We start from the raw sequence: 113,248 nt of genomic DNA, 5'->3' as shown, positions 1-113,248 counted from the left end.
GCCAATCCGGTCCCGCCGGCGGATAGGCGCCGAGAATGTCGTCGCTGCCATCGGTGTGATTGAACTCGATGAAGGCGGCGCGGCAGTCGCGAGGGTGGAGCTGCACGCCGTGATAGGGCGCGTGGTCGATGACGTTAGCGGTGCGCACGCCGAGCTCATTGGCGTTGCGACCGCGCTCGTCCGGATCGTTGCAGCAGAAGATCGCCATATAGCCACCGCGGCCGCCGGTCTTCTCGATGAAGCGGCCGGCGGTGGTGCCGTCCTTGAAGGGCGCGACGACCTCCAGCAGGATCGTGTCGACCGGGAGCAGCGCGTTCTCCAGGCCGTATTTAGCGACATTGCCGTCGCGATAGCAGACGGAGAGGCCCATGATCTCCGCGATGTCGGAGATGACGGGCTCGAGCTGCGGCGCCACCAGGCAGATCTGCCGCAGGCGCATGTAGGGTGCCATCGTCATGCGCCCTTGAAGGTCGGCTTGCGCTTCTCGACGAAGGCTTTCGCAGCTTCCTTGTGGTCCTCGGTGTCGCCGCAGCGGGTGTGATGGATCGCCTCGCCGTCGAAGCAATCCTCCAGCGCCAGATGCTCGGCATTGTTGATGTTGCGCTTGATGAAGCCGAGCGCGATCGACGGGCCCTGCGCCAGCGAAAGCGCGAGCTCGTGGGCGGCGGCGTCGATCTCGGCGTCGGGCACGACCTTGGTCACCATGCCGATCGCGTGCGCTTCCTTGGCCGTGAGCACCGGCGACATCAAATAGAGTTCGCGCGCCCGCGCGCTGCCGAGCAGCTGCGTCAGGAAATAGGTGCCGCCGTAATCGCCCGAGAAGCCGACCTTGGCGAAGGCCGTCGTGATCTTGCAGGATTCGCTGGCGATGCGCAGATCGCAGGACAGCGCCATCGACAGGCCGGCGCCAGCCGCGGCGCCATCGAGCTGCGCCACCACGGGTTTCGGCATCTGGTGCAGGATGCGCGAGACCTCCATGCCGCGGCGCAGATTGGCGAGCTTCTGCTCGAACGGCAGCGGCGCGCGCCCCTCCGCCATCGACTTGACATCACCGCCGACGCAGAAGGAGCCGCCGGCGCCCTTGAACAGCACCGCACGCACCTCCGGATCGTCAGCCGCGCGTCGCGCCGCCTCGACCAGCCCGCGCACCATGTCCGGGTTGAGCGCGTTCTTGCGCTCGGGCCGGTTCATCGTGATGGTGAGCAGCCCGCCTTCGAGCTTTTGCAGGACCATGTCGTTCATGGGGCGTCTCCCTTGTTGTTTTCGTCATTCCGGGGCGCGACGAAGTCGCGAGCCCGGAATCCATGTCTCAACCGTCATTGCCGCCCGATGGATCCCGGGTTCGCGCTCACGCGCGCCCCGGGATGACGCTTCGCGTCATTTCTTCACCAGCTGGCAGCGCGACTGCTCCAGCGGCTGGAACGCTTCGCTGCCGGGCACGGTGGCGATCAGCTTGTAAGCGTCCCAGCGGCCCTTGGATTCCGACGGCTTCTTCACCTCGAACAGATACATGTCGTGGATCATGCGGCCGTCATCGCGGATCTTGCCGCCCTTGGCGAAGAAGTCGTTGATCGGCGTCTCCTTCATGACCTTGATCACGGCCGCCGCATCCGTCGTGCCCGCCGCTTTCACGGCTTTCAGATAATGAGTGATGGAGGAATAGACGCCGGCCTGCGCCGAGGTCGGCGGGCGCTTCACGCGTTCCTGGAAGCGCTTGGAGAAGGCGCGCGTGTCGTCGTTCATGTCCCAGTAAAACGCTTCGGCCAGCAGCAGGCCCTGCGCGGTCTCCAAGCCGATCGAGTCGATGTCGGTGACGAAGGCAAGAAGCGGCGAGACTTTCTGGCCGCCCTTGGTGATGCCGAACTCGGCCGCCTGCTTGATGGCGTTGACGGTGTCGCCGCCGGCGTTGGCGAGCCCGATCACCTTGGCCTTGGAGGCCTGCGCCTGAAGCAGAAACGACGAGAAGTCAGACGTGTTGAGCGGATGGCGCACGCTGCCGAGCACCTTGCCGCCGGTCTTGGTCACGACGGCGCTGGTGTCCTTTTCCAGATCCTGCCCGAAGGCGTAATCGGCCGTGAGGAAGAACCAGGAATCGAGGCCCGACTTCACGGTTGCAAGGCCGGTCACGTTGGCCTGGCCGTAAGTATCGAAGACGTAGTGGATGGTGAAGGGGCCGCAGGCCTCGTTGGTGAGACGGATCGAGCCCGGACCGTTGAACATGATGATCTTGTTGCGCGCCTTGGCGATCTCGCCGGCGGCCAGCGCAGTCGCGGACGCCGCGACGTCGTAGATCATCTCGACACCCTGATTGTCGAGCATGTCGCGGGCGATGTTGGCGGAGAGATCGGCCTTGTTCTGGTGGTCGGCCGCCAGCACCTGGATCTTTCGGCCCAGAACCTCGCCGCCAAAATCCTCTACCGCCATCTTGGCCGCGGTCTCGCTGCCGGGGCCGGTGATGTCGGCATACAGGCTCGACATGTCGAGGATGCCGCCGATCTTCAGCGGCGGCTTGTCCTGGGCCTGCGCCGCACTCGCACTGAGGGCCAGCGACGCAGCAAAAATGCCCGACAAAATATGCTTCATTCGAAAAGATCTCCCTTTATCGCCTGTCTCTGATGGCGGCTTGGTTATTGCTCTTGCTGCAATCATGCCGCATGCGCAAGAGCGCAGCAAGCACGAGCTGCCGCGAGCGTACGATTGCCGCGCATGTTTTCCGCGAAACGGAATGGTGAGATGCGCAGAGGTCTACCCGCGCCGTCATTGCGAGGAGCTCTTGCGACGAAGCAAGCCAGACTCTTTCCGCGGAAAGATTCTGGATCGCTTCGCTGCGCTCGCAATGACGGTGTTTGACGAAGCCTCTTCGCGATCCACCACGCGTGAGTTATGGTTTGCACGTAACGCAACCTGTCCGGGTCACGTGACGCAGCTGCTTCATTTCATCGTCGCATTTCTTCTCGTGGCCGGACACGGTGCACTCGCCGCGCCGTGCCAGTTCGAGGCGCAAGGCGAGGCCCGCGTCGCCGCGATCGTCGATGGCCGCAGCGTCCGTCTCGATGACGGCCGCGAGATCCGCCTCGCCGGCATCGAGCCGACGGCGACGACGAAGCAGGCGCTGACATCGTTTCTCGTCGGTCGCGATGTCGTCCTCCGCAGCACGGACGACACGCCCGACCGTTATGGCCGCCAGGGCGCGCTGGTCTTCGTCGGTGAAAACGACACCTCCGTGCAGGCCTTGCTGCTCGCCCAAGGCAGCGCCCTCGTCTCCGCGGAGATCACCGACAAGGATTGCGCTGCCGCCCTGATGGCGTGGGAGGCGGAGGCGCGGCGCCAAAAATGGGCAGCTGGGCTGACCCGTCGGCCATAAAAAACGCGGAAAGTCCGGACGATATTTTGGCGGGGATCGGGCGCTTTATGGTGGTCGAGGGCAAAGTCCTGTCGGTCCGGCAAGCTGGGGCAACGACCTACCTCAACTTCGGACGGAACTGGACACGCGGCTTTGCGGCGACTATTTCAAGGCGCACGTTACCGGCGTTCGAGAGCGCCGGGATAGCCCTCAAGTCCTTGGAGAATAAGCGTATTCGAGTCCGGGGCTGGATCGAGGGGAATACGGGGCCGCGGATTGATGTGCGCCTCGTAGGACAGGTCGAGTTGCTGGGTGCAAGCGAGCCGACAGGGGTAAGGCCCTAAAACGGGCCAGGCACGGGTTAAGCGACGTGAATGGGGTGCTAGAACGGCACGAACGAGGTGATGGCCGCCGCCTGCGGGCTGCGCCGGCCGTGCTTTGCCTTGTCCTGGGCACGGCGCTGGCGGGCTGCGGTGACATGGGCCGGTTCCAGACGGCCGCAGCGCCGCCGGCCGTGGCGATGCCCAAGCCCAAGCCGGCCGTCGCGCAAACCCCGGCGACCGAGAAGGAGCATGAGCGCATCCTGGCGAGCTATGGCGGGACCTATGACGATCCCAAGCTCGAGGCGCTCGTCAGCAAGACCGTCGACCGGCTGGTCGCGGCCTCCGACCGGCCCGACCAGGGCTACAAGGTCACCATCCTCAATTCCGGCGCGGTGAACGCGTTCGCGCTGCCGAACGGCCAGCTCTATGTCACGCGCGGGCTGCTTGCGCTTGCGAGCGATACGTCGGAATTGTCCTCGGTGCTCAGCCACGAAATGGCGCATGTGCTGTCCAAGCACGCCGCGATGCGCGAGGACCAAGCCCGCCAGGCCGCGATCGTCACCCGCGTCGTCACCGACATGAGCAACGATCCCGATCTCACCGCGCTCGCGCTCGCCAAGACCAAGCTCACCATGGCGAGCTTCTCGCGCAAGCAGGAGATCGAGGCCGACGGCATCGGCGTCGGCATCTCGGCCAAGGCGCATTTCGATCCTTACGGCGCGGCGCGCTTTCTCTCGGCGATGGAGCGCAATGCCGAGCTCAAGGCCGGCAAGAGCTCGCTCGATCCGCGCGCGCAGGATTTCACCTCCTCGCATCCGGCAACTCCGGAGCGCGTGCAGAACGCGCAGGCCATCGCGCGGCAATATGCGGCTCCCGAAGGCGCCGAGCGCGACCGCGAGAGTTATCTCGCTGCGATCGACAACCTCGTCTATGGCGAGGACCCCAGCGAAGGCTTCGTGCGCGGCCGCAGATTCCTGCATCCCAAGCTCGGCTTCACCTTCCAGGCACCGGACAATTTCACGCTCGACAACACCGCGCAGGCCGTGATCGGCGTGCGCGAGGGCGGCTCGCAGGCGATGCGCTTCGACGTCGTGCGGGTGCCGGCCGAGCAGTCGCTCGGCGACTACCTGAATTCCGGCTGGATGGAAGGCGTCGAGAAGGCGTCGACCGAGGATATCACCGTCAACGGTTTTCCGGCCGCGTCCGCCACCGCCAAGGGCGACCAGTGGCAGTTCAAGGTCTATGCCCTACGCTTCGGCAGCGACGTCTACCGCTTCATCTTCGCGACACGGCAGAAATCGACCGAGAGCGAACGCAACGCGCGCGAGACCGTCAATTCATTTCGCCGCCTGACCCTCGAGGAAATCCAGGCCGCGCGCCCCTTGCGCATCAAGGTCATCACCGTGCAGCCCGGCGATACCGTGGAATCGCTCTCCCACCGCATGTCCGGCGTCGATCATCCCGCCGAACGCTTCCGCGTGCTGAACGGCCTCGATCGCACCGCGCAGGTGAAGGTGAGGGATCGCGTGAAGATCGTGGCGGATTGACGTGCGCTAAGCGCACGTCATCCCGGGGCGCGTTTAGCGCGAACCCGGGATCTCGCTCCGCAAGCTCGCCCGTCGTCCCGGCGAGGCTTGACTAACGCCCCGCATCCATGTCCCCCGCCTCGCGCTGGCCGCTGAGCCAGAGTGCGAGCAGGGTCCAGAACGCGCCCGATAGCAGATACGCGCCCGAGGCGATGACGCCGAGATTGGTGGCGAGCAGCAGCGCCACCAGCGGTGCGAAGCCGGCCCCGAACAGCCAGGCCATGTCGGAGGTCAGGGCTGAGGCCGTGTAACGATACGTCTGCCTGAAGTTCGAGGCGATCGCGCCGGAGGACTGGCCGAAGGACAGGCCGAGCAGGATGAAGCCGATCACCATGTAGATGGTCTCGCCGAACGCGCCGGCGTCGAGCAGCTGGGGGGCAAAGCCGCTGTAGATCGCGATCGCAATCGCCGATCCCATCAGCAGTGATTTGCGCCCCACGCGGTCGGCGATGATGCCGGAGAGCACGATCGCAACGACGCCGAACACGGCCGCGACGATCTCGATGACCAGGAAGCGTACCGGGCTTTCGCGGGTGAACAGGAACACCCAGGACAGCGGAAACACCGTGACCATGTGGAACAGCGCAAAGCTCGCCAGCGGCGCGAAGGCGCCGAGCATGATGTTCTGGCCTTCGCGCGCGACCGTCTCGGAGATGCGCGCGGGCTGCAATTCGCGGGTCTCGAACAGCGAGGCGTATTCTTCCGTGGTCACCATGCGCAGGCGCGCGAACAGCGCGACGACGTTGATGGCGAAGGCGACGAAGAACGGATAGCGCCAGCCCCAGTCGAAGAAATCTTCGGCAGAGAGGAGACCGGCAAAATAGGCGAACAGCGCGCTCGCCACGATCAACCCGAGCGGCGCCCCGAGCTGCGGCACCATCGCGTACCAGCCGCGCTGGGAGGGCGGCGCGTTCAGCGCGAGTAGCGAGGCCATGCCGTCCCAGGCGCCGCCCCAGGCCAGACCCTGCGCGATGCGCGCCAGCGCCAGCAGCCAGATCGCCGCGACGCCGATCTCGTGATAGCCGGGCAGGAACGCCAGCGCGACGGTGGCGGTGCCGAGCAGGAACAGCGCCGAGATCAGCTTGGCTGTCTTGCCGTAGGCACGGTCGACGGTCATGAAAATGACCGTGCCGATCGGCCGGGCCATAAAGGCCAGCGCGAAGATCATGAAGGAATAGAGGGTACCGGTCAGTTCGCTCGCGAACGGGAATACGAGGCGGGGGAATACGATCACCGAAGCGATCGCGAAGACGAAGAAGTCGAAGAATTCCGAGGTGCGGCCGATGATGACGCCGATGGCGATCTCGCCGGGACTGGCCTGGTCGTGGCCATGCTCTCCCGTGGGGAGATCTGTCATTGCGGGGGTCCGTGCCGTCGCCATTCGCGCGCCCTTAACGTCCTGAAAACCAAAGCCTGCCGCCCGGCAAGAGGCCCGGCAGCTGCCTCTGTCTGATCCAACATCCCGCACTGCAACATTGGACAAATTGTCCAATGTCCGGATTGTTGCGCCGCAGCTACCCGTTGGCCCCGCAAAGGAAACTCATTCTCATAAGGCTCGGCCGTGTCTCGTCTCAAGATCCTGGCGCTACTACCTCTGGCTGCTGCGCTGAGCGGCTGCGACTATGTCGTGCTGGCGCCGGCCGGCGATATCGCCGCGCAACAGCGCGACCTCGTCATCATCTCCACCGTCCTGATGCTCCTGATCGTCGTGCCCGTGATGGCGCTGACGGTGCTGTTCGCCTGGCGTTACCGCCAGTCCAACACCGAGGCCCGCTACGAGCCGGACTGGGATCACTCGACCAAGCTCGAGCTGGTGATCTGGTCGGCGCCGCTTCTGATCATCGTCTGCCTGGGCGCGCTGACCTGGATGGGCACACACCTGCTCGATCCCTACCGCAAGCTGGGCCGCATCCACGCCGAGCGCACCGTGGACCAGTCGAGGGCTCCGCTCGAGGTCGATGTCGTCGCGCTCGATTGGAAATGGCTCTTCATCTATCCGGACTACGGTATCGCCACCGTCAATGAGCTCGCAGCGCCGGTCGATCGCCCGATCACCTTCCGCATCACGGCGTCCTCGGTGATGAACTCGTTCTACATCCCCGCGCTCGCCGGCCAGATCTATGCGATGCCCGGCATGGAGACCAAGCTTCATGCCGTCGTCAACCACGCCGGCACCTACAAGGGCTTCTCGGCGAACTACAGCGGCGCCGGCTTCTCCGGCATGCACTTCAAGTTTAGGGGACTCGACGACAAGGGCTTTGACGCCTGGATCGCCAGCGCCAAGTCGGCCGGCGGCTCGCTCGGCCGCGCTGAATATCTCCAGCTCGAAAAGCCCAGCCAGAACGAGCCGGTGCGCCGCTGGGGCACGATCGATGCCGATCTCTACCGCCTGATTCTCAACATGTGCGTCGAGACCGGCAAGATGTGCCAGAGCGAGATGATGGCGATCGACGCCAAGGGCGGCGCCGGCCATCAGGGCCTGAACAACACGCTGCCGCTGGCCTACGACAAGTACGCCCGCCGCGGCACCGTGCTTGGACCGGAGCCGAGCTTCGTCGCCGGCGCCTGTACGCCGGATGCGCCGCAAGGCAGGACCACCGCCTCCATCGCGGCGCCGACCGACACCACGCCGCTGCTCGGCGCCGGCCTGAAGCGGCCGTCGTTCGCGCCGCTGAAGTCCTCGTCCTTCTTCCTCGGACAGCGTCCGAAATCAGACTCTTAACGAGATCCCGCATGTCCCCTGATCTTCTCAAGCTCATTTTCGGCCGGCTCGGCTTCGAATCGCTGCCGCTGCACGAGCCGATCGTCGTCGGCACCTTCGTGGTGGTCGCACTCGGCGGCGCCGCGCTGCTCGGCGGCCTCACCTATTTCCGCCTCTGGGGCTATCTCTGGCGCGAATGGTTCACCACGGTGGACCACAAGCGCATCGGCATCATGTACATGATCCTCGGCATCGTGATGCTGCTGCGCGGCTTTGCCGACGCGCTGATGATGCGTGGCCAGCAGATGCTCGCCTTTGGCGGCTCGGAAGGCTACCTCAACGCCCATCACTACGATCAGGTCTTCACCGCCCACGGCGTGATCATGATCTTCTTCGTGGCAATGCCGCTGGTCACGGGCCTGATGAACTATGTCGTGCCGCTGCAGATCGGCGCCCGCGACGTGTCCTTCCCGTTCCTGAACAATTTCAGCTTCTGGATGACGGTCGGCGGCGCGGTGCTGGTGATGGCTTCGCTCTTCATCGGCGAATTCGCCCGCACCGGCTGGCTGGCTTATCCGCCGCTGTCGAACATCGGCTACAGTCCCGACGTCGGCGTCGACTATTACATCTGGGCGCTTCAGATCGCCGGCGTCGGCACGACCTTATCCGGCATCAACCTGATCTGCACCATCGTCAAGCTGCGGTGCCCCGGCATGACCATGATGAAGATGCCGGTGTTCACCTGGACCTCGCTCTGCACCAACATCCTGATCGTCGCCTCGTTCCCGGTGCTGACCGTCGTGCTCGCGCTGCTGTCGCTCGACCGCTACGTCGGCACCAACTTCTTCACGAACGATTTCGGCGGCAGCCCGATGATGTACGTGAACCTGATCTGGATCTGGGGCCACCCCGAAGTCTACATCCTGGTTCTCCCCGCCTTCGGCATCTTCTCCGAGGTCACCTCGACCTTCTCGGGCAAGCGGCTGTTCGGCTACACCTCGATGGTCTACGCCACGGTGGTCATCACCATCCTGTCGTACCTGGTCTGGCTGCACCACTTCTTCACGATGGGCTCGGGTGCCAGCGTCAACTCGTTCTTCGGCATCACCACGATGATCATCTCGATCCCGACGGGCGCGAAGATGTTCAACTGGCTGTTCACGATGTATCGCGGCCGCATCCGCTACGAACTGCCGATGATGTGGACCATCGCCTTCATGCTGACCTTCGTGATCGGCGGCATGACCGGCGTGCTGCTCGCGGTGCCGCCGGCCGATTTCGTGCTGCACAACAGCCTGTTCCTGATCGCGCACTTCCACAACGTGATCATTGGCGGCGTGGTGTTCGGCGCGTTCGCCGGCATCAATTACTGGTTCCCGAAGGCGTTCGGCTTCAAGCTCGATCCGTTCTGGGGCAAGATGTCGTTCTGGTTCTGGGTCACCGGCTTCTACCTGGCCTTCATGCCGCTCTACGTGCTCGGCCTGATGGGCGTCACCCGCCGCCTGCGCGTGTTCGACGATCCGTCCTTGCAGATCTGGTTCGTCATCGCCGCGATCGGTGCCGTCTTCGTCTTCATCGGCATCCTCTCGATGCTGATGCAGTTCGCGGTCAGCCTGCTCAAGCGCGAGCAGCTCAAGGACGTCACCGGCGATCCCTGGGATGGGCGCACGCTGGAATGGGCGACCTCCTCGCCGCCGCCGGACTACAACTTCGCCTTCACCCCCGTCGTTCACGACAATGACGCGTGGTGGGACATGAAGCGCCGGGGCTACCAGCGTCCGCTCACCGGGTTCAAGCCGATCCACATGCCCAGCAGCACCGGCACCGGAATCATCCTCGCCGGCCTTGCCACCGTGATGGGCTTCGGATTGATCTGGTACATCTGGTGGCTGGCGGCTGTGAGCTTCATCGCGATGCTCGTGGTCGGCATCGGTCACACCTTCAACTATCACCGCGACTTCGATGTTCCGGCTGAAGACGTCATCCGGACCGAGGACGCGCGCACCAAGCTGCTCGCCGGAGCCAAGTAAATGACTGTCGCTGTTCATCCCTCGCAGACCGGCGAGCCGGTCTTCTACGTCGCCGACGAGCACCCGCATCCGGAAGGCTGGAGCACCTCGCTCGGCTTCTGGATCTACCTGATGAGCGATTGTCTCATCTTCGCGATCCTGTTCGCCACCTATGGCGTGCTCGGCGGCAACTACGCCGCCGGCCCCGCGCCGAAGGATCTGTTCGACCTCAACTTGGTCGCGCTGAACACGTCGATGCTGCTGCTGTCGTCGATTACCTACGGCTTCGCCATGCTGACCATGCAGCAGAACAAGGTCGCGCAGACGCAGATGTGGCTGGCGATCACCGGCCTGTTCGGCCTCGCCTTCATCGGCATCGAGCTCACCGAGTTCGCCCACATGATCCATGAGGGTGCCACGCCCCAGCGCAGCGCCTTCCTGTCGGCGTTCTTCGCGCTGGTCGGCACCCACGGCCTGCACGTCTCCTGCGGCCTGATCTGGCTGGTGACCCTGATGGTGCAGGTCCGGAAGTTCGGCCTGATCGAGGCCAACCGCCGCCGCCTGATGTGCCTGTCGATGTTCTGGCACTTCCTCGACGTGGTCTGGATCGGCGTCTTCACCTTCGTCTATCTCCTGGGAGTTCTGCGATGAACACCGATACACACGCTGCCCATGCCGACGACCATCACCACGGCGACGGCCATGCCCACGGCACATTCTCGACCTATATGCTCGGCTTCGTGCTCTCGGTCGTGCTCACCGCGATCCCGTTCTGGCTGGTGATGAGCGGTGTGCTGCCGAGCAAGCAGATCACCGCGCTGGTCATCATGGCCTTCGCGGTCGTGCAGATCGTGGTGCACATGATATACTTCCTGCACATGAACACGACGTCCGAGAACGGCTGGAGCATGATGGCGCTGATCTTCACCGTCGTCATGGTGGTGATTGCGCTGTCCGGTTCGCTGTGGGTGATGCACCACCTCAACAGCAACATGATGCCCATGCACCAGATGAGCGGAATGAAGTGAGTGAAATCAGGGCTGTGACGGGCAGGGACGAAGGGACGCGGGGCAGAGCCGCGCGGACGCCGCCCTTGTGGCTGACGGCCCTGTCGCTCGCGGCCTTTGTCGCTTTGATCGCGCTCGGCGTCTGGCAGATCGAGCGCCGCGCCTGGAAGCTGGCGCTGATCGACCGCGTCGAGCAGCGCGTTCATGCCCCTGCGGCGCCGATCCCCTCGCCGGCTTCATGGCCTGCGGTCTCCGCCGCGAACGACGAATACAGGCATGTCAACGTCGCCGGCCGCTTCCTGCATGACCGCGAGACGCTGGTTCAGGCCGTCACCGAGGAGGGCCCCGGCTATTGGGTGCTGACGCCGCTTCAGCGCGACGACGGCACGCAGGTTCTGGTCAACCGCGGCTTCGTGCCGTCCGAGCGGCGCGACGCATCGACGCGCAGGGACGGCAATCTGGAAGGCCAGGTCGAGATCACCGGCCTTCTTCGCATCACCGAGCCGAAGGGCGGATTCCTCCGGAACAACGTGCCGCAGCACAACCGCTGGTACTCGCGCGACGTCGCGGCGATCGCGGCGGCGCGCGGCCTCCACGAGGTCGCGCCGTTCTTCGTGGATGCCGAGGCCGGATCACAAATTGCGGGCGGTCCGATCGGCGGATTGACCGTGATCCGCTTTCCCAATAACCACCTGATCTACGCGCTGACGTGGTTTGCCCTGGCTTTCATGCTGGCCGGTCGGCTTTTCGTCACATTCGGCGGCGGGCTGTTCCGTCGCAGGCGCGTCGTCCAAGCCCCGGATGGCGACCCCGATGCCGCTCGCCGCAGGACGGGATCAGATGCTGGAACGATCGTCGAGCAGAACTGACGGGGGGAAGACGCTTCCCCGAACGCTTGCGCGTGACGCGTTCGCCGTCGCCCGGCAGCCGCAGGCGGACGCGCGCGGCGAGCTGATTGGTGCAGCTCCCACCGACGACGAGACCAACCGCAAGAACATGGCGCTGCTGATCCAGCTGCGTTGGATCGCGGTGGTCGGCCAGATCGTCACCATCGGTGCCGTGCATTTCGGGCTCGACATACCCCTGCCACTGGAACGGATGGGCGTGGTGATTGGCGCGCTGGTGCTGCTCAACGTCTCCAGCCTGGTCTGGGTGCGCCATCGCGCAGCGATCACCAACAACGAGCTCCTGGTCGCCTTGATGCTGGACGTCGCCGCGCTGACCGCGCAGCTTTACCTCTCTGGGGGCGCCACCAATCCTTTCACCTCGCTATTCCTGCTCCAGGTGACGCTCGGGGCGGTTCTGCTCGACGCCCGCTCGACCTGGTCGCTCGTGGCGCTGACCTGCGCGAGCTTCGTCTGGCTGACGCTCGCCTACCGTCCGCTCGATCTGCCGCCGAACCCGTTCAGCGAAACCTATACGCTCACCGTCATCGGCATGCTCGTGGGCTTCGTCCTCAATGCCGTGCTGCTGGTGGTGTTCGTGACCCGCATCAACAGGAATCTGCGCCAGCGCGATGCGCACCTGGCGGCGCTGCGCCAGCATGCGGCCGAGCAGGATTACATCGTGCGCATGGGTCTGCTCGCCTCCGGCGCGGCGCATGAGCTTGGCACGCCGCTCGCCTCGCTCTCGGTGATCCTCAGCGACTGGCGCCGCATGCCGGATCTTGCCGCCAATCAGGAGCTCGCCGAAGACCTCGCGGAAATGGAAACTTCCCTCCAGCGCTGCAAGTCGATCGTCACGGGGATCCTGGTGTCGGCGGGTGAAGCGCGCGGAGAAGGCTCCTCGCCGACGACGGTGACGGCGTTCGTCACCGCGCTGGTGGAAGAATGGCGCGACGCGCGCTCGGCGCGCACGCTCTACTTCGTCAACACTTTCGGCGAGGACGTCGCGATCGCTTCCGATGTCGCGCTGAAGCAGGTGATCTTCAACGTGCTCGACAACGCCTATGAGGTCTCGCGCGACTGGGTCGAACTCGTCGCCGAACGCGAGGCCGACAATCTCGTGCTGTCGATCAGCGACCGCGGCCCCGGCTTTGCGCCGGAGATGCTGGCTCAGCTCGGAAAGCCCTATCAGTCGAGCAAGGGCCGCGCCGGCGGCGGGCTGGGCCTGTTCCTAGTGGTTAACGTCGTGCGCAAGCTGGGCGGCACCGTCAGCGCCGAGAACCACAGAAAGCGTGGCGCCACCGTGCGCCTCACGCTACCGCTGGCAACGCTCGCGATCGGAGGGAATTTTGACGCCTGACCGCTCGCTCATCGTCGTCGAGGACGATTCGGGCTTCGCCCGCACGCTGAAGCGCTCGTTCGAGCGCCGCGGCTACGAGGTCGTGCTGGCCGCCTCGATCGATGAGGTGCGCAAGGTGCTCGAAGAGCGCTCCTTCGGCCACGCCGTGGTCGACCTCAAGCTCGGCGGTGCCTCCGGGCTCGCCTGCGTCGAGCTGTTGCATACGCATGACCCCGACATGCTGATCGTGGTGCTGACGGGCTTTGCCAGCATCTCCACCGCCGTCGAAGCCATCAAGCTCGGCGCCTGCCACTATCTGGCCAAGCCGTCGAACACCGACGACATCGAAGCCGCCTTCCACAGGGCCGAAGGCAACGCCGAGGTCGCGCTCGACGCGCGCCCGACCTCGATCAAGACGCTGGAATGGGAGCGCATCCACCAGACCCTGATCGAGACGGATTTCAATATCTCGGAAGCCGCACGGCGGCTGGGGATGCACCGGCGCACGCTGGCACGAAAGCTCGAGAAGCGGCCGGTGAAGTAGGCCGTCTTCACCAGGTGGATGCGCCGCCGGCAATCCGGCGGCCGGCCATGCGAATGCGGAAACGCAATCCGCCACGCGCGATCCCGAAGGATTCGAATTGCGGCCTACGCTTCCGCGCTCGCTGACCGAGCGTCGGCAGCCGACATCGCCAACATGACGACGATCGGCAATGACTCCGCTATTGCGCCGCCATGTTCCCGGCGGCGTCGCGGTCGTTCTTCGGGTTGTAGCCGGAATCGTGGAGATTCTGCAGGTACATGGCGTGATCGCTACTGGTCGGTCCGCCCGTCCATCCGATTGGAGACGGAGATGCGGGAGTAGCCGCGGTTGGGTTCAGTGCGTGGCGATGATGGTGATGCGCCGCCGAGGCGGCAGAAGCCGAGAGAGTCACGATCGCGAGAGCGACGAGCAGTTTTCCTGTCATGGGTAGCTCCTCCTAGGTTTTGCCCCCACTAGGTTTAGCCCCTGTAGCGTTACAGGCCATAGCACAACCTAAGCGATCACCGTAATCACAGCTTCTTGCGTCACCACAAAGTGAAATGCTGCTCGACTTCAGCGATCAGCGGAGTTGGCCCGCAGGCGAGCTATGGCATTTCGATGTCTGGTGCGATGGGCGTCAGCACGAATGCGAACTGGGTGAGAGCAGCCCTTCTGCTTTTCCGACGGAGACGAAGGAGGTAGTAGGCTCCGCTTTCGCCGACCTTGCGAAACGGCGTCCATCGAACAAAAAGCCCGGCCGAACGGCCGGGCTTTTGATCTCTTGCAATCGACCGAGACGCTTACGCGGCCTCGTCGGCGACGGTGGTGTCGTCGCCATCGTTATCGTCGGCATCGCCCTCGGCATCCGCATCGGCTTCGCCCTCGGTGGCTTCCGCCTTGGCGTTGCGGCGCGGGCTCTTGGCGAGCTGGGCCTCGATCTCCTTGACCGCTTCGGTCTCGGTCGAGTGCTGCACCACCGCGATCTCGCGGGAGAGACGATCGAGCGCCGCTTCATAGAGCTGGCGTTCGCTGTAGGACTGCTCCGGCTGCGACTCCGAGCGGTAGAGGTCGCGCACGACTTCCGCAATCGCGACGATGTCGCCCGAATTGATCTTCGCTTCGTATTCCTGGGCGCGGCGCGACCACATGGTGCGCTTGACGCGGGCGCGGCCCTTGAGCGTCTCAAGCGCCTTCTTGACCAGGGCCGGATCGGACAGCTTGCGCATGCCGACATTGGCGACCTTGGCGGTCGGAACGCGCAGCGTCATCTTGTCCTTGATGAAGTTGATGACGAACAGCTCGAGCTTGGCACCGGCGATCTCCTGCTCTTCGATGGCCAGGATCTGGCCGACACCGTGAGCGGGATAGACGACGAATTCGTTGGCCTTGAAGCCCTGACGCTGGGTCACGACCTTCTTTTCCTCGACCTTCGGCGCAGCAGCGGGCTTGGCGGCCGGCTTGGCAGCGACGGGAGCCTTGGCAGGCGCAGCAGCAACGGGAGCCTTCGGCGCGGCGGGCTTGGCAGCATGAGCCTTCGCAGGCGCGGCCTTGGCAGCAGCAGGCTTGGCAACGGTCGCTTTCGCGGCCGGTTTGGCAGACTTGTTAGGCATTGCGCTTCTTTTGTTCTTCGAGGACTTTGCAGCCGGCGCCTTCGTCGCGGTCCGACCCTTGGATGCGCTACGGCTGGCCGCGGCGACTTTTTTGGCCTCCTTATGGGAAGCCTTCGCTGAAGTACTCTTTTTACGCGTTTTCTGTGACACAGCCTGCGCGCGGAAACTGCCACGCCCCTGTTCGACATTTGGTTTCACGGGAACCCAGAGGGGCCAAACGGGGCTGACGGGGTTCGGCTTAATGTGCCCAATATAGCACATTTCCCGCAAAAATCAATGATTTAGGGGTCTTGAGGGCTGGTTTTCGGCGAAACCGCCGCTATTAGGGTTAAGTTTGGGCCCGTATCAGTCTCCGGAGCCGGGGTTCGGAGAAAAATATTTCTCGAACTTGCCATCCATGCCGTCGAATTCCTTGGCGTCGGCAGGTGATTCTTTCTTCTGGGTGATGTTCGGCCAGCTCTTGGCGTATTCGGCGTTGACCCCGAGCCACTTCTCCAGGCCCGGTTCCGTGTCCGGCTTGATGGCGTCGGCGGGGCATTCCGGCTCGCACACGCCGCAATCGATGCACTCGTCGGGGTGGATGACGAGCATGTTGTCACCCTCGTAGAAGCAGTCGACCGGGCAGACCTCGACGCAGTCGGTGTACTTGCACTTGATGCAGTTTTCAGTGACGACGTAAGTCATCCAACGCTCCGAAAAGCTCTTTTAAAAGTCGCGGCTTGCGTAGCGCGGATGGCCCGGCGCTGCAAGGTCGGCAAGGCCCGATCATGACACTTGTGCGCGTTTGAGCGGCCAAGAAATGAATGCAACGCGCAATTAATTGCGGTTTGCATCCCCGAGCTCTTCATAGAGCACGCGCGCCGAGGCGGCATCGCCGCGGCGTTCGATGAAGGCGGTGACCTTCAAGACGCGCACGGTGCGATCGAGCGCAACGGTGAGGACGTCGCCAAGCTTGATCGCATGTCCCGGCGAGGTCTCGCGCACGCCGTTGACGCGGACATGACCGGTGACGACGAGCTCGGCCGCCGAGGTGCGCGCCTTCACCAGCCGCGCGTGCCACAGCCATTTGTCGATGCGCTGCCGCTCGGTCGTGGCCTTATTCCTTTTGACGCGTCTTCTTCATGCGAACCGCTCCGCACTTCGCTTGAAAACGCTATGCTACTCCTTGCGCCCCGAGAGCTGCTCCTTCAGCGCGGCAAGCTTGGCGAAAGGGGAGTTCGGATCGGCGGGACGATCGCGCTCGCGCGGGTTCGCGCTCGAGGCGTAGGGACGCAGCGAGGGCCCGGACTCGCGATCGCGGCGATCGCGGCCCTTGTCGCGGTCGCGGCCACCGCGGTGCTCGCGACCCTTGTCGCGATCGCCGCCAAACTTGCCCTTGTTGTCGCGGTTGCGATCGCGATCCTTGTTGTCGCGATCCTTGCCCTCGAAACGGCGATTCCTGTCGTCGCGGCCTTCGGGACGCGGCGCGCCCTCTCCACCACCTTCGCGGCCTTTACGGAAATCTTTGCGATGACCGCCATGACGATGGCGCTCCCCGCGCTTTTCGCCATCGGCGGCTTCGCCGGGCGCGGCGCTCGCCGCAGCGGCAGCTTCTGCTCCGGCCTGCGGGCGCTGATTTTGATGACGCTGGTGGCGATGGCGCTCGTGGCGCGGCTTGCGGTCCTCGTGACGGCCGCCGGGGCGCCAGACTTCGACCAGCTCGGGCTCTGCCGGCGTTGCCGCAGCCTCCGTCGCCACAGCTTCCGGTGCGGCCGCGTCGGGCGATGCAGCTGCTTCGATCGCGGCTGTTTCAGCAGCAGCGGCTTCGAGGCTGGCAGGCTCGGCCGACGCAGCAGCCTCTTCGGCAGGCGGCGCGATGCCGGGGGCATCCTCGGGCGTGACGGGCGCCTCGGACGACGCTTCCACCGCTGGCTCGGCGGGCGCGGCTTCGTCCTGCGGCTCCATGCCGGGCGCGTCTTCGACGGTGACGGCTTCCGCGGCCGCCTCGGTGGACGGCTCCTCCGGCAGGCCGGCAACGGCCTCTGCCGCGGTCTCGGTCGACGTCTCCGCGCTGCCTTCAACCGGCGGCGTCTCTGCCGCGATCGTCTCAGTCACGACTTGCTCAGTCACGACCTGCTCGGCCACGACGGGCTTCGGCGGCAGCGGCGGACGCTTCTCCATGCGATAGCCGAGCGCGCGCAAGACGGAGGCGAAGTCTTCGCCGGCAGAACCGGTGAGCGAGGTCATCGCCTGGGTCACCACGAAGCTGCGGCCGTCGAATGCGCCGGCGGGCTTTTCGCCGGGCGAGTTCTCGCGCCAGGCCAGCGCCGGGCGGATCAGATCGGCCAGGCGCTCCAGAATGTCGACGCGCACGGCGCGTTCGCCGGCCTGCTTGTAGCCGAGCACGCGATAGGCATCGCGCGGCAGCGCCTTGTCGACCGGGAACGAGGTGCGGCCCGACGAGGCCAGATGCTGCGCGCCCGACAGCGAGGACAGATCGACATTGTCCTGCTTCAGCGCCCACAAGAGCGCGGCCAGCGCACGCGCGGCGGGCTTGAGCAGGCCGGGGAAATAGATGTGATAGGCGCCGAAGCGCACGCCGTATTTGCGCAATACCGCGCGCGAAGGCTGGTCGAGATCCTTCAGCTCGTTGGCGATCTTCGGGCGCTCGAGCACGCCGAGCGCCTCGACCAGCTGATAGGCGATGCCGCGGGCGATGCCGGTGACATCCTCGGCCTTCGACAGCTCGAACATCGGCCCGAGCAGCTTCTCGATATGCGTCTTGAGCCAGAGCTCGAGCCGCGCCTGCACTTTGTCGCGCGGGGCTCCGGTCAGCCGCTCGTCGGAGATGATGCGGATGCGCGGATGCAGCGCCTCCTCCGCGGCAGACAGCCGCGCCACGGCATCGCCGGTCCAGCGGATGATGCCTTCCGAGGTCAGCACGAACTGCTCGTCCGGCGCATTGCCGAGCTTCTCGGCGCGCGCATTGATCTCGCCGGCGAGCACCGCTTGCGCTGCAGCCTGCAAGGCCTTCGCATCCGAGCCGGCCTCCGCCGTGTCAGGTGCAAAGGTGAAGCCGTCGAGGCGGCCGATGACATGGCCTTCGACGATGACTTCGCCGGTCTTGCCGATTTCAGTATTCAAGCTCGTGTTCTCCCGCAGGCGGCGCATCAATACACTGGTCCGGCGATCAACGAAACGCTCAGTCAAGCGTTCATGGAGCGCATCCGATAATTTATTTTCGACCTCCCGCGCGATCCCCTGCCAGCGTTCGGGGCCTTTCAGCCAGTCCGGGCGGTTGGCGACGAAGGTCCAGGTGCGGATCTGCGCGATCCGGGCCGACAGCGTGTCGATGTCGCCGTCGATGCGGTCGGCCTGGGTGATCTGGGCCTCGAACCAGGAATCGGGGATGCATCCCTTCCGCATCAGGAAGCCGTAGAGCGTCGTCACCAGCTCGGCATGGGCGGCCGGCGACAGCTTCCGGTAATCCGGGATCTGGCAGGCGTCCCACAGCCGTTCCACCGCCTCTTTGCCATGCGCGACATCGCGCACCTCGCCGTCGCGGGCGGCGTGGTCGAGCACGCGCATGTCCTCGGCGATGGGCGCGCGCGTCAGCGCCTCATGGCCGGGGGCGAGGTTCAGCGAGACCTGGAGCGCGCCGAGCGAGGAGAAATCCAGCTTCGCGTTGCGCCATTGCAAAACCTTCACGGGATCGAAGGTGTGGTTCTGCAGCGCGTTGACGAGCTCGGGCTCGAACGGCGCGCAGCGGCCGGTGGTGCCGAAGGTGCCGTTGCGCGTGGCGCGGCCGGCGCGGCCGGCGATCTGCGCGAATTCGGACGGCGTGAGGCGGCGGAACTGATAGCCGTCGAACTTGCGGTCGGAGGCGAAGGCGACGTGATCGACGTCGAGATTGAGGCCCATGCCGACGGCATCGGTGGCGACGAGATAATCGACGTCGCCGTTCTGGAACATCGCGACCTGCGCATTGCGTGTGCGAGGGCTGAGCGAGCCCAGCACCACGGCAGCGCCGCCGTGCTGGCGGCGGATCAGCTCGGCGATGGCGTAGACCTCGTCGGCGGAGAACGCGACGATGGCGGTGCGGCGCGGCTGGCGCGTGATCTTGCGGTCGCCGGCAAATTCCAGCTGCGACAGGCGCGGCCGCGTGATCATGGACACGCCCGGCAACAGGCGCTCGATGATCGGGCGCATCGTGGCGGCGCCAAGCAGCAGCGTCTCGTCGCGGCCGCGGCGATTGAGGATGCGGTCGGTGAAGACATGACCGCGTTCGAGATCAGAGGCGATCTGCACCTCGTCGACGGCGAGGAAGGAGACGTCGAGGTCGCGCGGCATCGCCTCGACGGTCGAGACCCAATAGCGCGGATTTCTCGGCTTGATCTTCTCCTCGCCGGTGACGAGCGCGACGCTCTCTGGCCCCGCGCGATCGGCGATCTTGTTGTAGACCTCGCGCGCGAGCAGGCGCAGCGGCAGGCCGATCACGCCGGAGGGATGCGCGAGCATCCGCTCGATGGCGAGATGGGTCTTGCCGGTGTTGGTCGGCCCGAGCACCGCAGTGACGCCGGCGCCAGGCACTCGATCGTGAAGGGCGCGCTCGGAAGCGAAGGGGGAGGGAGAGAAAGCCATGTCTGTGGGATTAGGTAGTGGCGATTTGGGCGAATGTCAGTGCTGTTTTGGGGCGGGGGGGGGCTGGGCTGTTTCCACACACCGTGCTGTCATCGCCCGGCTTGACCGGGCGATCCAGTACGCCGGGACGGATGTGGTCGAGCCGAGAAGCCGCGGCGTACTGGATGCCCCGGTCAAGCCGGGGCATGACGGCGGAGAAGGTGCCACCCCTCCCCAAACCTCCCGCAACTGTCTCACTTTGCGACGCTTTTCCCGTTCGGCTTAAGCTTCGGAACGACTCCGGAACGAATCGCGGCCGAATCGCTGACTCCCCTCGGAGTCCCGTTCCGTTCACGCAACATGTCGCGGGACTCGTCTTGGTTGCGCACTAGATGGAGGTTTGGGCCGCCGTACAAGCGCCTCGATCCGTTAAAGCTGGGGACGGCGCGGAGTCGAATCAGAATCGGGGAGGAGTCAAATGGATTCCTAGCCGGCCGCTTGCTCAGCCGTCATGCCGGCCATGACGGAAAGCCGACAACACGTGCGAAAACAACCCCATGCACAGTAGGGAACCCATTGATTTTGCTTGATGTCTTTTACCCTCACCGAGGGACCCTCCGGGGAGGGTAGGATCACTGCGTCTTGGCGACGCGCGGGGGCTGGGGGGAGGTGACGAAGCTGGTGGCTTCCAGCATGGCCGGGCCGAGCGGGGTCGGCACTTTCAGCCAAAACGGGACCAGGATGCGCGTGCCGGCGATCGGCGCGAAGGCGATCTCCATGTTGCGCTGGGCGGCGAGGTATTTGATGACGGGGCGATCGGGGATGTAGCCGGCGACCGGCACGAAATAGATCGAGCACACCACGACCGGGCCCTTATAGCCCTTCTCCGCCTTCACGCTCTCCATGCGCTTGAAATCGAGCTTGAGCTCGTAGCGCATGCGGCCGTCGAACACGGGCGCGGAGTTGTGGCAGGCGTCGGGCGAGACAGGATCGCCGGTGCCGGGCACGCGCAGCAGCGAGGCCGTCATGGGGTCCCAGACGCCGCGGCGATGCGCATCGGTGACGACGATGCGATCGGGATCGACCGGCGGCTCGGGAAGGATCGCGAATTCCTTCACATTGCCCTTGTCGAGGGTGATGCGGATCTCTTCGGTCTTCTTCTGCGTGGTGGTGGAGGCCTGATAGCCGGTCGCCACCAGCGCGCCGTTGACGACGCGCCCCTGGCTCGCGCCGGTGCCGGACCCGCCCGTGAAGGATTTCAGCAGCCCCGACGTGCCGCCGGAGGCCGCAGCCGCGAACACGTCGTCCTGGATGTCGATATTCCAGGCGCCCTTGCCGACGGGAATGCCGGCAAGCGAAGCCTCATATTGCGCTTCGAGCTTGCCCTGCGCCGCCGCCGGCGCCGCGCCCCACGCCAAGGCGAGGCCGCACAGGCCCGCGAGGGCCAGCTGGCCGGCCGAGCGCCGGGGCGAGGAAGGGAAAAGGATGGGCACAAAACTTTCCAATCGGGGCGCCAATGGCCGTTACTTAAGCCGAATCCAGCGGCAGGCAATGCGTCCGGGCCCTCGGGCGCGGAACTCCACCGGATTCTTCCGGTGCGATTGCGCCCTTTATGTGATGGTAAGGCGTTCCGATCATTGCCGTTTTGGTGATCGGAGAGGTATCCCTCTCTGCCCCTATTCCACTGTCATGCCCCGCGCAGGCGGGGCATCCAGTACGCCGCGGCCGCTCTGGTCGACCACAGCCGTCTCGTCGTACTGGATCGCGCGCCTGCGCGGGCGATGACAGCCGAGGCAGAAGCGCGAAACCCGCGTCCCAGCCGCCCCAAATCCTTGACTACCCGCCCCTTCCCCCCTATACGTCCGCCCGCTCCCTGCAAGGACAGAGAATTTGCCCCCGTGGCGCCCCGAATGGCGGCCGCAACCCGTTGGGGGTTCAGGATAAGGATATTGCCATGTCTCGCCGCTGCGAACTGACGGCCAAGGGCCCCCTCGTCGGCCACAAGGTCAGCCACTCCAACATCAAGACCAAGCGCCGCTTCCTGCCGAACCTCGTCAACGTGACGTTCCAGTCGGAAGCCCTGGAGCGCAACGTGCGCCTGCGCGTCTCCACCAACGCGGTGAAGAGCGTCGACCACAATGGCGGCCTGGATGCCTACCTGCTCAAGGCCAACGCCGACGCCCTGTCGCCGCGCGCCCTCGAGCTGAAGCGCGCCATCCAGAAGAAGGTCGGCCCGACCACCGCGCCGGAGAAGAAGGCGAGCTAAAGATTTGAAGAATTGGGCAGGGCTAAGTTGCGTCGCGTGGCGTAGGCTTAGCCAGTAGAGTTCGAGTAGCGGCCGGATCGGAAGATCCGGCCGTTTTTCTTTGTGGGGCGCACCAGTACATCGACGAAAGCACTTGCCCGCAAGGGTAGCACCGAGCATCCTGCGGTTGAGCACGTCTCAGATTGGGGCGGGGGATGGACGTCGCCACTGAATTTAAGTCGAAGATTCTTAGCAGGATCAGAGAACCCGACGAGTATCGAATTTACCGAGCAGGTCTCGAATGGGATCTGACCGACCCAATCGTTATTGATCGAGCCGAAGACTTTAAGTCAACGCCGAGGTGGAGCGATCGTCTCACTCCCTACCATCACCAAGTTACAAACCTCGTTACATTCTGTCGTCGTCTTCCAGTGACCCTGCTCGCGGACGATGTTGGCCTTGGAAAGACGATCAGCGCTGGCCTAATCATCAGCGAACTTGTCGTTCGATCTCCGTCGGAAAGCGTAGCAAGGAGACGTGGGCCGAAATTGATCGTTAGTCTTTTTCTTCGGGGGGCATATGGATTTGAACATTTCGCTATTGTCTGCGGCAGGCGGGATTAGCTTGATTGCTGCCGTTCTCTCGCTTTTGACTTACCTATCTAAGCGGTCGCCAATCGAGACAACCTTCGGAGTATGATCGAACAAAAGCTTGAGCAGAACCTGACGGGGCATGCGGAGACGGCCCGCGTACTGAAAGACGAACTCAGCAACAGCTTCTATCGCCTAGGCACGAGCGTGAACGACTCGCTTACTCAGTCAAGTGAGCTTCAGAGTGAGCGGCTTGGCAACGTGAACAATACTCTTTCGTCTCTCGCTGAAAGATTGGAAAAGGCTCAAGAAGGAGTTCGTGTTGCGGTAGAAACTCGTCTTGAGACCATTCGCAATGACAACGCTACGAAGCTTGAACAGATGCGAGCAACCGTCGAAGAGAAGCTTCACGATACATTGGAGCAACGACTCAATAGTAGCTTCAAGTTGGTTAGCGATCAGCTCGAACAGGTATTCCGAGGCTTGGGCGAAATGCAGACTTTGGCAACTGGCGTGGGTGATCTAAAGCGCATGATGACGAATGTCCGCACCAGGGGCACTTGGGGTGAGGTTACCTTGGCAAGCCTGCTCGAGCAGGCCATGGCGCCCGATCAGTACGAAAAGAATGTCGAAGTGAGACCAAGCAGCAATCAAAGAGTCGAATTTTCGATCAAACTGCCAGGTGGCGAAGGCGGCCCCCTGTGGTTGCCAATCGATGCAAAATTTCCGACCGAGGATTACGAACGATTGATCGATGCTTCGGAGCGCGGCGATGTGGACGCGGTTGAAATTGCTGGCAAGGCGTTGGAAGCGCGTATACGGCAAGCGGCCAATGATATCTCAACTAAATATGTCCATCCACCATTCAGCACCGATTTTGGAGTGCTGTTTCTGCCTACCGAAGGGTTATATGCCGAGGTCATTAGAAGGCCGGGCCTTGCAGACTGTCTTCAGCGCGAGAACAGAATACTCGTCACAGGGCCAACGACATTACTTGCTCTTTTGAACAGTTTACGCATGGGCTTCCGCACTTGCAATTCAGAAGCGATCAAGCGAGGTGTGGCAGATTCTCGGCGCCGTGAAATCGGAGTTCGGTAAATATGGCGCTGTGCTCGAAAGAGTACAAAGAAAGCTTCAGGAGGCATCCAATACTATTGATGACGTGTCTGTTCGAAAACGCGCGATAGACCGAAAGTTACGTTCCGTGGAGATGTTGCCGGAGTTGGAGGCAACGGCACTGCTGGCTGTCCCCAACCCTGATGAACTTGATCAAATGCCGCCCGAAGGAAATGCAAACTAGCGCCGCCCCCTAGAAAATTGCTTATTCCTGCCCATACTCGTGACGGCAGCAGCCAGAGGGTTCACCGTAGAGCACGCACCCAACACCGCCCCCAAATCCTCACCCAAAAACCTGGTCATCTGCTGTGACTACACCGGCAACGAGATCTCGGAAAACATACCCACCGCCTGAGGCCGATGATATTCCGCGGTCTCGGGGGCCGGCACGCTGACCCCACCCGGTAAACACCCCCCTCTCCCGTTAACCGTCCATTAACCAACGCAGCCTAGCCTGCGGTAATCGTCCAGCCATCATTAGCTCGAAATGCCTTCCCGGTTCGCTCCAGGAGAAGCGCCGATGTGCGTTGAGTTGTTGACGTATGCCGATCTGGGTAGCCGCCTCAATGTCTCGCGCGAGGCCGCGCGGGCGCTGGTGCGGCGACGGCGGTTGCCGCGCCAGCGGTCGGCCGAAGGCAAGGCCGTGGTCAGCGTCGATCTCTCCACACTCCGCTACACGCCCCGCCCGCGACGCGCCCGCCGGGCAGACTGGATCGATGCTTCCCTGGCACGGATCGAGGCGGTCACGATCGAAGTCTTCAAGGCGGAGATCGCGCGGCTCGAGGAGGTCGCAACCGCCTACCGGGCGGTGTTCGAGCGCGAGCGGGAGCGCGCCGATCGCCTCGCCATCGAGCTGACGCAGGCCGCCGCCGAGACGACCGCCGCCAATGCCTGGGCGACACGACTGGAAGACGAAGTGGCGGTTCTGCGCAGCGGTCGCCGCGCCGGCGGCGGGATCGTGGGACAGGCCGCGCTTCGTTTGGGACATCTGGCCGCCGCGATCGTTCAATCAGACCGCGCGGCCCGCAGATAGCACGCGAGACTTTCTCCAGACCCGGCTTGCCGGAGCAAACACGAGGGAAGCATGGCAGGCATCACCGACATCCATGAAATGAAGGCCCGCATCGTCGTGTTCGGCGTCGGTGGCGCCGGCGGCAACGCGGTCAACAACATGATCACGGCCGGGCTGCAGGGCGTCGAGTTCGTCGTCGCCAACACCGACGCGCAGGCGCTGGCGATGTCGAAGGCGACGCGCCTGATCCAGCTCGGCACGAAGGTCACCGCGGGCCTTGGCGCCGGCTCGCAGCCCGAACTCGGACGCGCCGCGGCCGAAGAGGCGATCGACACGATCCGCGAGCAGCTGACCGGCGCACACATGGTGTTCGTGACGGCCGGCATGGGCGGCGGCACCGGCACCGGGGCGGCACCGGTCGTCGCGAGGTGCGCGCGCGAGCTCGGCATCCTCACCATCGGCGTGGTCACCAAGCCGTTCTACTTCGAGGGCCAGCGCCGCATGCGCTTTGCCGAAGCCGGCATCGAGGAGCTGCTGAAGACGGTCGACACCCTCCTGATCATCCCGAACCAGAACTTGTTCCGGGTGGCCAGCGCGAAGACCACGTTCGCCGATGCCTTTGCCCTCGCCGACCAGGTGCTGTATTCGGGCGTCGCCTGCATCAGCGACCTCATCGTCAAGGAAGGCCTGATCAACCTCGATTTTGCCGACGTCCTCTCCGTCATGAAGGAGAAGGGCAAGGCCATGATGGGACGGGGCGAGGCGTCCGGCGAGAAGCGCGTGCTCGCGGCCGCGGTCGCCGCCATCTCCAATCCGCTGATCGAGAACCCCTCGATCAAGCGCGCCAGCGGCCTCATCATCTCCATCACCGGCGGCAAGGATCTCATGCTGTACGAGGTCGACGAAGCCGCAACCCGCATTCGCGACGAGGCCGACCCGGACGCCAACATCATCGTCGGCGCGTCGTTCGACGAAAGCCTCGAAGGCATCGTCCGCGTCTCGGTGGTGGCGACCGGCATTGACAATGTCGACCCGGCGCTCCAGGCGCAACCGGTGGAAACCGCGCTCACGCAGCTCGCCGGCCGCTTACGCAACGACGGTCGCCGCATCGCCGATCGCATCGAGCGCAGTGCACCCCTTCCGCCAGCGGAAAGCCCGCCGCTCGGCGCCGAAGCCGGCCAGCCGGCGGAGCAACCGGCGCGGCCGATCTATGCGCGGCCTGTGGCCGATCGGCCGCTCGATGCCTACGGGCGCTCCATTCCGCGCAATATGGCCGACGAAGACCTGCTCGATATCCCGGCCTTCCTGCGCCGCGCGGCGAGCTGAGCGGGCGTCAGCCGTCTGACTCAAGATGTCGTCAGCAAAAGCCGGCGTGTCTGGTCGAATTGTCATGCCCGGCCTTTTGCCGGGCATTCACGTTTTCGCTATGGCAACAGGAAAGACGTGGATGGCCGGGTCAGGCCCAGCCATGACGAGAAGTCTCCAGGATGCGCAGCGCCGCTTACGCCGCCGTGCTGTGCGGCTTGTCCGCAGCTTCCTTCTTGTCCGTCTCCTTGTCGCGAGACAGCCATGCGGGGAAGCGGAGCAGGCGATCGTTGGCCTCCTTCGGCGGCTCGATGGGCGGCTCAATGGCCTGGCTTGGAAGGTCCAGCATGGCGTGTCCGATCCGCACCGCATCCGCGCGCTGATCCAGTTCGCGCAACAGCGGCCCGAGCACGGTATCGATCTCGGTCGCCACCGACACCAGGAAACTGTTGAGCTCGCGCGCCTCGGGCACGACGGCCGAGGCCTGCTCGACCGCCTTGGAGAGACCATCGACGACGGGTGCAAACGCGCCGGCGGCATGCTTGATTCGCGTCTTGATCGCTTCGATCTCGTTCAGGACGCGATCCCGCTCCCGCCTGCTCTTCTCCTCCGCAAGGCGGGCTTCGATTTCGGCGATCTGCGCCGCCAGCGTCGTGGCCTCGGATGCGAGTGCATCGCGTCTGAGCCGTGCGCGATCGAGATCGCGGCTGAGATTGTCCACTAGATCGTCCTTCCCGAACATTGCTTTGCTCCGTAGGACAGCCGTGACGCTGACCAGCCCGTTCAGCGAACGAAAGGCGGCCGGCCGAAATTTCGGTCGCGTCACATGGGCCGACATGGTGACCCCCAGTCGCTCCCATTAGGCGACGGCATGGTTAACAGGTGGTTAATGTCAACAGGCGATACGCAAATGAGGCACCATGCCACTGAAGCCGACTTCGTCTCCTCGCTGCCATCGCCTTCCGCTATACTCGCCCGGGTAGCATCACCCGGAGGCGCATCCCATGGAGACCGCAGCCACCACCGACCGCAAGCCCGAGCCAAAACACCTCGTCGTCTGCTGTGACGGCACCGGCAACGAGATCTCGGAGAACATCTCCAACGTCCTGAAGCTGTATCGCTGCCTGCGCAAGACGGACAAGACGCAGCCGCGGCAGATGGTGTTCTACGATCCCGGGGTCGGCACGGTGACGGAGCCGTCGACGTGGCACCGCTGGAAGGCGAACATCAACATGGTGCTGGGGCTCGCCACCGGTTATGGGCTCGATGACAACGTGCTGTCGGCCTATTGCTTCCTGGTTCAGCATTACGCGCGCGGCGACAAGATCTACCTGTTCGGCTTCTCGCGCGGGGCCTACACGGTGCGCGTGCTGGCGGGGCTGATCCACAAGATCGGGCTGATCTCGCCGGAGCAGGCCAACCTCGCCGGAAGCGGCCTGATCGCCTACAAGCAATATTCCGGCACCGGGCGCGGCAACGCCGCCGAGGACGTCGAGAGCGTCACCTTCGACGAGCAGGGACCGCTGCCGAAGGACGAGTACGATCTCGCCGCGCAGTTCGCGCGCATCACCTCGACGCGCTGGCCAACCATTCATTTCGTCGGCGTGTGGGACACGGTGGCGAGCGTGATCGTGCCGCGCGCCGACCGGGCATTCCTGCCGAGCCTGGAGGAGCTCGCCTTCACGCTGCGCAACCCCAGCATCAGGATCTTCCGGCAGGCGATCGCGATCGACGAGCGGCGCTGCATGTTCCGCCTGAAGGCGTACGAAGGGCCGCAGGAGTTCTGGAGCAACCGCTATGTGCCCGATGAGAAAAAGGTGCCGCAGGACATTCAACAGGTGTGGTTCGCCGGCGTGCACGGCGACGTCGGCGGCGGCTATCCGGAGGCCGAGAGCGGGCAATCGAAATATCCGCTGCTCTGGATGATCGCGGAGGCGCAAGAGGCGGGGCTGAACTTCAACCCGGCGACCGTGAAGCAGCTGGCCTGGGGCATCCAACGCAAGAACTCGCCGTTTCACTATGTCGAGCCCGCCTTTACCGGCAAGACCGGCACGCTGCACGATTCCATGACGGCGGCCTGGCGGCTCCTGGAGTTCTTGCCGAAGAAGGCCAAGTACAAGGAATGGCCGGCGCGGAAGGTTCATTTCGGCTTCTATATTCCCGATTCCGAGCCGCGGCTCATTCCTGAAGGCGCGCATGTGCATGAGAGCGTGTTGAAGCGGATGGCGGTGGAGCCGGACTATCGGCCGGTGAACATGCCGAGGGAGTACGTGACCGTGCCGATGCCGGTGGGGCCGGATGCGGGCACCGGCAGCGAGGCGGAGCGGATGACGCTGGGCGAGGTGTGAGCCGGAGAGGTCCGCGTGCCCGCCTCGTCCTTCGAGACGCCCGCTTCGCGGGCTCCTCAGGATGAGGCTTCGAGACGCCCGCTTTGCTGCAGTCACGTCCAGGGTGAGGCTACTCGGCGTCGGTGCCTGTTGAAGCTGCGGCCGCGCATTCCGACCTCATCCTGAGGGCCCGCCGAAGGCGGGCGTCTCGAAGGATGTGCCGCGAAGATAGCAGCTCGCCCCCGCGCGGCACCGCGACAATCTGTCCTGCAGAAGATGCGCCCCCACGCCCGGAGATTGTGATCCGGATCATGCACATCCACGCCGCTTCTTCCTATCGTCTGCCGCGAGCCCTTGGAGGGCGGCATCGATCAGGGAGATTTTTCCAATGACGAAGTCCTTTTCTCACTTTGCATCTTTTCGTTCGTTTCGTTCGACAATGATCCGCACGAGCCTCGCGCTCGGCGTCGCGACCGCCGCGCTGTGGTCGGCGGCGGCCGAGGCGGCCAACAACAAGCACTACGGCGTGGTGTGCCTGCGCAACGACACCCGCGCCAACATCACCTATTCGCGCAAGGTCGGTGACGGCGGCTGGGAGACGCGCTTCCTCGCCCCCGGCAATCAGTGGAAGATCGCGCACCGCTACGACCACGCCAACGAGAACTCATCGCCGAAGGTCCACGTGCGATATGACGCCGACGCCACCGGCCGGAAGTTCTCGCAGAAACGCGACCTGGAGCGCCGCGCCGCGGTCGGCGACACCTGCCAGGAAGCCAACGTCTACGCGTTCCAGTATGAAGCCAGCAACCGCAGCTTCATCTCGCTGGAGCGGGTGAGGTAGGGCGCGGAGGCGCGGGGGCGTGAGGCGGACTCCGCTCTCGCCGCCCGTCATTGCGAGCGAAGCGAAGCAATCCAGGCTGCCTCCGAGGAGGCACTCTGGATTGCTTCGTCGCTGCGCTCCTCGCAATGACGGTGGGAGATAGATGCGCGCAAGAACAGCACCCCACTACCGCAGCTTTCCGCATTCGCCGACACTTTTCATTAAAATTCATCGCCCCGCCTTAGCCGGATCGCATCATCTGCATTCCATCATCGCCTGCAGACCCACCGCAAAAGAAACCAGCGGAGTTGGAGGAGACGTGCCGCACTATCCGCGCCGATATGCCCGCGTGAAGCCCGCAGGGCTGGTGTCGCGTCAGGCCAAGATCATCACGGACCCGCGCGCGCCCGTCATCAACTGCACGCTGATCGACTATTCGCCCGGCGGGGCCTGCGTCGATCTCGGCGGCCAGGTGAACATCCCCGACCGGTTCGAGCTTTTGCACGTCAACACCAAGAAGCGCTGCCGCATCGCCTGGAAGCGCGGTACGCGTGTGGGCGTGGTGTTTTAGAGGGGGCCTTGCTTACCCTCCCCTGGAGGGGGAGGGTCGCCTCATATGAGCGCAGCGAAATATGAGACGGGGCGGGGTGACGGTCTCTCCGCCGCGTAAAGTGCCCGAGTGGAGAGATCACCCCACCCCGCTCGCGCTTCGCGCGATCGACCCTCCCCCTCCAGGGGAGGGTGAGCAAGCTACTTCCGCATTCGCGCCTTGGCGCCGGCGACGATCTGCATGGCGACGCCGGCGATCCAGCCGAGCAGGACGAGCCAGGTCCAGCCGATGTGCGGGTCGAGGCGGAGCACGATGACGGCGACGGAGGCGAGCGCGGTGAGCGTGGCGAACAGCGTGCCGGCCGAGCTCAGGAATTCCGCGGCGTCGATCTGGCTGTGCGCGTCATCGAAGGGCAGCTGCGGCGTGTCGATGCCGAGATAGAAGCCGACGGCGCCGAGCAGCATCATCGCCAGCAGGAAGCCTTGCGTCGTCAGCGGGGCGATCGCCGAGCCGACATAGGCGCCGACGAACAGCCCGCACGCCGCCCCCGCCATCGCAAGGCCGACACGCTCGAACACATGGGCAGTCTTGCGAACACCAAAACGCATCCCCAGCCTCCGTGACGCCTCGAGGGGACGGAGGTTAGGCCAGTTTTGCGAAGGGCGGAAGGCGAGGAGTTTTACGGATGCGTGAGGGGAGCGGGGGCGCAATGCGTGCTCGCCACGAACACAGAGTCCCCGGCCTGGTGCGCAATTGCGCACGGGGGCCCGGGACGAGACCGTTTATTTAGCGCAGTCATCGCGCCTCAACCGCACACGTCCCTCACCGTGCCCCGAACGTGGTTTTGCCGAACAGCGCCTTTTGCGTCGAGGGCTGCGAGCGCCAATATTGCGGCGGGGCCTCGACCTCGCCGCCGAGCTCGGCGGCGGCGTGCCAGGCCCAGCGCGGGTCGTAGAGCATGCCGCGGGCGAGCGCGACCATGTCGGCCTTGCCCGATGCGACGATCTCCTCGGCGTGCTTGCCTTCGGTGATGAGACCGACGGCGATGGTGGGCAGGCCGGTCTCGCGCTTGATGGCTTCTGCGAACTGCACCTGATAGCCGGGGCCGAGCGCGATCTTCTGCAGCGGCGAGACGCCGCCGGAGGAGGCATCGATCCAGTCGACGCCGCGCGCCTTCAGCGCGCGCGCGAATTCTATCGTCTGCGCCAGGTCCCAGCCCCCTTCGACCCAATCGGTCGAGGACACCCGCATGCCGACCGGCTTGTCGGCGGGGAAGGCTGCGCGCACCGCGTCGAAAACTTCGAGCGGGAAGCGCATGCGGTTCTCGAGGCTGCCGCCATATTCGTCGGTGCGACGGTTTGAGATCGGCGACAGGAATTGATGCAGGAGATAGCCATGCGCGCCATGAACCTCGATGGCGTCGATGCCGAGCCGCGCGGCGCGCTTGGCGCTGTCGACGAAGGCCTCGCGGATGCGCTTCAGGCCGCTCGCATCGAGCGCGAGCGGCGCGGCCTCGCCCTCCTTGTGCGGCACCGCTGACGGGCCGACCGTCTGCCAGCCGCCCTGCCCTTCCGGGATCAGCTGGCCGCCGTCCCAGGGTCGCGCGCTCGACGCCTTGCGGCCGGCATGGGCGAGCTGCATCGCGATCGCCGTGGAGGAATGCTTGCGCACCGAATGCAGGATCGGCTTCAGCGCGGCCTCGCAGGCATCGCTGTAGAGCCCGAGGCAGCCCGGCGTGATGCGGCCGATCGCCTCGACATGCGTCGCCTCGATGCAGAACATCGCCGCGCCCGACAGGCTGAGATTGTTGATGTGGCTGAAGTGCCAGTCGGTGGCGACGCCGTCATCGGCCGAATATTGGCACATCGGCGACACCACGAGGCGGTTCTTCAACGTCAGGCCGCGCAGCTTGATCGGGGAAAACAGGACGGACATGCGGGGAGTTCCGGGGGATGGAGGAATGGAAGCAGTTGCATGAAGTGTAGTCGCCGGGCGGCGGATTGCTAGCTGCGCGGCGGGAATGGGGGACCGTGAGGCCATGCATTGCGGCGGGGGTTTGGCTCGCAATGACGGGGAGAGACTGCCCTACTCCACCAGCGCGAACTGTAGCAGCAGCGTCCGTTGCAGCATCGAGAAATTGTCGTCGGAGATCAGCGTCAGGACGGTCTCGCCCTCGGCCGTGACATGGGCGTCGATGCCTTCCATGTTGTCGATCTCGTGGCCGAGATCGGCGGCGAACAGCGTCAGGCCGTCGACGATTGCGCCAGGGGCGATCGACTTCAGCGGGATGGCGCGGATGCGGATGTTGACGCCGGTGAACCAGGAGAACTTGCGTTCGAGGATGAGGAGATCGCCCGAGGGCAGCAGCACGGCGTCGCTGATGTCGAAATTCTCCGAGCGGCGCACGCTGAACTGGCCGGGCGTGGCGCCGCCGATCAGGAAGGCGAGCAGGTTGCCGTCGGCATCGAGCCCGCGCTCGGAGAAGGCTATCAGCGTGCCCGCGAGCGACTGGCTCTTTCCCTGTCCCTGTCCCTGCCCCTTGGGCACGATGACCATCGCCTCCAGCCCCTTGTTGTAGGGCAGCTTGCGCAAGGCCGGCGGAACGGCGATCAGCTCGCCGCGGGCACTCGTGCCGCCCTTGGCGAAATCATAGCGCAGGATCTGGTTGACGCGTTCGAGCCCGACATAGACGAGGTTGCCGTCGCGCGCGAGCGACTCGGTGTCGTACCACAGCCGCTTCTCCGTGATCGGCCGCCCGTCCGCGCCGAGCACCGGCGCGGCTTCGACGTCGGCCAGCCCCACCATCTCGCGGCCGGAATAGCGGATCGTGCCGGTGAACCAGCCGCCCTGGTCGGAGATGGCGAGGAAGCGCTCGCCCTTGCCGTCGAGGAAGCGCAGGCCGGACAGGCCGCCGAAGCCGCGATAGGGCGAGGTCAGCACCAGGCCGCTGCGGAAATCCAGCGAGCCGAAGCGCGTGCGCGAGCGGTCGCGCGGCTCGAAATGGGCAATGCTGCGGGCGTTGACCTCGACGCTGACCGGCGCGGTGACGGCGTGCTCAAGTTGAAGCGGGCGCGGCGGCGGTTCGCTTTTGGGATGCAATTGCGCCTGCGCCTGCGCCAGACGCGGCAGCGCGAGGGTGGACAATCCCGCCGCCGCGAGGCTGACGAAGCTGCGGCGGGATCGATGCGCGCTCACGAATGCAATTTGCGTCGCGGGCGACCGGCCGCTTGCGTCGGCGCGGTGTTGGTCTCGCTGAAGAGCTCGGCGAGCTTCTCGGTGATGGCGCCGCCGAGTTCTTCGGCGTCCACGATCGTCACCGCGCGGCGGTAGTAGCGCGTCACGTCATGGCCGATGCCGATCGCGATCAGCTCGACGGGCGAGCGGGTCTCGATCTCCTCGATGATGTGGCGCAGATGCCGCTCGAGATAATTGCCGGGATTGACCGACAGCGTGGAATCGTCGACCGGCGCGCCGTCCGAGATCATCATCAGGATCTTGCGCTGCTCGGGCCGGCCGAGCAGGCGCTTGTGCGCCCAGTCCAGCGCCTCGCCGTCGATGTTCTCTTTCAGCAGGCCCTCGCGCATCATCAGGCCCAGATTCTTCCGCGCACGGCGCCAGGGGGCGTCGGCCGACTTGTAGATGATGTGGCGGAGATCGTTGAGGCGGCCGGGATTGGCCGGCTTGCCGGCGGCAAGCCACGCCTCGCGCGACTGCCCGCCCTTCCAGGCGCGCGTGGTGAAGCCAAGGATCTCGACCTTGACGCCGCAACGCTCCAGCGTGCGCGCCAGGATGTCGGCGCAGGTCGCGGCGACCGTGATCGGGCGCCCGCGCATCGAGCCGGAATTGTCGAGCAGCAGCGTCACCACGGTGTCGCGGAACGTCGCCTCCTTCTCGTGCATGAAGGAGAGCGGGTGATAGGGATCGGTGACGACGCGCGACAGCCGCGCGGGGTCGAGGATGCCCTCTTCGAGATCGAACTCCCAGGCGCGGTTCTGCTGCGCCATCAGGCGGCGCTGCAGGCGGTTGGCAAGGCGCGCGACGATGCCCTGCAGATGCGCCAGCTGCTTGTCGAGATAGGCGCGCAGCCGCTCCAGCTCGTCATGGTCGCAGAGGTCCTCGGCGGCGATGATCTCGTCGAATTTCGGCGCGAAGGCGTGGTATTCCGGCCCGCGCGGCTCGTTCTTGCCGTGCGAGTTCGGACGCGTCGCCTCGCCCGGTGTCTCGTCGTCGCCGAGCTCGCCGTCGTCGAAGCTGTCGGAGGTCGAGGCCTGCGCGCTTTCCATCGCGCTTTCGCTCATCTCCTCGGCTGTGGCCTGCGCCTGGTCGGCGCTCATCTCCTGGGCGGCGTCGGAATCCGGCGAGCCCTCGGCGCCGGACTGGTCGTTGTCACCGTCCTGGTTCTCCTCGTTCTCGTCATTGTCCTCGGTGTCGGCGTTGCGCTCGTCGCCGAGCTCGAGCGCCGAGAGCAGATCATGCACGGCATCGCCGAACCGGGTCTGGTCCTCGAGCACGCCGTCGAGCCGGTCGAGTCGCCTGCCGATCTTGTCTTCGAGGATCGGACGCCAGAGATCGACCATCTTCTTGGCGGCCGTCGGCGGCGCCATGCCGGTCAGGCGCTCGCGCACCAGCATCGCCAGCGCGTCGGCGAGCGGCGCATCGGCGCGGTCGGTGATCTCGTCGAACTTGCCGCGGTGGAAATGGTCGTCGAGCATCGCGGTGAGATTCTTGGCAACGCCGGCCATGCGGCGCGCGCCGATCGCTTCGACTCTCGCCTGCTCCACCGCCTCGAACACGCCGCGCGCCTGCGGATTGCCGGGCATCAGCTTGCGATGCACCTTGGGATCGTGACAGGCGAGCTTGAGCGCGATGGAATCGGCATGACCGCGCACGATGGCGGCGTCACGCTTGGTCATCTTGCGTGCCGGCTCGGGCAGCCGCGCCTTGCCGGGCGCAAGCCCCGGACGCTCGGCGGCGAAGGAGACGTCGAGCTCGGGCGCTTTTGCGATCGCCTTCAAGCAGGAGGCGACCGAGCGCTTGAACGGCTCGGTCGGCGCTTCCTTGCTGTTGCGGAATTTGGAGTTGGAGGTGGTCATATCACCTTGATCCGTCGTCCCGGCGAAGGCCGGGACCCATAACCACCGGCCGTCGTTGGGTCAGGAAAAACTATCGGCTTCACTTCAATCGAGGCATCACGCGGTATGGGTCCCGGCTTTCGCCGGGACGACAACACCGAGAGAGACTTTAGCTCAGCGCCACATTCACCGCCGATTCCGGCAGCTCCGCGTTGAAGCAGCGCTGGTAGAACTCGGCGACCAGCGGACGTTCGAGCTCGTCGCATTTGTTGAGGAAGGTGACGCGGAAGGCAAAGCCGATGTCGCCGAAGATGTCGGAGTTCTCCGCCCAGGTGATCACGGTGCGCGGGCTCATCACCGTCGACAGATCGCCATTGGCGAAGGCGTTGCGGCTGAGGTCGGCGAGGCGCACCATCTTGTTGACGATGTCGCGACCCTCCTGGGTGCGATAATGCTTGGCCTTGGCCAGCACGATTTCCACTTCCTCGTCGTGGCTGAGATAGTTCAGCGTGGTGACGATCGACCAGCGGTCCATCTGGCCCTGGTTGATCTGCTGGGTGCCGTGATAGAGGCCCGAAGTGTCGCCGAGGCCGACCGTGTTCGCGGTGGCGAACAGGCGGAACGCCGGATGCGGCTTGATCACCTTGTTCTGGTCGAGCAGCGTCAGGCGGCCCGAGACCTCAAGCACGCGCTGGATCACGAACATCACGTCCGGGCGGCCGGCGTCGTATTCGTCGAACACCAGCGCGACGTTGTTCTGCAGCGCCCAGGGCAAAATGCCGTCGCGGAATTCGGTGACCTGCTTGCCGTCGCGGACCACGATGGAGTCCTTGCCGACGAGGTCGATACGGCTGATGTGGCTGTCGAGATTGACGCGCACGCAGGGCCAGTTCAGGCGCGCCGCGACCTGCTCGATATGGGTGGATTTGCCGGTGCCGTGATAGCCGGTCACCATCACGCGGCGGTTGCGGGCAAAGCCGGCGAGAATGGCGAGCGTGGTGGCGCGGTCGAAGCGATAGTCGGAATCGACTTCGGGCACGTGAGGATCGACTTCGGAATAGGCGGGCACTTCGAGATCGCTGTCGATCCCGAACACCTGGCGCACCGACACCTTCATGTCGGGCTGACCGGAAACTTCCTCAACTTTGGACAGGGCGGCGGTCGTCATCAATCCTCCGAGGTCCCGGGCGGTCCCGAAACCGGTTATTCGCACGTTGGCTGCGGCTGGGTGCTGAAAATCAACCTATCAGAGACCACGAGCTGGCAGAAGCCCGCGCCTCAATCAAAGTTCCGTTGTGTTTTCATTTAGATAGGCAAGGAGCGCAGTTTTTGGAGGGCTGCCTTGCGAATCACGCCCGAATTTCAGGCGGGGTAACCTCGCTGCCGGCCGAAATGGCACTTTTGCCGCCTATGCTTCCCTATGTAGGGTCTGTCTTCCCATGCTCCAGCCCGCCGCAGAGACGACGTGACGTCCTTCCTCGATCCCCTCATCACCTTCGTCTCGGCCCATGCGTGGCTGGCCTATCTCACCCTGTTCCTGGCGGCACTGCTCGAGGCCGTTCCAGTGGTGGGCTCGGTGATCCCCGGCTCGACCATCATCCTGGCGCTGAGCGCGCTGGTCCCCGGCGGCGAATTGAAGCTGCCATGGGTGCTACTGGCCGCCGCGCTCGGCGCGGTGCTCGGCGACGGATCGGCCTATTGGATCGGGCATCGGCGGCAGCGCGAGATCCTCAATACCTGGCCGCTGACGAACTATCCGCGCGTGGTCGCGGAGAGTGAGAATTTCTTCAACCGCTTCGGCACATGGGCCGTATTCTTCGCCCGCTTCGTGCCGCCGGTCCGCGCCTTCGTGCCGGTGACCGCCGGCGCGCTCGGCATGGCGCCGGCGAAATTCTACGCGGTGAACATCCCGGCGATCCTGGCCTGGGCGCCGGCACATGTGCTGCCTGGCGTGCTCGCAGTCTCGGCGCTGCATGAATATGCCGGGCTGCATCATCACGGGCATGTCGGCAAGCATGTGTGGATCCTGACCGTGGTCGGCGCAGCGATCGTGCTGGGCCTGACCGTTTGGAGCATCCGGCGCCGGAGCGGCAGCGAAGCCAAGGCGTCGAAGCCGCAGAGCTAGTCCGCCGGCGCGACTTCTTTCACTGCGGATTGAGCAGCACCCACAGCCGCGAGATCTTGCCGCCTTCGACAAGGGCCACGTCGGCCCCCGTCACTGCGACCGGCCCACGCTCGGGACCGCCGTGCCAAGCCAGCCGCCCCAAACCATGATGTCCGACGGCGACGCCATCGGGCACGAACCTGAATGTCGGCCCGAACTGCTCGAGAAGCTCTCCGGCGACGCGCGATATCTCCGACTGTCCTCGAACGATGTTCGCCGGCTCGTACATAATTGGGTCCTCAACGAACAGCTCCGCGACAGCGGCTCGCCGCTTGTCATCGTCCCGCTCGTTGAACACGCGCTCCAGGTTCGACCGGAGGAGATGGTTGAAATCGATATTGTCGGTTGTCACCTTGCAGCCTTTCGTCATCTCTCGTTGTTGGCGATCATCTTCGGTTCATCAGCCGAACTTGACCAGGTTCAGCGCCGGAAGCGGTCCGCCCGGAAACTGGGTCAACCTTGCTCCGATCGCGAGCGAGCCCAGATCGATGCCAAAGAATCCGAGCCGATCGATCAATGAGCCAATTGCTGCTTTCGCACCGGCATCATCTCCGGAATAGAACAGCACGCGCTTGCCGCCGTCGCTCGCCGGATCGCTCGCGAGGATCTGCGCCAAGAGATGATTGAACGCCTTCACCACGCGCGCGCCGGGCACCAGATCGGCAACGACCTCCGACGAGGCGCGGCCGCCGAGGTCAGCCGGCTTGAACAAGGGCGCCTCGATCGGATTGTTGGCGTCAACGACGATGCGGTCGCCGAACGGCGGCAGCCCGGCGAGCGCCTGAGGCAGCTTCGACCAGTTGACTGCGACGAACACGATGTCCCTAGCGGCCGCCTCTTCGCGGGTGCCGGCGGTCACGAGCGGACCGATCTCGGCCACGGTTGCGGCCAGGCTTTCAGGACCGCGACTGTTGGAGAGGGTCACGGGGATGCCGCTGCGCGACAGCGCGTGAGCGATGGCGCGGCCGATATTGCCGGCGCCGATGATGCCGATGGTGGACATGGAATAACTCCGAAGTGGTTGGGATCAGCCGTGCTGACCGATGACGTAGAGATGGCGCAAACATTCCCCTTTGATTAGGCCTATATCGGTCGTAAGATTTTCAATGATCGCTTGTAAATGAGCTCATGGAAACGCTGGCCAACCTCGAATCCTTCATCCGCAGCGCTGAATGCGGCAGCTTTTCAGAAGCTGGTCGACGGCTCTCGGTGACGCCCGCGGCCGTCAGTCGCAACGTCGCCACGCTGGAGCGCAATCTCGGTGTCCGCCTGTTTCACCGCTCGACGCGGAAGCTGACGCTGACCGAGGCCGGAGAGACGTTTCGCGCCGCGATTGTCGGCAATCTCGAGGGGCTCCAAGCAGCCATCGCCGGAATATCGACTGGAAGTGAGGAGCCGGCGGGCCTTCTCAAGGTCAGCCTGCCGCCGACATTCGGCACAACCCATATCCTGCCGCTTCTTCCGGGCTTTCTGGCGCGCTATCCGCGCGTCCGCCCCGAGTGGCACTTCGAGAATCGTCAGGTCGATCTGGTCGGCGAAGGCTACGACGCAGCGATCGGAGGCGGATTCGAGTTGTTACCGGGTCTCGTCAGCCGGACCCTTGCGCCTGCCCACATCGTCGCCGTGGCGTCGCCGGCCTACATGGCCGGTCGTGTAGCACCGATCCGGCCGGACGAATTAGCCGCACTGGACGGCATCGTCATGCGCTCGCTGCAGACGGGACGCATCCGTCGTTGGTCGATGCGCGATGTTTCGGGTCAGGAGGTTGAGGCGGTGCTGTCTCAATCCTTCGTGGTCAACGATCCCGCAGCAATGCGAGAGGCTGCATTGTTGGGCTTGGGAGTTGCCATGCTCGCCACCGCGGACATCCTTCCCGCGCTCGAAAATCGGTCGCTCGTCCGCCTGGTGCCGCGCTGGTATTGCGACGCTGGCGCGATCTCGATCTACCATGCATCGCGCAAGCTCGTGCCGGCAAAGACGAGAGCTTTCGTGGACTGGGTCGCGGACGCATTCAGGAAGAACAGGCTCGCCGAGCGGTTCGCCGGAAGCTTGGGCTGACACGCATGTTTGGGCCCTCCGGGCCTTAATCCTTAGCCCCAGCCCTCCGCCCCGGCGCCGGCCCCACATACCTCGCCCGCGGCCTGATCAACTTGCCGAACTGCAATTGCTCGCTGGCCTGGGCGATCCAGCCGACGCTGCGGGCCATGGCGAACAGCGCGAGCTCGCTGCCGGCGGGCAGCCGCAAGGCGTGCACGAGCACGGCGAGGGCATAGTCGATGTTGACGAACTCGCCGGTGGCCTCCGCGATCCGCTCCGGCACTTCGCGCGTGAACTTTCGCGGCGCGCCGGCGCGCGACAATGCGTTGAGCAGCGACTGCGCGCGGGGATCGCCGCGCTTGTAGACGCCGTGGCCGAAGCCGGCAAAGCGCTCGCCGAGCGCGACGCGCTCGCGCACCATCGGCTCGACGTCACGATCGATCAGCGTCTTCACGAGCTGCGAGGCCAGCACGCCGGCGCCGCCATGCTTGGGCCCCTTCAGCGCGGCGAGGCCGGCGATCACGGAGTCATAGAGGTTGAGGCCGGTCGAGGCGGCGCAGCGCGCCGTGAAGGTCGAGGCGTTCAGCTCATGGTCGGCGAGCAGCACCAGCGCGCGGCGGATCAGATCGGGCGCATGCTTGTTGTCCGCCGCCCACGCTTTTGCAACCTGCTGATGCAGCGGCTGGGCCGACGGCTCGACGTTGAGCATGGTCGCGACCAGCAGGCGGACGATGCGCGCACCGACCAGCGCGCGGCCATCGGGCGCGCGGGTGAAAGCACGTGGATCGGCACTCGCGGCCAGCGCAAGCACGGCAATGGCGCGGTCGATCGGCGCGGCCCGACGCGCGGCCTGCCCGATCGCGCGCATCTCCTCGGACAGAAGGGGCAGATTGTCATGCGCGAACGGATCGACGCCGGTGACGTCCCACAGCAGCGTGGCCGCGTGCTCCAGCGTGTCGTTCTCGGCGAGATCGACGCAGTTGACGCCGCGATAGATCGCGCCCTCCTCGGTGATGGTCGAGATCTCCGTATCCATCACGGGCAGGTCGGCGTCGAAGCTCCGCAGGCCCCGCGGCTCCGGCGACGGCACCCGACGCTCCTTCAGCGCGCGGACGTCCTCGGCGCGATAGCGGTTTTTCCGCGAGTCCGGCGTCGGCTCGGAGCGGATCAGGCCGCGGCTGACATAGGCGTAGAGCGTGGCCGGCGAGATCGCGAGCTCGGCGGCGGCTTCCCGGGCGGAGAGATAGAGCTCGCTGGAATTTTTCATATTGATTTATGTAATCAAGATTGATCAATCTGTCGAGAGGCCCGACCTTACCGCTGGGTGCAGCGCAAAGGAGATTGGACCATGAACATCCACCTCACCAAAAGCCAGATCGGGCTGGACGGCGTTCCCGCGGCCGAGACCGTGCTGAGCCATGTCGACGGCGAGCGCGGCGAGCTGATCATCGCCGGCGAGCATGTCGGCAGCCTCGCGGCCAAATCGAGCTTCGAGGGCGTCACCGCCCGGCTCTGGAACGGCGCCAGCACGACTGCCTTGAGCGAAGCTCACGTGCGGGCGAGCCTGGGCGTCGCGCGGGAGCGCGCCTTCGCGCGCTTGCCGGAGCTGCTGCCGGCGACACAGGGCATGGGCATCGTCGACGGGTTTCGTGCGGCCGTCGCGGGGCTTCGCGCCGAGCACGGCCTCGAGCACGAGGCCACCATCGTCGGCGCGTTCCCGGTGATTGCGGGCGCGCTGGTCCGCCGCGCCAAGGGCCTCGAGCCGGTCGCGCCCGATCCCAGCGCGAGCCATGCCGCCGATACGCTGCGCATGCTCCATGGGCGCGCACCTGCCACGCGCGAGATCACCGCGCTCGATGCCTATCTTGTCACCGCCAGCGACCACGGCATGAATGCATCGACCTTCACCGCGCGCGTGGTGGCCTCGACGCAGGCCGATCTGTTCGCCGCGGTCACCGCAGGCTATTGCGCGCTCACCGGCCCCTTGCATGGCGGGGCGCCGGAGCCGGTGCTGGAAATGCTGAATGCGATCGGCTCGCGCGAGCGCATCCAGCCATGGGTCGATGCGGCGCTGGCGCGCGGCGAGCGGATGATGGGTTTTGGCCACCGCGTCTATCGCGTGCGCGATCCGCGCGCCGACGTGCTGAAGACCGCGGTCGAGGCGCTGGCGTCCAACGGCACCGATTTGCCGTTTGCCGCCGAAGTCGAGGCCTATATCCGCAGCGCACTACGCAAGAAGAATCCGGAGCGGCCGCTGGAGACCAATGTCGAGTTCTTCACCGCGATCCTGCTCGACGCGCTCACGATTCCGAGGCAGGCGTTCACGCCGATCTTCGCAGTGGCGCGCGCGGCAGGATGGACCGCCCATGCGCGCGAGCAGCAGCGCACGGGACGGCTGATCCGGCCGAGTTCATCTTATGTGGGAGCCATGCCTAAGGCTTCAGGCGACTAAGGCTGAGGGAAAGGCGACAGCGGAGCTCTCACTCCGCTGTCGTGCGGACAAAGTCTGGTCTATCGAGACGCTGAGGAGGGTTTGCACGTCTCCGGCGAGCGGTGGAACGAACGCGCGGCCAGTGAATTACCTGATCTGGCCCCGTTTGAGGAACACTATGCTGGACTTGTTTGGACCCTCGGACGAGGCCAGGATCGGCGAGATCGCCAGACAGGCCAGCAGGAGCGCTGCTGGCGCGGATTCCGAGAGGCGATTCCGGGATTTGCTCCAGGCGCTGCCCGCCGCGATCTACACCACCGACGCAGAAGGCCGCATCACCTTCTTCAATCAAGCCTGCATCGATTTTGCCGGACGCACGCCGAAGATCGGCGAGATGTGGTGCGTGACCTGGAAACTCTATCTTCCCGACGGCACACCGCTCCGCCACGATGAGTGTCCCATGGCGATCGCGCTCAAGGAGAATCGGCCGGTGCGTGACGTCGAGGCAGTGGCCGAGCGGCCAGACGGCTCCCGGATCTGCTTCATGCCGTTTCCGACGCCGCTACGCGACGAACACGGGCGACTGATCGGCGCGGTGAATATGCTGGTCGACATCACGGCCCGCAAGCAGGCCGAGCAGCGCATGATGCTGCTCGCCTATGAGGTCGATCATCGTTCGAACAATCTGCTGGCGGTGACGCAGGCGATGCTGCGGTTGACGAAGGCCGAGACCGCTGCAGAATTCCAGGCCGCATTTCAAGGCCGGCTCAGCGCGCTCGCGAACGTGCAGAGGCTGTTCTCGGCCTCGCGCTGGACGGGCGCGAGCCTGAAGACCATCGTCGAAGAGGAACTCCGGCCGTACGCAGGTGAAGACGGCGCACGCATCAGCATCGCAGGTGACGATATCCGCCTGCCGGCGACGCTCGCCCAATCGATCGCCGTCGCCGTGCACGAGCTCGCGACCAATGCTGCCAAATACGGATCGCTGTCGACGCCTTCGGGCAGGCTGGACGTTCGCTGGGAGACCACCGACGCAGAGCCTCTCGTGCTGCGCTGGTCGGAGAGCGGCGGTCCGCTCGTCAGCGAGCCGGCCCGCACCGGCTTCGGAGTCGGCGCCGTCGACGGCATCATCCGGACCTTGCGGGGACGGGTCACGCGGCAATGGAGACCGGAAGGACTGATCTGCGAACTGTCCTTCCCGGAGGCGTAGCGTGGAGCGCTTCAGGCCTCCCGCACCACCGTCTTCAGATAGTTATACGCCTTGATGATCTCGATCAGGCGATCCTCGGTGGAGCGGTCGCCGCCATTGGCGTCGGGGTGGTGCTGCTTCACCAGCGCCTTGTACTTGGTCTTGACGTCGGCGAGCGTGGCGCTGGGACCGAGGCCCATGACCTGAAGCGCCTTGCGCTCGGCGTTCATCACCTTGCGCGTCTCGGCCTTGGGCTCGGCCTCCGGCCCCTTCCGCCAGCTGGCGCGGCCGTTGATCTCGCTGAACATGCTGAACGGATCGGAGGCCATGTCGATCTCGGCTTCCGCGCCCTTCTTGCCGCCATTGGCGCCCATCTTCCAGGTCGGGCGGTGCCCGGTCAGCGCGTCCTTCTGGTAGCGCGCGACGGCATCGGCATTCATGCCGGAGAAGAAATTGTAGTTCTGGTTGTACTCGCGCACATGGTCGAGGCAGAAGTGCCAGTACTCGCGCTGGTTCTCGCGACCCTTGGGCGCGCGATGCGCGCCCTTGTTCTGGCAGCCCGCCCACTCGCAAGCGACAACGGTGTCGCGCGGCTTCACTTCCGGCTGCTTGCCCCGCGGCTTCACGCGGATGGAGTCGAAGAATTTTGATGAATCGATCGGCATGGCTGACTTTGACTACGCAATGCAAAAACCTTCAAGTCTTGACATTGCAATTCGCTGCAAACCCGGCAAATAACGGGGTGCGACCTCTGCACCCGAATGGCACACATGGTTATGAAAGACACTATCAGCAACAAGTTGCAGGAAGCTTTCACGCCTGAAAGCCTGCAGGTCGTCGACGAGTCACATCTGCATGAAGGCCATGCCGGCCATCGGCCGGGCGGCGAGACGCACTTCCGTGTGTATATCGTATCTGATGCCTTCAAAGGGAAGAGCCGGGTCGACCGCCATCGCATGATAAATTCGGCGCTGGCCGCGGAACTCTCCGGCGGCGTGCATGCGCTGGCGATCCACGCCCAGGCGCCGGGGGAAGGTTGATGTTACCTCCAATCCTGGACGAGCTTGCACATACTCGAATGTTCGTCATGCCCGGGCTTGTCCCGGGCATCCACGTTCTTTGTGCGACCTGGTAGACGTGGATGGCCGGGTCAAGCCCGGCCATGACGATGTGGAAGCTTCGCGGCCTGTAACTGCTGCGTCAAAACGACGTCCCGGCCCTTCTCGGCTTCACCTCTTCCAGCTCGGCCTCGCGCGGCACCGGTGAAATACGGAGCGCGGTGATGCGGTTGCGTTCGCGGCGGAGGACGCGGAAGCGGAAGCCGTGGAAGGTGAAGCTCTGGCCGCGGTCGGGGATCGAACGCGCCTCGTGAATGACGAGGCCTGCCACCGTGGTCGCCTCTTCATCGGGCAGGTGCCAGTCCAGCGCACGGTTGAGATCGCGGATCGGCACCGAGCCGTCGACCACGACGGAGCCGTCGGGCTGGCGCCGGACGCCGGCGACCACCACGTCGTGCTCGTCGGAGATGTCACCGACGATCTCCTCCAGAATGTCTTCCAGCGTCACCAGGCCTTCGACCTCGCCATATTCGTCGACGACCAGCGCGAAATGGGTCTTGCGACGGCGGAACGCCTTGAGCTGCTGGGAGATCGGCCGCATCTCCGGCACGAACCAGGGCGGCAGCATGATGGTGGTGACGTCGATGCGCGAGGTGTCGCCCTCCGAGGCGCGGATGGCGCGCAGCAGATCCTTGGCGTGCAGGATGCCGATGATGTTCTCCGACTTGTCGCGCCACAGGGGAATGCGGGTGTATTCGGTGGCCAGCACCTCCCGCACCAGCTCCTCCGGCGGCAGGTCGGCATTGATCATCACCATGGCGGTGCGGTGAACCATCACGTCGGACACGGTCAGCTCGCCGAGGCGGAAGACGTTGTGAATGTATTCGGCCTCGCCGCTCTCGATCTTGCCGTGCACCGCGGATTCCTCCACCAGGCCTTCGATCTCGGAATCGGTCAGGATCTCGTGCTGCGAAAATTCCTGGACGCCGATGAGACGCAGGATCGCGCCCGAGGCCGTGTTGAGGCACCAGCTTAGCGGATAGAACACCAGGTAGGAGAAATGGAGTGGATAGGCGATCCACTGCGACACCGGCATCGGCTCCCTGATCGCGAGCGTCTTCGGCACCTGCTCGCCGATGATGATGTGCAGCGAGGAGAAGACCAGGAATCCCGCCATGAAGGAGGTGAAGTGCAGCGTGGCCTCCGACAGCCCGAGCGGCTGGAGGACCGGGCTCAGCAGCGCGGCAACGGTGGGCTCACCGATCCAGCCGAGCCCGAGCGAGGCCATGGTGATGCCGAGCTGACAGCAGGCCAGATAAGCCTCGATATTACCCATCATCCTCTGCAGCAGGCGCGCGCCGAATCGGTTCTGCTCGACCATGGCCCTAACGCGGAAGCCGCGGCTCTTCACCAGCGCAAATTCCGCCGCCACGTAGAATGCATTGGCGGCGAGCAGGAGGACCGCAAGCAGCAGATTGATTGAGATCGAGCTCATGTTTGCCTCGCGACCGTCTCGACCTTCGCCGCTTGGCGTGCCCCGGATCCAGACGGTCCTGCCATCACTGCAACAGTTTCGCCTTCAGGAAATCGCGCACCAAGGCCGGCTCGACGTCCTTGGCGATCACGGCGCGGCCCACAGTCTCCAGCAGGATGAAGGTGAGCTTGCCGCGCTTGACCTTCTTGTCCTGCGCCATCAAGGCCATCAGCGCATCGGCGTCGGCAAGGCCTTCCTGGGCAAAGCCGGCGATGTCCTGCAAGCGCGTCGGCAAGCCGACTTCGACCAGGTGACGCTCGACGCGCGCCGCATCGGCCTCGCCGAGCATGCCGAGCTGTGCCGAGAACTGCGCCGCCAGCGTCATGCCGATGGCGACGCCCTCGCCGTGAAACAGGCGGTCGGAGAAGCCGGTCGCAGCTTCCAGCGCATGGCCGAAGGTGTGGCCGAGATTGAGCAGCGCGCGCTCGCCGGTCTCGCGCTCGTCGCGCGAGACGACGCCCGCCTTGGCGCGGCAGGAGGTGGCGATGGCATGCTCACGCGCCGAGCTACCCCTGAAGATGTCGACGTGGTTCTTCTCCAACCAGGCGAAGAAGGCTTCATCCCCGAGCACGCCGTATTTGGCGACCTCGGCATAGCCGGCGCGGAATTGGCGCGGCGACAGCGTGTCGAGCACCGCCGTGTCGGCAATCACCAGCACCGGCTGGTGGAAGGCGCCGAGCAAATTCTTGCCCTGCGGCGAGTTGATGCCGGTCTTCCCGCCGACGGAGGAATCGACCTGCGCCAGCAGCGAGGTCGGCACCTGCACGAAGTCGACGCCGCGGCGCAGGATCGCCGCCGCAAAGCCGCCGAGATCGCCGACCACGCCGCCGCCGAGCGCGATGACGAGATCGTTGCGCTCGATCTTGGCGGCGATCAGGGCCTCGCTGACCTTCTCCAGGCCGGCATAGGTCTTCGAGATCTCGCCCTCCTCCACCACGATGCGCGCAGTCGGGATGCCGGCGGCAGCAAGCGAAGCCTCCGTGGGCTCGAGCCAGTGCTTTGCGACGGTGCGGTCGGTGACAATGGTGGTGCGCACGCCCGGGCGCAGGCGCGCGACGCGCTCGCCGAGCGAGGTCAGCACGCCGCGGCCGATGACGATGTCATAGGCACGATCGCCGAGCGCGACGTCGACGGTGATGGGGTCGGAATGTTTCAAAGGCGCGGTCATCGTACGGCACTCGCAACGTCGACAGGTGGTTCGCCGCACAGATGGGCGTGCAGCGTCTCGATGCATTCCTCGACGATGCGGTCGTGCGGCACGTCGCGGGAGGCGATGGTGAGGTCGGCATGGCGATAGATCGGCTCACGCTCGGTGAGCAGGCGCGTCACGGTTCCCTCGGGGTCAGCGGTCTGCAGCAAGGGGCGATCGGCACGGCGCCGCACGCGGCGCATGATGACGTCATGGTCCGCCTTGAGCCAGATCGAGACCGCTCTCGCGGCGATGCGCGCGCGGGTTTCCTCGCGCATGAAGGCGCCGCCGCCGGTCGCGAGCACGATGGGGCCGCCGTCCAGGAGCCGCGCGATCACCCGGGCCTCGCCGTCGCGGAAATGCGGCTCGCCATGGCGCTCGAAGATTTCCGGTATGGTCATGCCGGCCGCCGCCTCGATCTCGGTGTCGGCGTCGACGAAGGGCAGCTTGAGCCGCGCCGCCATGCGGCGGCCGATGGTGGATTTGCCCACCCCCATCATGCCGACGAGCACGATCGAGCGCGTCCCGAGCGCCGACAGGATGTCGGTCTCAGGCGAACCGGGAAGCGGCAACGCGGCGTCGGACATGTCTGGCTCGAAAAGGATCTCGCTCGAACTGCCGCCCAAGGCGGCAGGCTTTGGCCACCTATACGACCCCCTTGGGGCCCTCGCCAGAGGACTCTTGCCACGAAACGGCGAACATGTTGGATGATTTCATTGGTTAATTCGCCACGCCCCGAGACCTTTCCCGATGCCCAGCCTGTTCCGGTTCCTGACGGTCGTCGCCGTGATCGCCGGCATCGTCTACGCCGCGGTCTTCGCGCTGGCGAACTTCGTCAATCCGAAGCCGCGGGAAATGACGGTGACGATCCCGCCTGACAAGTTTCTCAAGAAATAGGCGCTAGGCTCCGGGGCATGCCCATCAAGCCCTCCGACACCAAGCTCACCGGCCTGTTCCTCGACATGCTCGCGGCGGAACAGGGCGCCGGGGCCAACACGCTCGATGCCTACCGCCGCGATCTCACCGATTTCTCGGAATTTCTGGCGCGCATCGGCCATACATTCGTGGATGCGCAGACCCAGACGCTGCGCGATTATCTCGCCGATCTCGATGCGCGCGGCTTCAAGTCCACCAGCGTCGCCCGCCGCCTGTCGGCGATGCGGCATCTCTATCGCTTTCTTCTGAACGAACGGATCAGGGGTGACGATCCCGCGGCGATCCTGTCCGGGCCCAAGCGCGGCCGCGGCCTGCCGAAGGTGCTGTCGATCGCCGATGTCGACCGCATGCTCCGCCGCGCCAAGGAATTGAGCGAGGCGGAGGATGCCTCGCCGTCGAAACGGCTGCGCTCTTTAAGGCTCTATTGCCTGCTCGAAGTGCTCTACGCCACCGGCCTGCGCGTCTCCGAACTGGTGGCGCTGCCGCGCTCGGCCGCCAAGCGCGACGCGCGCATGATCGTGGTGCGCGGCAAGGGCAACAAGGAGCGCCTGGTGCCGCTCAACGAGGCCTCGCGCCAGGCGATGGCTGACTATCTCGCCGCAACCGAGGCCGCAAAGGCCGACAAGAAGACCAGCGAGGCGGCTTCGAAATGGCTGTTTCCTTCGTTCGGCGAGAGCGGGCATCTGACGCGGCAGCACTTCGCCCGCGACCTGAAGGAGCTCGCGGTCGCCTCCGGGCTGCAGGCCCGCCTGGTCTCCCCGCACGTGCTGCGCCACGCCTTTGCCAGCCATCTGCTGCACAACGGCGCCGATTTGCGCATCGTGCAGACCCTGCTCGGCCACACCGACATCTCCACCACCCAGATCTACACCCACGTGGTCGAGGAGCGGCTGAAGAGCCTGGTGCGCGACCTGCACCCGCTGGCGGAGAAATCATAAGTCTCGTGGCCCGGACGCGCGCAGCGAGAGCCGGGGCCCACGCCGCATGCTGGGTCCCGGCTCTGCGCAGCAGCGCTATAGAAGCGCTGCAGCGCGTCCGGGACACGAGACGCGGCCGGGACGACAGGCAGAACCGCCTTGACTTCGGCCACATCTCCGCAGAAAGAGCCGTGGCCTCAGACTGATTTGGCTGGCGGCTCGCGAGCACACAAGCCAAACCATTGAAGAAGCTACACTTCTTTCCGCAGCCCAACCTCGCTTCGCTTCTCTCGCCCCGTCCCCTTATATTGAGTTGATGCAAGACCAGATGCGCAGCTATCTCGACTTCGAAAAGCCCGTCGCCGAGCTCGACTCCAAGGTCGACGAATTGCGCGCGCTCGCCGCCACCGGTGCCGACATCAGCGACGAGATCGGGCGGATCGAGGACAAGGCGGCGCAAGCGCTGGCCGACCTCTACACGAACCTGACGCCCTGGCAGAAGACCCTGGTGGCCCGGCATCCGCAGCGGCCGCATTTCAACGACTTCATCAAGGGCCTGATCACCGAGTTCACTCCGCTCGCCGGCGACCGCAAGTTCGGCGAGGACGAGGCGCTGGTCGCCGGCTTCGGCCGCTTCCGCGGCGAGCCGATCTGCGTGATGGGCCAGGAGAAGGGCGATTCCACCGAAAGCCGTATTAGGCACAATTTCGGCATGGCCCGCCCCGAAGGCTATCGCAAATGCGTGCGGCTGATGGAGATGGCCGAGCGTTTCGGCCTGCCGGTGCTGTCGCTCGCCGATTCCGCCGGCGCCTATCCCGGCATCGGCGCCGAGGAGCGCGGCCAGGCCGAGGCGATCGCACGTTCGACGGATGCGTGCCTGGCGTTGACCGTGCCAAACGTCGCCATCATCACCGGCGAGGGCATGTCGGGCGGCGCCATCGCCATCACAACGGCCAACAAGGTCTTGATGCTGGAGCACGCGATCTACAGCGTGATCTCGCCGGAGGCGGCGTCCTCCATCCTGTGGCGCGACGGCACCAAGGCGCAGGAAGCCGCCAACAACATGAAGATCACCGCCCAGGACATGCTCCGCTTCGGAGTGATCGACCAGATCCTGAAGGAGCCGGTCGGCGGCGCCCATCGCGATCCCGCCGCCATGATCGCCACCACCGGCGAGGCCATCGCCAAGGCGTTCGACGAGCTCCGGGACCTCGACGGCGACGCCATCCGCAAGCAGCGCCGGCAGAAATTCCTCGATATCGGCCGAAAACTGGGCTGATTCGGCTCGGTTTTGGTGTCCCGGACGCGGTGCGGCACGAAGTGACGCTCCGCAGAGCCGGGACCCATCTCCAACCCTGGGCCCCGGCTCGGCAGCGCACCGCGAAGGCGCGCTGCGCTGCGTCCGGGGCACGAGGGACGCCGGTAACCCCGCATTAACCCTTTTTTTGCCCAAATCGGCGATCTGAGTCCGTGATGGGCCGGAAAGCCCAAGTCCGGCCCAAAGTTGCGTCCATTTAGGCTTCGTTGACCATGCCACTGGGCCAACGGGCTCGTGATCCCCGCTCGGGTTGCGACCGCATGACCCAGAGGTTAGAATTTTAATCAATGGCTTCAGGGCATAAGCGCTGGAGCGTGAGCTGAAAAAGCCCGTCACGACGGGTCCGGTTGTCCGGTCGGATCATGCTCCAAACGATTGGGGTTCGCGCGCACTGCCCGGCACGGTGTGGGGTCCATCTTGATTTCTCGTTCGCTTGCTCGCGCGCTCTTGGCTTCGGTTGCGCTGATGACGGCCGGCGGTCTTTTGGCCGGCTGCAACAGCGACCAGGTCTCGCTCGCGACCAACGCCAAGGCCAACCAGCCGGTGCCGCCGAAGCTGCTCGCCGCGATGACCGAGAAGGACATGGATCTGCAATCGCCGATCCTGGTCCGCCTGTTCAAGCAGGAGGCCGAGCTCGAGGTCTGGAAGCAGACCCGCTCGGGCCAGTTCGCGCTGCTCAAGACCTATCCGATCTGCCGCTGGTCCGGCGATCTCGGCCCCAAGGTGCGCGAAGGCGACCGCCAGGCGCCGGAGGGATTCTACTCGATCAATCCCGGCCAGATGAATCCGCAATCGGCCTACTACCTGTCGTTCAACACGGGTTACCCTAACGCATTCGACAAGGCGCTTGGGCGCACCGGCTCGCAGCTGATGGTGCACGGCGATTGTTCTTCGCGCGGCTGTTACGCCATGACGGACGAGCAGATCGCCGAGATCTATTCGCTCGGGCGCGAATCCTTCTTCGGCGGCCAGAAGGCGTTCCAGCTCCAGGCCTATCCGTTCAAGATGACGCCGGTGAACATGGCCAAGCACCGGAACAATCCGAACATGCCGTTCTGGAAGATGATCAAGGAAGGCTATGATCATTTCGAGGTGACGCGGCAGGAGCCGAAGGTCGATTTCTGCGAGAAGAAGTACGTCTTCGACGCCGCCAAGCCGGCGGACGCCAAGCGCGACCTGGTGTTCGACGCGTCGGCGAAGTGTCCGGCTTATGTGATCCCCGAGGAGATCGCCAGCGCGGTGCGCGGCAAGCAAGCCAAGGACGAGGCCGAATACGCAAGGCTCGTCGCCAAGGGTGCGCCGGTGGCCCGCATGAACACCGGCATCGACGGCGGCATGAACAAGGTGTTCGCGGCCAAGATTCCGGAAGGCTCGACCGGTCTGTCGGAAGGCGCCGAAGGCACCACGCTGCAGATGCTGGCGATGGCCAAGGCGCCCGGCACGATCCCCGGCCACGTCAATCCGCCCAAGCCGAACCTCGATTCCGTGGCGTCCGCGCCGTCGCCGCAGGAAGAGCCGGTGGTCGCCGTGAGCGCGCCCGCGAGCAGCACGCGTGTTGCCTCGGCTCAGCCCGCCGAAAAATCTCAAGGCGGCGGCTTCTTCTCCAATCTCGGCCGCAAGATGGGCCTCGGCACTGCCGACACCACCGCGACTACTCCTCCGCCGCAAGCCACCGCATCGGTGGCGCCGGCCCAGACCACCCCGACGCCGCCGACGGCAGCCTCGCGGCTCAAGGCCGCGGTGACGAGATTCGTGCCGGGCAACGACAAGAAGGAAGCGCCGAAGCCGGCCGTTGCCGCCGCCAAGCCCACCGAGCCGCCGAAGCCGCAACCCGACACGCGGCTTGCCGCAACGCGCCCGGCGCTGAAGCCGTCAGTGTCGGATGGCGCCGCCGACAGCGGCCTGATGGCGGGTTCTGCACCGGTTGTGCCGTCGAACTCGTTCGAGAGCCGCTTCGGGGCGATGAGGTAAGGCGGCGAGCGATAACCGCTCCCTCCGCCAGTCCATCCAAGCTTGACGCCGTCATTCCCCGCCACCGGGTCTCGCCTTCGGCGAGCCCGATGACAGGCTCCGGCGGGGAATCCAGTATTCCAGAGACAGTCGTTTTCAATCGAGAGGCCGTGGCGTACTGGATGCCCCGCTTTCGCGGAGCATCTCAGCTGAGGTTGATGTGACAGCGGAGCGCTTCACACGCGCCCGCTACGGCGCCAGATATCGCATCAGCTCCGGATTGCCCCTCACCTGGCCCGCCTCGCCTTGCAGCGCGACCCGGCCGCGGTCGAGCACGTAGGCGTAGTCGGCGACGCGGAGCGCCAAATCGAGGTGCTGCTCGACGATGATGACGGCGATGGACCTCGCGAGCTCGATCAGGCGCTCGGTGATCTCCTCGATCACGCCGATCCAGACGCCTTCGGTCGGCTCGTCCAGCAGCAGCAGCTTCGGATCACCCAGCATGGCGCGGCCGATGGCGAGCATCTTGCGCTCGCCGCCGGAGAGCGTGCCGGCGGGCTGGTCGAGGCGCTGACCGAGCTTCGGGAAGATGGTCAGCACCTGGTCGACCGCGTCGGCCTTCTTGCTCGCGAGCGAGCCGACGGCGAGATTGTCGCGCACCGACAGGCGCGCGAACACCGAATGCTCCTGCGGCACGTAGCCGATGCCGGCGCGCACGCGCTCCTGGGTGGCGCGGCGGCTAATGTCGCGGCCGTCGAAGGCGACCTCGCCCTTCCACGCGGGCAGCTCGCCGACAATGGTCTTCATCAGCGTGGTCTTGCCGGCGCCGTTGCGGCCGAGCACGGCGACGCCGCCGCGCCAGGGAATGCCGAGGCTGACGTCGAACAGGACCTGGCTGCGACCATAGCCGGCGTCGAGATGCTTGATGTCCAAAAATTCAGGCACGGCGCAGATAGATCTCCTGGACGGATGTGTTGGCCTGGATCTCGGACACCGTGCCCGAGGCCAGCACCTTGCCCTGGTCGAGCACGGTCAACCGATCACAGATGTCGCGGATGAAATCGAGGTCGTGCTCGACGATGACGAGCGAGCAGTGCTGCTTGATCGGCTGCAGCAGCTCGCCGGTGACGCGGCGCTCCTCCAGGCTCATGCCGCCGGTGGGTTCGTCGAGCAGGAGAAGCTTGGGCTTGCCCGCCAATGCCATCGCGATCTCGAGCCATTGCTGCTGGCCGTGCGAGAGCGCGGCGGCCGCGTCGAAGGCGCGGTCGGCGAGGCGGAATTGCCTCAGCATGGTCATGACCTGGTCATGCAACGCACCGCGCGTGCGCGAGAACACGAGATCGAACAGCGAGCACTGCGCCTGCAGCGCGAGCAGGATGTTGTCGTAGAGCGTCAACGACGGCAGCACCGACGTGATCTGGAATTTCAGGCTCATGCCGGCGCGGGCGCGCTCGGTCGGGGTGAAAGCGGTGATGTCGGTGTTGACGAAGCTCACTTTGCCCTGCGTCGGCACTTCGGCCCCCGCAATGCACTTCATCAGCGTGCTCTTGCCGGAGCCGTTCGGGCCGATCAGCCCGTGAAACTCGTTCTCGCCGACGCTGAGCGCCGCGCCATCGAGCGCGGTCAGCTTGCCGAACACTTTCTTGATGCCCGCGGCCTCAAGGAGCATTGCGCTTCTCCTTGACGTTTTCCTTAGGTCTGGCACCGAAGCTTCCGACCCGCTCGCGCTCGCCGAGCACGAAGCTGATCAGGCCGAGCGGCCGGAACAGGATCACGAGCAGCAGCAGCAATCCCAGAATGATCGGCCAGATGTCGCGGTAATTGTCCGACAGCCAGAAGCTGACGCCTTCGACGATGACGGCGCCGATTACGGCACCGATCAGCGTGCCGGAACCACCGAACAGCACGTAGAGCACCACCTGCGTCGAGACCACGACGCCGACCATATTGGGCCAGACGAAGCCCTCGTGGAACGCGTAAAGACTGCCGGCAAGGCCGGCGACGGCGCCGCCGATGGTGAAGATGATGGCTTTGAGATGCTGCGCCTTGTAGCCGAAGAAAGCGATGCGCTGCTCGTTCTCGCGGAGGCCTGCGAGCGCCAGGCCGAATTGCGAGCGCACCAGGAAGCGGCAGAGCAGATAGACCACGATGAGGATGCCGAGCACGAGATAATAGAACGCCGGGCCTTCCGTGAAATCGTATGACCCGAGCGACATCGGCGCGATCGAGGGGATGCCGTTCTGGCCGCCGAGATAATACCAGCCGCGCGCCAGGCGGTCCGCGGCATAGGAGCCCGTCAGCGTGCCCAGCGAGACGAAGATCACGCTGGAGGGATGCCGTCCCAGCAGCAGGAAGCCGCCGAGCAGCAGCGCGAAAGTGAGACCGATCAGCGTGCCCGCCGGCAGCACCAGGAAGATGTTGGTGATGTCGAGGTCGCGCGCGAGCAGCGCCACGCCGTAGCCGGCCGATCCGAAGAACAGGGCCTGGCCGAAGCTCATGATGCCGGCATAGCCCCAGACCAGGTCGAACGACAGCGCGAACAGCGCGAGGATGAGCACGCGCGTTGCGAACACGGTGAGATAGTCCTGCAGCACCAGCGGCGCGAGCAGCGCCGCGAGCAACACGACGCCCTCGACGATCGGCAGGATCTTGCGGCCTGACGAACGCTCGGCTCCCGCGCCTTCTGCCATTGCACCGCCCGCTTCGTCGCCGGCATCGGCGACGACGGCCTGTCTTACCACGCTCATCGGCTTCAGCATTCCACCTTAGCATTCCACTCTAGCATTCCTTGGGATCGACGAGGCCGCTGCTGCGCGCGACGATCTCGTAGTTCCCGCCCTTGGCAACGGCCGTGTACATCTTCATCTTGCAGTGCCGCTTGCCCGGCACCATCTCGGCGGGTCCGCCGGGACCTTCGGCGATCTTGGCGTGGTCGAGCGCGGCGGCAACGGACTCGCGGTCGATCTTGCCGGCCTCCTTGACCGCGGCTTCCCACAGCTTCAGGCCGCGATAGGTGCCGGTGGCGGCGCTGCCGGCGGCGAACAGGAAATTGCCGGGGAAATCCTTCTCGTAGGCTGCCTGGATCTTGGCGTCGAACGGGTTCTCCTTGGTCAGCACCTTGAAATAGTCGAGGCAGCTCGCAAGCCCCTCGATCTCGGCGGCCTGATTGATGTTGAGGGTGTTCTCGTCATAGTAGACGCAAGCCAGGCGCCCGCCGTTCTTGAGGAAGCCGGCTTCGTAGAGCTGCTTGAAGAACGGGCCGACGCCGGGCGGAATCACGGTGTTGAAGACGACGTCGACCTTGTTGGAGACGATGCGGTTGACGGTCGCGGAGAAGTCGACCTGGTCGAGCGGGTAGTATTCCTCGAAGACGACCTCGCCGCCATTCGATTCAATCACCTTGCGGGCATAAACGTTGAGCGTGTGCGGCCAGACGTAATTGGCGCTCGGCAGCGCGAACTTCTTGCCGCCGTTCTTGATCAGCCAGGGGATGAACTCGTCGCATTGCTGTGCCGGCGTCGGGCCGGTGCAGAACAGATAGGGCGTGCACTCCTTGCCTTCGTAGAGCTGCGGATAGATATAGAGCGTTTTGCCGCGCGAAACGATCGGATCCTTGATCGCGTTGCGCATCGAGGACGTGATGCCGCCCAGCACCATATCGACCTTGTCGCGCTGGATCAGCTTGCGGACGTTGCCGACGGCGACGGATTCGTTGGAGGCGGTGTCCTCGATATAGAGCTCGAGCGGACGGCCGAGCAGGCCGCCGGCTGCGTTGATCTCCTTGATCACCATCTTGGCGACGTTGGCATCGGCATTTCCGGCATAGGCGATCGGCCCGGTGAGGTCGGTGGCGATGCCGACCTTGATCGGGCCTTCAGCCGCATTGGCCCAGGGGGCCGGGATCACCCAGCTGCCGACGCCGGTGGCGACTGCACCGGACGCAAAAGCGAAATTGGAGAGGAAGCGACGCCGTGAGAGCTGTGTATCGAACATGTGACTAAACCCCTTTTCCAGCGATGAGGCCCTGCGGGCGGAATTTGATGAAGACAATGGCAAGGACGAAGACGAGCACGTCGGCGACGACGGGCGCCATCACCCAGGGCAGCGCGGCACTGAGCGTGCCGATGACGCCGGCGCCTGCCACCGGGCCGATGAAGGAGCCGACGCCGCCGACCATGACGGCGACGAAGCCCTGGATCAGGAAGCGCAGGCCGAGATCGGCGTAGAGACTGAAAACCGGAACGATCAGCGCCCCGGCAAGACCCGCAAGGGCGGAGCCGAACGCGAAAGTGGCGCCGTACATCAGCGGCGTGGAGATGCCCGAGGCGCGCGCCAGCGATGGATTTTCCAGCGTGGCGCGCATGCGCAGGCCGAAGTTCGTGCGCGACAGCAGCAGGTAGCAACCCGCCATCACCAGCAGCGTGATGAGGATGATGGTGAAGCGCCAGGCCGAGATGTGGACTGTGCCGAAATCGATCGAGCCGCCGATCGGCTCGGGCACAGTGAGATAGAAGCCGCCGATCAGGCCGCGCACGGCTTCGCGGATGATCAGGCCGAGCGCATAGGTGCCGAGCATGGCGACGATCGGTGCGGCGTAGAAGCGGCGGATGATCAGCGCCTCCAGCACGAAGCCGAGCGCGCCGACCACGAAGGGCGCCGCGGCCATGCCGGCCCAGATCGGCAGTCCCTTGGCATGAGCGAGATAGGTGATGTAGGCCCCGAGCAGGACGAACTCGCCCTGCGCGAAGTTGAAGATGCCCATCATGCTGGCGATGATCCCGAGCCCCAGTACGATCAGGACGATGATCGCGCCGAAGCTCAGGATCTCGAACGCCGCGACGAACGCGTTAGCCATGCGCTACTGTTCCGTCCGCCTGTATCAATGCTTCTTTCACATCTTCTTCCAGTCGCCGATCTGCTCGAAGGCATGGGCGGCGCGGTAAATGGTGGATTCCTCGAACATGCGGCCGACCAGCATCAGGCCGACGGGCAGGCCGTCGACCATGCCGCAGGGCAACGACATCGCGGGATGATGGGTGATGTCGAACGGCGCAGTGTTGGAGATCATCTCAAGCGCGCGGGCGACGTAGTCCTCGCGGCTGGCATCCGGCTCCGGCAGCTTGGTCGCCTTCATCGGCGTGGTCGGCATCAGCAGCAGATCGTAGTCGTTGAACGCCTTGTCGTAGGCTGCGGTCAGCCGGCGCGAGATGTTGAGCGCCTTGCCGTAGAAGCGCGGACCGAAATTGTTGTTGATGTAGGTGCCGAGCATCATGAACAATTTCGTGGTCTCGGACAGCGAATCGGCCTGCCGGCGCCAGCCGCGATGGAAATCCATCAGCGAGGTCGAGTAGAGATCGCCGCGGGACAGGCCATAGCCGTCGCCGAACATCATGGTCTGGGTCAGGCCTTCGGTGCCGATCGGGGTCCAGATCGCGCCGCCCAACAGATGCATCGGGATCGACACGTTCTCGACGCTGGCGCCGAGATCCTTGAAGCGCTTCGCCGCTTCGCGCACGCTTTCATTCACCGCGGCTTCCGCGGTCGGCTGCTCGAAGCCCTCCTTGACGATGCCGATCTTCATGCCCTTGACGCCCTGGCCGAGCGCCCTGGTGTATTCCTCGACCTTTGGGGCCTTGATGCGCGGATCGTAGCCGTCGTCGCCGGCGAGCACTTCGAGCAGCAGCGCATTGTCCGCGACCGTTGCGGTCATCGGGCCGGTGTGGTCGACATAGATCTCGATCGGCATGATGCCGGTATAGGGCACGAGGCCCCAAGTCGGCTTCATGCCATAGGTGCCGCAGAACGAAGACGGCATGCGGATCGAGCCGCCCTGGTCGCCGCCGATCGCCATGTCGACCTCGCCGAGCGCGACCACGACGCCCGAGCCCGAGGAGGAGCCGCCGGCCGAATAGCCCATCTTGTGCGGATTGTGCACCGAGCCGTAGGACCCGGTGTGGCTGCCGCCGGACAGGCAGAAATGCTCGCAATGCACCTTGCCCTTGATCTCGGCGCCGGCATCCAGCATGCGCGTGACGATGGTGGCGTCGAAATCGGGCACGTAGCCTTCCAGCGTCGACGAGCCGTTGGTCATGGGCACGCCGGCCAGCATGATGTTGTCCTTCAGCGCGACGGTCTTGCCCTTGAGCTTGCCGCTGGCGGCCCCCTTCACAGTCGACTTGCGATACCAGGCATTGCGCGGGTTCTCTTCGGCCGAGGGGCGATAGCCCGGCGTGCGCGGATATTTCACCTCCGGCAGCTCATCCGGCATCGCGCCGACGAGGTTGTAGGCCTCGATCGAGCCCTGCATCAGGCCACGGAAGGAGGCGACGTCCTCATCGGTGAGCGAAAGGCCGCACTGCTCGGCGACGGCACGAAGTTGGGCGGGCGTTGGAAGGGCAACTGTCACGGCGCTCTCCTGAGTTTCTTGGATCAGTCCTTGGGCGTGCGGCCGCATTGGGCGCGACAAGCGCACCGGCCCGGCCGGAACATTCAAAACGGAAATATTTTCCTTTTCAAGTATTATTTTGGATTCGCGCGTGCACCGATTGCCGCGCCGGGCTCAGATCGGTTTGATCAGCTTGAAGTCGAGACCATCGGCCTCGGCGAGATGCATCGGCATCCGCGCATGCCCGTTGCGGACGGCGACCTGGCCGCGGGCGCCGCTATAGACGACGTTGCGGCCGGCTGCGAGCAGCGGCCCCATCGACAGCGAGCCCGCCTTGTTCGCGACCGCTTCGAGAAAGCGCAGGCCCTCATAGCTGGACTGGCCTACCGAGCCGATGGGCGGCGCGTTTGGCCCGAACATCGCACGATAGCGGCTCTGGAAATCGTCATTGGCGCGCGCGCCGGTGCCGATGAAATAGCCGGACGCGCAGAACATGTTCTCGCTGTTGTCCGCGCCGATGCCGAGCAGCACGGTGTCGTCCATGGCGCCGGCGAGCCGCAGCGTCGTGGCGCCGAGACCGCATTCGCCGAAAGCACGGTTGAAGGTGATGCTGTCGGTGCCGATCAGCGAGATCAGCACGACGTCGGGCCTCGCGGCGCGGATGCGTGCCAGATGCGCCTCGTGATTGTCCTCGCCGAGCGGAACGAACTCTTCGCCGACGACATGCCCGCCGGTTTCCTTGATGTAGTTCTTCACCGCGCGGTGCGACTGCCAGGGCCAGACATAATCGCTGCCGATCAGGTACCAGCGCTTCGCCTTCTTGACGTCAGCGAGCCAGTGGATCGACGGCCGGCTCTGCCAGCGCGGCGTCTCGCCGATCGCCATCACGCCGGGCGTGCGCTCGCCGCCCTCGTAGACCGGCGTGTAGATGTAGGGGATGCGGTGACGCGTGGTGACGTCGCGCAAGCCGACGCGGACCGCGCTGGTGTGCAAGCCGACGATGAGGTCGACCTCGTCGAAGGCGATCGCCTGCTCGGCTCGGTTCAGGACCTCGTCGAGCGGCCCGCCGGCATCGTAGATCGACAGCTCGATCTCGCGCCCGAGGATGCCGCCGCGCTTGTTGATCTCTGCGACCGCGAGCTGCGCGCTGTTGGTCGCACAAGGGCCCCAGACGCCGGGCGAGCCGGTGCAGCAGATGAAGCCGCCGATCCGCAGCTTGTTCGCGCCGCGCCGCCTGAAGAGAGCGTGATCGCTGGGCGACAAGACGCCATCAGCCGCCGATGACGACAGATTCCTGAACAGCAAGGACGGCGGCAACGCCGGGCCGCCGTGAGCCGGGAAGTTCACCGTCGCGCGCACGCCAACTCCTGTCTGATATCAGACCCGAAAGCACATTGATCAGGCGGCCGCGGCTCTCCGCCCTTTTGTTGGGCAATGATCCTATTTTGAAAATATTGAATGTTCAACAATTGAAGTGCATATAGATGCAGCATTGATTGCAAGACATTCACTCATTTGGGTCAAGACGAAGTCTTAGCCGTGGCAAAACCCTCGAAAGAAAACACCCCCATCACCGAACACCTCGCCTACCTGCTGGCGCAAGCCAACCGGGAAATCAACCGGCAGCTCGAACTGCGGTTGAGCAAGGAGGGCGTGCCAGTCGAGCAATGGCGCATCCTGAAAGTGCTGTCGGACGGCAACGGCCATTCGATGGGCGAGCTGGCGGACGCCGTGCTGCTCAACCATCCGACGCTGACCAAGATGATCGACCGCATGGTCTCGGACACGCTGGTCTACCGCGTGCAGGATCCGAACGACCGCCGCAAGGTGCTGATGTTCATCTCCGACCGCGGCAAGGTGCTGTGCAAGAGGCTCAACTCGCTCGCGGTCGACCAGGAGGAGCACATCCTGGAAAGCTACGGCGACAAGCCGACCAGCGAGCTCAAGCGGCTCCTGGAGAGCTTAATCGATAGTTCGAATTGAGGGACGGGTAGTGGCGCGTCTCGCTACATAGTTGTAGCCCGGATGGAGCGAAGCGTAATCCGGGTCGCTTCGCACACCGACAGGATTCCCGGATTGCGCTTCGCTCCATCCTGGCTACCAATCGCGTTACAGCCTCAACTGTCACCGCCCGATTTAATCGGGCGATCCCATAGACAGATGTGACTGAAGCGACCAGGCCGCGGCGTACTGGATCGCCCGGTCAAGCCGGGCGACGACAGTGGAGAATGAGGCACCGGTGTTGCGCCTCAGCCCGCGTATCTACGCATACCGCCCGTGGCAGTGCTTGTACTTCTTGCCCGAGCCGCACGGGCAGTCCTCGTTGCGGCCGATCTTGCCCCAGCTGGCGGGGTTCTTGGGATCGCGTAGCGAGGCATCCGTGGCCTGGGCGCCGAGGGTGACGCTGGCGAGCGCCATTTCGTCCTCGCCGGTGTTCGGGTCGAACTTGTGCGCCTCCATCGGCGGCAGCACGGGCGCTTCCTGCTCCGGCGGGACGATCTCGACGCGCATCAGCTGCGCCGTGACGGCCTCGCGCAGATGCGCGCTCATCTCCTGGAAGAGATTGAAGGCTTCGGTCTTGTACTCCTGCAACGGATCGCGCTGGCCGTAGCCACGCAGGCCGATGACCTGGCGCAGATGATCGAGCATGATCAGGTGCTCGCGCCAGAGGTGGTCGAGGGTCTGCAGCAGGATGGTCTTCTCGACGTAACGCATCACGTCGGGACCCCATTGCGCCACCTTGGCCGCCATGTGCTCGTCGGCCCTGGTCTCGATGCGCGAGAGCAACTCCTCGTCGGCGATGCCCTCTTCCTTGGCCCATTCGTCGACCGGCAGGTCGAGATCGAGCACGCGCTTCAGTTCGTCCTTCAGGCCGGCGACGTCCCACTGCTCGGCATAGGCGTGCTCGGGCACGTGCTTGGCGACGAGATCGTCGATGAAGGCGTGGCGCATGTCGGTGACGGTTTCGGCGACGCTCTCGTCCTTCATCAGGTCGACGCGCTGGTCGAAGATCACCTTGCGCTGGTCGTTCTGGACGTTGTCGAACTTGAGCAGGTTCTTGCGGATGTCGAAGTTGCGCGCCTCGACCTTCTGCTGCGCCTTCTCGAGCGCCTTGTTGATCCAGGGATGGATGATGGCCTCGCCCTCTTGCAGGCCGAGACGCTGGAGCATGCTGTCGAGACGGTCCGAGCCGAAGATGCGCATCAGATCGTCTTCGAGCGACAGGAAGAACTTCGAGCGGCCGGGGTCGCCCTGACGGCCGGAACGGCCGCGGAGCTGGTTGTCGATGCGGCGGGATTCATGCCGCTCGGAGCCGATGATGTAGAGACCGCCGGGCTTCTTCACGGTCTTGGCGGGCTTGCTCCCCTTTGCCGGCTCGACCTCGACTGTCTCCTCGGCCTTCAGCACGATGTCGCGGAAATGGGCGATGTCGGCCTTGATCTGCTCGATCTTCTTGGCCTTCTCGGCCTCGTCCTCGATGCCCGCGGTCTCCTGCTGGATCCGCATCTCCAGCGAGCCGCCGAGCTTGATGTCGGTGCCGCGGCCGGCCATGTTGGTCGCGATCGTGATCGCGCCGGGCACGCCCGCTTCGGCGACGATATAGGCTTCCTGCTCGTGGAAGCGCGCATTCAGCACCGCGAACAGCTTGGCCGGCTTGCCGGCGCGGGCCGCGGCATAGAGCTTGTCGAGCGCGTGCTCCTTGCCGAAGTCGATCTGCTTGTAGCCGTTCTTCTTGAGGAATTCGGCGAGCACTTCCGACTTCTCGATCGAGGCGGTGCCGACCAGGACCGGCTGCAGCCGCGAGTTGGCGCGCTCGATCTCGGCGAGGATGGCGGCGTATTTCTCCTGCTGGGTGCGGTAGACCTCGTCGTCCTCGTCGAGGCGCGCGATCGACAGATTGGTCGGGATCTCCACGACCTCGAGCTTGTAGATGTCGAACAGCTCGTCCGCTTCGGTCGCGGCGGTGCCGGTCATGCCCGCCAGCTTCTCGTACATGCGGAAGTAGTTCTGGAAGGTGATCGAGGCCAGCGTCTGGTTCTCGGGCTGGACCTGGACGTGCTCCTTGGCTTCCAGCGCCTGATGCAGGCCTTCCGAATAGCGGCGGCCCGGCATCATGCGCCCGGTGAACTCGTCGATGATGACGACCTCGTTGTCGCGGACGATATAGTCCTTGTCCCGGGTGAACAGCGTGTGGGCGCGCAGCGCCTGGTTGATGTGGTGCACGACGGAGACGTTCTCGACGTCGTAGAGCGACTCGCCCTTAAGCTGGCCGGCATCGCGCAGCAGGGTCTCGATCTTCTCCATGCCGCCTTCGGTCAACGTCACCGTGCGCTGCTTCTCGTCGACCTCGTAATCGGTCTTGTCGAGCTTGGGCAGGAAGCCATCGATGGTGTTGTAGAAGTCGGAGCGGTCGTCGAGCGGGCCGGAGATGATCAGCGGCGTGCGCGCTTCGTCGATCAGGATGGAGTCGACCTCGTCGACGATGGCGAAGAAATGCGGCCGCTGGACCATATCCTCGAGCCGGTACTTCATGTTGTCGCGAAGATAGTCGAAGCCGTATTCGTTGTTGGTGCCGTAGGTGATGTCGCAGGCATAGGCCGCCTTGCGCTCGGCGTCGTCGAGGCCGTGCACGATCACGCCGGTGGTCATGCCGAGGAAGCCGTAGATCTGGCCCATCCAGCTGGAGTCGCGGCGGGCGAGATAGTCGTTGACCGTGACGACGTGGACGCCCTTGCCGGCGAGCGCGTTGAGGTAGACCGCGAGGGTTGCCACCAGCGTCTTGCCTTCGCCGGTCTTCATCTCGGCGATGTCGCCCTCGTGCAGCACCATGCCGCCGATCAGCTGGACGTCGAAATGGCGCTGGCCGAGCGTGCGCTTGGCGGCCTCGCGCACCGTGGCGAAGGCGGGGACCAGCAGGTCGTCGAGGGTCTTGCCGCCCGCGAGCTGCTGCTTGAATTCCGCGGTGCGGGCCTTGAGCGCCTCGTCGGAGAGTTTCGAGACCTCGGGCTCCAGCGCGTTGATCGCGTTGACGCGGGACTGATATCCCTTCACCCGCCGGTCGTTGGCGGAGCCGAAAAACTTGCGGGCGAGCGCGCCGATCATGCCTAGTTCCTGTGTTCGCGATTCAACCGCGTTGCAGCCAAGAAGTTGTCACCCGCCTGCCTATTCAACTCACCGTGACGCCGATGGCGCCCTCAGCCCGCGGGGGGTCGTCCGCCATATGGGTGGGAGTTGAGCAAGTCTGGGTTCAACGGCCAAAAACGCAGCAAAATAAACGCCATCGCCATGGACGCGACCGGCCAGAGATATGGCCGGCCCCTAGCCTTGTCAACGGCGGCCGCATTGCGGCTAATTCATCATTTTGACAGACTTTTCGCGTTGCCAAGCCCCCTTGATTGGGCGAGTGTCCGCCCCGCTCGAGCAGCCCCCTGCTTCAACATAAGGATTTTCCATGACCACCTCGTTCCCGGTAACCACCGGCCAGCGTTTCCGCCATGCGTCCGCCCTGGCTGGCTGCCTCGCTTTGGCGCTGTCCCTGGCGTTCGCCGGGCAGCTGCGCGCCGCCGACGACCCGGTGCTGGCGAAGGTCAATGGCGCTGAAATCAAGAAGAGCGACGTGACCATGGCCGAGGAGGAGCTCGGGCCGAGCCTCGCCCAGATGGATCCGGCGACCAAGGACGAGAATGTCCTGTCCTTCCTGATCGACATGAAGATCGTCAGCAAGGCTGCCGAGGACAAGAAGGTCGCCGACAGCGAGGAGTTCAAGAAGCGCCTGGCGTTCGCCCGCAACCGGCTCCTGATGGACAGTCTGCTCGCGAACGAGGGTAAGGCCGCCACCACCCCCGACGCCATGAAGAAGGTCTATGACGAGGCCGCCAAGCAGATCACCGGCGAGCAGGAGGTGCGCGCCCGCCACATCCTGGTCGAGACCGAGGACGATGCCAAGGCGGTGAAGGCCGAGCTCGACAAGGGCGCCGATTTCGCCGAGCTCGCCAAGAAGAAGTCCAAGGATCCGGGGTCGGCCGACGGCGGCGACCTCGGCTTCTTCACCAAGGAACAGATGGTGCCGGAATTCTCGGCCGTGGCCTTCGCGCTGGAGCCGGGCAAGGTCTCCGACCCCGTGAAGTCGCAGTTCGGCTGGCACATCATCAAGGTCGAGGAAAAGCGCAACCGCAAGGCGCCGGACTTCGAGCAGGTCAAGGCCCAGATCGAGCAGTACGTGACCCGCAAGGCGCAGGCCGACTACGTCGCCAAATTGCGCACCGAAGCCAAGGTCGAGCGGCTGGACCAGCCGGCGGCAGATGCCGCCAAGCCGGACGCCAAGCCCTCCGACAGCAAGATGGCGCCGCCGGCGAAGAAGTAAGAAATCGCTGTCACTTCACGGACGCCAATAGTATCTAACGTCGCGATGGCCGGGGATTCCCCGGCCATCTGCATATCCAGACCCACCAAGGCGCCCCGCGATGTCCTCCTCCGTCTCCCCGCTCGCCCCGACAGCCGTTCCCGACATGCCCGTGATCGCAGGCATCCGCCTTGCGACGGCCGAGGCCGGCATCCGCTACAAGAACCGCACCGACGTGCTGCTGGCGGTGATGGACAAGGGCACCGCGGTCGCCGGCGTGTTCACGCGGTCGAAATGCCCCTCGGCGCCGGTCGAATGGTGCCGCGCCAAGCTGAAGGGCGGCAAGGCGCGCGCCCTCGTCGTCAATTCCGGCAATGCCAACGCCTTCACCGGCAAGACCGGCCGCGCCTCCACCGCGCTGACCGCCAAGATCGCGGCCAAGGCGGTCGGCTGCAGCGAAAGCGAGATCTTCCTGGCCTCGACCGGCGTGATCGGCGAGCCGCTGGACGCGACCAAGTTCGACGGCGTGCTCGGCCGTCTCGCCGAAACGGCGGAAGCAGGCGATTATCTCGCCGCGGCCAAGGCGATCATGACTACCGACACCTTCCCGAAGGTCGCGACCGCGACCGTCAAGCTCGGCAAGGCCAAGGTCTCCATCAACGGCATGGCCAAGGGCGCCGGCATGATCGCGCCCGACATGGCGACGATGCTGTCCTTTATCTTCACCGATGCGCCGATCGCGCCGGCGGCGTTGCAAGCGCTGCTCAAAGCCGGAGTCGAAGACACCTTCAACGCCGTGACGATCGACGGCGACACGTCGACGTCGGATACGCTTCTGGCGTTCGCAACGGGCGCCGCCGCCGAGCACGGCGCGCCAAAAATCAGCCGCGCCAGCGACCCGCGCCTGAAGGCGTTCGTCAAGGCGTTCAACCAGGTGCTCGCCAACCTCGCCGAGCAGGTGGCCCGCGACGGCGAAGGCGCCCGCAAGCTGGTCGAGATCACGGTCGAGGGCGCCAAGACCAAGGCCTCCGCGCGCAAGATCGCGATGTCGATCGCGAACTCGCCGCTGGTGAAGACCGCGATCGCCGGCGAGGATGCCAATTGGGGCCGCGTGGTGATGGCGGTCGGCAAGGCCGGCGAGCCCGCCGATCGCGACAAGCTCTCGATCTCCTTCAACGGCATCCGCGTCGCCAGGAACGGCGCGCGCGATCCGTCCTATGACGAGGCCCAGGTGTCGGAGGCGATGAAGGCGCCGGAGATCGCGATTAAGGTCTCGCTCGGCCTTGGCAAGGGCCGCGACCGCGTCATGACCTGCGACCTCACCAAGGAATATGTGGCGATCAACGGGGATTACCGGTCCTAGGCAACATGCCCGATCTCAAACTGACACTGGTGGTGGCCTGCGCGCTGGTCGACGCCGACAAGCGCGTCCTGATCGCGCAACGCCCCGAGGGCAAGCCGCTGGCCGGCCTCTGGGAATTTCCCGGCGGCAAGCTCGAGCCGGGCGAGCGGCCCGAGCAGAGCCTGATCCGCGAACTCCACGAGGAGCTCGGCATCGCGGTCGCCGAGCCGTGCCTGGCGCCGCTGACCTTTGCGAGCTACGGCTACGAGACCTTTCACCTGTTGATGCCGCTCTACATCTGCCGACGCTGGGAAGGGATGGTCACGGCACGCGAGGGCCAGAACCTCGCCTGGGTCCGCGCCAATAAGCTGCGCGACTACCCGATGCCGCCCGCGGACATTCCGCTGATCCCGCATCTGATCGATTTGTTGATGTGATGCCGAGGCGCTCACCAGACTCTCAGCGTCATGCCCGAGCCCGTCCCGGACATCCACGATCTTCGTGCCGAGCAGAAAGACGTGGATGGCCGGGTCAAGCGCGGCCATGACGGAGGAGAGAGCTTACGTCTCTCCCGCCTTCTTCACTGCCTCTGCGAGACTCGCCTTGGCCGAGCCTGGCTTGAGCGGCTGCTGCTGGCTCGCATGCGGGGCCCAGCCGGAGAGCCAGATGATGTCGAAGGTCGCGCGGATGCGGCCGTCGGCGTCGGCAAAGCGCTCGGCATAGATTTCCGCCATGCGCAGCAGCGTCGCGCGCCGTGTCGGCGTCCGCCGCCGCTCGATCAGCACATTGGCCGCGCCCATGCGGCGCAGATCCTGCATCAGCGCGAACGCATTGGCATAACGCACCACGACACGGTCGACGTCGGTGACCGGCAGCGCAAAGCCGGCCCGCTGCAACAGCGCGCCGACGTCGCGCAGATCGGCAAATGGCGCGACGCGCGGCGACACACCGCCTTCGCATTCGGCCTCCGCCGCGGCAAAAGCCTGCCGCAGCTCGGTCAGGCTGTCGCCGCCGATCATGGCGGCGAGCAGAAGCCCGTCCGGCTTCAGAGCGCGCCGAATTTGCGCGAGCACGCCCGGCAGGTCGTTGACGAATTGCAGCGCCAGCGCCGAGACGACGAGATCGAGACTTTCCGCGGCGAGAGGGAGCTTTTCTCCGCCAGCCACATCGGGCGCGATCCGCTCGAGCGACGGCAGCCGCGTGCGCATCGCCGCGAGACCCTCGCCGGGCGTCCAGAGATCGACCGGTGCGTGAAACTCGCGCATTACCGCGGCCAGCCGATCGGACATGTCCTCGGCAACACGGTCGAACAGGAACGTGACCACGCCTTGTGCCTGCGCGCGCCGCTGCCGCGCGTGCAGCAAGGCACGATCGAACAAAGCGGGCGGGGTTTGCGGGGTCTGGGCCATGCCGCTGGTTACGCCGATCACGGCGGTCATTGCAATCTCCTCTCGCGTGTCCCGGACGCGCTGCAGCGCCCTTAGCGCTGCTGCGCAGAGCCGGGACCCATAAGACGGCACGGCAGAATGCGGCGACATGGGCCCCGGCTCTGCAGCGCACCGCACCGGACGATGCTTCGCATCGCCGGGGACGCTGCGCTGCGTCCGGGGCACGAGCCCCGCTTGAGCGGATGAGCGTGGAACGCTAGCTTCCCCGCATGGACACCGACGCCGCTCCCACCCGTTCCATCGCCGCGCCGCTGCGTACCGCGTGGACGGCCGGCCGCCACTTGATGTGGCGCGCGGCACGGCTCGCACTCGACATCGCGCTGCCGACGCAGTGCGTGTCCTGCCACGAGCCGGTCGATGGCGAAGGCGTTTGCGCTGCGTGCTGGGCGCGGCTGTCGTTCATCGAGCGGCCCTATTGCCCACGGCTCGGCATTCCCTTCGTTTACGATCCCGGCCCGGACATGCTGTCGATGGAGGCGATCGCAAGCCCCCCGGCCTACCAGCGGGCGCGCGCGGCGGTGCGCTATGACGACGTCGCGCGCACGCTGGTGCACGCGCTGAAATACCAGGACCGCACCGATCTCGCGCCGGCCATGGGGCGCTGGATGGCGCGCGCGGGCGGGGAGCTGCTCACTGGGGCCGACATGCTGGTGCCCGTGCCCCTGCATTGGCGGCGGGCCTGGCGGCGCCGCTTCAACCAGTCCGGGGCGCTGGCGCAGATCATCGCGCGGCAGAGCGGCGTGACGGTGCGCGGCGAGCTCCTCCGCCGGGTGCGCGCCACCGAGCAGCAGATCGGCCTGTCCCGGGCCCAGCGCGCCAGCAATGTGCAGGGCGCGTTCCAGGTATCCCCGGGCCATCAGGCCGAGATTCAGGGCCGCCGCATCGTCCTGGTCGACGATGTCCTGACCACGGGCGCGACGCTGGATGCCTGCGCGCGGGCCCTGCTGCGCGCGAAGGCGGCCCAGGTGGACGTGCTGGTCTTTGCCCGGGTTGTCGAGGCTGGCCCACGTCCCATATAATTCAATGAATTCAGTTCATGACATGAAAGCGTTGGACGCCATGACTGCTGCTGTCGAGATCTATACCAGGCCGGGCTGCGGCTATTGTTCCGCAGCGAGGTCGCTGCTGACCCGCAAGAAGGCGACCTTCACGGAGTTCGATATCGCCAAGAACCCGTCCTGGCGGCAGGAGATGTACGATCGCGCCGGCGAGGGCTCGACCTTCCCGCAGATCTGGATCGGCGGAACCCATGTCGGTGGCTGCGACGAGCTCTATGCGCTCGACCGCGAAGGCAAGCTCGACGGCATGCTCGACAGCGTCAAGGCCGTCTCATGAGCGAGAACCGCACGTTCACCGCGGCCATGGTGCAGATGCGCACCGGCCTGATGCCGGGGCCGAGCCTGGAACAGGCAACGAAGCTGATCCGGCAGGCGGCGGCGAACGGCGCCGACTACGTGCAGACGCCCGAAGTCAGCAACATGATGCAGCTGAATCGCAAGGCGCTGTTCGAGCATCTGCAGAGCGAGGAGGACGACAGCTCGCTCAAAGCCTATCGCGCGCTCGCGGCGGAGCTGAATATCCATCTCCATGTCGGCTCGCTGGCGCTGCGTTTCTCGGATGAAAAGGCCGTCAACCGCTCCTTCCTGATCGGGCCCGAGGGCAATGTGCTCGCGAGCTACGACAAGATCCACATGTTCGACATCGAGCTGCCGGACGGCGAGAGCTATCGCGAATCCGCCAATTACCAGCCGGGCGAGACGGCCGTGATCTCCGACCTGCCCTGGGGCCGGATCGGCCTGACGATCTGCTACGATGTGCGCTTCCCCGCGCTCTACCGTGCGCTCGCCGAGAGCGGAGCGTCCTTCATCACCGTGCCTTCGGCCTTCACCCGCAAGACCGGGGAAGCGCATTGGCACGTGCTGCTGCGTTCGCGCGCGATCGAGACCGGCTGCTTCATCTTCGCGGCGGCCCAAGCAGGCACCCACGAGAACAAGCGCGAGACCTATGGTCACTCCCTGATCATCGACCCCTGGGGGGAGATCCTCGCCGAGGGCGATGTCGAGCCCGGCATCATCATGGCCAGGATCGATCCGGCCAAGGTCGAGACCGCGCGCCGCGCGATTCCTTCGCTCCAGCATGGCCGCCGCTTCGGCGTCGCCGATGCCAAGGCCGGGCCGGACCATCTGCATCTCGTGCGGGGATCGGCATGATCCGCTACGCACTGCACTGCGACCGTAACCACGACTTCGAAAGCTGGTTTCAGAGCTCGTCGGCCTATGACCAGCAGGTGAAGCGCAAGCTCGTGACCTGCCCGATCTGCGGCTCGGCCAAGGTCGACAAGGCGATCATGGCGCCGCGCATCGTCGGCAAGAAAGGGCGCGGGCGCGCGACCCCGCCGCCGGAGCCCACCGCGAACGCCGCGCCTGCGTCCGAGGCGGCGCCGTCGGGACCGACCTCGCTGCTGATGGCGCAGGAGCGCGAGCTGCGCACCAAGCTGAAGGAATTGCGCGACCACATCGTCAAGAACGCCGACAATGTCGGTGAGCGCTTCGCCAACGAAGCCCGCGCCATGCATTACGGCGACAAGGAGCACCGTCCGATTTATGGCGAAGCCTCGCCCGAGGAGGCAAAGTCGCTGATCGACGAAGGCATCGAGGTCTCACCGCTGCCGACGCTGCCGGAAGACCGGAACTGACGCCCCTCGCTTCTCGTCATGGCCGGGCTTGACCCGGCCATCCACGCCTTTCTTTCAGCGACTAGAAGAACGTGGATGCCCGGGACAGGCCGGGCATGACGGCGGATAGAGGTCAGGCCCCCACCAGCACAGCCACGCCGATGACGATCAGCGCGATGCCTGCAAGCTCGCGCGGCGCGATCGGCTGCTTGAACGAATAATACGCCACGGCTTGCGCGAACAGCACCTCGATCAGAGCGAGCGTGCGGACATTGGCGGCGGCCGTCAGCGCGAACGCCAGGAACCAGAACTGCGAGGCGAAAGCACCTGTGAAGCCCGCGAGCATCGACGGCCGCCATAGCCCGAGGATGCCCCGCAACACATCCGGCGCGCGCCAGAGCAGATAGATCGTCAGCACCAGGGTCTGCACGAACAGGCCGAGCACCAGCGTGAACGACGCCGCTGTCACGAAAGATACGCCGGGCACATTGATGATGGCACCGCGAAAACCGACTGCGGACAGCGCGAATGCCGCAGCCGCGACAAGGCCGGTGATGGTCGGCTTCAATTCGGCAAAGCTCTTCTCGCCGCCGGGCCGCAGCGCAGTGATAACGACGCCGATTGTCGCGATCACGATCGCCAGCACTTTCAGCCAGGTCAGGTGATCGCCGAGGAAGACGAAGCCGAAGATCGCAGTCTGGATCGCCTCGGTCTTCAGATACGCCGTCGTCACCACGAAGGAGCGATCGTTCATCGCGAGCAGCATCAACCCGGTGGCAACGATCTGGCTGAGCGCGCCCAGCAGCAGCCAAGGCCAGAACGCAGACGGCGGCATGCCGAGATGATCGCCGGTCGCGACCAGCACCACGCCGAGGAACAGCAGCGAGAACGGAAAGCCGAACAGGAAGCGGATATTGGTCGCGCCCCAGGTCCCCAGCGGCTTGGTCAGCGACCGCTGCATCGCATTGCGCGCGACCTGGCCCAGCGCAGCAACGACGGTGAAGGGAATCCAGAGGCTGGCGATGGTGAGCATGGGGTGGTGCGCACTAGCGGGAAATGACTGCAGCCAACCTGCAAGTTGAAGCCTAGGCGGTCAACCGCGCGGACGTCATGGGAGCGATGCTCACGCCACCGACACCGCTTTCGGAGTGACAGGTCGCACTTCACCCTCCGAGGCTCACACCATCCCTTCCGCCACCACCATGTAGTTCACGTCCATGTCCGACGAGAGAGTCCATTTGTCGGCGAAGGGTGAGTAGACGACACCGGTCTGCTCGGTGATGACGAGGCGGTTGTCGAGCAGATATTTCGCGAGCTCGTCGGGGGTGACGAACTTGTTCCATTCGTGGGTGCCGCGCGGCAGCCAGCGCAGCACGTATTCAGCGCCGACGATGGCGAGCGCGAAGCTCTTCCAGTTCCGGTTCAGCGTCGACACCACCATCAGGCCGTTCGGCTTCAGCATCGAGGCGCAGCGCTTCAGGAAGATGCCGACGTCCGTGACGTGCTCGACCACTTCCATCGCCAGCACGATGTCGAAGCGCTCGCGCGGGTCGATCTCCTCCACCGTGGTGCAGCGGTAGTCGATCGACAGATGGCTCTTGCCGGCATGCAGCTTGGCGGCGGCGATGTTGCTGGCCGAGGGATCGACGCCGATGACCTGCGCGCCCAGCCGCGACAGCGGCTCGCACAACAGCCCCGCGCCGCAACCGATGTCGAGCACGCGCAAGCCGGCGAGGCAGTTGAGGCTGCGCACATTGCGTTCGAACTTGCGGCAGGCGGCGTCGCGGATATAGCCGAGCCGCAGCGGATTGATCCGGTGCAGCGGCGCCATCTTGCCCTTGGGGTCCCACCACTCCGCCGAGAGTTTCGAGAATTTTGCGATCTCGGCGGCGTCGACGGTCGAGCCCGGCGGGGCAGAAAGGGAAGTATTTTGCTGCATGCTCATGGTTGGGCGCGGTCCTACCGCGTGGTGATCGAACTACGGAAGGCGAGCGGCGAGGCGATGGTCTTGATCGTCTCGATCCCCTCGCCGACGCCGCGAATCGTCACGTCGCCGTAGTTGAGAATACGTCCAAGAATGGTCTGGTCGACATCGACGCTCTCGACCTTATCCAACGCCATTTCAAAAGTGCGGCGCTTGATGAAGCCGGTCTTGTGCACGACGCGGAGGTTGGTGACGTCGGTCTCGGTGGTGAAGCGATGGAACCAGCCCTTGAGAGTCCAGTACAGGGCCGCCAGAGCCACGAGCGCCGCGGTCCCGAGGCACAGCAGATAAAGCCAGTCGACGGTCGCCTGCCGTGACAGGACGAGCAGGGCCAGCGCCACGATCCAGGCCACGATGGCCGGAAAATAGAAGATCCAGTGCGCATTGGTCGAATACAGCACCCGCTCGCCCGGCTGCAGGATCTCGTCGATATAACGCGCCATGATCTCGGTTAACCCACTCCCCGCACCTGCCCCCGCAGGAACCCGCTTGCCCCCGGCCCCGCCGCTCTGTATACGCGCGGTCGGTATCCGTAAGGCATTCGCCCAGTGCGGTCACCATACTGATCCTTATGAGGGAATGCACGCGTCGTCATGAGCCGCCTCGTGATGAAATTCGGCGGCACGTCCGTCGCCAACATCGAACGTATCCGCAACGTCGCGCGCCATGTGAAGCGCGAGGTCGACGCCGGCCATGAAGTGGCCGTGGTCGTCTCGGCGATGTCCGGCAAGACCAACGAGCTGGTGGCCTGGTGCACCGAGGCCTCGCCCATGCACGACGCCCGCGAATACGACGCCGTCGTCGCCTCCGGCGAGCAGGTGACGTCCGGCCTACTGGCCATCGTGCTCCAGGGCATGGGCATCCAGGCCCGTTCCTGGCAGGGCTGGCAGATCCCGATCAAGACCAGCGACGCCCATGCCTCGGCCCGGATCGAGGACATCGACGGCAGCGAGATCATCAAGCGCTTCAGGGAGCGCAAGGAGGTCGCCGTCATCGCCGGCTTCCAGGGCATCAACCCCGAGACGAACCGCATCACCACGCTCGGCCGTGGCGGCTCCGACACCTCGGCCGTGGCCGTGGCCGCCGCCGTCAAGGCGGACCGCTGCGACATCTACACAGATGTCGACGGCGTCTACACCACCGATCCGCGAATCGTGCCGAAGGCGCGCCGGCTCGACAAGATCGCATTCGAGGACATGCTGGAACTGGCGTCCCAGGGCGCCAAGGTGCTCCAGGTCCGCTCGGTGGAACTCGGCATGGTCCACAACATGCCGATCTTCGTCCGTTCGAGCTTCGACAAGCCCGAGGATATCGACCCCTATGCCAACCAGCCGCCCGGCACGCTGATCTGCAGCGAGGAGGAGATCATGGAAAGCCACGTCGTCACCGGTATCGCCTTCTCCAAGGACGAGGCCCAGATCTCGGTGCGCCAGATCGAGGACAAGCCGGGCGTGGCGGCCTCGATCTTCGGCCCGCTGGCGGATGCCAACATCAATGTCGACATGATCGTTCAGAACGTGTCCGAGGACGGCAAGACCACCGACCTCACCTTCACGGTGCCGGCCGCCGACTACACCCGCGCCAAGGACACGATTACCGCCGCCAAGTCCAAGATCGGCTATGCCAGGCTCGACACTGCCACCGACGTCGCCAAGATCTCGGTGATCGGCAGCGGCATGCGCAGCCATGCCGGCGTCGCCGCCCAGGCGTTCTCGGCCCTCGCAGGGCGGAATATCAACATCCGGGCCATCACAACCTCCGAGATCAAATTCTCGGTGTTGATCGATACCGCCTATACTGAGCTGGCGGTACGCACCCTGCACACGCTCTACGGCCTCGATCAGACCTGAATCGCGGCCCGTCGTCGCACTTCGGGATTGTTGCCTGAGCCTGGTCTTTCCGGAAAACTGCTTCGCACTTTCCCGGACCATGCTTGGACTAATTTTCTCTTAGCGGTCGCAGCAAACGCCGAGGTGTCCACACATTCGCGTTTGGCAGGCGTTTTGCTTGGCAAAACAAGCCCCAATTCGCTATAGGGCGGACAGGGTGGGCTGCCATAAACTGTGCCCCAGTTGAGGTGGTGCCGATTCGGCACAAGCGCCAAATCTGAGAAAGATTTGGGGCCTGGCCGGTGCCGGACGAGCAAGCTTATTGTTTTTCTGGAGTTCTGGGCGAGCCGCCGGCGGTCCTTTCGGGCCCCGCAGACGGAGGAGGTTGACGGTTCATGCGGAGCGCGTCGGGAGGTCCCCGCGTCTTATTGAGACGGCTCCGCGAAACCATGGCGGAGCAGGTCTCGGCCCAGGAGCGGCTGGACAAGATCGTGGTGCTGATCGCCGCCAACATGGTGGCCGAGGTGTGCTCGGTCTACGTGCTGCGCATCGACAACACGCTGGAGCTCTACGCCACCGAGGGCCTCAACCGCGAGGCGGTGCACCACACCGTGCTCAGCGCCCATGAGGGCCTGGTCGGCCTCGTCGCCAGCGAGGCGACGCCGCTCAATTTGAGCGACGCGCAGAGCCACCCGGCCTTCTCGTTCCGCCCCGAGACCGGCGAAGAGATCTACCATTCCTTCCTCGGCGTGCCGATCCTGCGGGCCGGCAACACGCTCGGCGTGCTGGTGGTGCAGAACCGCGCCAAGCGCAACTATGTCGAGGAGGAGCTCGAAGCGCTCCAGACCACCGCCATGGTGCTGGCGGAGCTGATCGCCTCGGGCGAGCTCTCCGCGCTGGCCCAGCCGGGCCAGGAGCCGGCCGCACGCCATTCCGCGCAGAAGGTTGGCGCCATCCTGTCGGAGGGCATCGCGCTCGGCCATGTCGTGCTGCACGAGCCGCGCGTCGTCATCAAGGACTACATCGCCGAGGACCTGCCGAAGGAGATCAAGCGGCTCGACACCGCGCTCGCCAAGCTGCGCGCCGATCTCGACCGCATGCTGGAGCGCGGCGACGTCGCCGAAGGCGGCGAGCACCGCGAGGTGCTGGAAGCCTACCGCATGTTCGCCAACGACCAGGGCTGGTCGCACAAGCTGCACGAGGCAGTCGCCACCGGCCTCACCGCGGAGGCCGCGGTCGAGCGCGTGCAGTCCGATACCCGCGCGCGCATGCTGCGCTCGACCGATCCCTATTTGCGCGACCGCCTGCACGACCTCGAAGATCTCGGCTACCGCCTGATGCGGCAGCTGGTCGGCCAGGACCACGCGCCGTCGCGCGAACAGCTCCCCGACAACGCCATCGTCATCGCGCGTGCGATGGGCCCGGCGGCGCTGCTCGACTACGACCGCAAGCGCCTGCGCGGCATCGTGCTGGAGGAAGGCACCGCCAATTCCCACGTCTCGATCGTGGCGCGCGCGCTCGGCATTCCTGCGGTGGGCGAAGTGCCGAACGCGCCCGGCATCGCCGATCCCGGCGATGCCATCATCGTCGACGGCACCTCGGGCTTGATCTATGTGCGGCCCTCGCAGGAGATCGAGGCCGCCTTCGCCGAGCGCGTGCGCTTCCGCGCCCGCCGCCAGGCGCAGTATCTGGCGCTGCGCGACCGGCCCTGCGTCACCAGGGACGGCCAGAAGGTCGAGCTGATGATCAATGCGGGTCTCGCCATCGACCTGCCGCACATCGAGGACACCGGGAGCGCCGGCATCGGCCTGTTCCGCACCGAGCTGCAATTCATGGTCGGCCAGAGCCTGCCGCGCACCAGCGACCAGCTCGCGCTCTATCGCACCGTGCTGGATGCCGCCGGCACCAAGCCGGTCACCTTCCGCACACTCGATATCGGCGGCGACAAGGCGCTGCCCTACATGGAAGCCGTGATCGAGGAAAATCCCGCGCTCGGCTGGCGTGCGATCCGGCTCGGGCTCGATCGTCCCGGCCTGCTGCGCGGCCAGATCCGAGCGCTCTTGCGCGCCGGGGGCGGCCGTTCGCTGAAGATCATGTTCCCGATGATCTCGGAAGTCGCCGAGTTCGATTCGGCGAAGGCGCTGGTCGAGCGCGAGCTGACTTATCTGCGCCAGCACGGCCACACGCTGCCCGAAAGAATCGACATCGGCACCATGGTCGAGGTGCCGGCGCTGCTCTATCAGCTCGACGAACTGCTGAGGAAGGTGGACTTCATCTCGGTCGGCTCCAACGACCTGTTCCAGTTCCTGTTCGCGGTCGACCGCGGCAACGCCAAGGTCTCCGAGCGCTTCGACACCATGTCGGCGCCGATCCTGCGCGCGCTGCGCGACATCGCGCGCAAATCCCATGCGGCGAAGAAGTCGCTGTCGCTGTGCGGCGAGATGGCCTCCAAGCCGATCGGCGCGCTGGCGCTGATTGCCCTCGGCTATCGCTCGCTGTCGCTCTCGGCGACTGCGCTCGGACCGGTCAAGGCCATGGTGCTCGACCTCGATGCCAAGAAAGCCGAGGCGGTGCTCGCGCCGCTGCTGGACGCGCCCGCCGGCAGCGTCTCGATCCGGCAGAAGCTGACGGAATTTGCCGAGGCCGAAGGCCTGGCGTTGTAGCGGGCCCGTCGCCGCTCCCTGCCGCCTCGCCTCCTTCCGCCATTCGAGACCGAACCGATGTCGTCACTCCCCGAAGCCAAACTGGACGTCCTGCTCGCGCACCACGCCTCGCTCGAGGCCGAATCGCTGGGACAGCTCGCCTCCGAGCGCTACGTGCAGATCACGCGTGAGCTCGCCGAGATCACGCCGCTGATCGAGCTGGTGAAGGCCTATCGCTCCGCCGTGAAAGAACTTGCCGACACCGAGGCGCTGATCGCCGATCCCGCCACCGATGCCGAGATGCGCAGCATGGCGGAAGCCGAGCGCGACGAGCTCGCGCCAAGAATCGAGGAGCTGGTCCAGCAGATCCGAGTCGCGCTGCTGCCCAAGGACGCCATGGACGACCGCAACGTGATGCTGGAGATCCGCGCCGGCACCGGCGGTGACGAGGCCTCGCTGTTCGCCGGCGATCTGTTCCGGATGTACGAGCGCTTCGCCGGCCTTCAGGGCTGGAAGGTCGAGGTGATCTCGGCCAGCGAAGGCACCGTCGGCGGCTACAAGGAAATCATCGCCGAGGTGCAGGGCCGCGGCGCGTTCTCCAAGCTGAAATTCGAATCCGGCGTGCACCGCGTGCAGCGCGTGCCCGACACCGAGACGCAGGGACGCATCCACACCTCGGCGGCGACGGTCGCGGTGCTGCCGGAGGTCGAGGACGTCGACGTCGACATCAAAACCGAGGATTTGCGCATCGAGACCATGCGCGCGCAAGGTGCCGGCGGCCAGCACGTCAACAAGACCGAATCGGCGATCCGCATCACCCACATCCCGACCGGCATCGTGGTGATGATGCAGGACAGCCGCTCGCAGCACAAGAACCGCGCCTCCGCCATGAATATCCTGCGCTCGCGCATCTACGACGCCGAGCGCCAGCGCGTCGATGCCGCCCGCTCGGCCGAGCGCAAGGAGAAGGTCGGCTCCGGCGACCGCTCAGAGCGCATCCGCACCTACAATTTCCCGCAAGGCCGCGTCACCGACCATCGCATCAACCTGACCCTCTACAAGCTGCCGCAGGTGATCGCCGGCGAAGCGCTCGGCGAATTGATCGACGCACTGACCACCGAGCACCAGGCCGCGCAGCTCGCCGCGCAGGGCGCGGCGGCGTGACCCAGAACAATCCCTTCACCGCACAGCCCATCGAGAGCGCGCGGCGCGCGCTGGCTGCGAAGTTGAAAGCGGCGCGGCTGGACGAGGCCGAACTCGACGCGCGCATCCTGCTCGGCGCTGTGCTCGGCCTCGACCTCACCGGCCTGATCGCGCAGGCGACCCGCCCCCTCACCGCGGCCGAAGCGTCGCGATTGGTGGAGCACGCAGAACGCCGCATCGCCGGCGAGCCGGTTGCACGCATTCTCGGGACGAGCGAATTCTGGGGTTTGCCGTTCCGACTGTCCGAGGCGACGTTGGTGCCGCGTCCCGACACCGAGACGGTGGTCGAGCTAGCGCTCGAAATCCTTCGCGAACGGCCAACATCCCATCCGCCGCGGATCGCCGACATCGGCACCGGATCCGGCGCGATCCTGCTCGCGCTGCTGCACGACATCCCTGATGCCTTCGGCGTCGGTACCGACCTCAGCCTGACAGCGCTCGTCACCGCCAGGGACAACGCCAATTCTCTCGGCCTCGCCGGCCGCGCCGCCTTCGTCGCCTGCTCCTATGCGGCGGCGCTCTCCGGCCCGTTCGATCTCATCGTGTCGAACCCGCCCTATATTCCCTCGGCCGAAATCCCGAAACTGAGCGTCGAGGTACGCGAGCACGATCCACATCTGGCGCTGGACGGCGGCAATGACGGATACGACGCCTATCGGGTTCTGATCCCGCAGGCGAGCGAGCGCCTCGCCGGTGGCGGCGCGCTGGTCGTCGAGGCCGGACTGGGCCAGGCCCGAAATATTGAAACCTTGATGGTGGGTGCCGCGTTATCGGTGGACAGGCCACCCAAGGCCGACCTGGCGGGCATTCCGCGAGCCGTTTCAGCCCGAAAAATGCCCCCATAAAAGCCGGATTGGCTTGCAAAAAGCTCTTGGAATATCCCTTGGGAACGACTACGTTCCGGTCAACACATCGGTGCCGGCCCCGTAGACCTACGGGCGAAAGCCGGGCTCTCGGGCGAGAGCTTTACTGATTATAGGTTCCAAGCCGCAGGTCCTGTTGAGCGCGATGGCCAGTGGAGCTGCGCTGCTCTCCGACCGCAACGTGAACGAAAGCCTGATATTGCGCTTGAAGACTTACGCAAGAAAGCTGGGCTTGTTTCGGCAGGCGATATGAATGGGTTCGCTGGCAATGAATGCTGGCGGGTGGGGAACGCGTCTTTGTTGAACGCGACGGTCGACGAACATCGGCAGGGTTCAGGCCGCTTTTGCGCGCGGTGCGCGCGAGAGCTGTGAACCGCTGTCACCAGGTCACTCCTAGCAATCAGTAATGCGTGCAACCTTTAGGGCTGGAATTAAAGGCAGGACATGAGAAACGGTCAGAACAAGCAGCGGATGCGCAACCGCAACAACAATAACAACAACAACAACCGGCGCGGCCAGAACCCGATGACCCGGGTCTACGAGTCCAACGGACCGGACATCAAGATCCGCGGCACGGCCTCGCACATCGCCGAAAAGTATCTCCAGCTCGCGCGCGATGCGCGCTCCTCCGGCGACCCCGTTGCGGCCGAGAACTACTACCAGCATGCCGAGCATTATTTCCGCCTGATTGCGGCCGCCCAGGAGCAGTTCCGCCAGAACCAGCAGCCGCGCGGTGACGAGCCTGTCAGCAACAGCAGCGGCGAGGACAGCGAGGACGACGGCGAGAATTTCTCAGCCTTCGGCCAGGAGCCGGGTTTCGTCCCGCAGCCGCAGCAGCAGCCTTTCATGCGCGACCGCGACGGCCAGCGCGAGCATCACCAGCGTGACCACCAGCAACGCGACAATCAGCCCTATCAACGCGAGCAGCAGCAGCCGCGCGAACATCGCGAACGCGACCATCGTCCGCAACCGCAATATCAGCCGCAGCCGCAACCTGCGAACCAGCCGCAGCCCGTCATCGCCGATGCCGGCAGTGTCGATCGCCTGCCGTCCTTCATCACCGGCGCACAGCCGCAAGTGAATGTCGGCGCGAATGGCGGCCAGGGCGGCTTCGAGGGCGGCGGTGGTGGCGAGCGCTATCCACGGCGACGTCGCCGTCCGCATGGCCCGCGCCCCGAGCGCGAGGCCGCCCCCGTCGCATCCAGCGACGAAGTGGCTCCCGGCGAGTAAGCTTCGACTGATTTTCTGAACTGCATCGTCCCGGCCTCGCCGGGACGATTTGTTTTCAGCCGCGCGTCGAGGAAGGCACCAGCACGGGCTTCGCCAGCGAGGGTATGAGCCGCGCCCGCTCGCGCTTGGCGGGGATCGCGCGATAGACCTGCTTGGTGGCTTCGACGATGTGCACGCCGGCAAAGGGCAGTGACAGCGCAGCACCGGCACGCTCCCACATCTGCGCCGATCTCAGCACCCAGCCGCCGGCATAGGGCGGCATGAACAGCGCCTCGCCCCAGGCCGTCGGCGTGAACCAGGTCTGGCGCAGGAGCTCGGTGATCTGCGAGCGCGAATAGGGCCGGCCATGGCCGAACGGCGTGCTGTCGGTGCGGGTCCACACCCCGCGCCGATTCGGGATCACGGCGATGACGCGTCCCGAGGGCGACAGCACGCGCCACACCTCGCGCAGCAGTGCGGCCGGATCATCCGACATCTCCAGCGCGTGAACCAGGAGGATGCGGTCGATCGCGGCGTCAGGAAGCGGCAGCGAGAATTCATCGACCAGCGAGGCCAGCGCCGGCCGCCCCGTCGGCCATTTCAGCACACCCTGGGCCGCCGGCATGAACGCGATGCAGCGCTCGGCGTCCTCGCGGAACAGCCCGAGATAGGGCGTGGGATAGCCGATGCCAAGCACGCGTTGGCCCTCGGCGCGCGGCCAGCGCTCCCTGATGCCGCGATTGATCATTTGCCGCGCCACGATCCCGAGGCGGCGGGAATAGAACTCGCGGAGGTCGACGACGTCGATGGTCATGACCGCAATGTAACATGCGCGAGGCCGCCGCCGCGCGCGGAATATTGCATTGCCTGCGCAACGCTAACGCCATATTTGTCTGGCGGGGCTGAGCGCGATGGAGATGTCATGGCCGCCGAAATTCGTACTTTCACCTGTTTAAACGACAATTTCGGTTATCTGATCCACGATGTGGAAACCAAGGCGACGGCGTCGATCGACGCGCCGGAGGCCGGCCCGATTCTCGAGGCGCTGGAGCGCGAGGGCTGGCAGCTCACCGACATCCTGATCACGCATCATCATGGCGATCATGTCGGCGGGGTCGCCGAACTCAAGCAGAAATTCAATTGCCGCGTCGTCGCGCCGCACGACAAGACCACTGAGATTGCCAACGTCGATCTGCGCGTCGCCAATGCCGATGTGGTCAAGATCGGCGCCCTGCTCGGGCGCGTCGTGGAGACGCCCGGCCACACGCTCGACCACATCTCCTACGTGTTCGACAATGAGAAGACGGTGTTCGCCGCCGACACGCTGTTCTCGATCGGCTGCGGCCGCGTGTTCGAGGGCACCTATCCGATGATGTGGGATTCGCTGTTGAAGCTGCGCGCGCTGCCCGACGACTTCAAACTCTATTGCGGCCACGAATATACCGCGTCCAACGTCAAGTTCGCGCTCACCATCGAGCCTGACAATGCGGCGCTCCAGGCGCGCGCGGCGGAGGTTGCCAAGCTGCGGGCGGAGAACAAGCCGACCATTCCCTCGCTGCTCGGTGAGGAGAAGCGCGCCAACGTGTTCCTGCGCGCCGACGATCCCGCGGTTGCGGCCAAGCTGCACATGAAGGGCGCGGATGCCGCCGCGGTGTTCGGCGAGTTGCGCGAGCGCAAGAATAAATCCTAGAGAACAAGTCCTGACGGGATCAATGCCGACCGCAGCAGAGATCATCGCGCGCCTCGAACTCCGACCGCATCCCGAAGGCGGGCACTATCGCGAGACGTTTCGCGACCAGACCACGGATGCCAACGGGCGCTCGCGCTCGACCTCGATCTATTTCCTGCTCGCGCGCGGCGAGCGCTCGCACTGGCATCGCATCGACGCGGTCGAGACTTGGCACTACTACGCCGGCAGCGCGCTGACGCTCCGCGTCGCGCACGAGGGCTGCACGCAGCACGTGGTGCGCCTCGGCGCCGATCTTGTGAACGGCGACCGACCGCAGGCGATCGTGCCGGCGCAGGCCTGGCAATCCGCCGAGACGACGGGCGAGTGGACGCTGGTCGGGTGCACGGTAGCTCCGGCGTTCGAGTTCGCGGGCTTCGAGCTCGCACCACAGGGCTGGGAGCCGTAGGTCAAGCCGAGCCCGCCGGCCGCCGCTCCAGTGCGGTTGGACAATCTATTCTTTCGTATCTTTCCGCACGGGCAGTCGGCGAACAATTCTGGTCGAAAGCGTTTCGTAGGCTGGCCGATAACCACCGGCCCGATATTGTTCTTCGGTCAGTTGGATGAAGAATTTTCCGTCGGTTATCGTGGCTGTCTCGGGTCGACCATTGATGCTCTCGTTCCGATGAGTGCCTGTGAAGGTCTCAGGTGTTGCGCTGACTTGCGCCGCGACGTTTCCGGAAGCCAGTTCCGCCAGCAGCATCGACGGAATGGCGATCAAGCGAATCATCATTTCCGCAGCACCATGTCCTTGGCCGCAATCAGGCCGCCGCCGGCGATCAGGATCGCAGCGATGGCGATGTTGGCGCTGGCTTGCGCAAAGCCCGCGGCGATGAGGAATCCGGTCGAGAGCAGCGGCGTCGCGTAGGAGGCGGCGCCGAGCACGCGGATATCGCCGCGCTTCATGCCGATGTCCCAGGCATAGAAGGCAGCACCGACGGGGCCGATGCCGAGTGCGACCACGGAAAGCCATTGCAGCGTGGTCTCCGGCCAGACGGTGGTCTCGAGGGCGAGATGCATCAGCGCGGCGAGCACAGATGTGACGAGGCAGAAGCCGGCGACGGCATCGGTCGGCACCGCCTTCAATCGCCGCGACGACACGGAATAGATCGCCCACACGAAGGCGGCGATGAAGGCCGCGACCAGCCCCGGCACCGCTCCCGGCGCAAAGCCTGAGGTATTGCCGGCGAACAGCAGCACGGTGCCGACGAGACCGAGCACGGCACCGATGATGTGGTGCATGGCAAGCCGCTCGCCCGGCAGGAAGGACGAGAACAGCACGATCAGCAGCGGCCAGAGATAATTCAACAGGCCGGCTTCGGCCGGCGGCGCGAAGCGCAGCGCGAGGAAATACAGCGCGTGATAGCCGAACAGGCCACCGACACCGACGGCCCAGACGATGGGCGGCTGACGCAGGCTCTTTGCCGCCTCGCCGCGCCCGATCCAGGTGAGCAGGCCGACGAGGCCGCCGATTGCAAACGTCATCGCGGCGAGTTGGAACGCCGGAATCTTTCCGGTCGCCACCGTCATCACTGACAGCAGCGACCACATCAGAATCGCGGTCAATCCGATCAGCGTCGCGGTGCGGGGAGTCATGGATCAAGGGCTCTGAGGACGATGATGCCCGGCACGGGGCCGGGCATTTTCGTCTTCACTATCGCCTTGTCGCGTCTGAATCTACAGGCTTGAGGTCTTATCAGGCGTGATACTGGCCGCCATTGATGGTCAAGGTCGAGCCGGTGATGAAACCGGCCTCGTCAGCCGCAAGGAACACCACCGCGCGCGCGATCTCTTCGGGCTCGCCGAGGCGATTGACCGGGATCTGCGGGATGACGTTCTTCTCCAGGACGTCTTTCGGCACCGCCTGCACCATCTCCGTATTGATATAGCCCGGCGCAATTACGTTCACGGTGATGCCACCCTTGGCGTTCTCGATCGCGAGCGCCTTGGTGAAGCCGATGTCACCTGCCTTGGCCGCGGAGTAGTTGACCTGACCGAACTGCCCCTTCTGACCGTTGATCGACGAGATCGAGATGATGCGGCCGAACTTGCGCGAACGCATGCCCTCGATCACCTGGCGCGTCATGTTGAACAGCGAGCCGAGATTGGTGTTGATGACGGCGTTCCACTGCTCGAGCGTCATCTTGTGGAAGGCGGTGTCGCGGGTGATGCCGGCATTGTTGACGAGCACCTCGATCGGCCCGAGATCGGCCTCGACCTTCTTCACGCCCTCCGCGCAGGCGTCGAAATTGCTGACGTCCCATTTGTAGACCGCGATGCCGGTCTCGGCCTTGAATTTCTCCGCCGCCGCATCGTTGCCGGCATAGCTCGCCGCAACCTTGTAGCCGGCCGCCTTCAGCGCCTTGCTGATCGCAGCACCGATGCCCCGCGTACCACCCGTGACCAATGCAACACGTGCCATGTCGTATTCCTTCCCTTGGACTCTTCGGACGTTTCTGACGTGATCGTTTTTTAACTGCGGATTATGCGGGACGTTTGACGGACATCAAGAACAAAACGCCCGGCGTTGAGCCGGGCGTTTCTCTTTAGTCGAGGCCTGCGCAGTTGCGAAGAATATTTGATTCGCAGCCGCCGCCTTTTTAGTCGCGTGCAACGCACTCGCTCACGTGTGCAGCGCACCCGTCAGCTACGCGTAAGCTCAGTCGCGCGCCAGACACATCGCGATACCCATGCCGCCGCCGATGCACAGCGTGGCAAGGCCCTTCTTCGAATCGCGCTTCTGCATCTCGTGCAGCAGGGTCACCAGCACGCGCGCGCCGGACGCGCCGACCGGATGACCGATCGCGATCGCACCACCATTGACATTGACCTTGGAGGTGTCCCAGCCGAGGTCCTTGTTGACGGCGCAGGCTTGCGCCGCGAAAGCTTCGTTGGCCTCGATCAGGTCGAGATCGCCGACGCTCCAGCCGGCCTTCTTCAGCGCGGCGCGCGAAGCCGGGATCGGGCCCGAGCCCATGATCTTCGGATCGACGCCGGCCTGCGCCCAGGACACGATGCGCGCCAGCGGCTTCTTGCCTTCCTTGGCGGCCTGCTTCGCAGTCATGAGCACCACGGCGGCGGCGCCGTCATTGATGCCGGACGCAGAGCCCGCGGTAACAGTGCCTTCCTTCTCGAAGGCGGGCTTGAGCTTGGCCATCGCGTCGAGCGTGGCGCCATGACGCGGATATTCGTCGGCGCTGACGACGACGTCGCCCTTGCGGGTCTTGATGGTGACGGGGACGATCTCGTCGTTGAACTTGCCGGCGTTCTGCGCGGCCTCGGCCTTCTGCTGCGAGGCGACCGCGAACTCGTCCTGCTGGGCGCGGGTGATCTGCCACTGGCGCGCGACGTTCTCCGCGGTGTTGCCCATGTGATAGCCGTTGAAGGCGTCCCACAGACCATCCTTGATCATGGTGTCGACCAGTTCGAGGCCGCCCATCTTGACGCCGCCGCGCAGATGCTGGGCGTGCGGGGCCATGCTCATGGACTCTTGTCCGCCGGCGACCACGATTTCGGAATCGCCGTTGAGCAGCGCCTGGTAACCGAGCGCGACCGTGCGCAGGCCCGAGCCGCAGAGTTGGTTGACGCCCCAGGCCGGGCTCTCCACCGGAATGCCGGCGAGGATCGAGGCCTGGCGGGCCGGGTTCTGTCCCTGGGCCGCGGTCAGGATCTGCCCCATGATGACTTCGGAGACCCGGCCGGGCTCGATGCCACCACGCTCCAGCGCGGCCTTGATGGCGACGGCGCCGAGATCATGAGCGGGAAGGGTCGCGAAGGCTCCGTTGAAGCTTCCGACCGGGGTGCGGGCGGCGCTGACGATGACGACATCGTCTGACATGGGCATCTCCTGGGGCTTGAGGTTCTGAAGAAAGGGGCAGGCGGGCGCTTTGAAATGGCCCGTCAATCTCGTCAGTCATCCTGTTAGCGTCGTTGAGGCATGTCAATCGGCCGGCGACCGAATTCATGCCGCAGCGCATTCAAAATAGCGTTCTTGTCGCTTTCGCAAGCAGGATTTTGCTCTGCGATTAACCGTGCCGCACAAAACGGTAGCGTGACCCCTTTGAAAATGCTTATTTTGTTGCGTTGCGTACTCTTCCCGCCCTGCGGCATGGCCCGCCGGGTTCCCGTTCTCCGCGCTTGCAAGTGAGAGCCCATGGCGAAATCAGACCAACCCACCACGATCAAGAAATACGCGAACCGCCGGCTCTATAACACCGGAACGAGCACCTATGTGACGCTCGAGGACCTCGCCGCCATGGTCAAGGACGGGGAGGATTTCCTGGTCTACGACGCCAAGACCGGTGACGACATCACCCGCTCCGTGCTCGCCCAGATCATCTTCGAACAGGAGAACAAGGCGGGCCAGAACCTGCTTCCGACCACCTTCCTGCGCCAGCTGATCCGCTTCTATGGCGACAGCATGCAGATGGTGGTGCCGAAATATCTGGAACAGTCGATCGCGACCCTGACCCAGGAGCAGGAGAAGTTCCGCAAGCAGATCGCCAATACGCTCTCCGGCACGCCCTTCGCGCCGCTGGAAGAGCAGGTCCGCCGCAACATGGAGCTGTTCCAGCAGACCTTCTCGATGTTCAAGCCGTTCGCGCCGACGGCCCGCCCCGCGGCCAGTCCGGAGCCGGAGCCCGATGCGAGCGCCGAAGCGCCGAAGGACAGCAACATCGACGATCTGCGCCAGCAGATGAAGGAAATGCAGGAACGCCTGGAGCGGATGTCGAAGAAGGACGAGTAGGCCTTTCGTTCGCGCCAGCGCGTCGGCATCCGCAGGCACGCGGTGGCAGCTTTACCCGACTGTCTCCTCGAACTCGTCATTGAGAGCGAAGCGAAGCAATCCAGAAATCCCTCCGCGGAAAGACTCTGGATTGCTTCGCTGCGCTCGCAATGACGGAGTTCGCGGAAGCAGCGAGATCAAGCCGTCAGCTTCACCGCGTGCGCAAAATCCCAATAGAGTTGTCGCGCCTTGGCGTAGAACGGCCCCGGCTTCAGCTCCCGCTCATCGATGCAGATGACAGGCGCGACCTTGGCGAAATTGCCGGTGGAGAAGATCTCGTCGGCACTGAGAAAATCGGCATAGCGCAGCGTCTTCTCGACCACGGTGACGCCGTCGCCGCGGAGCAGGCTGATGACGCGCTGGCGCGTAATGCCGTTGAGGAAGGTGCCGTTCGGCACCGGCGTATAGACCACGCCGTCCTTGGCCATGAACACGTTGGAATTGCCGAACTCCGCGACATTGCCGAGCATGTCCAGCATCAGCGCGTTCTGGAAGCCGCGCGAGGCGGCCTCCGCCAGCGCGCGCGAATTGTTCGGATAGAGGCAGGCGGCCTTGGCCTCGACCGGCGCGCATTCGGCGGTGGGCCTGCGGAACGGCGACAGCGTGATGGCATTGCCGACGGGTTTCGGCATCGGCGCCTCGTAGATGCACAGGCACCAATTGGTGGTCTCAGGATCGAACAGCACGCCGCCGCCCGAACCGTTCTGCGCCCAATACATCGGTCGCACATAGAGCTCGGCATTGGCCGCAAAGCGCGCAATGCCCTCGCGCGCCAGCGTCAGCCAGGTGCCGGCATCGACCACGGGCTTCAGGCCGAAACTGACTGCAGATTGATTGGCGCGGGCGACGTGGCGGTCGAGATCGGGCGCCACGCCCTCGAACGCGCGGGCGCCGTCGAACACGACCGAGCCAAGCCAGGCCGCATGCGTCCGCGGGCCCATGATCGGCACATTGCCGTCGTGCCATTTGCCCTCGAAGAAGGTCCAGCTTGGCGAATATTCGATCGGCTTCTTGATCTCGGCCATGACGAACTCCCCTGGCGCGATGCCGTATTTGTGCCCGCCACTATTGGTCGGAACTCCTAAATGATTTCCTGCATCGAAGCGGTGAGATACCCTGTCCAGCTAGGAGGAAGGACATATCGATGCCGCTCGATCCGCTCGCGAAGCGTTTGTTGACCATGATGGCGGCGGCCGGGCCGCAGGCGCGGAGCCGGCCGAGCGTGGAAGCGCGCCGGCAGTCGCTGGCGAAGCTGATGCAGTTCGCACGCGCTGACGCGCCTGATGTGATTGCGTCCGACGGCACGCTGCCCGGCCCCGGGGGCGAGCTGCCCTATCGCCTCTATTCGCCCGCATCTGCCGGCGAGCGCACGCCCGGCTTCGTGTTCTTCCATGGCGGCGGCCTCGTCGCCGGCAGCGTCGCGACGCACGACCGCATCGCGGCCGCGCTGGCGCATGCGACCGGCTGCCGTCTCGTCTCGATCGATTACCGCCTCGCGCCCGAGCACAAATTTCCAGCCGCGGTCGACGACGCGACCGCTGCGACCGAATGGGTGGCGCGGCAGGCCGTATCGCTCGGCATCGATGCCGAACGTCTCGTGGTCGGCGGCGATTCCGCCGGCGCTACGCTGGCCGCGATCGTGTGCCAGGAGGCGGTCCAGAACGCAGGCCTTTCCATCGTCGCGCAATGCCTGATCTGCCCGGTGCTGGATTTCGAGGAGACCTCGCCCTCGCGCGAGGAATTCGCCGAGGGCCATCTGATCGATCGCGCCACAATCGAAGCCGATCTCGCCGATTATCTGCCCGAGGGCGTGGATGCCACAGACCCCCGCATCTCGCCCCTGCGCGCGAGCCGGCTCACCGGCCTGCCCACGGCGATCATCCACACCGCCGAGTTCGACCCGATGCGCGATGAGGGCAATGCCTATGCGCGCAAGCTGCTCGCTGCCGGCGTCGCCGTCGAGCACGTCTGCCATGACGGCATGGTCCACAATTTCCACGCCATGGGCGCGATCCTGCCGCAGGCGCAGCTCGTGCTGTCACAGATCGGCGAGCAGGTCAGGCGGGCGGTGGAGAGGTGACGCACCGCCTACCCGCTCCCCTGTGCAGGAGATGGGAGGAGAGGCGTTACGCCCGCGCGCCGAGCACGGCACGCGCCGCCCCGACATATTCCAGCCAATGCGCGTCCGCATAACGTTCCGCCTGCCGTACGCAGCTGACGTCGGGCGCATGGGCAGCTGCGATCGTGCGCGCGAAGCGCTCTTCCGCCACCGTCACGTCGGCGGGCTCGGCCGAGGAGACCGCGGCGGTGACGGCAGTCGGAGCAACGGCGAGCCCCGCAAGACCAGTGAGTAGGATGCGGCGTGACGTCTTCATTTCGGTCGTTCCTTCCATTGTCCGGCTGCACTCCGGCCGGCGCATGTGTCGGTCCGATCACGGCAGGGTAACCGCACACATCCACGCCGTCCATCGCTTGCCGATAGCGCTTGACCGCGCGAGCGATCACGTTCCATCTAACAACGGTTTCCCCATCAAAGCGCCACGCGCCGGATTGTCACGTGTTTCACCACAGCCAATCGCATCGCCGGGCTTCACGCGCTGTCGCGATGGCATTGCTCGGCTTGACGGTTTCGGCTGGCGTCGCCTTCGCTGCGAACGATGAAGAGGACGCGCCCGCAGCCTCTGCGGTCCCCAACATCTATCTCGACCTGCGTACCACCTATGCGACGATCCCGGCCGGCACGCTGGGACTCGGTTTCGGCAACACCTCGCTGTCGGCGGCTTTCCAGGCCTTGGCCGTCCGACGGAGTACGACGCTCCCGACCGGGTTGCCGGCGGCTAAAGCCATCGCCGTCGATCTGCCCATGACCGTCGACGTCAGCGATCGCGTCTCGCTCTATGGCGGTGTGTCGGGATCGACGACTGATATCGCCGGCGGGTGGTCCAGCTTCAACATCACCAGCTGGAACATCGGCGTGCAGGCCGATCTCCATCAGCAGAACGGCGGCAGGATCCCGACCATCACATTGCAGTCGACGCTGACGCAATCGGTGCCGAACGAGCCGGGCATGACGAATTCCTTCAACAACATCCTGGAATTCGACTACGCGCTCGACGAGGACGAGACGCGGGGCTGGCTGGTGGGTGTGCAATACACCACCGCCACCGTCGCCAGCCCGTTCGCCAGCATCCGGCCGAACACGGTCCTCTACGCCGGCGGCTATTACCAATGGCCCAGCAATTGGAAGTTCACGGGGCGCTTCGGCGTGCAGTCCTTCGGCGGTGCGCAGCTCGCCGGCCGGACGCTGGCGGAGCCCTTCACCCAGCCGATCCTGCGGCTCGACCTCGACCGCATGGATGACAACGACAACCGCCTGTTCGGCATCACTGCGCAGATCGCCTGGATGCCGGCACCGTCGTATCAGGTGACCTTGCGCACGCCGCTTTACGCCGTGCGCAACTGACTGGGCTCACAGCAGATTTTCGGTTAGGCGCAGCGGCGGTTCTTGACGGGCAGGGAATAGCGTTCCGCATCTTCGTCAACCGATCGTTAATCCTCATTCCAAAACATCGATTGCGTTACACCGGCGCAAGGAACCTTGCGCGAAACTACTACCGCTTGTCGCGTCGTATTCGCTTGGAGGCTGCGAATGTCCCGCTTGGTTTCGGAACGGACGTTCCTTGCTGGGAAGATCTTCTTCAATTTCGGCCAGTCGTCGATCGATTGCGTCGTGCGCCGGCTGACCGAGGAGGCCGCGACGCTCGAGATGGAGAGTGGCCTCGGCGTGCCCGAGCGGTTCCAGCTCAGGCTCGCGGGACGCGAGATCCTGACCTGCCGCGTGATCTGGCGATCGGACCGCCAGGTGGGCGTCGCCTTTGAACAGCCGGGCAGCGTCGAGCGGGCGGCCGGTGAGGAGCGGGAACGCTCGTCCGACGCGATGATGCGCAGCCAGATGCTGGCGCTGCGCGCCGCGCTCGATCATGTGCCGACAGGCATCGTGCTGCTCGATTCGAGTCTCCGGGCGCGCCTGATCAACCGGTCATTTCGGCAGATGTGGCGCCTGCCCGACGAGGTTGCCGACAGCCATCCATCCATCATGACGCTGCTCCATCACGGCCGCGACACCGGCGCCTATGAGGTACCGGATCCCGAGCTCGATGCTCTGGTGGCGGAACGCGTCCGCGTGATCGAGGCGGGAGATCCGACGCCAATCGATGTGCGACGGACCAATGGCGATGTCGTGCGCGTCCAGGTCACGCCGCTGCCCGACGGCGGACGCATGCTGACCTATACCCCCGTCACCGACATCGTGCGCACCTCCGACGAGCTGAAGCTGCTGCGGGATGCGCTGGAGAATGTTCAGGATGGGATCCTGCTCCTCGATTCCGACCTGCACGCCACGTTCATGAACCGGCGCATGCGTCGGTTCTGGGAGGTCAGCGATGAGGAGGCGGCGAGCCGGCCAGCCTACTCATCGCTGGTGCGACGCCAGTATCGCGCCAGCGCTCCCAATCTTCCGACCAGCGACCTCGCGAAATTTCCGGCGCGGCGCGTCGCGGAGGTCAAGGCCGGCGATCATGTGCGCGATTTGCAGACGCCCGACGGTAGGCGCATCCGGGCGCATTGCACCACGATGTCGAATGGCGGCCGCATGCTGACCTATGTCGACATCACCGACCTGACGCAAAAGGCTGCGATGCTGGAGACGCTCGCCACCACCGATCCGCTCACCGGGCTCTACAATCGCCGCCACTTCCTCGACAGCCTCGATGCGGAGTGGAGCCGGTTTCAGCGTTACTATCGTTCGGTGTCGGTGCTGATGATCGACATCGACCACTTCAAGTCGGTCAACGATCGCTATGGTCACGCGGTGGGCGACGCCGCGATCAAGGCGGTCGCCGCCGCCTGCCTCGACGGCAAGCGCAAGTCGGATGTCGTCGGCCGGCTCGGCGGCGAGGAGTTCGCGGTTCTCCTGCCCGAGACCAGCCTGTCCCGCGCGAGGATCGTGGCCGATCGCATCCGCAAGCGCGTGCTGAGCGCGCAGATCGTCGCCGACACAATTCAGTTCGGCGTCACCGTGAGCGTCGGCATTGCGGAGGCCACCGTCAGCATGTCCGGCATCGACTCGCTGATGGGGGCGGCCGACCATGCGCTCTACCAGGCCAAGGCCGAAGGCCGCAATCGCTGCGTCGCCTTCGTGCCCCCGCCGCCGGCAAGCAAGGCGGCGGAGTGAGCGAAGGCGGCTGGCTTAGTCCGGCACCGGCACGTCGAACGTATTGAGCGTGACCGAGACCATGCAATAGACGCCGACGAGATAGGACAGCTCGGCTGCGCCGTGCTCGCCGAACTCCTTCACGGCCGCCCGATAGGTCAGCTCCGGCAGCACGCCGCCGCTCACCAGCGCCGAGGCCATGTCGTAAGCGACCGCTTCCTGTTTGGTGAGATCCACCGGGCGCTGGCCGGCAACGATGGTCGCGAGCTTCTCGTCGGAGAGGCCGCGCTGCTCGGCGACCAGCACATGGGCATAGAGCTCGTAGCCGGAACGAAAATGCGAGCCGGTGACGAGGATCGCGACCTCGCGCACCGGCGCCGGCAGCAGCGGGTTTGAGGCGATGGCCTTGACCAGCTCCCACACCGGCTTGCCGAAGCGCGGCTCGCGCAGCCAGGGATTCCAGGGTCCGAGCAGCGCGCCGTCATCGCGCATGTTCACGAAACCCTTGAAATGGTCCTGCATGCCGGCTCGCATGTCGGCATAGAGCGGCTTCTGCTCGTCGGTCAGATCCTTGGGATCGAGAATGGGAAGGCGCACGGTGAACATCTCCTCGTTGAGAAGAGATGAGGCTCGCCTGCATGCGCGCGCGGGGCAAGTGAAGTTGCTGTGACGGCCTGCTCAGAATTCCAGCGGCGCGTTGTCGACGACTTCCTTCATCACGAAGAAGGTGCGAGTCTGGCGCACGCCGGGCAGCGCGATCAGCTGCTCGCCGTGGATGCGGTTGAAATCCTCCATGTCGCCGACGCGGATCTTGAGGAAATAGTCGAAATCGCCGGCGACGAGATGGCAGTCGAGCACGAATTTCAGCTTGGCGATGGCCTGCTCGAAGGTGGCGAAGCTCTCCGGCGTGGAGCGGTCGAGCACGACGCCGACCATGACCAGCGTGCCCTTCGCCACCTTCTTCGGGGCGACCATGGCGCGCACAGCGGGAATAAAGCCGTCCTCGAACAGGCGCTGGGTGCGGCGATGGCAGGTGGCGGGGCTGATCGCGACCGATACGGCGAGCTCCGCGTTGCTGAGCCGACCGTTATTTTGAAGCAATCTCAATATCTTGAGGTCGATGCGATCGAGCCGGGCGGCCATGGAAGAAGCTTTCAGAGGATCCTACTATACCGGAAGAAACTTTACCAATTACCGCAAGATGCGCAAGATTTCGCGCAACAAAGGCGCAACATTCGAGAGCACCTTTTCCCTCTCCGATGCTAGTTCCCTCCCCGACATCAACGCCAATCGGGATGACCCATGAAGCTGGACAAATTTCCGCGCTATCCGCTCACCTTCGGCCCGACGCCGATCGAGAAGCTGGAGCGGTTGTCGAAACATCTCGGCGGCCAGGTCGAGGTCTATGCCAAGCGTGAAGACTGCAATTCCGGCCTTGCCTATGGCGGCAACAAGCTGCGCAAGCTCGAATACATCATCCCCGACGCGATCGCCTCCAACGCCGACACGCTGGTCTCGATCGGCGGCGTGCAGTCCAACCACACCCGCATGATCGCGGCGGTCGCCGCCAAGCTCGGCATGAAGTGCCGCCTGGTGCAGGAAGCCTGGGTGCCGCACGAGGACGCGGTCTATGACCGCGTCGGCAACATCATGCTTTCGCGCATCATGGGCGCCGACGTGCGCCTGGTCGACGACGGCTTCGACATCGGCATCCGCAAGAGCTGGGAGCAGGCAATCGAGGAGGTGAAGGCGGCGGGCGGCAAACCTTACGCGATCCCCGCCGGCGCCTCCGTGCACAAATTCGGCGGCCTCGGCTATGTCGGCTTCGCCGAGGAGGTGCGCAAGCAGGAAGCGGAGTTCGGCTTCAAGTTCGACTACATCGTGGTCTGCACCGTCACCGGCTCGACCCATGCCGGCATGCTGGTCGGCTTCGCCGCCGACGGCCGCGCGCGAAAAGTGATCGGCATCGACGCCTCCTTCACGCCCGATCAGACCAAGGCGCAGGTGCTCGAGATCGCGCAGAATACCGCTAAGCTCGTCGAGCTCGGCCAGGATCTCGTTGCCGACGACGTCGTGCTGGTCGAGGACTACGCCTATCCCGCCTATGGCGTGCCGTCGGAACAGACCAAGGAAGCGATCCGCCTCACCGCGCGCCTCGAAGGCATGATCACCGACCCCGTCTACGAGGGCAAGTCGATGCAGGGCCTGATCGACCTCGCCAAGAAGGGCTATTTCGAAAAGGGCGCGAAGATCCTCTACGCCCATCTCGGCGGTGCGCCCGCGCTGAACGGGTATGCGTATGCGTTCAGGAATGGGTGAGTGAGAGCGTAGCGCTCGCGCCTGTCCACTGTCGTCCCGGGCAAGCGCAAGCGCAGACCCGGGACCCATACGCCGCAGCAATGGTTTGGCGAAGACTCGTGGTTGCCAGCCTGCCATAACCACATCGGCCGGTGGTTACGGATCCCGGATCGCGCTTCGCTTGTCCGGGATGACGACGTGGAGAGATCGAGGCTCCTTACCGCGTCCTGACGATCTGCAGCAGCTCCTCGCCGTAATGCTCGAGCTTCTTGTCGCCGATGCCGGGGACGTTGCGGAGCTCGTCGAGCGTCGTTGGCCAGGCCCGGACGATGCCGTCGATGGTGGCATCGTGCAGCACGACATAGGCGGGCACGCCGCGTTCGCGGGCGATATCTGACCGCCAGGACCGCAGCCGCGCGCGCAGCTCGGGATCGACATCGCCTTGCGGCGCGCTCGCCGCCGGCGCGAGGTCGCCGCGGCGCGATTTGGCCCGGCTCGAGCGGATGCGGGTGCCGGGCGCCTCCTCGCGGAGCCACACCTCGGTTTCGCCGCGCAGCACGCCGCGCGAGGAATCCGTCAGCTTCAGTGCGCCGAAGGCTTCGCTGTCGCTCTGCAGATGGCCCATCGCTACGAGCTGCCGCAGCACAGTGCGCCATTGCTTTTCATTAAGCTCGCGGCCGATGCCGAACACCGACAGCTTGTCGTGGCCGAACTGCGTCACCTTTTCGGTCAGGCGCCCAACCAGCACGTCGATCAGATGCATCGCGCCGAAACGTTGGCCGGTGCGATAGACGCAGGAGAGCAGCTTCTGCGCCAGCACCTTGCCGTCGCGCATCTTGGGCGCGTCAGGCAGTTGTCGCAATTGCCGCAGCTCTCGCCCATCACGATCTCGCCGAAATAGGCGAGCAGCCGCCGGCGCCGGCAGTGCGCCGTTTCGGCGAGGCCGACCAGAGCATCGAGCTTGCCGATCGAGACCCGCTTGAAATCGTCGGAGGCCGTCGATTCGTCGATCATGCGGCGCTGCTGCACGATGTCGGAGAGACCATAGGCCATCCACGCCGCAGAGGGCTTGCCGTCGCGGCCGGCGCGCCCCGTTTCCTGGTAATAGGCCTCGATGCTCTTGGGCAGATCGAGATGGGCGACGAAGCGCACGTCGGGCTTGTCGATGCCCATGCCGAAGGCGATGGTCGCGACGATGACGATGCCGTCCTCGTTGAGGAAGCGGTCCTGGTTGCGCGAGCGCACGCTGCTGTCGAGGCCGGCGTGATAGGGCAGCGCCGCGATGCCGGCATCCTGAAGCGCGGCGGCGACCTCCTCGACGCGGTTGCGCGAGAGGCAATAGACCACGCCGGCATCGCCCATGTGACGCTCGCGGATGAACTCCTTCAGCTGCGACACCGCATTGCGCTTGTCGACGATCTCGTAGCGGATGTTGGGCCGGTCGAAGCTGGAGACGAATTGCGGCGCGCCCGTCAGCTGCAGCCGCTCGACGATCTCCTTGCGCGTCAGCTCGTCGGCGGTCACGGTCAACGCGATGCGCGGCACATCGGGAAAGCGCTCGGCGATGATGGAGAGGCCGACATATTCGGGCCGGAAATCATGGCCCCATTGCGAGACGCAATGCGCCTCGTCGATCGCGAACAGCGCCACTTTCGCCTGCGCCAGCATCGACAGGCAGCGCGGCGTCACCAGCCGTTCCGGCGCGACATAGAGCAGATCGAGATCGCCCGAAATCAGGCGGCGCTCCACCTCTGACGCTTCCTGCGGAGACAGCGACGAGTTCAGCGCAGCGGCGTTGACGCCGGCTTCGAGCAGGCTCGCGACCTGGTCGCGCATCAGCGCGATCAATGGCGAGACCACGATGCCGCAGCCTTCGCGCAGCAATGAGGGCAGCTGATAGCACAGCGACTTGCCGCCGCCGGTCGGCATCAGCACCAGGCAATTGCCGCCATCCGTCACATGCCGGATGATCTCCCCCTGTCTGCCGCGGAACCCGGGCAGGCCGAACACCGAATGCAGCACCGACAGCGCATCGCGGCCGTTGGCAGATGCCGGCAGGGGTGCGGTGGAGGAGGAGGACATGAGGGTGGGGCACGGCCGTGGAAGTCGTCACAAGGCCAGTCGCATAGTGGCACCGAAGTGGCAAGTCTGTTTGCTAGGCCGGCGCGACTCTTCCCCTCGCCTTAAAGGCCGCTACGCCCCGATTCGTCGCAGCGCGTCTGCGACCGTCACGATCGGCATGCCGCGCTGCTCGGCCGCCTCAAGCGCATGGCGCATCAAATGCGGCGTGCAGCCATAGGGGCTCGGCCTGTCGGCGACGTCGTGGCCGTAGAAGATCAGCCATCCTCCGCTCTCGACCGCATCGTCGAAATAGCGATCGATGCCGGCCGCATCGATCTCGCAATCGATCAGCGGCGAGGCGCGCAGGAACTGGAGATCGATGACGTCGCGATTGACGCCGGGCAGGATACCGCGCGCCGAGCGATAGGCTCTTGCGAGCTGCGGCTTACGCCAAACCGAGGCGAGGCCATACGGATAAGCGAAATTCTCCAGCGTGATCGAAGAATCGATGCTGCGAAAATAGTTTTGGTTCCGCGCGATCTCACGGGCCATCGCGGCCGCGCCGAGATCGACTGCGCAGCGATGCGAGAACGTGTGGCAGGCGATTTCGTGACCGGACCGGTGAAGCCGCACGATCGCGTCATTCGACAGGCCGTGCCAATGGTCCGACGGCCGATCGATCAGGCTGCCGGAGAGATAGAACGTACCGCGGCCGCCATGCTTCTCCAGCAGCTCGGCACCCTCGCCTGCGGCGCTGTCAGGAGCATCGTCGAAGGTGAAGCTCACCATCGGCGCGCGCGCGGGCATGCGGTGCGGCGCGGCACGAAAGTGCCGGGCCAGCCGATTGCTCACGCGTCCCTGGAGTGCCGACAACACGATGCGTTTCCTGATTCCGTATGTCTGCACTGAAACATTCGTGCGCGGGATGAGGCAAGCCTAACGCTTGGGTAATGCTAACGCGGGACCAACAACCGGCGGCTAACGCGCAGCGGCCGATGCCTCGGCATCCGCGGCGAGATATCGCAGCCAATTCCGGAATAAGGCCGCCGCCGCGCTGCCGGCAGCGATATCTGCACGCAAATTCAACGCCGGCAATTCATTGGTGAGCGCCGGATGACGCTGATGCCTTGCCTGCTTCTCGAAGCGGGCGAGTCTCTCTTCCGTCGCTGCGTCAAAATAACTCACGGGCAAGTGCGGGTAAGCCTCGCGGTCGCGCGCGAGATAGCGGCCGATGTCGCGCAGATATTCGCGCTGGAGCGACAATGCGTCGTATTCCGGATGGCCCTGGAAGAACACGAAGCGGCTGGCATATTGGCGGACAAAGACATCGACGCCGGCCTGTTTCGAGCGGGTCAGCACCTGGTACCCGGCCCGAACCAGATCGCTCTCGCCGATCTCGTTCAGGCGCGAATGCGAGACCTTGAGCGGCGCAGGCGCGTTGCGCGTCAGGGGATCGTGCGTCACGGCTTCGCAATCGAAGATGCCGTGGCATTTGGCCGGCAGCCGCCGCCGTTCGATCCCATCGAGATGCAGTACCGCCGCATGCGCGGCGAGGCACGACCAGATCGTCGAACGGGTGTTGACCTTGGCCCAGTCGATCAGTTCGGTCAGGTCGCGCCAATACGGCTCCTGATCGAGCTCGGGCGCGGCCGGCTCGGCACCGGTGACGATTAGCCCATCGAATCTGTGGCGCGAAAGCTCGGACAGTTCCGAATATTCGCTCTCGACGTGCCATCTGGCTTCCGACGAACGCTTCACTGACGGCAGCGAGAAGCAGTGGAAGCGGATGCGGCGCGTGCCTGCGGCGGCCTGAAGCAGCTTCATGAACTGCCGCTCGGTCGCCTTCAGCGCCGGATCCGGCATGTTGTTGATCAGCCCGATGGTCAGCTCGGCGCCGCCATGGTCGCGCGCGAGATCGCCTGCCGCCGGCACCAGTGCCGGGCTCGATATGACTTGATCCCTGTCGATCAGGATCGTCATCGGCGCCGCCGCCTACTCCGCGGCCTCGAGCCGCGACGACGGACAGGCCTTTTCCAGCGCCTGGTCGATGTCCTCGATGATGTCAGAGGCATGCTCGATGCCGATCGACAAACGGATCGTTTCCGGCAAAACGCCGGCCGTGCGCTGCTGCTCTGCCGACATCTGCCGGTGCGTGGTCGAGGCCGGATGGCAGGCGAGCGACTTGGCATCGCCGATATTGACGAGACGCGTGATCAGCTTCAGCGCGTCGTAGAAGGCCTTGCCAGCTTCCATGCCGCCCTTGATACCGAAAGTGAACAGCGAGGAGGCGTTGCCATCGAGATATTTCTGCACCAGCGGATAATAGGGGCTATCAGGGAAGCCGCTGTAGTTGACCCAGGCGACGCGCGGATCATCGCGCAAAAATTCGGCGACCTTGCGGGCGTTCTCGACATGGCGCTCCATGCGCAGCGCCACGGTCTCGATGCCCTGCAGCAGCAGGAAGGCGTTGAACGGCGACAGCACCGAACCCATGGTGCGCTGATAGACGCTGCGCGCGCGCTCGATATAGGCGGTGCGGCCGAAGCGCTCGGCATAGACGAGGCCGTGATAGGAGGCGTCGGGCTTGTTGTAGGCCGGGAAGCGGTCGGCGTGCCTGGCCCAGGGGAAATTTCCGGAATCGACGATGGCGCCGCCGAGCGTGGTGCCGTGACCGCCCAGGAACTTGGTCAGCGAATGCACGGCGATGTCGGCGCCGTAGTCGAACGGCTTGAGCAGGATCGGCGTGGCGACGGTGTTGTCGACGATCAACGGCACGCCATGCGCATGCGCGATTTTCGCCAGCGCCTCGATGTCGCAGACATTGCCGGCGGGATTGCCGATGGTCTCGGCGAACACGGCACGGGTGTTCTCGTCGATCAGTCTCTCGATCGCGTCGGGCCTGTCGCTTTCGGCGAAGCGGCCGGTGATGCCCTGCCGCGGCAGGATGTGGGAGAGCAGCGTGTGCGTGGTGCCGTAGAGCTGCGGCACGGATACGATGTTGCCGCCGTGGTCGGCGACGTTGACGAAGGCGAAATGCAGCGCCGCCTGGCCAGTGGCGACCGCGAGCGCACCGACGCCGCCTTCGAGCTGCGCGATACGCTTCTCCAGAACTGCGCTGGTCGGATTGGCGATGCGGCTGTAACGAAAGCCCTCGGTCTCGAGATTGAAGAGCGCCGCGCCATGATCGGCGCTGTCGAAGGCGTAGGCTGCGGTCTGATAGATCGGCACGGCAACTGCGTGCGTGGTCGCTTCGGGTTCGTAGCCGGCGTGAATAGCGATCGTCTCGTTGCGCATCGTGCCACCTCCGCGTGGAGCGGGCCGCACTTATTGGCCTAGAATGAGGCATGTGCGTTGTCCGCCGTCCTCGTGTTAGAGGCGGGTGGTAAAGCGGACAATAATTCGCTTAGAGATCGAGGAAGTAACCCTAACGCTTGTTGGCGAATTAGCCGAAATTCGGGTTAAAGCGGATTAACGATGCTGCTGCCTGGTGCGGCTTGCTGGTCTGGACACTCATCGCGTGGCAGACGGCTATGGATCGAGATCGCATCCCCGATACATCCCATGCAGCTGTTTGCCCTGAAGAAAAACCGTACGAGACGTTAATCCTCCTCGACGATCGAGCCATTGCTGAATTGGCGAGGGATACATCGAATACAGCATTTGGGTCGCCGCGCGGTGGGTAAATGCGCGCCCATTCCTGCCGAAGTCCCACGCAGCATGAAAGGCAAGTCTTGCCTTTGGGGTGACGCAGATGTCGTCCGATGCAATCGTCCCCAGAACGATCGTGCAGGCGGAGGCGCAAAGGCCATCGATGACGACCGACTGACGCGCGGCGCGCAATTTCTCGTATCTCTCGATGTAGTAGGCAATTGACCCGCCTCGATCATTCGCAATGCGAACCACGGCATGGCTCGCCCCCGTGCCAGTGAGTAAGAGCAATCCCGCGAGAACCCCTGCCGGAAATTTCATGCTGCTCGCTCGATCAAGCTGATGCCACAACTTGGCAAGACGACTGATGATGGTGCCCACCTTGATGCTTTCCGTCCTGGGAATCTTGACCTTGGTCAACGAAACGAGTGCGCGCGTCGCCAGAGGGAATCTGGACACGCAAGCCGCGGCGAGGTTGAGCCGAAGCAACCGTGACGGACGGTCGCGGAGTTGGCCGCGACCATCCCGCCGACTTCAATATCGATATCCGTACGGATATTGTCCGGGGCAAACGTAATTGCCGTAAGCGTCATAGGTGCAGTTGCCACCGTAGTAGCCATAGGCGCCGGCTGCGGCGGCTCCTACTGCTGCCGCACCTAGACCATAGGCTGCACCCCTGTAAGCGCCGCGATAGGCTGCATTGCGATAGACCCCTCGGGCCACCGCTGTCCGCGCCACAGGGCGCCCCGCTATCGGGCGATAGCCATAACCACGGCCAGCGACGCCGTAGCGGCCTCCCGCAACCCGGTGTCCGCCGCCCCGGACATGGGCGACGCGGGCGCCACCGCCATGGAAACCTCCGGCGCGCATACCACCACCACCATGGAAGCCGCCACCACCACGGCGAGCGTATGCATCATCGGGAATGAGACAGACAGTGATCAGAACCATCGCCGCCAAAGCAGCGAGAAGGCATCGAAGCATGGCTTTCCTCCATTACTTGGGGTGCCGCGCTCATGATAAGGCGATGCCGCTCACAGATCGGCACCCGGCGGAAAATCTCTCCTCCTGCTCGAGATCGGATTTGACTTAAATCAAGGGAGCAAAGATTGCGGGACTTCTCGCGAAGTGATGCGAGCCGAACGCCGATTGTGGAACTTGGTGCAGCTTTCCTGTCTTACGAGATCGAGAGGCTGACAGCGGCGGCGAGGCAACCTCGTATTGATCGGCGGCGCAGCGGCGCCCGCTGTCAGGCCTCCCCTTGCGAGCTTCGCGCGGATGCGCGAAGCGCTGAAGCGGTTGCTGAAACGGGTTCAGGTTAACGTCTGCCACAGGCGATGGGCGAGCACGCCGGCGCGCTTCTCGATCGCGGCGGCCGCATCGAGCGCGAGGTCCTCGCGGTAGCGGCCGGCAATGAGCTGCACGCCGATCGGCTTGCCGTCATGCAGGGTGACAGGCACCACCGCGCCGGGCAGGCCCAGCACGTTGATGGCGGAGACGAAGCGGATCTCGCCCCAGAAGATCTCGCGCACGCGCTCGGCGCTGACCGTGTCCTCGCGCGGACCCGGCGTTGGTTTCACCGTGGTCGGCGCCAGCACCACCGGATAGTCCTCGAAGAACAATTGCCAGGCGCGGATATGGCCGTTGCGCGCCGCAGCCGCCTGCATCCAGCCCTTGAGATCGAGCACATTGGCCTTGGCCTTCATGCCGCCCCAGGCCTTGTGGAAATCCTCGGAGGTGACCTTCAGCATATTGGCTTCCTGCATCACCACGGTCTCATTGGTGATGATGTCGCACCAGGTCTGCCAGACGCCGTTGATGTCGGGCAAGTCGACCTCGCTGACGCGATAGCCGGACCGCTCCAGATGATCCGCGGCCTGGCGCAGCGCTGCCGTGACGGAGGGATCGACGTCCATGTCTTCGGGGATCTTCGCCAGCGCCACCTTGATCGGCCCCTTCGGCTTCGCGCCGGTCAGCGGCGCCGGCACCCACCAGGGGTCGCGCGGATCGCGCTGGCTCATCACCTCCAGCGCGAGACGAACGTCGGCGACGTGGCGGGCAAGCGGCCCCTGCGCCGACATCAGATGCGCCAGCATCGGCCGCTCCGCCGTGGCGCTGGCGTTGAAGGCGGGGATGCGGCCCTGCGTCGGCTTGATGGTGGCGACGCCGTTGCAATGCGCCGGCCAGCGCAGCGAGCCGCCGATGTCGTTGCCATGGGCGATGGTGCCGATGCCCGCCGCCACCGCCGAGCCCGCACCGCCCGAAGAGCCGCCGCAGGTGATATCAGGGTCCCACGGGTTCAGCGTCAGTCCGTGCAGCGGATTGTCGGTGAAGCCGCGGAAGGAGAATTCCGGCGTGTTGGTGAGGCCGATGACGATCGCGCCGGCCTTCTTCAGATTGCGCACGACAGGGGAATCCGACGGCGCGATCAGATCCTTGTTGTCGGGAACGCCGTTGAAATTCGGCCGGCCCTCGTAATCGACATTTTCCTTGATGGTGATGGGCACGCCGTGCAGGAGGCCGAGCTCACCGCCTTTTGCGCGCTGTTTGTCGGCCGCATGCGCCGCCTTCAGCGCTTCCTCCGAGAGGTCGACGACGACAGCGTTGAGCTTCGGATTGACGGCGCGCATCCGTTCGAGATGCGCCTCCACCGTCTCGACGGCCGAGATGGCGCCGGAGCGGATCGCGGCCGCGGTCTCCACCGCCGACCATTGCCAGGCCGGTCCCTTGGGACGGCGCGCTGCGGCCGGACTCTGCCGGGCGGCCGTCTTTCCCTTCTTGGCAACGACGGCCTTTGGTGCGGCTTTCTTGCTGGAGGTCTTTGCCGGCTTCTTTGAAGCAGTCTTCTTGGTCTTCTTCGTCGCCTTCTTCGCCACGTCGCATCTCCTGAAATTGCGCCGCGGAGGTTACGGATGGCGAATGGGCGTGTACAGGTGCGTTTTCTGCATGGCGCGATGGCACGACGCGGCGAATTGTCCGCGCATCGCGCCGCTGCGCTATTCGGCGGGACAGGCGGCAACGGCCGTCTGCGCGCGGTCGAGCCGCAGGCTCCACAGCGCCAGCACGAGCCCGACGGCGGTGATGCCGGCTGCGACCACAGGCAGCGCCGAGAGGCCGAGCCCGCGCTCGATCGTGACGCCGCCGGCCCAGGCGCCGAGCGCATTGCCGAGATTGAACGCGGCGATGTTGAGGCTGGACGCCAGCGTGCGGCCACTGGGGCCGGCCGCCTCCAGCACGCTTAGCTGCAGCGGAGCGACGGTCGCAAAAGCCGCGATGCCCAGCAGCAGGATCAGAACGATCGCGGCGATCTTGACCGATAGCACGGCGGCAAGCCCGAGCAGCACGATGGCGAGCGCGGCGAGCGTTCCGATCAGCGCACCGCCAAGGCCGCGGTCGGCAAGCTTGCCGCCGGCGACGTTGCCGATCGCGAGACCTGCGCCGAACACCAGCAGGATCGGCGAGACCGCGCCCTCCGAAAAGCCGGTGAAGCGCGTCAGGATCGGCTGGATATAGGTGAAGACGACGAACAGGCCGGCAAAGCCGAACACGGTCATGGCAAGGCCGAGCAGCACCTGCGGACGGCCGAGCACCGATACTTCCTCGGCAAGCGAGACCGGCTTGTTGCCATTACCGACATGGCCGGGCACCAGCGCTGCGACCACGGCAAAGGCGATCACGCCGATGACGGTCACCGCCCAGAACGCCGCGCGCCAGCCGAGCATCAGGCCGAACCAGGCACCGAAGGGCACGCCCAACAGCGTTGCCACGGTGAGACCGATGAACATGGTGGCGATCGCGGAGGCCCGCTTGTCCTCGGCGACGAGGCCAGTCGCCACCACCGAGCCGACGCCGAAGAAGGTGCCGTGGGCGAGCGAGGTCAGGACGCGCGCCGCCATCAGCAATTCGTAGTTCGGCGCCAGGGCGCAGGCGGCATTGCCCAAAGTGAAGATCGCCATCAGCGCCAGCAGCACGGTTTTCCGCGGCATCCGCCGTGTGGCCAGCGTCAGGACGGGCGCGCCGACGAACACGCCGAGCGCATAGCCGGAGATCAGCAGGCCCGCGACCGGCACCGAGACGTGCATGTCGGCTGCGACCTGGAGCAAGAGGCCCATGATGATGAATTCGGTGGTGCCGATGCCGAAGGCACCGGCGGTGAGCGCGAGGACGGCGGGAGGCATGCATGGCTCCGATGGATTGAGACGAGCCCCGCAGATAGCCGTCTCCGCGCAAAACCATTAGAATGTCCGCAATCCAATCATTTGTGACGTGAATTCAACATGGCCCGTTTCGACACCAACCGTTCCGCCGAGATGGAGGTCTTCGTCCGCATCGTCGATCTCGGCGGCTTCACGCAAGCCGCGCGAAAACTGCGCCTGACGCCGTCGGGGGTCAGCAAGATGATGTCGCGGCTGGAGGCGCGGCTCGGCTCGCGCCTCGTCAACCGCACCACGCGCAAGCTGACCCTGACCGAGGAGGGCCAGGCGTTCTACCAGCGCGCCGTGCGGATCCTCGCGGAGATGGAGGAAGCCGAACGCGAGGCGGCTTCGGGCGCGGCCCCGCGCGGCCGCCTCACGGTGAACAGCAACATCCCGTTCGGCATGCTGCATCTGATGCCGCTGATCCCGCGCTTCCTGGAAGAGCATCCCGAAATCACGCTTGACCTCGTGCTGACGGACACGACGATCGACCTGATGCAGGAGCGCGCCGACGTCGCGATCCGGGTCGGCCCGTTGCGTGCGTCGCGACTCGTCGCACGAAAGCTCGGCACCAGCCGCATGGTCGTGGTCGGCACGCCCGACTATCTCGCCCGCTGCGGCACGCCGAAGACGCCGGCGGATCTCGCCGCGCATCGCGGCATCGGCTGGACCTTTCCGCGCATCCGCGGCGGCTGGCCGTTCAAGCGCGGCGACCGCACCGAGGAAGCCGTGCCGCCGCCGGTCGCCCGCGCCAGCGACGGCGAAGCCGCCCGCCGCCTCTGCCTCGGCGGCGTCGGCCTCGCCCGCCTCGCCCTCTTCCACATCGGTCCCGACATCGAATCCGGCCGCCTCGTGCCGGTGCTGCAAGGCTACAATCCCGGCGACCGCGAAGACATCCACGCCGTCTATGTCGGCCACACCGCGCCCCTGCCCGCACGCGTGCGCGCGTTCATCGATTTCCTCGCCGAGCACGTGCGCGTGAGCGATCCCGCGCTGAAGCGCGCGGCGGATGGGAGGTGGAAGGTGGTGCGGTGAGGCGCGATGGCGGAGAGAGTGTCAGTCGATCCGGATTGATGCGACAATGTTCCGCGTGTCCAGCCCGTTGCGGCACGCGGCCGTCGCTTGCGCGAGGGTGCCGAAACCGCGAAAATCCGATCTGCTTCAGAACTCGTCAGGGGAATTCCACACACATGCAGTTTGATGACGTCATTCTCGGTCGCCGGAGTATCCGCGGCTACAAACCGGATCCGGTGCCCAAGGAACTGATTGCGGAAATCATTGGTTTGGCGATGCGCGCTCCGTCGTCGATGAACACCCAGCCCTGGAATTTCTACGTCATCACCGGCGAACCGCTGGATCGGATCCGCGCCGGCAACACCGAGCGGATGGTGGCGGGCATCCCGCAATCGCGCGAGTTCCGCACGGGCCAGGCCTTTGCAGGCAAGCATCGCGACAGGCAGGTCGGTGTCGCCAAGCAATTGTTCTCCGCAATGGGCATCGAGCGCGACAACATGGAGAAGCGCCAGGACTGGGTGCTGCGCGGCTTCCGCCAGTTCGACGCGCCGGTCTGCGTGATCATCACCTATGACCGCGTGCTTGACGGCAGCGACGATACGCCCTTCGACTGCGGCGCGGTGGCGACCGCCCTGGTCAATGCCGCGTGGTCCCGCGGGCTCGGCGCCGTGATCAACAGCCAGGGCATCATGCAATCCCCCGTGGTGCGCGAGCACGCGGGCATAGCCGACGATCAGGTCATCATGAAAAGCATCGCGCTGGGCTGGCCGGATGAAACCTTTCCGGCGAATGCGGTGGTGTCGGAGCGGAAATCCGTCGAGGAAGCGACGGTGTTCGTCGGGTTCGAGAAATAGCGGCGTGCGCGGACTGGAGGCACAGCAGTGATACGCGCCATGGTCCGATGTGCACTTGTGCTCGCGGCGGCTTTTGCCGCGGCTTTGATTCCGGCTGCATGCCTTGGTCAAAGCAGCAAGCCGTTGCCCGCCAAGGCGACACAGGAATTACCCGCTGAGCTGCTCGCGCTGCTCGAACAGAAGAAGATGCCGAAATATTCACCGATCCTCGTGCGGCTTTTCAAGGAGGAGGCCGAGCTCGAGGTCTGGAAACAGGACGCGACCGGCCGTTTCCAGCTCCTCAAGACCTATCCGATCTGCCGGTGGTCGGGCGATCTCGGACCGAAATTGTACGAGGGCGACCGGCAGGCTCCGGAAGGATTCTATACGATTACGCCCGAGTTGATGAATCCCAACTCCAACTTCTATCTGTCGATCAACGTCGGCTTCCCCAACGCGTTCGACAAGGCGCACAAGCGCAACGGCAGCTTCCTCATGATCCACGGCGACTGCTGGTCGAGCGGTTGCTATGCCATGACCGACGAACAGATCAGCGAAATCTATTCGCTGGCGCGCGATTCCCTCAACGGCCGGCCGTCGTTCCAGGTCCAGGCCTATCCGTTCCGGCTGACGCCGGGAAATCTGGCGCGGCATCGCAATAGTCCCAATCTCGCCTTCTGGAACATGCTCAAGGTCGGCAACGATCATTTCGAGACGACGCGGCTCGAACCGAGAGTGGATGTGTGCGACCGCCGCTATGTCTTCGATGCGCAAGCTCCCCCGAACTCGCCGTCGCCTCCAGTGTTCAACCCGACCGAAAAATGTCCGCCCTTCGTCGTCAATCCGGACATCGCGCGGCGGGCGCTGGAGAAGCGACGCGCCGACGAAATCGAATACGCGCGATTGCTTGAAGACGCTGTGCCCGCGGCCCCGATCTACAGCGGACTCGACGGGGGAATGCACAAGGCGTTCCTGACACGGTTTCCCGGGAGGATAACGCTCGCGAAAGTCATGCCGTATGCATCCTACCTGCCGCAATTGCCGCCGATCCCGTGGACCGACAAAGATGGCTCGTTGACGAGCAGATGGTTCGGGCGTTCGTTCGCCGGGGGCCGTGTGTGATGCACTGGTAGGCTCACCGTGGGGCCGGTGCACAACCTGCTGGCGGAGGGAGAGCACCTGGGTTCGAACCTTCTCTGCTTCCCGCAAACGTGCTCTTCAGGCTGCAGGATTCTTGAGTTCGGTGGACGGCTTACGCGGTTCCGCTCGGCGGCATGATTTCCCGAACCACGACTGATGCCCGACGAGGCCGAGCAATCCTAAACCCGCTCCCCGTGACGGCAGGTGTGAGCCCCGCTGTGAACCTGATAGCGGGCGCTTTAGCCAACGTACTAGAGCTCTGAGTTGGGCCAATAGGCGACATTTCTTCTTCGGATCCGTACAGTGAGCGGCGGCCTGGCTCTTCCTTGAGATGTGCTCACCGGCAGGAACCCTGCCAATCGCGACACACCTTCAATGCCCCGCTGCTGGTGTCGCTCTTGGTGAACGGATCGGCCGCATTGAAAAAGCGGAGGCAACGGCCTAAGGTCTGACTACTGTTCCTAGATTTGGTTGGCGCCTAATTCTGCGAAGCTGGACAAGAGTTATTTAAAGCAAACAATAACATACACTTACGAAATTTCAGGAGGTCAGATGAAGTATTTCTATTTCGCTGCCGCTGCACTTGCAATCGTTACAGCAGCCACTCCCTCTCTCGCACAGAAGCCGAAATTGATCGGCAAATGCATGAGAACCGATTGCGCCGCTATGCAGTCATATTGCGAAGAGAGCAAAAGCACGGGAAAGACGGGTACAGACTGCGGAATGGCAGGGAAGCAGTGTGTTGCTGGCGGCGGGAAGAGCTGGCTAGGAAGGACGCCGGACGGCAAGGCATGGCTTGCACGTTCTAACTCGCACGTCATAGCGCGCTGTTTTCGCGGCGACTTGTGAAAGGGACTGAGAATGTCTTCCGTAGCGCTATCGAAAGCTACGGGGCACTGCATGCGAGCGGTTGCGTTTGCTGCGGCGGTAAACATCGTAGTCGTGCCCGCTTTGGCACAGCAGTTCATTGCACCGCCCCGAACCATTGCCGACATCACTGCTATCCTGCACCAGGAAAAGCCCGATGCCTTCCGCGCATCGGCCATGCGGGTCATGGCAGAAATAGAGCCATCCCACGCGTTCAGCCCCACCGAGCTGGTCGAATTTTACTACGAGCGCTGCAGAAGCAACGCGGCAATCGGGGAGCTGCGCAGGGCTATCGCCGACTGTGAGAAGGCGGAAGTTTCGGGTCGTAGAGTTCTATCCCCGGCTAAGCTAGGTCTCATGCGTCAGGGCATCGCAATCCAATATGAGGATGCCGGCGATCCCAAGAAGGCACTTGCCGTTCTTCACCAGCTCGCTCGTGATGCCAATGTTCCAGGTGCAAAGGGTTGGCTGTTCAATACGTATCGGCACCTAACGGAAAACTACATCCTGCTCGGCGACTTCGATCAAGCAGAAGCCTACGTCAAGCGTAGTCAGGCGTTGCTGCAGGAGGCGAAGAATTGGCCCGCCTATACAGGCTACAATCGAATGGCGTGGAATGCCGACCTCGAACAAAGCAAAGGGCGCTTTTTCGAGGGAAGGGGTCAATACGCAGATGCCGAGCGAGCTTATGCGCGCGCGGAAGCACTTAGGCGCGAGTCTATTCCGCTCCTATCCACACTCGGGGAAGGGCTGAAGGTCTCACCAAACCAGCTAAAGGCCGCTACCGATGAACTCGTTGCTCTCAAGGGCCGTATGAAAGCGCGCCAAGGTCGGATTGCCGAAGGAGAGGCCGATGTGCGCAGTGCGCTCCTTAGCCGTCTAAAAGCCACAGGCAAATATAGCGTCAGCTCCATCAAGATGATTGGCCAGCTCGCTAATCTTATGATTGAGCAAGGTCGCTTCGCCGAGGCAGAGAAACTGACCCGTGCTCAGATCGATGCGCAGAAGGCGATCGGGATCGCGAGGGACTCGCAAAGCTATGCGAGTTCGCTCGGTCAACTCGCGTCGATTCTCAACTTAATGGGTCGTTGGGAGGATGCTGCCACGATCTATGATGAACTCGATTCTGCAACGGCAGGCTGGGAGGCCGCTCGCCGCGAAGGCTTGCAGATGAATGCCGATCACATTCTGACTCTGTACAACACCAACAACTTGAAAGCGGGGATTAGCAGCGCCGAGCGGCTCGTTGCTCGGCACACTCAGCGGCTCGGCGACAAGCATATCGACACGGCCCTATCGCGTGGTTTGCTTGGGATCGGCCTAGCAAAATCCGGCCGGGATACAAGCGCTCTGCGCGAGTTCAGACTAGCGGTGCCAATTCTTCTCGCCCGTTCCCGCGAAATCGACGATGACGACGCGACGTTGGCTGCGGCGCGCGAGCAGCGCGCTCAAATCGTCATCGAATCCTATCTTGCGCTTCTTGCCCGGTCGGGTCTTGCGGCCGGTCTGGATCCTGCAACAGAAGGCTTTCCGTTGGCTGACACACTGCGCGGACAAGCGGTGCAACGCGCACTTTCCGCTTCGGCGGCCCGCTCCGCTGCTGCAACACCCGCACTCGCCGAAATGGCACGCAGGGCCCAGGACCTAGACAAGCAGATTGGCGCTCAGCTCGGCCTACTCAACAATCTGCTGACACTGCCGCCCTCCGAACGTGACGAAAAAGCAGTGAAGAACTTGCAGACCTACATCGAGAAGATGCGGTCCTTCCGCGACGCGACAAAGAAGGAGCTATCGGGAAAGTTCCAGAGCTACGTGAGTTTGGTCGAGCCGACACCGCCGACAGCTGAAGATATCCGCACCCTGCTGCGGCAAGACGAAGCCTATCTTTCGTTCTACTTCGGCCGGGAGGCCAGCTTTGTTTGGGCCGTCGGCAAAAGCGGACCAATTAGCTTTGCGGCCATTCCCACGACGTCCGTCGACATCGGTAGAAAGATCCAAAGACTTAGGGCGGCGCTTGAGCCTGAAGCAGCGCTGATCTCGGACATTCCGCGATTCGACACTCAGTTGGCGCACGAACTCTATTCGCTCCTTCTTGAGCCCGTCGAGCCAGGTTGGAAGGGCGCCGCAAGCTTGATCGTATCGACGAACGGTGCGTTGGGGTTGTTGCCGTTGGGCCTTTTGCTTACCGCACCGGCCGATGTGAAGGCGAACGAGGAGACGTTGTTTGCTGGCTATCGCAATTTGCCCTGGCTTGCGCGGAGTCACGCCACGACCTTGGTGCCTTCAGCGGCCGCGCTTCGTACGCTCAGGCGATTGCCAGAGGGCTCGAGCAGGCGCGAGCAGATGGTCGGGTTTGGGGATCCCTTGTTCAGCAGGGAACAGGCAACTGCCGCCATCCAAACCGCTGAGGTGACGACACGCGGTCTTCCGCTGAGAAGGCGTAGTTCTGCTCAAACCAATGGCATCGACAGCGCGCAACTCGGATTGCTACCACGTCTCCCTGACACCAACGACGAACTGAGATCAATCGCAACCGCCCTCCAGGCCGATCCTTCCAAGGTGCTCAACCTTGGCAAGGCGGCCAATGAGGAAGCTGTTAAGACGACAGATCTGTCGAAATTCAAGGTGATCGTTTTTGCGACGCATGGCTTAGTGCCCGGCGAATTGGACGGGCTCCATCAGCCGGCACTAGCTCTTAGCGCGCCAGATGTGGCAGGTGTGTCTGGAGATGGTTTGCTCACGATGGAAGAAATTCTGGCACTCAAACTCGATGCCGACTGGGTGGTGCTGTCTGCCTGCAACACCGGTGCCGGCACCGGTGTTGCCGCGGAAGCGGCCTCGGGCCTCGGCCGCGCGTTCTTCTATGCCGGCACCCGGGCAATCCTAGTGACCAATTGGTCGGTGCATTCAGCATCAGCGCGCGATCTCGTTAGTGACCTATTCGCCCGGCAAACGGCGAATCCAAGTCTTTCGCGAGGAGAGGCGTTGCGCCAGGCGGCATTGGGCTTGCTTGATGGATCGGGCTTTACAGACGCGAAGGGCGCCACCCTTTTTAGCTACGCTCATCCGCTTTTTTGGGCGCCTTATACAATTATTGGGGATGGCGGCTAACCTCGAATGGCCTCGAAAATGGGGACCAAGACCGAGTGAGATTTTCGACAGCAGAGGCGATGTAACGATGGACACCGCTATGAGGCAGATGGAGGAGGTTCATTCTGAGCGGCAAGCGGACGTTGATTGCAGCTTCGCAATGTCAACTTAGTGCCAGAAGCGACGGTCAGGACGCAAGTTGGGCCGCGCGTCCCGTCAGCCGCCGCTCGCAGACACGCAACCAAGCAAGCCAGCCAATTCACTGAGGCATTTTGACTCAAATAGAAAACCTCGGTCCAAAGCTCATTTGGTCTGCTTTGCGCGCAACAAACCGTGGGGGATGGTGGGCCTCATGCGTGAATGATAAGTCGTCGTCCGTGAAGAAGGACTAAGCCACTGATCGGGAATCTCGATTTGGGCTAAGGGGCATTTCCAGATTGCAAGGTTTTGATGCTTTGGGCGTCAGAACCTTGCGATTTGGTTTTCGTGGATTCCCTCGAAGCGGGAAGCATGATTCCTTGTCTGCATCGGAGGGAACGATGCGGCCGAAGAAGCACAAGACGACGGGATCGAACGATCTGTTCCGGGCTCGGCTCGACCAGATCATCAATATGAAGCACGAGCTGGTTCTGCTCGCCGGCAAGGTCGATTGGGACTGGATCGACGGCGAGATCGCGCCGCTCTACAGCGAGAACGGCAGGCCCGGGATCGAGACGCGCTTCATGATCGGTCTGCTGTTGCTCAAGCACATTTACGGGCTGTCCGATGAGGAGGTGTGCGAGCGCTGGGTCCATGACCCATACTTCCAGTTCTTCACCGGGGAAGAGTTCTTTCAGCACACGTTCCCGCACGAGCGCTCGGACCTGAGCCATTGGCGCAAGCGGCTTGGCGACAAGCTGGAGTTGCTGCTGGCCGAGAGCTTGCGGGTAGCGCACGAGGCCGGTGCATTACGCAGCCAGGACCTCAAGCGGGTTACGGTCGACACCACGGTGCAGCCGAAGGCCATCACCTTTCCGACCGATGCCAAGCTGCTGCATGCGGCCATCAAGGGGCTCAACCGCCTGGCGATCAGGCACGGCGTCAGGCTGCGGCAATCCTATGCTCGCATCGCCAAGGCCGCCGCGATGATGGCCGGCCGCTACGCCCATGCCAAACAGTTCAGGCGGCATCAGCGGCAGTTGCGTATCCTGCGTAGCCGGCTGGGCCGGATCATCCGCGACATCCGCCGCAAGATCGAAGGCCAGCCAGCACTGGAGCAGGCGTTCGCCCTCCCGCTCGGCCGGGCCACGCAGATCCGCTCGCAGCAGCAGCGCCAGCGCGGCTGGAAGCTCTATTCCTTCCATGCCCCGGAAGTGGAGTGCATCGGCAAGGGCAAGGCCAGCGCGCCTTACGAGTTCGGCGTGAAGGCCTCCATCGTCACCAACAACCGCCGGGCTCCCGGTGGCCTGTTCGTGCTGCACGCCAGCGCACTGCCCGACAACCCCTACGACGGTCACACCTTGCGGGACGTCATTGACCGCACCGAGACACTCACCGGCTGTCCGATCGAGCGGGCCTATGTCGACAAGGGATACCGCGGCCACGACGCACAAAATCCCCGTCGCGTCTTCATCTCCGGCCAGAAGCGCGGCGTTTTCGGTGTCATCAAGCGCGAGCTGCGCCGCCGCTCCGCCATCGAGCCCATCATCGGACACCTGAAGGCGGAAGGCCACCTCGGGCGCTGCTACCTCAAAGGCCGCGCCGGCGATGCCGCCAACGTCGTCCTCTCAGCCGTCGGACACAACTTCCGCCGCATCCTCGCCTGGCTGAGATATCTCTTGTGCCTGTTCCTGGCCCAGCTATGGCGCACGCTCGCCCGGCCAGCCTCGATCAATCCGGCTTCTTAACGGACGACTAAGTCGCCAGCACACGTCGCAAACGAATGCCGAATTCACGAACCGAGCGAGACGGAGACCGCCGCGCAACCAAGCCGTTTATCTTCTGAGAAATACCGTACTAGACCGATTTTGCGGGCTCGAAGATTCGGAGAAAATTCGGTTCTCTGGCTTCATTTACGCCCTTGTTGGATGACCGCTGGGAGTTCTCCGCCCGCGAAAAAGCAGGAAAACAGTCGAGTTTCTGGCCTGTCTGCAGCTCCAAGTACGAGATTGTTTTGCCGTATGGCGGAGGGAGAGGAACTGGGATCCAACCTTCTCCGCGTGTAGAACGGCTACATCTATAGGATCCAGCCGGTCGATGACGTCGCAAGCCCCCTGAACGGCTTCAAGCTTTCGGCCGTGATCAACAAACGCAACGCAACAAGTGGGTGCATCCGAAAGAATGGCGCTCAGTATTCCCGGGCGCGGGTACTCCTCTTCCCAGTGGGAGACTTTCTCCGACCGCTAGCGGCGTTGCGTCCTGCGCTGGCTCAGACAGGGGCGGCCCGTAGCGGCCCTTCAGCATGTCCGGCATTCTACACGGAAATACTTCGGTATCTTCAAATACATATCGAGTTGCCCACTGGCACTCTTTCGCGACTTGGTTGCTCATGCGAGATAGACCGAGCGAGACGCAAGCCAGACAAAGACCTCGCGCCCTGCGGAATCGTGGGTGCGGGACACGGCCACCGACTCATTCATTCGAAACTAAGAAGCCGACCGTGCAGGTGGGGTCAGAGGGTCCATAAAGCCCGACACTAATGCAATTGGGGATAGAGTTGAGGCTCTCAGCAAGAGGGGAAAAAGAGAATCTACTGCCGCCACCTTCAAGCTCCATGAGCCGGCCCTGCAGGG

General features: G+C 64.6%; 101 protein-coding genes, 1 tRNA gene and 3 pseudogenes (2 of these 105 cut by a window edge). 51 read left to right on the top strand and 54 right to left on the bottom strand.

Annotation, left to right across the window (positions count from 1 at the left end):
* The 3 genes from LPJ38_RS06510 to LPJ38_RS06500 all read right to left on the bottom strand — a co-directional run.
* A protein-coding gene (locus LPJ38_RS06510; protein ID WP_167520642.1) for a VOC family protein crosses the window boundary here: on the bottom strand, positions 1-451 show its 5' portion. The gene continues 296 nt to the left of window position 1, outside the view; 451 of the gene's 747 nt are visible here — the first part of the coding sequence; it begins with the start codon at positions 449-451; its stop codon lies off the left edge, out of view.
* A 2-nt stretch (positions 452-453) separates the two neighbouring features.
* Positions 454-1,242 carry an enoyl-CoA hydratase gene (locus LPJ38_RS06505; protein WP_145639156.1) on the bottom strand — a complete coding sequence of 263 codons (789 nt, stop codon included), beginning with the start codon at positions 1,240-1,242 and terminating at the stop codon, positions 454-456.
* Positions 1,243-1,377: 135 nt separating this feature from the next.
* Complete coding sequence (locus LPJ38_RS06500; protein WP_145639158.1) at positions 1,378-2,583, bottom strand: ABC transporter substrate-binding protein; 1,206 nt, start codon at positions 2,581-2,583, stop codon at positions 1,378-1,380.
* A gap of 253 nt (positions 2,584-2,836) precedes the next feature.
* Here LPJ38_RS06500 and LPJ38_RS06495 point away from each other — a divergent pair.
* Together LPJ38_RS06495 and LPJ38_RS06490 are read left to right on the top strand one after the other, a co-directional pair.
* Positions 2,837-3,687 (top strand): annotated as a pseudogene (locus LPJ38_RS06495) (thermonuclease family protein).
* Positions 3,688-3,821: 134 nt separating this feature from the next.
* On the top strand, positions 3,822-5,213 hold the full coding sequence (locus LPJ38_RS06490; RefSeq protein ID WP_231088715.1) for a M48 family metalloprotease: 1,392 nt from the start codon (positions 3,822-3,824) through the stop codon (positions 5,211-5,213).
* Positions 5,214-5,304: 91 nt separating this feature from the next.
* Here LPJ38_RS06490 and LPJ38_RS06485 read toward each other — a convergent pair whose 3' ends face one another.
* Positions 5,305-6,633: an MFS transporter gene (locus LPJ38_RS06485; RefSeq protein ID WP_145639162.1), complete on the bottom strand. Its 1,329-nt coding sequence runs from the start codon at positions 6,631-6,633 to the stop codon at positions 5,305-5,307.
* 180 nt (positions 6,634-6,813) lie between these two features.
* Between LPJ38_RS06485 and cyoA the strand changes: the two genes are divergently transcribed.
* The 7 genes from cyoA to LPJ38_RS06450 are packed head-to-tail and all read left to right on the top strand — an operon-like array spanning position 6,814 to position 13,736.
* Positions 6,814-7,974 carry a ubiquinol oxidase subunit II gene (cyoA, locus tag LPJ38_RS06480; RefSeq protein ID WP_145639163.1) on the top strand — a complete coding sequence of 387 codons (1,161 nt, stop codon included), beginning with the start codon at positions 6,814-6,816 and terminating at the stop codon, positions 7,972-7,974.
* A gap of 11 nt (positions 7,975-7,985) precedes the next feature.
* Positions 7,986-9,983, top strand: coding sequence for a cytochrome o ubiquinol oxidase subunit I (gene cyoB / locus LPJ38_RS06475; protein ID WP_145639165.1), 1,998 nt, complete (start codon positions 7,986-7,988; stop codon positions 9,981-9,983).
* Positions 9,984-10,613 (top strand): cytochrome o ubiquinol oxidase subunit III, encoded by a 630-nt coding sequence (cyoC, locus tag LPJ38_RS06470; protein ID WP_145639167.1) that lies wholly within the window; start codon positions 9,984-9,986, stop codon positions 10,611-10,613.
* Entirely contained in the window at positions 10,610-10,990 is a 381-nt protein-coding gene (gene cyoD / locus LPJ38_RS06465; protein ID WP_145639169.1) for a cytochrome o ubiquinol oxidase subunit IV, read from the top strand. The genes cyoC and cyoD overlap by 4 nt, the downstream gene beginning before the upstream one ends.
* Positions 10,987-11,838 (top strand): SURF1 family protein, encoded by an 852-nt coding sequence (locus tag LPJ38_RS06460; protein ID WP_145639171.1) that lies wholly within the window; start codon positions 10,987-10,989, stop codon positions 11,836-11,838. The genes cyoD and LPJ38_RS06460 overlap by 4 nt, the downstream gene beginning before the upstream one ends.
* A complete protein-coding gene (locus LPJ38_RS06455) occupies positions 11,810-13,213 on the top strand; it encodes an ATP-binding protein (RefSeq protein ID WP_167520643.1) in 1,404 nt (467 codons plus the stop codon). The genes LPJ38_RS06460 and LPJ38_RS06455 overlap by 29 nt, the downstream gene beginning before the upstream one ends.
* Positions 13,203-13,736 carry a response regulator transcription factor gene (locus tag LPJ38_RS06450; RefSeq protein WP_145639175.1) on the top strand — a complete coding sequence of 178 codons (534 nt, stop codon included), beginning with the start codon at positions 13,203-13,205 and terminating at the stop codon, positions 13,734-13,736. The genes LPJ38_RS06455 and LPJ38_RS06450 overlap by 11 nt, the downstream gene beginning before the upstream one ends.
* 178 nt (positions 13,737-13,914) lie before the next feature.
* Here the strand turns inward: LPJ38_RS06450 and LPJ38_RS06445 are convergent, their stop codons facing one another.
* From LPJ38_RS06445 to LPJ38_RS06420, 6 genes are all read right to left on the bottom strand, one after another.
* Complete coding sequence (locus LPJ38_RS06445; RefSeq protein ID WP_145639177.1) at positions 13,915-14,160, bottom strand: hypothetical protein; 246 nt, start codon at positions 14,158-14,160, stop codon at positions 13,915-13,917.
* A 355-nt stretch (positions 14,161-14,515) separates the two neighbouring features.
* Entirely contained in the window at positions 14,516-15,325 is an 810-nt protein-coding gene (locus LPJ38_RS06440; protein WP_167520644.1) for a CarD family transcriptional regulator, read from the bottom strand.
* 345 nt (positions 15,326-15,670) lie between these two features.
* Positions 15,671-16,009: a ferredoxin FdxA gene (gene fdxA, locus LPJ38_RS06435; protein WP_145639181.1), complete on the bottom strand. Its 339-nt coding sequence runs from the start codon at positions 16,007-16,009 to the stop codon at positions 15,671-15,673.
* Between the two features lie 132 nt (positions 16,010-16,141).
* Positions 16,142-16,372 (bottom strand): S4 domain-containing protein, encoded by a 231-nt coding sequence (locus tag LPJ38_RS06430; protein ID WP_061850180.1) that lies wholly within the window; start codon positions 16,370-16,372, stop codon positions 16,142-16,144.
* A gap of 111 nt (positions 16,373-16,483) precedes the next feature.
* A complete protein-coding gene (locus LPJ38_RS06425; protein ID WP_145639183.1) occupies positions 16,484-19,945 on the bottom strand; it encodes a helicase-related protein in 3,462 nt (1,153 codons plus the stop codon).
* A 611-nt stretch (positions 19,946-20,556) separates the two neighbouring features.
* Positions 20,557-21,417 (bottom strand): DUF3108 domain-containing protein, encoded by an 861-nt coding sequence (locus tag LPJ38_RS06420; RefSeq protein WP_145639185.1) that lies wholly within the window; start codon positions 21,415-21,417, stop codon positions 20,557-20,559.
* 461 nt (positions 21,418-21,878) lie between these two features.
* Between LPJ38_RS06420 and rpmB the strand changes: the two genes are divergently transcribed.
* The 4 genes and pseudogenes from rpmB (at position 21,879) to ftsZ (ending at position 26,213) form a co-directional block, all read left to right on the top strand.
* Positions 21,879-22,190, top strand: coding sequence for a 50S ribosomal protein L28 (gene rpmB / locus LPJ38_RS06415; RefSeq protein ID WP_060734595.1), 312 nt, complete (start codon positions 21,879-21,881; stop codon positions 22,188-22,190).
* 674 nt (positions 22,191-22,864) lie between these two features.
* Positions 22,865-24,059, top strand: a pseudogene (locus LPJ38_RS06410) (DNA recombination protein RmuC).
* Positions 24,060-24,395: 336 nt separating this feature from the next.
* A complete protein-coding gene (locus LPJ38_RS06400; RefSeq protein WP_167520645.1) occupies positions 24,396-24,908 on the top strand; it encodes a hypothetical protein in 513 nt (170 codons plus the stop codon).
* A 51-nt stretch (positions 24,909-24,959) separates the two neighbouring features.
* Entirely contained in the window at positions 24,960-26,213 is a 1,254-nt protein-coding gene (gene ftsZ, locus LPJ38_RS06395) for a cell division protein FtsZ (RefSeq protein WP_145639190.1), read from the top strand.
* Between the two features lie 175 nt (positions 26,214-26,388).
* Here ftsZ and LPJ38_RS06390 read toward each other — a convergent pair whose 3' ends face one another.
* Positions 26,389-26,934, bottom strand: coding sequence for a hypothetical protein (locus tag LPJ38_RS06390; protein ID WP_167520646.1), 546 nt, complete (start codon positions 26,932-26,934; stop codon positions 26,389-26,391).
* Between the two features lie 262 nt (positions 26,935-27,196).
* Between LPJ38_RS06390 and LPJ38_RS06385 the strand changes: the two genes are divergently transcribed.
* The 3 genes from LPJ38_RS06385 (at position 27,197) to LPJ38_RS06375 (ending at position 29,910) form a co-directional block, all read left to right on the top strand.
* Positions 27,197-28,540 (top strand): T6SS phospholipase effector Tle1-like catalytic domain-containing protein, encoded by a 1,344-nt coding sequence (locus LPJ38_RS06385; protein ID WP_145639194.1) that lies wholly within the window; start codon positions 27,197-27,199, stop codon positions 28,538-28,540.
* Between the two features lie 418 nt (positions 28,541-28,958).
* Positions 28,959-29,360 (top strand): hypothetical protein, encoded by a 402-nt coding sequence (locus LPJ38_RS06380; RefSeq protein ID WP_167520647.1) that lies wholly within the window; start codon positions 28,959-28,961, stop codon positions 29,358-29,360.
* Between the two features lie 298 nt (positions 29,361-29,658).
* Entirely contained in the window at positions 29,659-29,910 is a 252-nt protein-coding gene (locus LPJ38_RS06375) for a PilZ domain-containing protein (protein ID WP_060734589.1), read from the top strand.
* Between the two features lie 179 nt (positions 29,911-30,089).
* On the opposite strand, the gene LPJ38_RS06370 is transcribed toward LPJ38_RS06375, so the two are convergent.
* The 5 genes from LPJ38_RS06370 to cobS all read right to left on the bottom strand — a co-directional run bounded on the left by LPJ38_RS06370 (position 30,090) and on the right by cobS (position 36,129).
* The gene (locus tag LPJ38_RS06370) at positions 30,090-30,497 is read right to left on the bottom strand and encodes a hypothetical protein (RefSeq protein WP_145639196.1); all 408 of its coding nucleotides are present in this window, start codon (positions 30,495-30,497) and stop codon (positions 30,090-30,092) included.
* 214 nt (positions 30,498-30,711) lie between these two features.
* The gene (locus LPJ38_RS06365) at positions 30,712-31,824 is read right to left on the bottom strand and encodes an NADH:flavin oxidoreductase/NADH oxidase (RefSeq protein WP_145639198.1); all 1,113 of its coding nucleotides are present in this window, start codon (positions 31,822-31,824) and stop codon (positions 30,712-30,714) included.
* A gap of 150 nt (positions 31,825-31,974) precedes the next feature.
* Positions 31,975-33,084, bottom strand: coding sequence for an esterase-like activity of phytase family protein (locus tag LPJ38_RS06360; protein ID WP_145639200.1), 1,110 nt, complete (start codon positions 33,082-33,084; stop codon positions 31,975-31,977).
* On the bottom strand, positions 33,081-34,982 hold the full coding sequence (cobT, locus tag LPJ38_RS06355; protein ID WP_145639203.1) for a cobaltochelatase subunit CobT: 1,902 nt from the start codon (positions 34,980-34,982) through the stop codon (positions 33,081-33,083). The genes LPJ38_RS06360 and cobT overlap by 4 nt, the downstream gene beginning before the upstream one ends.
* Before the next feature lie 148 nt (positions 34,983-35,130).
* Positions 35,131-36,129 carry a cobaltochelatase subunit CobS gene (gene cobS / locus LPJ38_RS06350; RefSeq protein ID WP_145639205.1) on the bottom strand — a complete coding sequence of 333 codons (999 nt, stop codon included), beginning with the start codon at positions 36,127-36,129 and terminating at the stop codon, positions 35,131-35,133.
* A gap of 297 nt (positions 36,130-36,426) precedes the next feature.
* Between cobS and LPJ38_RS06345 the strand changes: the two genes are divergently transcribed.
* Positions 36,427-37,086 (top strand): DedA family protein, encoded by a 660-nt coding sequence (locus LPJ38_RS06345; RefSeq protein ID WP_145639206.1) that lies wholly within the window; start codon positions 36,427-36,429, stop codon positions 37,084-37,086.
* Positions 37,087-37,105: 19 nt separating this feature from the next.
* Here LPJ38_RS06345 and LPJ38_RS06340 read toward each other — a convergent pair whose 3' ends face one another.
* A complete protein-coding gene (locus LPJ38_RS06340; RefSeq protein WP_167520648.1) occupies positions 37,106-37,495 on the bottom strand; it encodes a nuclear transport factor 2 family protein in 390 nt (129 codons plus the stop codon).
* 30 nt (positions 37,496-37,525) lie between these two features.
* Positions 37,526-38,128 carry an NADPH-dependent F420 reductase gene (locus LPJ38_RS06335; RefSeq protein ID WP_145639210.1) on the bottom strand — a complete coding sequence of 201 codons (603 nt, stop codon included), beginning with the start codon at positions 38,126-38,128 and terminating at the stop codon, positions 37,526-37,528.
* Between the two features lie 125 nt (positions 38,129-38,253).
* Between LPJ38_RS06335 and LPJ38_RS06330 the strand changes: the two genes are divergently transcribed.
* The gene (locus LPJ38_RS06330; protein WP_145639212.1) at positions 38,254-39,183 is read left to right on the top strand and encodes a LysR family transcriptional regulator; all 930 of its coding nucleotides are present in this window, start codon (positions 38,254-38,256) and stop codon (positions 39,181-39,183) included.
* 25 nt (positions 39,184-39,208) lie between these two features.
* Here the strand turns inward: LPJ38_RS06330 and LPJ38_RS06325 are convergent, their stop codons facing one another.
* Positions 39,209-40,429 carry a citrate synthase family protein gene (locus LPJ38_RS06325; protein ID WP_145639214.1) on the bottom strand — a complete coding sequence of 407 codons (1,221 nt, stop codon included), beginning with the start codon at positions 40,427-40,429 and terminating at the stop codon, positions 39,209-39,211.
* 81 nt (positions 40,430-40,510) lie between these two features.
* Between LPJ38_RS06325 and LPJ38_RS06320 the strand changes: the two genes are divergently transcribed.
* Together LPJ38_RS06320 and LPJ38_RS06315 are read left to right on the top strand one after the other, a co-directional pair.
* Complete coding sequence (locus LPJ38_RS06320) at positions 40,511-41,614, top strand: citrate synthase/methylcitrate synthase (RefSeq protein WP_145639216.1); 1,104 nt, start codon at positions 40,511-40,513, stop codon at positions 41,612-41,614.
* Between the two features lie 157 nt (positions 41,615-41,771).
* On the top strand, positions 41,772-42,803 hold the full coding sequence (locus LPJ38_RS06315; protein ID WP_158644783.1) for an HWE histidine kinase domain-containing protein: 1,032 nt from the start codon (positions 41,772-41,774) through the stop codon (positions 42,801-42,803).
* 11 nt (positions 42,804-42,814) lie between these two features.
* Here LPJ38_RS06315 and LPJ38_RS06310 read toward each other — a convergent pair whose 3' ends face one another.
* A complete protein-coding gene (locus LPJ38_RS06310; RefSeq protein WP_145639220.1) occupies positions 42,815-43,447 on the bottom strand; it encodes a J domain-containing protein in 633 nt (210 codons plus the stop codon).
* 105 nt (positions 43,448-43,552) lie between these two features.
* Here LPJ38_RS06310 and LPJ38_RS06305 point away from each other — a divergent pair, with 105 nt between their 5' ends.
* Positions 43,553-43,822, top strand: a complete 270-nt coding sequence (locus tag LPJ38_RS06305) for a BolA family protein (protein ID WP_145639222.1) — start codon at positions 43,553-43,555, stop codon at positions 43,820-43,822.
* Positions 43,823-43,982: 160 nt separating this feature from the next.
* Here the strand turns inward: LPJ38_RS06305 and LPJ38_RS06300 are convergent, their stop codons facing one another.
* From LPJ38_RS06300 to LPJ38_RS06290, 3 genes are all read right to left on the bottom strand, one after another.
* Positions 43,983-45,335, bottom strand: coding sequence for a hemolysin family protein (locus LPJ38_RS06300; protein WP_145639227.1), 1,353 nt, complete (start codon positions 45,333-45,335; stop codon positions 43,983-43,985).
* 64 nt (positions 45,336-45,399) lie between these two features.
* On the bottom strand, positions 45,400-46,542 hold the full coding sequence (gene aroB / locus LPJ38_RS06295) for a 3-dehydroquinate synthase (RefSeq protein WP_145639228.1): 1,143 nt from the start codon (positions 46,540-46,542) through the stop codon (positions 45,400-45,402).
* On the bottom strand, positions 46,539-47,150 hold the full coding sequence (locus LPJ38_RS06290) for a shikimate kinase (RefSeq protein WP_145639230.1): 612 nt from the start codon (positions 47,148-47,150) through the stop codon (positions 46,539-46,541). The genes aroB and LPJ38_RS06290 overlap by 4 nt, the downstream gene beginning before the upstream one ends.
* Positions 47,151-47,313: 163 nt before the next feature.
* Here LPJ38_RS06290 and LPJ38_RS06285 point away from each other — a divergent pair, with 163 nt between their 5' ends.
* The 4 genes from LPJ38_RS06285 to LPJ38_RS06270 all read left to right on the top strand — a co-directional run bounded on the left by LPJ38_RS06285 (position 47,314) and on the right by LPJ38_RS06270 (position 51,705).
* Complete coding sequence (locus LPJ38_RS06285; protein WP_042335471.1) at positions 47,314-47,460, top strand: hypothetical protein; 147 nt, start codon at positions 47,314-47,316, stop codon at positions 47,458-47,460.
* A 17-nt stretch (positions 47,461-47,477) separates the two neighbouring features.
* Positions 47,478-48,437: a site-specific tyrosine recombinase XerD gene (gene xerD / locus LPJ38_RS06280; RefSeq protein WP_145639232.1), complete on the top strand. Its 960-nt coding sequence runs from the start codon at positions 47,478-47,480 to the stop codon at positions 48,435-48,437.
* A 295-nt stretch (positions 48,438-48,732) separates the two neighbouring features.
* Complete coding sequence (locus tag LPJ38_RS06275) at positions 48,733-49,695, top strand: acetyl-CoA carboxylase carboxyltransferase subunit alpha (protein WP_145639234.1); 963 nt, start codon at positions 48,733-48,735, stop codon at positions 49,693-49,695.
* 456 nt (positions 49,696-50,151) lie between these two features.
* Positions 50,152-51,705, top strand: a complete 1,554-nt coding sequence (locus tag LPJ38_RS06270) for a L,D-transpeptidase family protein (RefSeq protein ID WP_167520649.1) — start codon at positions 50,152-50,154, stop codon at positions 51,703-51,705.
* A gap of 228 nt (positions 51,706-51,933) precedes the next feature.
* Here LPJ38_RS06270 and LPJ38_RS06265 read toward each other — a convergent pair whose 3' ends face one another.
* The 7 genes from LPJ38_RS06265 to LPJ38_RS06235 all read right to left on the bottom strand — a co-directional run bounded on the left by LPJ38_RS06265 (position 51,934) and on the right by LPJ38_RS06235 (position 59,428).
* Complete coding sequence (locus tag LPJ38_RS06265; protein ID WP_145639238.1) at positions 51,934-52,629, bottom strand: branched-chain amino acid ABC transporter ATP-binding protein; 696 nt, start codon at positions 52,627-52,629, stop codon at positions 51,934-51,936.
* Positions 52,622-53,353 carry an ABC transporter ATP-binding protein gene (locus LPJ38_RS06260; RefSeq protein ID WP_061850207.1) on the bottom strand — a complete coding sequence of 244 codons (732 nt, stop codon included), beginning with the start codon at positions 53,351-53,353 and terminating at the stop codon, positions 52,622-52,624. The genes LPJ38_RS06265 and LPJ38_RS06260 overlap by 8 nt, the downstream gene beginning before the upstream one ends.
* Positions 53,343-54,443 (bottom strand): branched-chain amino acid ABC transporter permease, encoded by a 1,101-nt coding sequence (locus tag LPJ38_RS06255; protein WP_145639240.1) that lies wholly within the window; start codon positions 54,441-54,443, stop codon positions 53,343-53,345. The genes LPJ38_RS06260 and LPJ38_RS06255 overlap by 11 nt, the downstream gene beginning before the upstream one ends.
* Positions 54,444-54,462: 19 nt before the next feature.
* A complete protein-coding gene (locus LPJ38_RS06250) occupies positions 54,463-55,677 on the bottom strand; it encodes a substrate-binding protein (protein ID WP_145639242.1) in 1,215 nt (404 codons plus the stop codon).
* Between the two features lie 4 nt (positions 55,678-55,681).
* The gene (locus tag LPJ38_RS06245) at positions 55,682-56,539 is read right to left on the bottom strand and encodes a branched-chain amino acid ABC transporter permease (RefSeq protein ID WP_145639244.1); all 858 of its coding nucleotides are present in this window, start codon (positions 56,537-56,539) and stop codon (positions 55,682-55,684) included.
* 36 nt (positions 56,540-56,575) lie between these two features.
* Positions 56,576-58,090 carry an amidase gene (locus tag LPJ38_RS06240; protein ID WP_145639246.1) on the bottom strand — a complete coding sequence of 505 codons (1,515 nt, stop codon included), beginning with the start codon at positions 58,088-58,090 and terminating at the stop codon, positions 56,576-56,578.
* A gap of 153 nt (positions 58,091-58,243) precedes the next feature.
* On the bottom strand, positions 58,244-59,428 hold the full coding sequence (locus tag LPJ38_RS06235) for a substrate-binding domain-containing protein (protein WP_145639248.1): 1,185 nt from the start codon (positions 59,426-59,428) through the stop codon (positions 58,244-58,246).
* A 180-nt stretch (positions 59,429-59,608) separates the two neighbouring features.
* Here LPJ38_RS06235 and LPJ38_RS06230 point away from each other — a divergent pair, with 180 nt between their 5' ends.
* Entirely contained in the window at positions 59,609-60,052 is a 444-nt protein-coding gene (locus LPJ38_RS06230; RefSeq protein WP_008542071.1) for a MarR family winged helix-turn-helix transcriptional regulator, read from the top strand.
* A 279-nt stretch (positions 60,053-60,331) separates the two neighbouring features.
* On the opposite strand, the gene secA is transcribed toward LPJ38_RS06230, so the two are convergent.
* Positions 60,332-63,172: a preprotein translocase subunit SecA gene (secA, locus tag LPJ38_RS06225; protein WP_145639250.1), complete on the bottom strand. Its 2,841-nt coding sequence runs from the start codon at positions 63,170-63,172 to the stop codon at positions 60,332-60,334.
* A gap of 349 nt (positions 63,173-63,521) precedes the next feature.
* Here secA and LPJ38_RS06220 point away from each other — a divergent pair, with 349 nt between their 5' ends.
* The 3 genes from LPJ38_RS06220 to LPJ38_RS06210 all read left to right on the top strand — a co-directional run bounded on the left by LPJ38_RS06220 (position 63,522) and on the right by LPJ38_RS06210 (position 66,191).
* Positions 63,522-64,433 (top strand): peptidylprolyl isomerase, encoded by a 912-nt coding sequence (locus tag LPJ38_RS06220; RefSeq protein ID WP_145639252.1) that lies wholly within the window; start codon positions 63,522-63,524, stop codon positions 64,431-64,433.
* Between the two features lie 100 nt (positions 64,434-64,533).
* Complete coding sequence (argJ, locus tag LPJ38_RS06215; RefSeq protein WP_145639254.1) at positions 64,534-65,775, top strand: bifunctional glutamate N-acetyltransferase/amino-acid acetyltransferase ArgJ; 1,242 nt, start codon at positions 64,534-64,536, stop codon at positions 65,773-65,775.
* 5 nt (positions 65,776-65,780) lie between these two features.
* Positions 65,781-66,191 (top strand): (deoxy)nucleoside triphosphate pyrophosphohydrolase, encoded by a 411-nt coding sequence (locus LPJ38_RS06210; RefSeq protein ID WP_145639256.1) that lies wholly within the window; start codon positions 65,781-65,783, stop codon positions 66,189-66,191.
* A 123-nt stretch (positions 66,192-66,314) separates the two neighbouring features.
* Here the strand turns inward: LPJ38_RS06210 and LPJ38_RS06205 are convergent, their stop codons facing one another.
* Positions 66,315-67,193: a methyltransferase domain-containing protein gene (locus tag LPJ38_RS06205; protein WP_145639258.1), complete on the bottom strand. Its 879-nt coding sequence runs from the start codon at positions 67,191-67,193 to the stop codon at positions 66,315-66,317.
* A gap of 218 nt (positions 67,194-67,411) precedes the next feature.
* Between LPJ38_RS06205 and LPJ38_RS06200 the strand changes: the two genes are divergently transcribed.
* From LPJ38_RS06200 to LPJ38_RS06185, 4 genes are read left to right on the top strand one after another with little or no spacing between them, the layout of a single operon-like run.
* The gene (locus tag LPJ38_RS06200; protein ID WP_145639261.1) at positions 67,412-68,221 is read left to right on the top strand and encodes a ComF family protein; all 810 of its coding nucleotides are present in this window, start codon (positions 67,412-67,414) and stop codon (positions 68,219-68,221) included.
* Between the two features lie 40 nt (positions 68,222-68,261).
* The gene (gene grxC / locus LPJ38_RS06195) at positions 68,262-68,537 is read left to right on the top strand and encodes a glutaredoxin 3 (protein ID WP_145639262.1); all 276 of its coding nucleotides are present in this window, start codon (positions 68,262-68,264) and stop codon (positions 68,535-68,537) included.
* On the top strand, positions 68,534-69,412 hold the full coding sequence (locus tag LPJ38_RS06190; RefSeq protein WP_145639265.1) for a carbon-nitrogen hydrolase family protein: 879 nt from the start codon (positions 68,534-68,536) through the stop codon (positions 69,410-69,412). Before grxC ends, LPJ38_RS06190 begins: the two co-directional genes overlap by 4 nt.
* On the top strand, positions 69,409-69,897 hold the full coding sequence (locus LPJ38_RS06185; RefSeq protein ID WP_145639267.1) for a DUF1178 family protein: 489 nt from the start codon (positions 69,409-69,411) through the stop codon (positions 69,895-69,897). Before LPJ38_RS06190 ends, LPJ38_RS06185 begins: the two co-directional genes overlap by 4 nt.
* 112 nt (positions 69,898-70,009) lie before the next feature.
* Here LPJ38_RS06185 and LPJ38_RS06180 read toward each other — a convergent pair whose 3' ends face one another.
* The 3 genes from LPJ38_RS06180 to LPJ38_RS06170 form a co-directional block, all read right to left on the bottom strand.
* Positions 70,010-70,909, bottom strand: a complete 900-nt coding sequence (locus tag LPJ38_RS06180; protein WP_145639269.1) for an EamA family transporter — start codon at positions 70,907-70,909, stop codon at positions 70,010-70,012.
* A gap of 144 nt (positions 70,910-71,053) precedes the next feature.
* Positions 71,054-71,821 (bottom strand): bifunctional 2-polyprenyl-6-hydroxyphenol methylase/3-demethylubiquinol 3-O-methyltransferase UbiG, encoded by a 768-nt coding sequence (gene ubiG, locus LPJ38_RS06175; protein ID WP_167520650.1) that lies wholly within the window; start codon positions 71,819-71,821, stop codon positions 71,054-71,056.
* 14 nt (positions 71,822-71,835) lie between these two features.
* Positions 71,836-72,303 (bottom strand): PH domain-containing protein, encoded by a 468-nt coding sequence (locus LPJ38_RS06170; protein ID WP_145639271.1) that lies wholly within the window; start codon positions 72,301-72,303, stop codon positions 71,836-71,838.
* Between the two features lie 150 nt (positions 72,304-72,453).
* On the opposite strand from LPJ38_RS06170, the gene LPJ38_RS06165 reads away from it, so the two are divergent.
* From LPJ38_RS06165 to LPJ38_RS06145, 5 genes are all read left to right on the top strand, one after another.
* Positions 72,454-73,710 carry an aspartate kinase gene (locus LPJ38_RS06165; protein WP_145639273.1) on the top strand — a complete coding sequence of 419 codons (1,257 nt, stop codon included), beginning with the start codon at positions 72,454-72,456 and terminating at the stop codon, positions 73,708-73,710.
* 374 nt (positions 73,711-74,084) lie between these two features.
* Positions 74,085-76,352: a phosphoenolpyruvate--protein phosphotransferase gene (ptsP, locus tag LPJ38_RS06160; RefSeq protein ID WP_145639275.1), complete on the top strand. Its 2,268-nt coding sequence runs from the start codon at positions 74,085-74,087 to the stop codon at positions 76,350-76,352.
* Positions 76,353-76,409: 57 nt separating this feature from the next.
* A complete protein-coding gene (gene prfA / locus LPJ38_RS06155; RefSeq protein ID WP_145639277.1) occupies positions 76,410-77,495 on the top strand; it encodes a peptide chain release factor 1 in 1,086 nt (361 codons plus the stop codon).
* Positions 77,492-78,379 carry a peptide chain release factor N(5)-glutamine methyltransferase gene (gene prmC / locus LPJ38_RS06150; RefSeq protein WP_145639279.1) on the top strand — a complete coding sequence of 296 codons (888 nt, stop codon included), beginning with the start codon at positions 77,492-77,494 and terminating at the stop codon, positions 78,377-78,379. The genes prfA and prmC overlap by 4 nt, the downstream gene beginning before the upstream one ends.
* Positions 78,380-78,841: 462 nt before the next feature.
* A complete protein-coding gene (locus LPJ38_RS06145; RefSeq protein ID WP_145639281.1) occupies positions 78,842-79,627 on the top strand; it encodes a DUF4167 domain-containing protein in 786 nt (261 codons plus the stop codon).
* A gap of 55 nt (positions 79,628-79,682) precedes the next feature.
* On the opposite strand, the gene LPJ38_RS06140 is transcribed toward LPJ38_RS06145, so the two are convergent.
* Positions 79,683-80,420: a methyltransferase domain-containing protein gene (locus tag LPJ38_RS06140; protein ID WP_145639283.1), complete on the bottom strand. Its 738-nt coding sequence runs from the start codon at positions 80,418-80,420 to the stop codon at positions 79,683-79,685.
* A gap of 108 nt (positions 80,421-80,528) precedes the next feature.
* On the opposite strand from LPJ38_RS06140, the gene gloB reads away from it, so the two are divergent.
* The gene (gloB, locus tag LPJ38_RS06135; protein ID WP_145639285.1) at positions 80,529-81,296 is read left to right on the top strand and encodes a hydroxyacylglutathione hydrolase; all 768 of its coding nucleotides are present in this window, start codon (positions 80,529-80,531) and stop codon (positions 81,294-81,296) included.
* 22 nt (positions 81,297-81,318) lie between these two features.
* Positions 81,319-81,741, top strand: a complete 423-nt coding sequence (locus LPJ38_RS06130; protein WP_145639288.1) for a cupin domain-containing protein — start codon at positions 81,319-81,321, stop codon at positions 81,739-81,741.
* A 45-nt stretch (positions 81,742-81,786) separates the two neighbouring features.
* Here LPJ38_RS06130 and LPJ38_RS06125 read toward each other — a convergent pair whose 3' ends face one another.
* From LPJ38_RS06125 to LPJ38_RS06110, 4 genes are all read right to left on the bottom strand, one after another.
* Positions 81,787-82,065, bottom strand: a complete 279-nt coding sequence (locus tag LPJ38_RS06125) for a hypothetical protein (protein WP_145639290.1) — start codon at positions 82,063-82,065, stop codon at positions 81,787-81,789.
* Positions 82,062-82,928, bottom strand: a complete 867-nt coding sequence (gene yddG / locus LPJ38_RS06120; protein ID WP_145639292.1) for an aromatic amino acid exporter YddG — start codon at positions 82,926-82,928, stop codon at positions 82,062-82,064. Before yddG ends, LPJ38_RS06125 begins: the two co-directional genes overlap by 4 nt.
* Before the next feature lie 100 nt (positions 82,929-83,028).
* On the bottom strand, positions 83,029-83,754 hold the full coding sequence (gene phbB / locus LPJ38_RS06115) for an acetoacetyl-CoA reductase (RefSeq protein WP_145639295.1): 726 nt from the start codon (positions 83,752-83,754) through the stop codon (positions 83,029-83,031).
* A 237-nt stretch (positions 83,755-83,991) separates the two neighbouring features.
* Positions 83,992-85,170: an acetyl-CoA C-acetyltransferase gene (locus LPJ38_RS06110; protein ID WP_145639297.1), complete on the bottom strand. Its 1,179-nt coding sequence runs from the start codon at positions 85,168-85,170 to the stop codon at positions 83,992-83,994.
* A gap of 315 nt (positions 85,171-85,485) precedes the next feature.
* Here LPJ38_RS06110 and phaR point away from each other — a divergent pair, with 315 nt between their 5' ends.
* Positions 85,486-86,079, top strand: coding sequence for a polyhydroxyalkanoate synthesis repressor PhaR (gene phaR / locus LPJ38_RS06105; protein ID WP_145639299.1), 594 nt, complete (start codon positions 85,486-85,488; stop codon positions 86,077-86,079).
* A gap of 176 nt (positions 86,080-86,255) precedes the next feature.
* On the opposite strand, the gene LPJ38_RS06100 is transcribed toward phaR, so the two are convergent.
* Complete coding sequence (locus tag LPJ38_RS06100) at positions 86,256-87,143, bottom strand: branched-chain amino acid aminotransferase (RefSeq protein WP_145639302.1); 888 nt, start codon at positions 87,141-87,143, stop codon at positions 86,256-86,258.
* Positions 87,144-87,262: 119 nt separating this feature from the next.
* Here LPJ38_RS06100 and LPJ38_RS06095 point away from each other — a divergent pair, with 119 nt between their 5' ends.
* Positions 87,263-88,198 (top strand): alpha/beta hydrolase, encoded by a 936-nt coding sequence (locus LPJ38_RS06095; protein ID WP_145639304.1) that lies wholly within the window; start codon positions 87,263-87,265, stop codon positions 88,196-88,198.
* A 46-nt stretch (positions 88,199-88,244) separates the two neighbouring features.
* On the opposite strand, the gene LPJ38_RS06090 is transcribed toward LPJ38_RS06095, so the two are convergent.
* Positions 88,245-88,493, bottom strand: coding sequence for a hypothetical protein (locus LPJ38_RS06090; protein ID WP_145639306.1), 249 nt, complete (start codon positions 88,491-88,493; stop codon positions 88,245-88,247).
* 230 nt (positions 88,494-88,723) lie between these two features.
* Here LPJ38_RS06090 and LPJ38_RS06085 point away from each other — a divergent pair, with 230 nt between their 5' ends.
* Together LPJ38_RS06085 and LPJ38_RS06080 are read left to right on the top strand one after the other, a co-directional pair.
* Positions 88,724-89,581 (top strand): hypothetical protein, encoded by an 858-nt coding sequence (locus LPJ38_RS06085; RefSeq protein ID WP_145639308.1) that lies wholly within the window; start codon positions 88,724-88,726, stop codon positions 89,579-89,581.
* Between the two features lie 186 nt (positions 89,582-89,767).
* Positions 89,768-91,351, top strand: coding sequence for a sensor domain-containing diguanylate cyclase (locus tag LPJ38_RS06080; RefSeq protein WP_145639310.1), 1,584 nt, complete (start codon positions 89,768-89,770; stop codon positions 91,349-91,351).
* A gap of 15 nt (positions 91,352-91,366) precedes the next feature.
* On the opposite strand, the gene LPJ38_RS06075 is transcribed toward LPJ38_RS06080, so the two are convergent.
* The 3 genes from LPJ38_RS06075 to LPJ38_RS06065 form a co-directional block, all read right to left on the bottom strand.
* Positions 91,367-91,702: a carboxymuconolactone decarboxylase family protein gene (locus LPJ38_RS06075; RefSeq protein WP_158644784.1), complete on the bottom strand. Its 336-nt coding sequence runs from the start codon at positions 91,700-91,702 to the stop codon at positions 91,367-91,369.
* Positions 91,672-91,757: transfer RNA gene (locus LPJ38_RS06070), tRNA-OTHER, on the bottom strand. Before LPJ38_RS06070 ends, LPJ38_RS06075 begins: the two co-directional genes overlap by 31 nt.
* A 251-nt stretch (positions 91,758-92,008) precedes the next feature.
* A complete protein-coding gene (locus LPJ38_RS06065; RefSeq protein ID WP_061850229.1) occupies positions 92,009-92,473 on the bottom strand; it encodes an Lrp/AsnC family transcriptional regulator in 465 nt (154 codons plus the stop codon).
* A gap of 159 nt (positions 92,474-92,632) precedes the next feature.
* Between LPJ38_RS06065 and LPJ38_RS06060 the strand changes: the two genes are divergently transcribed.
* Positions 92,633-93,649, top strand: coding sequence for a 1-aminocyclopropane-1-carboxylate deaminase (locus tag LPJ38_RS06060; protein WP_145639313.1), 1,017 nt, complete (start codon positions 92,633-92,635; stop codon positions 93,647-93,649).
* Positions 93,650-93,845: 196 nt separating this feature from the next.
* On the opposite strand, the pseudogene recQ reads toward LPJ38_RS06060, so the two are convergent.
* From recQ to LPJ38_RS06020, 8 genes and pseudogenes are all read right to left on the bottom strand, one after another.
* Positions 93,846-95,710: pseudogene (recQ, locus tag LPJ38_RS06055) on the bottom strand (DNA helicase RecQ).
* Positions 95,711-95,821: 111 nt separating this feature from the next.
* The gene (locus LPJ38_RS06050) at positions 95,822-96,565 is read right to left on the bottom strand and encodes a polysaccharide deacetylase family protein (protein WP_145639315.1); all 744 of its coding nucleotides are present in this window, start codon (positions 96,563-96,565) and stop codon (positions 95,822-95,824) included.
* 102 nt (positions 96,566-96,667) lie between these two features.
* Positions 96,668-97,669, bottom strand: a complete 1,002-nt coding sequence (metA, locus tag LPJ38_RS06045) for a homoserine O-succinyltransferase MetA (protein ID WP_145639317.1) — start codon at positions 97,667-97,669, stop codon at positions 96,668-96,670.
* A 12-nt stretch (positions 97,670-97,681) separates the two neighbouring features.
* Complete coding sequence (locus LPJ38_RS06040) at positions 97,682-98,983, bottom strand: O-acetylhomoserine aminocarboxypropyltransferase/cysteine synthase family protein (protein ID WP_145639319.1); 1,302 nt, start codon at positions 98,981-98,983, stop codon at positions 97,682-97,684.
* Positions 98,984-99,217: 234 nt separating this feature from the next.
* Positions 99,218-99,658, bottom strand: coding sequence for a Clp protease/crotonase-like domain-containing protein (locus LPJ38_RS06035; RefSeq protein ID WP_145639352.1), 441 nt, complete (start codon positions 99,656-99,658; stop codon positions 99,218-99,220).
* Positions 99,659-99,871: 213 nt separating this feature from the next.
* Positions 99,872-100,321, bottom strand: coding sequence for a hypothetical protein (locus tag LPJ38_RS06030; protein ID WP_145639321.1), 450 nt, complete (start codon positions 100,319-100,321; stop codon positions 99,872-99,874).
* Positions 100,322-100,650: 329 nt separating this feature from the next.
* Positions 100,651-102,213, bottom strand: a complete 1,563-nt coding sequence (locus LPJ38_RS06025) for an amidase family protein (protein ID WP_145639322.1) — start codon at positions 102,211-102,213, stop codon at positions 100,651-100,653.
* Between the two features lie 120 nt (positions 102,214-102,333).
* Positions 102,334-103,515 (bottom strand): MFS transporter, encoded by a 1,182-nt coding sequence (locus tag LPJ38_RS06020; protein ID WP_145639324.1) that lies wholly within the window; start codon positions 103,513-103,515, stop codon positions 102,334-102,336.
* Between the two features lie 99 nt (positions 103,516-103,614).
* Here LPJ38_RS06020 and LPJ38_RS06015 point away from each other — a divergent pair, with 99 nt between their 5' ends.
* The 6 genes from LPJ38_RS06015 (at position 103,615) to LPJ38_RS05990 (ending at position 112,363) form a co-directional block, all read left to right on the top strand.
* Entirely contained in the window at positions 103,615-104,568 is a 954-nt protein-coding gene (locus LPJ38_RS06015) for a LysR family transcriptional regulator (RefSeq protein WP_145639326.1), read from the top strand.
* Between the two features lie 155 nt (positions 104,569-104,723).
* Entirely contained in the window at positions 104,724-105,401 is a 678-nt protein-coding gene (locus tag LPJ38_RS06010; protein ID WP_145639353.1) for a nitroreductase, read from the top strand.
* A gap of 39 nt (positions 105,402-105,440) precedes the next feature.
* A complete protein-coding gene (locus LPJ38_RS06005; protein ID WP_145639329.1) occupies positions 105,441-106,502 on the top strand; it encodes a L,D-transpeptidase family protein in 1,062 nt (353 codons plus the stop codon).
* 570 nt (positions 106,503-107,072) lie between these two features.
* Positions 107,073-107,369: a hypothetical protein gene (locus LPJ38_RS06000; protein ID WP_145639331.1), complete on the top strand. Its 297-nt coding sequence runs from the start codon at positions 107,073-107,075 to the stop codon at positions 107,367-107,369.
* 51 nt (positions 107,370-107,420) lie between these two features.
* Positions 107,421-110,498 carry a CHAT domain-containing protein gene (locus tag LPJ38_RS05995; RefSeq protein WP_158644785.1) on the top strand — a complete coding sequence of 1,026 codons (3,078 nt, stop codon included), beginning with the start codon at positions 107,421-107,423 and terminating at the stop codon, positions 110,496-110,498.
* A gap of 518 nt (positions 110,499-111,016) precedes the next feature.
* A complete protein-coding gene (locus LPJ38_RS05990) occupies positions 111,017-112,363 on the top strand; it encodes an IS5-like element ISBj5_B family transposase (RefSeq protein WP_011084757.1) in 1,347 nt (448 codons plus the stop codon).
* A gap of 724 nt (positions 112,364-113,087) precedes the next feature.
* Here LPJ38_RS05990 and LPJ38_RS05985 read toward each other — a convergent pair.
* Positions 113,088-113,248: the 3' end of a hypothetical protein gene (locus LPJ38_RS05985; protein ID WP_145642768.1), read on the bottom strand. It continues 1,540 nt past the right edge of the window; only the last 161 of its 1,701 coding nucleotides appear in the window; its start codon lies off the right edge, out of view; its stop codon occupies positions 113,088-113,090.

Origin of the sequence: Bradyrhizobium daqingense (genome assembly GCF_021044685.1) — a bacterium.
Lineage (GTDB): Bacteria > Pseudomonadota > Alphaproteobacteria > Rhizobiales > Xanthobacteraceae > Bradyrhizobium > Bradyrhizobium daqingense.
This window is presented reverse-complemented; position numbering and strand designations above follow the sequence as displayed.

Excerpts from the sequence above, each read along its gene's own strand:
- argJ (WP_145639254.1), top strand. The coding sequence starts at position 64,534 with ATGTCCTCCTCCGTCTCCCCGCTCGCCCCGACAGCCGTTCCCGACATG.
- LPJ38_RS06140 (WP_145639283.1), bottom strand. The coding sequence starts at position 80,420 with ATGACCATCGACGTCGTCGACCTCCGCGAGTTCTATTCCCGCCGCCTC.
- LPJ38_RS06300 (WP_145639227.1), bottom strand. The coding sequence starts at position 45,335 with ATGAGCTCGATCTCAATCAATCTGCTGCTTGCGGTCCTCCTGCTCGCC.
- LPJ38_RS06250 (WP_145639242.1), bottom strand. The coding sequence starts at position 55,677 with ATGTTCGATACACAGCTCTCACGGCGTCGCTTCCTCTCCAATTTCGCT.
- LPJ38_RS06095 (WP_145639304.1), top strand. The coding sequence starts at position 87,263 with ATGCCGCTCGATCCGCTCGCGAAGCGTTTGTTGACCATGATGGCGGCG.
- LPJ38_RS06085 (WP_145639308.1), top strand. The coding sequence starts at position 88,724 with ATGGCATTGCTCGGCTTGACGGTTTCGGCTGGCGTCGCCTTCGCTGCG.
- LPJ38_RS06255 (WP_145639240.1), bottom strand. The coding sequence starts at position 54,443 with ATGCTGAAGCCGATGAGCGTGGTAAGACAGGCCGTCGTCGCCGATGCC.
- LPJ38_RS06440 (WP_167520644.1), bottom strand. The coding sequence starts at position 15,325 with ATGCCTAACAAGTCTGCCAAACCGGCCGCGAAAGCGACCGTTGCCAAG.
- cyoC (WP_145639167.1), top strand. The coding sequence starts at position 9,984 with ATGACTGTCGCTGTTCATCCCTCGCAGACCGGCGAGCCGGTCTTCTAC.
- LPJ38_RS06335 (WP_145639210.1), bottom strand. The coding sequence starts at position 38,128 with ATGTCCACCATCGGCATCATCGGCGCCGGCAATATCGGCCGCGCCATC.
- LPJ38_RS06110 (WP_145639297.1), bottom strand. The coding sequence starts at position 85,170 with ATGTCAGACGATGTCGTCATCGTCAGCGCCGCCCGCACCCCGGTCGGA.
- LPJ38_RS06210 (WP_145639256.1), top strand. The coding sequence starts at position 65,781 with ATGCCCGATCTCAAACTGACACTGGTGGTGGCCTGCGCGCTGGTCGAC.
- LPJ38_RS05995 (WP_158644785.1), top strand. The coding sequence starts at position 107,421 with ATGCGAGCGGTTGCGTTTGCTGCGGCGGTAAACATCGTAGTCGTGCCC.
- LPJ38_RS06185 (WP_145639267.1), top strand. The coding sequence starts at position 69,409 with ATGATCCGCTACGCACTGCACTGCGACCGTAACCACGACTTCGAAAGC.
- phbB (WP_145639295.1), bottom strand. The coding sequence starts at position 83,754 with ATGGCACGTGTTGCATTGGTCACGGGTGGTACGCGGGGCATCGGTGCT.
- prfA (WP_145639277.1), top strand. The coding sequence starts at position 76,410 with ATGTCGTCACTCCCCGAAGCCAAACTGGACGTCCTGCTCGCGCACCAC.
- gloB (WP_145639285.1), top strand. The coding sequence starts at position 80,529 with ATGGCCGCCGAAATTCGTACTTTCACCTGTTTAAACGACAATTTCGGT.
- LPJ38_RS06145 (WP_145639281.1), top strand. The coding sequence starts at position 78,842 with ATGAGAAACGGTCAGAACAAGCAGCGGATGCGCAACCGCAACAACAAT.
- LPJ38_RS06455 (WP_167520643.1), top strand. The coding sequence starts at position 11,810 with ATGCTGGAACGATCGTCGAGCAGAACTGACGGGGGGAAGACGCTTCCC.
- LPJ38_RS06330 (WP_145639212.1), top strand. The coding sequence starts at position 38,254 with ATGGAAACGCTGGCCAACCTCGAATCCTTCATCCGCAGCGCTGAATGC.
- LPJ38_RS05990 (WP_011084757.1), top strand. The coding sequence starts at position 111,017 with ATGCGGCCGAAGAAGCACAAGACGACGGGATCGAACGATCTGTTCCGG.
- LPJ38_RS06260 (WP_061850207.1), bottom strand. The coding sequence starts at position 53,353 with ATGCTCCTTGAGGCCGCGGGCATCAAGAAAGTGTTCGGCAAGCTGACC.
- LPJ38_RS06080 (WP_145639310.1), top strand. The coding sequence starts at position 89,768 with ATGTCCCGCTTGGTTTCGGAACGGACGTTCCTTGCTGGGAAGATCTTC.
- LPJ38_RS06020 (WP_145639324.1), bottom strand. The coding sequence starts at position 103,515 with ATGCCTCCCGCCGTCCTCGCGCTCACCGCCGGTGCCTTCGGCATCGGC.
- LPJ38_RS06130 (WP_145639288.1), top strand. The coding sequence starts at position 81,319 with ATGCCGACCGCAGCAGAGATCATCGCGCGCCTCGAACTCCGACCGCAT.
- LPJ38_RS06205 (WP_145639258.1), bottom strand. The coding sequence starts at position 67,193 with ATGACCGCCGTGATCGGCGTAACCAGCGGCATGGCCCAGACCCCGCAA.
- LPJ38_RS06165 (WP_145639273.1), top strand. The coding sequence starts at position 72,454 with ATGAGCCGCCTCGTGATGAAATTCGGCGGCACGTCCGTCGCCAACATC.
- LPJ38_RS06315 (WP_158644783.1), top strand. The coding sequence starts at position 41,772 with ATGCTGGACTTGTTTGGACCCTCGGACGAGGCCAGGATCGGCGAGATC.
- LPJ38_RS06385 (WP_145639194.1), top strand. The coding sequence starts at position 27,197 with ATGGAGACCGCAGCCACCACCGACCGCAAGCCCGAGCCAAAACACCTC.
- LPJ38_RS06220 (WP_145639252.1), top strand. The coding sequence starts at position 63,522 with ATGACCACCTCGTTCCCGGTAACCACCGGCCAGCGTTTCCGCCATGCG.
- LPJ38_RS06180 (WP_145639269.1), bottom strand. The coding sequence starts at position 70,909 with ATGCTCACCATCGCCAGCCTCTGGATTCCCTTCACCGTCGTTGCTGCG.
- grxC (WP_145639262.1), top strand. The coding sequence starts at position 68,262 with ATGACTGCTGCTGTCGAGATCTATACCAGGCCGGGCTGCGGCTATTGT.
- LPJ38_RS06445 (WP_145639177.1), bottom strand. The coding sequence starts at position 14,160 with ATGACAGGAAAACTGCTCGTCGCTCTCGCGATCGTGACTCTCTCGGCT.
- LPJ38_RS06040 (WP_145639319.1), bottom strand. The coding sequence starts at position 98,983 with ATGCGCAACGAGACGATCGCTATTCACGCCGGCTACGAACCCGAAGCG.
- LPJ38_RS06320 (WP_145639216.1), top strand. The coding sequence starts at position 40,511 with ATGAACATCCACCTCACCAAAAGCCAGATCGGGCTGGACGGCGTTCCC.
- LPJ38_RS06010 (WP_145639353.1), top strand. The coding sequence starts at position 104,724 with ATGCAGTTTGATGACGTCATTCTCGGTCGCCGGAGTATCCGCGGCTAC.
- LPJ38_RS06065 (WP_061850229.1), bottom strand. The coding sequence starts at position 92,473 with ATGGCCGCCCGGCTCGATCGCATCGACCTCAAGATATTGAGATTGCTT.
- LPJ38_RS06285 (WP_042335471.1), top strand. The coding sequence starts at position 47,314 with ATGCCCAGCCTGTTCCGGTTCCTGACGGTCGTCGCCGTGATCGCCGGC.
- ubiG (WP_167520650.1), bottom strand. The coding sequence starts at position 71,821 with ATGAGCATGCAGCAAAATACTTCCCTTTCTGCCCCGCCGGGCTCGACC.
- LPJ38_RS06485 (WP_145639162.1), bottom strand. The coding sequence starts at position 6,633 with ATGGCGACGGCACGGACCCCCGCAATGACAGATCTCCCCACGGGAGAG.
- secA (WP_145639250.1), bottom strand. The coding sequence starts at position 63,172 with ATGATCGGCGCGCTCGCCCGCAAGTTTTTCGGCTCCGCCAACGACCGG.
- LPJ38_RS06340 (WP_167520648.1), bottom strand. The coding sequence starts at position 37,495 with ATGACGAAAGGCTGCAAGGTGACAACCGACAATATCGATTTCAACCAT.
- LPJ38_RS06030 (WP_145639321.1), bottom strand. The coding sequence starts at position 100,321 with ATGCTTCGATGCCTTCTCGCTGCTTTGGCGGCGATGGTTCTGATCACT.
- aroB (WP_145639228.1), bottom strand. The coding sequence starts at position 46,542 with ATGACCGCGCCTTTGAAACATTCCGACCCCATCACCGTCGACGTCGCG.
- LPJ38_RS06035 (WP_145639352.1), bottom strand. The coding sequence starts at position 99,658 with ATGAAATTTCCGGCAGGGGTTCTCGCGGGATTGCTCTTACTCACTGGC.
- LPJ38_RS06275 (WP_145639234.1), top strand. The coding sequence starts at position 48,733 with ATGCAAGACCAGATGCGCAGCTATCTCGACTTCGAAAAGCCCGTCGCC.
- LPJ38_RS06245 (WP_145639244.1), bottom strand. The coding sequence starts at position 56,539 with ATGGCTAACGCGTTCGTCGCGGCGTTCGAGATCCTGAGCTTCGGCGCG.
- LPJ38_RS06310 (WP_145639220.1), bottom strand. The coding sequence starts at position 43,447 with ATGCCGATCGATTCATCAAAATTCTTCGACTCCATCCGCGTGAAGCCG.
- xerD (WP_145639232.1), top strand. The coding sequence starts at position 47,478 with ATGCCCATCAAGCCCTCCGACACCAAGCTCACCGGCCTGTTCCTCGAC.
- LPJ38_RS06325 (WP_145639214.1), bottom strand. The coding sequence starts at position 40,429 with ATGAAAAATTCCAGCGAGCTCTATCTCTCCGCCCGGGAAGCCGCCGCC.
- LPJ38_RS06425 (WP_145639183.1), bottom strand. The coding sequence starts at position 19,945 with ATGGCTTTCTCTCCCTCCCCCTTCGCTTCCGAGCGCGCCCTTCACGAT.
- rpmB (WP_060734595.1), top strand. The coding sequence starts at position 21,879 with ATGTCTCGCCGCTGCGAACTGACGGCCAAGGGCCCCCTCGTCGGCCAC.
- LPJ38_RS06370 (WP_145639196.1), bottom strand. The coding sequence starts at position 30,497 with ATGCGTTTTGGTGTTCGCAAGACTGCCCATGTGTTCGAGCGTGTCGGC.
- LPJ38_RS06100 (WP_145639302.1), bottom strand. The coding sequence starts at position 87,143 with ATGGCCGAGATCAAGAAGCCGATCGAATATTCGCCAAGCTGGACCTTC.
- LPJ38_RS06015 (WP_145639326.1), top strand. The coding sequence starts at position 103,615 with ATGGCCCGTTTCGACACCAACCGTTCCGCCGAGATGGAGGTCTTCGTC.
- yddG (WP_145639292.1), bottom strand. The coding sequence starts at position 82,928 with ATGACTCCCCGCACCGCGACGCTGATCGGATTGACCGCGATTCTGATG.
- LPJ38_RS06400 (WP_167520645.1), top strand. The coding sequence starts at position 24,396 with ATGTGCGTTGAGTTGTTGACGTATGCCGATCTGGGTAGCCGCCTCAAT.
- LPJ38_RS06305 (WP_145639222.1), top strand. The coding sequence starts at position 43,553 with ATGGTTATGAAAGACACTATCAGCAACAAGTTGCAGGAAGCTTTCACG.
- LPJ38_RS06500 (WP_145639158.1), bottom strand. The coding sequence starts at position 2,583 with ATGAAGCATATTTTGTCGGGCATTTTTGCTGCGTCGCTGGCCCTCAGT.
- LPJ38_RS06090 (WP_145639306.1), bottom strand. The coding sequence starts at position 88,493 with ATGAAGACGTCACGCCGCATCCTACTCACTGGTCTTGCGGGGCTCGCC.
- cobT (WP_145639203.1), bottom strand. The coding sequence starts at position 34,982 with ATGACCACCTCCAACTCCAAATTCCGCAACAGCAAGGAAGCGCCGACC.
- LPJ38_RS06170 (WP_145639271.1), bottom strand. The coding sequence starts at position 72,303 with ATGGCGCGTTATATCGACGAGATCCTGCAGCCGGGCGAGCGGGTGCTG.
- LPJ38_RS06290 (WP_145639230.1), bottom strand. The coding sequence starts at position 47,150 with ATGTCCGACGCCGCGTTGCCGCTTCCCGGTTCGCCTGAGACCGACATC.
- fdxA (WP_145639181.1), bottom strand. The coding sequence starts at position 16,009 with ATGACTTACGTCGTCACTGAAAACTGCATCAAGTGCAAGTACACCGAC.
- ftsZ (WP_145639190.1), top strand. The coding sequence starts at position 24,960 with ATGGCAGGCATCACCGACATCCATGAAATGAAGGCCCGCATCGTCGTG.
- cyoD (WP_145639169.1), top strand. The coding sequence starts at position 10,610 with ATGAACACCGATACACACGCTGCCCATGCCGACGACCATCACCACGGC.
- LPJ38_RS06000 (WP_145639331.1), top strand. The coding sequence starts at position 107,073 with ATGAAGTATTTCTATTTCGCTGCCGCTGCACTTGCAATCGTTACAGCA.
- ptsP (WP_145639275.1), top strand. The coding sequence starts at position 74,085 with ATGCGGAGCGCGTCGGGAGGTCCCCGCGTCTTATTGAGACGGCTCCGC.
- LPJ38_RS06505 (WP_145639156.1), bottom strand. The coding sequence starts at position 1,242 with ATGAACGACATGGTCCTGCAAAAGCTCGAAGGCGGGCTGCTCACCATC.
- LPJ38_RS06490 (WP_231088715.1), top strand. The coding sequence starts at position 3,822 with ATGGGCCGGTTCCAGACGGCCGCAGCGCCGCCGGCCGTGGCGATGCCC.
- LPJ38_RS06365 (WP_145639198.1), bottom strand. The coding sequence starts at position 31,824 with ATGTCCGTCCTGTTTTCCCCGATCAAGCTGCGCGGCCTGACGTTGAAG.
- LPJ38_RS06060 (WP_145639313.1), top strand. The coding sequence starts at position 92,633 with ATGAAGCTGGACAAATTTCCGCGCTATCCGCTCACCTTCGGCCCGACG.
- LPJ38_RS06125 (WP_145639290.1), bottom strand. The coding sequence starts at position 82,065 with ATGATGATTCGCTTGATCGCCATTCCGTCGATGCTGCTGGCGGAACTG.
- LPJ38_RS06005 (WP_145639329.1), top strand. The coding sequence starts at position 105,441 with ATGGTCCGATGTGCACTTGTGCTCGCGGCGGCTTTTGCCGCGGCTTTG.
- LPJ38_RS06190 (WP_145639265.1), top strand. The coding sequence starts at position 68,534 with ATGAGCGAGAACCGCACGTTCACCGCGGCCATGGTGCAGATGCGCACC.
- phaR (WP_145639299.1), top strand. The coding sequence starts at position 85,486 with ATGGCGAAATCAGACCAACCCACCACGATCAAGAAATACGCGAACCGC.
- cyoB (WP_145639165.1), top strand. The coding sequence starts at position 7,986 with ATGTCCCCTGATCTTCTCAAGCTCATTTTCGGCCGGCTCGGCTTCGAA.
- metA (WP_145639317.1), bottom strand. The coding sequence starts at position 97,669 with ATGACGATCCTGATCGACAGGGATCAAGTCATATCGAGCCCGGCACTG.
- cobS (WP_145639205.1), bottom strand. The coding sequence starts at position 36,129 with ATGACGACCGCCGCCCTGTCCAAAGTTGAGGAAGTTTCCGGTCAGCCC.
- LPJ38_RS06390 (WP_167520646.1), bottom strand. The coding sequence starts at position 26,934 with ATGTTCGGGAAGGACGATCTAGTGGACAATCTCAGCCGCGATCTCGAT.
- LPJ38_RS06380 (WP_167520647.1), top strand. The coding sequence starts at position 28,959 with ATGATCCGCACGAGCCTCGCGCTCGGCGTCGCGACCGCCGCGCTGTGG.
- LPJ38_RS06200 (WP_145639261.1), top strand. The coding sequence starts at position 67,412 with ATGGACACCGACGCCGCTCCCACCCGTTCCATCGCCGCGCCGCTGCGT.